This is a genomic window from Nocardiopsis sinuspersici, from assembly GCF_001998325.1.
GTDB lineage: Bacteria > Actinomycetota > Actinomycetes > Streptosporangiales > Streptosporangiaceae > Nocardiopsis > Nocardiopsis sinuspersici.
This window is the reverse complement of sequence record NZ_MCOK01000001.1, coordinates 5,273,704-5,389,046: the sequence shown is the minus strand read 5'-3', so window position 1 is coordinate 5,389,046 and position 115,343 is coordinate 5,273,704. Positions and strand designations below refer to the sequence as shown.

Annotated in this window: 91 protein-coding genes and 2 tRNA genes (1 of these 93 running past the window's edge); 54 read left to right on the top strand and 39 right to left on the bottom strand. The window is 71.7% G+C overall.

Going from position 1 to position 115,343, the window contains the following annotated elements:
• The 4 genes from NOSIN_RS23245 to NOSIN_RS23230 form a co-directional block, all read left to right on the top strand.
• Window positions 1-439, top strand: the 3' portion of a protein-coding gene (locus NOSIN_RS23245) for a DUF6177 family protein (protein ID WP_077692775.1). 980 nt of this gene lie to the left of the window's left edge; the window shows 439 of its 1,419 coding nt (coding positions 981-1,419); its start codon lies beyond the left edge, outside the window; the stop codon is at window positions 437-439.
• 256 nt (window positions 440-695) lie between these two features.
• Window positions 696-4,694 (top strand): type VII secretion protein EccCa, encoded by a 3,999-nt coding sequence (eccCa, locus tag NOSIN_RS23240; RefSeq protein WP_077692774.1) that lies wholly within the window; start codon window positions 696-698, stop codon window positions 4,692-4,694.
• 174 nt (window positions 4,695-4,868) lie between these two features.
• Complete coding sequence (locus NOSIN_RS23235; protein ID WP_077692773.1) at window positions 4,869-5,543, top strand: RDD family protein; 675 nt, start codon at window positions 4,869-4,871, stop codon at window positions 5,541-5,543.
• A gap of 93 nt (window positions 5,544-5,636) precedes the next feature.
• Entirely contained in the window at window positions 5,637-6,236 is a 600-nt protein-coding gene (locus NOSIN_RS23230; RefSeq protein ID WP_077692772.1) for a hypothetical protein, read from the top strand.
• A 30-nt stretch (window positions 6,237-6,266) separates the two neighbouring features.
• On the opposite strand, the gene NOSIN_RS23225 is transcribed toward NOSIN_RS23230, so the two are convergent.
• From NOSIN_RS23225 to cutA, 3 genes are all read right to left on the bottom strand, one after another.
• Window positions 6,267-6,926 carry a GNAT family N-acetyltransferase gene (locus NOSIN_RS23225; RefSeq protein ID WP_077692771.1) on the bottom strand — a complete coding sequence of 220 codons (660 nt, stop codon included), beginning with the start codon at window positions 6,924-6,926 and terminating at the stop codon, window positions 6,267-6,269.
• Window positions 6,927-7,068: 142 nt separating this feature from the next.
• Window positions 7,069-7,659, bottom strand: a complete 591-nt coding sequence (locus NOSIN_RS23220; RefSeq protein ID WP_077692770.1) for a hypothetical protein — start codon at window positions 7,657-7,659, stop codon at window positions 7,069-7,071.
• Entirely contained in the window at window positions 7,656-7,997 is a 342-nt protein-coding gene (gene cutA, locus NOSIN_RS23215; RefSeq protein ID WP_077692769.1) for a divalent-cation tolerance protein CutA, read from the bottom strand. Before cutA ends, NOSIN_RS23220 begins: the two co-directional genes overlap by 4 nt.
• A 65-nt stretch (window positions 7,998-8,062) precedes the next feature.
• On the opposite strand from cutA, the gene pyrE reads away from it, so the two are divergent.
• Entirely contained in the window at window positions 8,063-8,596 is a 534-nt protein-coding gene (pyrE, locus tag NOSIN_RS23210; protein WP_077692768.1) for an orotate phosphoribosyltransferase, read from the top strand.
• A gap of 152 nt (window positions 8,597-8,748) precedes the next feature.
• Here the strand turns inward: pyrE and NOSIN_RS23205 are convergent, their stop codons facing one another.
• Window positions 8,749-9,126 carry a RodZ domain-containing protein gene (locus NOSIN_RS23205; RefSeq protein ID WP_077692767.1) on the bottom strand — a complete coding sequence of 126 codons (378 nt, stop codon included), beginning with the start codon at window positions 9,124-9,126 and terminating at the stop codon, window positions 8,749-8,751.
• A gap of 408 nt (window positions 9,127-9,534) precedes the next feature.
• Here NOSIN_RS23205 and fbaA point away from each other — a divergent pair, with 408 nt between their 5' ends.
• The 12 genes from fbaA to NOSIN_RS23145 all read left to right on the top strand — a co-directional run bounded on the left by fbaA (window position 9,535) and on the right by NOSIN_RS23145 (window position 22,460).
• Complete coding sequence (gene fbaA, locus NOSIN_RS23200; protein ID WP_077692766.1) at window positions 9,535-10,557, top strand: class II fructose-bisphosphate aldolase; 1,023 nt, start codon at window positions 9,535-9,537, stop codon at window positions 10,555-10,557.
• Window positions 10,558-10,874: 317 nt separating this feature from the next.
• On the top strand, window positions 10,875-11,225 hold the full coding sequence (locus NOSIN_RS23195) for a hypothetical protein (protein ID WP_236743423.1): 351 nt from the start codon (window positions 10,875-10,877) through the stop codon (window positions 11,223-11,225).
• Window positions 11,226-11,282: 57 nt separating this feature from the next.
• Complete coding sequence (locus tag NOSIN_RS23190; RefSeq protein WP_077692764.1) at window positions 11,283-12,044, top strand: ATP-binding cassette domain-containing protein; 762 nt, start codon at window positions 11,283-11,285, stop codon at window positions 12,042-12,044.
• Window positions 12,041-13,354 (top strand): hypothetical protein, encoded by a 1,314-nt coding sequence (locus NOSIN_RS23185; RefSeq protein WP_077692763.1) that lies wholly within the window; start codon window positions 12,041-12,043, stop codon window positions 13,352-13,354. Before NOSIN_RS23190 ends, NOSIN_RS23185 begins: the two co-directional genes overlap by 4 nt.
• The gene (locus tag NOSIN_RS23180) at window positions 13,342-14,001 is read left to right on the top strand and encodes a hypothetical protein (RefSeq protein WP_077692762.1); all 660 of its coding nucleotides are present in this window, start codon (window positions 13,342-13,344) and stop codon (window positions 13,999-14,001) included. Before NOSIN_RS23185 ends, NOSIN_RS23180 begins: the two co-directional genes overlap by 13 nt.
• Before the next feature lie 45 nt (window positions 14,002-14,046).
• A complete protein-coding gene (locus NOSIN_RS23175; RefSeq protein WP_077692761.1) occupies window positions 14,047-14,463 on the top strand; it encodes a DUF3151 domain-containing protein in 417 nt (138 codons plus the stop codon).
• Window positions 14,464-14,936: 473 nt separating this feature from the next.
• The gene (locus NOSIN_RS23170) at window positions 14,937-16,220 is read left to right on the top strand and encodes an adenylosuccinate synthase (protein WP_077692760.1); all 1,284 of its coding nucleotides are present in this window, start codon (window positions 14,937-14,939) and stop codon (window positions 16,218-16,220) included.
• A 42-nt stretch (window positions 16,221-16,262) separates the two neighbouring features.
• Entirely contained in the window at window positions 16,263-17,513 is a 1,251-nt protein-coding gene (gene purD, locus NOSIN_RS23165) for a phosphoribosylamine--glycine ligase (RefSeq protein WP_077692759.1), read from the top strand.
• A gap of 87 nt (window positions 17,514-17,600) precedes the next feature.
• Window positions 17,601-18,506 (top strand): phosphoribosylaminoimidazolesuccinocarboxamide synthase, encoded by a 906-nt coding sequence (locus NOSIN_RS23160; RefSeq protein ID WP_077692758.1) that lies wholly within the window; start codon window positions 17,601-17,603, stop codon window positions 18,504-18,506.
• Between the two features lie 369 nt (window positions 18,507-18,875).
• Window positions 18,876-20,171: a UDP-N-acetylglucosamine 1-carboxyvinyltransferase gene (gene murA, locus NOSIN_RS23155; protein ID WP_077692757.1), complete on the top strand. Its 1,296-nt coding sequence runs from the start codon at window positions 18,876-18,878 to the stop codon at window positions 20,169-20,171.
• Window positions 20,172-20,422: 251 nt separating this feature from the next.
• Window positions 20,423-21,688 (top strand): transcriptional regulator, encoded by a 1,266-nt coding sequence (locus NOSIN_RS23150; protein WP_077692756.1) that lies wholly within the window; start codon window positions 20,423-20,425, stop codon window positions 21,686-21,688.
• Between the two features lie 202 nt (window positions 21,689-21,890).
• Complete coding sequence (locus tag NOSIN_RS23145; RefSeq protein ID WP_227014491.1) at window positions 21,891-22,460, top strand: hypothetical protein; 570 nt, start codon at window positions 21,891-21,893, stop codon at window positions 22,458-22,460.
• A gap of 95 nt (window positions 22,461-22,555) precedes the next feature.
• Here NOSIN_RS23145 and hisC read toward each other — a convergent pair whose 3' ends face one another.
• Complete coding sequence (hisC, locus tag NOSIN_RS23140; protein ID WP_077692754.1) at window positions 22,556-23,638, bottom strand: histidinol-phosphate transaminase; 1,083 nt, start codon at window positions 23,636-23,638, stop codon at window positions 22,556-22,558.
• A 222-nt stretch (window positions 23,639-23,860) separates the two neighbouring features.
• Here hisC and NOSIN_RS23135 point away from each other — a divergent pair, with 222 nt between their 5' ends.
• Window positions 23,861-24,517, top strand: coding sequence for a hypothetical protein (locus NOSIN_RS23135; protein ID WP_077692753.1), 657 nt, complete (start codon window positions 23,861-23,863; stop codon window positions 24,515-24,517).
• A gap of 74 nt (window positions 24,518-24,591) precedes the next feature.
• Here NOSIN_RS23135 and NOSIN_RS23130 read toward each other — a convergent pair whose 3' ends face one another.
• Window positions 24,592-25,605, bottom strand: coding sequence for a MauE/DoxX family redox-associated membrane protein (locus NOSIN_RS23130; protein ID WP_077693735.1), 1,014 nt, complete (start codon window positions 25,603-25,605; stop codon window positions 24,592-24,594).
• A 9-nt stretch (window positions 25,606-25,614) separates the two neighbouring features.
• Window positions 25,615-26,583: a hypothetical protein gene (locus tag NOSIN_RS23125; protein ID WP_077692752.1), complete on the bottom strand. Its 969-nt coding sequence runs from the start codon at window positions 26,581-26,583 to the stop codon at window positions 25,615-25,617.
• A gap of 509 nt (window positions 26,584-27,092) precedes the next feature.
• Between NOSIN_RS23125 and NOSIN_RS23120 the strand changes: the two genes are divergently transcribed.
• The 4 genes from NOSIN_RS23120 to NOSIN_RS23105 all read left to right on the top strand — a co-directional run bounded on the left by NOSIN_RS23120 (window position 27,093) and on the right by NOSIN_RS23105 (window position 29,625).
• A complete protein-coding gene (locus NOSIN_RS23120) occupies window positions 27,093-27,620 on the top strand; it encodes a SigE family RNA polymerase sigma factor (RefSeq protein ID WP_077692751.1) in 528 nt (175 codons plus the stop codon).
• 198 nt (window positions 27,621-27,818) lie between these two features.
• A tRNA-Ser gene (locus tag NOSIN_RS23115) sits at window positions 27,819-27,905 on the top strand.
• Window positions 27,906-28,109: 204 nt separating this feature from the next.
• Window positions 28,110-29,192, top strand: a complete 1,083-nt coding sequence (locus NOSIN_RS28225) for a tyrosine-type recombinase/integrase (RefSeq protein WP_077692750.1) — start codon at window positions 28,110-28,112, stop codon at window positions 29,190-29,192.
• Window positions 29,193-29,331: 139 nt separating this feature from the next.
• Window positions 29,332-29,625 carry a hypothetical protein gene (locus NOSIN_RS23105; protein ID WP_143832983.1) on the top strand — a complete coding sequence of 98 codons (294 nt, stop codon included), beginning with the start codon at window positions 29,332-29,334 and terminating at the stop codon, window positions 29,623-29,625.
• A gap of 40 nt (window positions 29,626-29,665) precedes the next feature.
• On the opposite strand, the gene NOSIN_RS28060 is transcribed toward NOSIN_RS23105, so the two are convergent.
• Window positions 29,666-29,797, bottom strand: a complete 132-nt coding sequence (locus tag NOSIN_RS28060; RefSeq protein ID WP_255528189.1) for a hypothetical protein — start codon at window positions 29,795-29,797, stop codon at window positions 29,666-29,668.
• Window positions 29,798-29,861: 64 nt separating this feature from the next.
• On the opposite strand from NOSIN_RS28060, the gene NOSIN_RS23095 reads away from it, so the two are divergent.
• A complete protein-coding gene (locus tag NOSIN_RS23095) occupies window positions 29,862-31,517 on the top strand; it encodes an amidohydrolase (RefSeq protein ID WP_170293606.1) in 1,656 nt (551 codons plus the stop codon).
• Window positions 31,514-32,248, top strand: a complete 735-nt coding sequence (locus tag NOSIN_RS23090) for an AlkZ-related protein (protein WP_077692747.1) — start codon at window positions 31,514-31,516, stop codon at window positions 32,246-32,248. Before NOSIN_RS23095 ends, NOSIN_RS23090 begins: the two co-directional genes overlap by 4 nt.
• Before the next feature lie 20 nt (window positions 32,249-32,268).
• Here the strand turns inward: NOSIN_RS23090 and NOSIN_RS23085 are convergent, their stop codons facing one another.
• The 8 genes from NOSIN_RS23085 to NOSIN_RS23050 are packed head-to-tail and all read right to left on the bottom strand — an operon-like array spanning window position 32,269 to window position 41,272.
• The gene (locus NOSIN_RS23085) at window positions 32,269-33,258 is read right to left on the bottom strand and encodes a methyltransferase (protein WP_216349819.1); all 990 of its coding nucleotides are present in this window, start codon (window positions 33,256-33,258) and stop codon (window positions 32,269-32,271) included.
• 14 nt (window positions 33,259-33,272) lie between these two features.
• A complete protein-coding gene (locus NOSIN_RS23080; protein ID WP_077692746.1) occupies window positions 33,273-34,583 on the bottom strand; it encodes a tryptophan 2,3-dioxygenase in 1,311 nt (436 codons plus the stop codon).
• Complete coding sequence (gene speD, locus NOSIN_RS23075) at window positions 34,580-34,969, bottom strand: adenosylmethionine decarboxylase (RefSeq protein ID WP_170293607.1); 390 nt, start codon at window positions 34,967-34,969, stop codon at window positions 34,580-34,582. Before speD ends, NOSIN_RS23080 begins: the two co-directional genes overlap by 4 nt.
• The gene (locus NOSIN_RS23070) at window positions 34,966-36,180 is read right to left on the bottom strand and encodes an ATP-grasp domain-containing protein (protein WP_077692744.1); all 1,215 of its coding nucleotides are present in this window, start codon (window positions 36,178-36,180) and stop codon (window positions 34,966-34,968) included. The genes speD and NOSIN_RS23070 overlap by 4 nt, the downstream gene beginning before the upstream one ends.
• Complete coding sequence (locus NOSIN_RS23065) at window positions 36,173-37,429, bottom strand: MFS transporter (protein ID WP_077692743.1); 1,257 nt, start codon at window positions 37,427-37,429, stop codon at window positions 36,173-36,175. Before NOSIN_RS23065 ends, NOSIN_RS23070 begins: the two co-directional genes overlap by 8 nt.
• A complete protein-coding gene (locus tag NOSIN_RS23060; protein ID WP_077692742.1) occupies window positions 37,426-38,856 on the bottom strand; it encodes a coproporphyrinogen-III oxidase family protein in 1,431 nt (476 codons plus the stop codon). Before NOSIN_RS23060 ends, NOSIN_RS23065 begins: the two co-directional genes overlap by 4 nt.
• Window positions 38,853-40,097 (bottom strand): ATP-grasp domain-containing protein, encoded by a 1,245-nt coding sequence (locus tag NOSIN_RS23055; protein ID WP_077692741.1) that lies wholly within the window; start codon window positions 40,095-40,097, stop codon window positions 38,853-38,855. Before NOSIN_RS23055 ends, NOSIN_RS23060 begins: the two co-directional genes overlap by 4 nt.
• A complete protein-coding gene (locus NOSIN_RS23050) occupies window positions 40,094-41,272 on the bottom strand; it encodes an ATP-grasp domain-containing protein (RefSeq protein WP_170293608.1) in 1,179 nt (392 codons plus the stop codon). Before NOSIN_RS23050 ends, NOSIN_RS23055 begins: the two co-directional genes overlap by 4 nt.
• A 1,013-nt stretch (window positions 41,273-42,285) precedes the next feature.
• Between NOSIN_RS23050 and NOSIN_RS23045 the strand changes: the two genes are divergently transcribed.
• The gene (locus NOSIN_RS23045) at window positions 42,286-42,567 is read left to right on the top strand and encodes a hypothetical protein (protein ID WP_077692739.1); all 282 of its coding nucleotides are present in this window, start codon (window positions 42,286-42,288) and stop codon (window positions 42,565-42,567) included.
• Window positions 42,568-42,588: 21 nt separating this feature from the next.
• On the opposite strand, the gene NOSIN_RS23040 is transcribed toward NOSIN_RS23045, so the two are convergent.
• Both NOSIN_RS23040 and NOSIN_RS23035 read right to left on the bottom strand, forming a co-directional pair.
• Window positions 42,589-43,245 (bottom strand): response regulator, encoded by a 657-nt coding sequence (locus tag NOSIN_RS23040; RefSeq protein ID WP_077692738.1) that lies wholly within the window; start codon window positions 43,243-43,245, stop codon window positions 42,589-42,591.
• Entirely contained in the window at window positions 43,242-44,699 is a 1,458-nt protein-coding gene (locus NOSIN_RS23035) for a sensor histidine kinase (RefSeq protein ID WP_077692737.1), read from the bottom strand. Before NOSIN_RS23035 ends, NOSIN_RS23040 begins: the two co-directional genes overlap by 4 nt.
• A gap of 187 nt (window positions 44,700-44,886) precedes the next feature.
• On the opposite strand from NOSIN_RS23035, the gene NOSIN_RS23030 reads away from it, so the two are divergent.
• From NOSIN_RS23030 to NOSIN_RS23015, 4 genes are all read left to right on the top strand, one after another.
• Window positions 44,887-46,437: a serine hydrolase domain-containing protein gene (locus tag NOSIN_RS23030; RefSeq protein WP_077692736.1), complete on the top strand. Its 1,551-nt coding sequence runs from the start codon at window positions 44,887-44,889 to the stop codon at window positions 46,435-46,437.
• Window positions 46,438-46,555: 118 nt separating this feature from the next.
• Complete coding sequence (locus NOSIN_RS23025; protein ID WP_077692735.1) at window positions 46,556-49,012, top strand: molybdopterin oxidoreductase family protein; 2,457 nt, start codon at window positions 46,556-46,558, stop codon at window positions 49,010-49,012.
• On the top strand, window positions 49,009-49,482 hold the full coding sequence (locus NOSIN_RS23020; protein WP_077692734.1) for a hypothetical protein: 474 nt from the start codon (window positions 49,009-49,011) through the stop codon (window positions 49,480-49,482). Before NOSIN_RS23025 ends, NOSIN_RS23020 begins: the two co-directional genes overlap by 4 nt.
• 257 nt (window positions 49,483-49,739) lie before the next feature.
• Window positions 49,740-51,329, top strand: coding sequence for an FAD-binding oxidoreductase (locus NOSIN_RS23015; RefSeq protein WP_077692733.1), 1,590 nt, complete (start codon window positions 49,740-49,742; stop codon window positions 51,327-51,329).
• A 109-nt stretch (window positions 51,330-51,438) separates the two neighbouring features.
• Here the strand turns inward: NOSIN_RS23015 and NOSIN_RS26945 are convergent, their stop codons facing one another.
• Window positions 51,439-51,816 (bottom strand): hypothetical protein, encoded by a 378-nt coding sequence (locus NOSIN_RS26945; protein ID WP_143832981.1) that lies wholly within the window; start codon window positions 51,814-51,816, stop codon window positions 51,439-51,441.
• A gap of 68 nt (window positions 51,817-51,884) precedes the next feature.
• Window positions 51,885-52,646 carry a L,D-transpeptidase gene (locus NOSIN_RS23005; protein WP_143832980.1) on the bottom strand — a complete coding sequence of 254 codons (762 nt, stop codon included), beginning with the start codon at window positions 52,644-52,646 and terminating at the stop codon, window positions 51,885-51,887.
• Window positions 52,647-52,863: 217 nt separating this feature from the next.
• Between NOSIN_RS23005 and NOSIN_RS23000 the strand changes: the two genes are divergently transcribed.
• The 4 genes from NOSIN_RS23000 (at window position 52,864) to NOSIN_RS22985 (ending at window position 57,097) form a co-directional block, all read left to right on the top strand.
• Window positions 52,864-53,568: a response regulator transcription factor gene (locus tag NOSIN_RS23000; protein WP_077693731.1), complete on the top strand. Its 705-nt coding sequence runs from the start codon at window positions 52,864-52,866 to the stop codon at window positions 53,566-53,568.
• On the top strand, window positions 53,552-55,666 hold the full coding sequence (locus NOSIN_RS22995) for a sensor histidine kinase (RefSeq protein ID WP_077692731.1): 2,115 nt from the start codon (window positions 53,552-53,554) through the stop codon (window positions 55,664-55,666). Before NOSIN_RS23000 ends, NOSIN_RS22995 begins: the two co-directional genes overlap by 17 nt.
• Window positions 55,667-55,835: 169 nt before the next feature.
• On the top strand, window positions 55,836-56,510 hold the full coding sequence (locus NOSIN_RS22990) for a hypothetical protein (protein ID WP_077692730.1): 675 nt from the start codon (window positions 55,836-55,838) through the stop codon (window positions 56,508-56,510).
• Window positions 56,511-56,620: 110 nt separating this feature from the next.
• On the top strand, window positions 56,621-57,097 hold the full coding sequence (locus NOSIN_RS22985; RefSeq protein WP_077692729.1) for a hypothetical protein: 477 nt from the start codon (window positions 56,621-56,623) through the stop codon (window positions 57,095-57,097).
• Between the two features lie 3 nt (window positions 57,098-57,100).
• Here NOSIN_RS22985 and NOSIN_RS22980 read toward each other — a convergent pair whose 3' ends face one another.
• From NOSIN_RS22980 to NOSIN_RS22965, 4 genes are all read right to left on the bottom strand, one after another.
• Window positions 57,101-57,931 carry an ABC transporter permease gene (locus NOSIN_RS22980; protein ID WP_077692728.1) on the bottom strand — a complete coding sequence of 277 codons (831 nt, stop codon included), beginning with the start codon at window positions 57,929-57,931 and terminating at the stop codon, window positions 57,101-57,103.
• The gene (locus NOSIN_RS22975) at window positions 57,928-58,887 is read right to left on the bottom strand and encodes an ATP-binding cassette domain-containing protein (protein WP_077692727.1); all 960 of its coding nucleotides are present in this window, start codon (window positions 58,885-58,887) and stop codon (window positions 57,928-57,930) included. The genes NOSIN_RS22980 and NOSIN_RS22975 overlap by 4 nt, the downstream gene beginning before the upstream one ends.
• Before the next feature lie 165 nt (window positions 58,888-59,052).
• On the bottom strand, window positions 59,053-60,594 hold the full coding sequence (locus tag NOSIN_RS22970; RefSeq protein WP_077692726.1) for an ABC transporter substrate-binding protein: 1,542 nt from the start codon (window positions 60,592-60,594) through the stop codon (window positions 59,053-59,055).
• 28 nt (window positions 60,595-60,622) lie between these two features.
• Window positions 60,623-62,677 (bottom strand): hypothetical protein, encoded by a 2,055-nt coding sequence (locus NOSIN_RS22965; protein ID WP_236743422.1) that lies wholly within the window; start codon window positions 62,675-62,677, stop codon window positions 60,623-60,625.
• 627 nt (window positions 62,678-63,304) lie between these two features.
• Between NOSIN_RS22965 and NOSIN_RS22960 the strand changes: the two genes are divergently transcribed.
• The 3 genes from NOSIN_RS22960 (at window position 63,305) to NOSIN_RS22950 (ending at window position 65,608) form a co-directional block, all read left to right on the top strand.
• Window positions 63,305-63,868: a DNA-3-methyladenine glycosylase I gene (locus NOSIN_RS22960; RefSeq protein ID WP_077692724.1), complete on the top strand. Its 564-nt coding sequence runs from the start codon at window positions 63,305-63,307 to the stop codon at window positions 63,866-63,868.
• A gap of 128 nt (window positions 63,869-63,996) precedes the next feature.
• The gene (locus NOSIN_RS22955) at window positions 63,997-64,782 is read left to right on the top strand and encodes a TetR/AcrR family transcriptional regulator (protein ID WP_077692723.1); all 786 of its coding nucleotides are present in this window, start codon (window positions 63,997-63,999) and stop codon (window positions 64,780-64,782) included.
• Window positions 64,783-64,882: 100 nt separating this feature from the next.
• The gene (locus NOSIN_RS22950) at window positions 64,883-65,608 is read left to right on the top strand and encodes a class I SAM-dependent methyltransferase (protein ID WP_077692722.1); all 726 of its coding nucleotides are present in this window, start codon (window positions 64,883-64,885) and stop codon (window positions 65,606-65,608) included.
• A 245-nt stretch (window positions 65,609-65,853) separates the two neighbouring features.
• On the opposite strand, the gene eda is transcribed toward NOSIN_RS22950, so the two are convergent.
• From eda to zwf, 3 genes are all read right to left on the bottom strand, one after another.
• A complete protein-coding gene (gene eda, locus NOSIN_RS22945) occupies window positions 65,854-66,486 on the bottom strand; it encodes a bifunctional 4-hydroxy-2-oxoglutarate aldolase/2-dehydro-3-deoxy-phosphogluconate aldolase (protein WP_077692721.1) in 633 nt (210 codons plus the stop codon).
• 76 nt (window positions 66,487-66,562) lie between these two features.
• Window positions 66,563-68,419, bottom strand: coding sequence for a phosphogluconate dehydratase (gene edd, locus NOSIN_RS22940; protein WP_077692720.1), 1,857 nt, complete (start codon window positions 68,417-68,419; stop codon window positions 66,563-66,565).
• Window positions 68,416-69,894 carry a glucose-6-phosphate dehydrogenase gene (zwf, locus tag NOSIN_RS22935; protein WP_077692719.1) on the bottom strand — a complete coding sequence of 493 codons (1,479 nt, stop codon included), beginning with the start codon at window positions 69,892-69,894 and terminating at the stop codon, window positions 68,416-68,418. The genes edd and zwf overlap by 4 nt, the downstream gene beginning before the upstream one ends.
• Before the next feature lie 218 nt (window positions 69,895-70,112).
• Between zwf and NOSIN_RS22930 the strand changes: the two genes are divergently transcribed.
• From NOSIN_RS22930 to NOSIN_RS22920, 3 genes are all read left to right on the top strand, one after another.
• Window positions 70,113-71,300, top strand: a complete 1,188-nt coding sequence (locus NOSIN_RS22930; RefSeq protein WP_077692718.1) for an ROK family transcriptional regulator — start codon at window positions 70,113-70,115, stop codon at window positions 71,298-71,300.
• A 320-nt stretch (window positions 71,301-71,620) separates the two neighbouring features.
• The gene (locus NOSIN_RS22925; RefSeq protein WP_077692717.1) at window positions 71,621-72,316 is read left to right on the top strand and encodes a hypothetical protein; all 696 of its coding nucleotides are present in this window, start codon (window positions 71,621-71,623) and stop codon (window positions 72,314-72,316) included.
• 500 nt (window positions 72,317-72,816) lie between these two features.
• Window positions 72,817-74,385, top strand: a complete 1,569-nt coding sequence (locus NOSIN_RS22920) for an LCP family protein (protein WP_077692716.1) — start codon at window positions 72,817-72,819, stop codon at window positions 74,383-74,385.
• A gap of 317 nt (window positions 74,386-74,702) precedes the next feature.
• On the opposite strand, the gene NOSIN_RS22915 is transcribed toward NOSIN_RS22920, so the two are convergent.
• Together NOSIN_RS22915 and NOSIN_RS22910 are read right to left on the bottom strand one after the other, a co-directional pair.
• Window positions 74,703-75,944 (bottom strand): hypothetical protein, encoded by a 1,242-nt coding sequence (locus NOSIN_RS22915; protein WP_077692715.1) that lies wholly within the window; start codon window positions 75,942-75,944, stop codon window positions 74,703-74,705.
• Between the two features lie 347 nt (window positions 75,945-76,291).
• A complete protein-coding gene (locus tag NOSIN_RS22910) occupies window positions 76,292-77,386 on the bottom strand; it encodes a hypothetical protein (RefSeq protein ID WP_143832979.1) in 1,095 nt (364 codons plus the stop codon).
• A 304-nt stretch (window positions 77,387-77,690) separates the two neighbouring features.
• Between NOSIN_RS22910 and NOSIN_RS22905 the strand changes: the two genes are divergently transcribed.
• A complete protein-coding gene (locus NOSIN_RS22905) occupies window positions 77,691-79,436 on the top strand; it encodes a sensor histidine kinase (protein ID WP_077692713.1) in 1,746 nt (581 codons plus the stop codon).
• Window positions 79,437-79,517: 81 nt separating this feature from the next.
• On the opposite strand, the gene NOSIN_RS22900 is transcribed toward NOSIN_RS22905, so the two are convergent.
• From NOSIN_RS22900 to NOSIN_RS22890, 3 genes are all read right to left on the bottom strand, one after another.
• Window positions 79,518-80,189 carry a response regulator gene (locus NOSIN_RS22900; protein ID WP_077692712.1) on the bottom strand — a complete coding sequence of 224 codons (672 nt, stop codon included), beginning with the start codon at window positions 80,187-80,189 and terminating at the stop codon, window positions 79,518-79,520.
• Between the two features lie 216 nt (window positions 80,190-80,405).
• On the bottom strand, window positions 80,406-81,920 hold the full coding sequence (locus tag NOSIN_RS22895; RefSeq protein WP_077692711.1) for an amidase: 1,515 nt from the start codon (window positions 81,918-81,920) through the stop codon (window positions 80,406-80,408).
• 29 nt (window positions 81,921-81,949) lie between these two features.
• On the bottom strand, window positions 81,950-82,969 hold the full coding sequence (locus NOSIN_RS22890; RefSeq protein WP_077692710.1) for a D-2-hydroxyacid dehydrogenase: 1,020 nt from the start codon (window positions 82,967-82,969) through the stop codon (window positions 81,950-81,952).
• A gap of 310 nt (window positions 82,970-83,279) precedes the next feature.
• On the opposite strand from NOSIN_RS22890, the gene NOSIN_RS22885 reads away from it, so the two are divergent.
• The 4 genes from NOSIN_RS22885 (at window position 83,280) to NOSIN_RS22870 (ending at window position 86,262) form a co-directional block, all read left to right on the top strand.
• Window positions 83,280-83,762 (top strand): DUF3830 family protein, encoded by a 483-nt coding sequence (locus NOSIN_RS22885; RefSeq protein ID WP_077692709.1) that lies wholly within the window; start codon window positions 83,280-83,282, stop codon window positions 83,760-83,762.
• 166 nt (window positions 83,763-83,928) lie between these two features.
• The gene (locus tag NOSIN_RS22880) at window positions 83,929-84,729 is read left to right on the top strand and encodes a maleate cis-trans isomerase family protein (protein ID WP_077692708.1); all 801 of its coding nucleotides are present in this window, start codon (window positions 83,929-83,931) and stop codon (window positions 84,727-84,729) included.
• A gap of 32 nt (window positions 84,730-84,761) precedes the next feature.
• Window positions 84,762-85,514 carry a maleate cis-trans isomerase family protein gene (locus tag NOSIN_RS22875; RefSeq protein WP_077692707.1) on the top strand — a complete coding sequence of 251 codons (753 nt, stop codon included), beginning with the start codon at window positions 84,762-84,764 and terminating at the stop codon, window positions 85,512-85,514.
• 58 nt (window positions 85,515-85,572) lie between these two features.
• The gene (locus NOSIN_RS22870) at window positions 85,573-86,262 is read left to right on the top strand and encodes a GntR family transcriptional regulator (RefSeq protein WP_077692706.1); all 690 of its coding nucleotides are present in this window, start codon (window positions 85,573-85,575) and stop codon (window positions 86,260-86,262) included.
• A 129-nt stretch (window positions 86,263-86,391) separates the two neighbouring features.
• On the opposite strand, the gene NOSIN_RS22865 is transcribed toward NOSIN_RS22870, so the two are convergent.
• Window positions 86,392-87,855, bottom strand: a complete 1,464-nt coding sequence (locus NOSIN_RS22865; protein WP_077692705.1) for an NAD-dependent succinate-semialdehyde dehydrogenase — start codon at window positions 87,853-87,855, stop codon at window positions 86,392-86,394.
• Window positions 87,856-87,999: 144 nt separating this feature from the next.
• Between NOSIN_RS22865 and NOSIN_RS22860 the strand changes: the two genes are divergently transcribed.
• From NOSIN_RS22860 to NOSIN_RS22845, 4 genes are all read left to right on the top strand, one after another.
• Window positions 88,000-89,256: an aspartate aminotransferase family protein gene (locus NOSIN_RS22860; protein ID WP_077692704.1), complete on the top strand. Its 1,257-nt coding sequence runs from the start codon at window positions 88,000-88,002 to the stop codon at window positions 89,254-89,256.
• A gap of 347 nt (window positions 89,257-89,603) precedes the next feature.
• Entirely contained in the window at window positions 89,604-90,545 is a 942-nt protein-coding gene (locus NOSIN_RS22855; protein WP_227015355.1) for a hypothetical protein, read from the top strand.
• Window positions 90,546-91,004: 459 nt separating this feature from the next.
• On the top strand, window positions 91,005-91,946 hold the full coding sequence (locus NOSIN_RS22850) for a glycoside hydrolase family 16 protein (protein WP_236743421.1): 942 nt from the start codon (window positions 91,005-91,007) through the stop codon (window positions 91,944-91,946).
• 196 nt (window positions 91,947-92,142) lie between these two features.
• Window positions 92,143-92,218 (top strand) — tRNA-Arg (locus NOSIN_RS22845).
• Between the two features lie 138 nt (window positions 92,219-92,356).
• Here the strand turns inward: NOSIN_RS22845 and NOSIN_RS22840 are convergent.
• Entirely contained in the window at window positions 92,357-92,902 is a 546-nt protein-coding gene (locus NOSIN_RS22840; RefSeq protein WP_330359721.1) for a replication initiator, read from the bottom strand.
• 643 nt (window positions 92,903-93,545) lie between these two features.
• Here NOSIN_RS22840 and NOSIN_RS28055 point away from each other — a divergent pair.
• A complete protein-coding gene (locus NOSIN_RS28055) occupies window positions 93,546-96,578 on the top strand; it encodes an ATP-binding protein (RefSeq protein WP_077693730.1) in 3,033 nt (1,010 codons plus the stop codon).
• On the opposite strand, the gene NOSIN_RS22830 is transcribed toward NOSIN_RS28055, so the two are convergent.
• Window positions 96,536-97,204: a response regulator transcription factor gene (locus NOSIN_RS22830; protein ID WP_077692701.1), complete on the bottom strand. Its 669-nt coding sequence runs from the start codon at window positions 97,202-97,204 to the stop codon at window positions 96,536-96,538. The two genes, NOSIN_RS28055 and NOSIN_RS22830, sit on opposite strands and share 43 nt — an antisense overlap.
• Window positions 97,192-98,409: a sensor histidine kinase gene (locus NOSIN_RS22825; RefSeq protein WP_236743420.1), complete on the bottom strand. Its 1,218-nt coding sequence runs from the start codon at window positions 98,407-98,409 to the stop codon at window positions 97,192-97,194. The genes NOSIN_RS22830 and NOSIN_RS22825 overlap by 13 nt, the downstream gene beginning before the upstream one ends.
• Window positions 98,410-98,583: 174 nt before the next feature.
• Here NOSIN_RS22825 and NOSIN_RS22820 point away from each other — a divergent pair, with 174 nt between their 5' ends.
• From NOSIN_RS22820 to NOSIN_RS22800, 5 genes are all read left to right on the top strand, one after another.
• Window positions 98,584-99,294 (top strand): ABC transporter ATP-binding protein, encoded by a 711-nt coding sequence (locus tag NOSIN_RS22820; RefSeq protein ID WP_077692699.1) that lies wholly within the window; start codon window positions 98,584-98,586, stop codon window positions 99,292-99,294.
• Window positions 99,294-101,840 carry an ABC transporter permease gene (locus NOSIN_RS22815; protein WP_077692698.1) on the top strand — a complete coding sequence of 849 codons (2,547 nt, stop codon included), beginning with the start codon at window positions 99,294-99,296 and terminating at the stop codon, window positions 101,838-101,840. The genes NOSIN_RS22820 and NOSIN_RS22815 overlap by 1 nt, the downstream gene beginning before the upstream one ends.
• Before the next feature lie 86 nt (window positions 101,841-101,926).
• Window positions 101,927-102,892, top strand: coding sequence for an ATP-binding cassette domain-containing protein (locus NOSIN_RS22810; RefSeq protein ID WP_077692697.1), 966 nt, complete (start codon window positions 101,927-101,929; stop codon window positions 102,890-102,892).
• Window positions 102,889-103,716, top strand: coding sequence for an ABC transporter permease (locus NOSIN_RS22805; RefSeq protein ID WP_077692696.1), 828 nt, complete (start codon window positions 102,889-102,891; stop codon window positions 103,714-103,716). The genes NOSIN_RS22810 and NOSIN_RS22805 overlap by 4 nt, the downstream gene beginning before the upstream one ends.
• A gap of 49 nt (window positions 103,717-103,765) precedes the next feature.
• The gene (locus NOSIN_RS22800) at window positions 103,766-104,713 is read left to right on the top strand and encodes an ArsR/SmtB family transcription factor (protein WP_236743418.1); all 948 of its coding nucleotides are present in this window, start codon (window positions 103,766-103,768) and stop codon (window positions 104,711-104,713) included.
• A 64-nt stretch (window positions 104,714-104,777) separates the two neighbouring features.
• Here NOSIN_RS22800 and NOSIN_RS22795 read toward each other — a convergent pair whose 3' ends face one another.
• The 3 genes from NOSIN_RS22795 to NOSIN_RS22785 all read right to left on the bottom strand — a co-directional run.
• On the bottom strand, window positions 104,778-104,990 hold the full coding sequence (locus tag NOSIN_RS22795; RefSeq protein WP_077692694.1) for an MbtH family protein: 213 nt from the start codon (window positions 104,988-104,990) through the stop codon (window positions 104,778-104,780).
• Window positions 104,991-105,028: 38 nt separating this feature from the next.
• Window positions 105,029-112,801: a non-ribosomal peptide synthetase gene (locus NOSIN_RS22790; RefSeq protein WP_077692693.1), complete on the bottom strand. Its 7,773-nt coding sequence runs from the start codon at window positions 112,799-112,801 to the stop codon at window positions 105,029-105,031.
• Window positions 112,802-112,898: 97 nt separating this feature from the next.
• A partial coding sequence (locus NOSIN_RS22785; RefSeq protein ID WP_143833077.1) for a non-ribosomal peptide synthetase occupies window positions 112,899-115,343 on the bottom strand: 2,445 nt, incomplete at its 5' end.

Below are 115,343 nucleotides of genomic sequence, written 5' to 3'. Positions count from 1 at the left end.
CGTGCGCGAGCGGGGTGCCCGCCCCATCGCCGGAACGCAGCGGGTGAGCACGGTCCCCGACGGCGTCCGGGAGAGCATCACCCTCGCGGTGGGCCACCCGCCCGGCGAGGAGCCCGACCTGTCCGGGCTGGCCGACCTGGCCGGGGAGCTCACCGCGAACGAACTCCTGCGCGGCATGACCGTGCAGCGCCTCCTCGGGCGCCCCGACCTGACCTACGCTCCGCGGTGGTCCGGCCCGCCGGTTCCCGTGGGCCTGGCCGTGGGGGTGGAGGGCGTATCCGAGATGGGCACGGACCACGCCCTGTCCGCCCCGGTCCGGGGGGTCCCGATCGGACCGCCGCTGACCCCCGCCGTCTGGTACCGGGTCGGGGACGGCACCGAGCCCGGGAGCTGGGACCGCTTCCGCGACCTGATGTCCCACCTGCGTCCCGCGGACTGACCTCCCCGACGACCCGCCGCCGAACGCGGTCCGCGCTTCGCGGGGACCGCCTCCCCCGGCGCGGGGGCGTCCGACGCTTCGCGACAGAACCAACACGTTCCGCTGAACGTCGCACCTGGGGGCACCCCCGGGCGGCGTGTGTGGACCGACCGTCGCGAAAAGCCCCTTTGACACCGACTTCGATAGGGTTTTCCCGCACCCCAGCGTCGTCCCCCGCGTCCCTCGCCTTCCCGCCCCTGCGCCGAGAGGAAAGCCGATGAGCCTTCGCGTCGTGCACCGGCCGACACGAACCGTGCATCCCACTCCGGCCCGGGAACCCCACGAGGTGGAGGCCCCGCCGACCCTCCCCGACGGCAACGCGCAGGGCAGTCCCCTGATGACCATCCTTCCGATGGTCGGCATGATGGCGTCGATGACCATCATGATGGTCATGCGCAATCCGGCGTTCATAGCGCTGGGCGGCGTCATCCTGGTCGTGGCCCTCCTCGCCGCCCTGGCCATGCTCTTCTCCCGGCGCGGCCAGGTCGGTCGGCAGCGCCGCAACCAGCGCGAGCTCTACCTCCAGTACCTGGAGGAGCTGCGCGAGGAGCTCACCGGCTGGGAACAGCGCACCCGCGCCCACGCCCGCCTGCTCGACCCGCCCCCCGAGGCCCTGTACGACGTCGTCCGCGACCCCACCCGGCTGTGGGAGCGCCGCCGCAGGCACCGCGACTTCCTGCGGGTGCGCGTGGGCACCGGCCTGACCGAGGGCCGCCCCCTCCGGCTCGCCGAGCAGGGCACCGCCCTGACCCCCACCGACCCGTTCATGCTCTCCGAGGCGCAGGCCGCCATCCGCCGGTTCGCCTCGGTCCCCGAGATGCCGCTCACCCTGCCCCTGGACATGGCCGGGAACGTCAGCCTCATCGGCGAGCGCGAGGACGTGATGCGACTGGTGCGCGCCCTGGCGGCCCAGTTCGGCGCCTTCCACGCGCCCGAGGACGCCGGGATCGCCGTGTCCTACCCCGCCGAGAACGCCGACGACTGGTCGTGGCTGCCCTGGCTCCCCCAGGTCCTGGACCCGCAGCGGCGCGAGGGCGGCGCCGCCGTCCGCCTGATCGCCCCCGACCCCGCCGAACTGGGCGGGCTGCTCGCCGACGAGCTGCGCTCGCGCACCGACTTCGCCTCCGAGGTCCGCCGTGGCATGGGCAAGCGCGAGGCCTACCAGATGATGCGGCGGCTGCTGGTCGTCCACGACACGCACGGCGGAGTGGCCGCCGAGCTCGTGCGCCCCGACGACGCCGTGGGCCCCGCCGAGCTGGGTGTCACCGTGCTGCACCTGGTGTCCCGGCAGGTCGACGAGCCCGGCGACGTGAACGTGCGTGTCACGGTCACCGGCGACCAGGTCCGCGTCGAGGAGCTGCGCGGCGCCGACCCGGTGGTGACCACGGGCACCGTGGACGACGTCTCCGCCGCCACCCTCACAGGCCTGGCCCGCATGCTGGCCCCGCTGCGCCTGTCCCCCGAGTCGGTCGAGGAGACCGCGCAGGAGGGCGGCAGCGTCGACTTCCCCGCGATGATGGGCGTCCAGGACCCCGGTGCGATGGACGTGCAGCGGCTGTGGGCGCCGCGCAGCGAACGGGCGTTCCTGCGGGTGCCCATCGGCGTGGACGACATGGGACGGCCCGTGATCCTGGACCTCAAGGAGTCCGCGCAGCTGGGCATGGGACCGCACGGCCTGTGCGTGGGCGCCACCGGCTCCGGCAAGAGCGAGATGCTGCGCACCCTCGTGCTGGCGCTGGCCGCCTCCCACCCTCCCGAGCGGGTGAGCATGGTCCTGGTCGACTACAAGGGCGGCGCCACGTTCGCCCCGTTCGAGGACATGCCGCACGTGGCCGGGGTGATCACCAACCTGGAGGACGACGCCGCGCTGATCGAGCGGGTGCACGCGAGCCTGTCCGGCGAGGTGCAGCGACGCCAGCAGGTCCTGCGCGACGCCGGGAACGTGGCCAACATCGGCGACTACACCTACAAGCGCGAGCACGACCCGAGCCTGCCGCCGCTGCCGCACCTGCTGGTGATCATCGACGAGTTCGGCGAGCTGCTGACCGCCCGTCCCGACTTCATCGAGCTGTTCCTGTCCATCGGCCGGATCGGCCGCAGCATCGGCGTGCACCTGCTGCTGTCCAGCCAGCGCATCGAGGGCGGCAAGCTGCGCGGCCTGGACACCTACCTGTCCTACCGGCTGGGCCTGCGCACCTTCTCCGAGGAGGAGAGCCGCACGGTCCTCAACACCCCGGACGCCTTCCACCTGCCCTCCCTGCCGGGGTTCGGCTACCTGAAGGTGGACACCAGCGTCTACCAGCGCTTCAAGGCGGGATACGTGTCCGGCCCTTACCGCGGCCCCGTGGCCGAGGAGGAGCCCTCCGAGGGCACTCCCTCGGTGCGGCTGTACACCGCCTACAACAACGACGCGGAGCAGAGCGCGGGCGCGGCGGCGGAGTCCTCGGGCGAGGACGTGCCCATGCCCTCCCGCACGATGGGACCGACCCTGCTCGACGTGATGGTGGGCCAGTTCGACCGCCACGGGGAGCGGACACGGGAGATCTGGCTGCCGCCGCTGCCGTCCGAGACCACCCTGGACCAGGTGGCGGGCGAGCCGGAGGAGAGCGACCTCGGGCTGAGGCTGCCCGGCACGCACGAGCCGATGCGGGTCCCCCTGGGCCTGCTGGACGACGCCGCCAAGCAGTGGCAGGGCGTGTGGAGGCTCGACCTGACCGCCTCCGGCGGCCACGCGGCGGTCATCGGCGGCCCCCAGAGCGGCAAGACGACCCTGCTGCGCACGCTGGTGCTGTCGCTGGCGCTCACGCACACCCCCGAACAGGTGGCCGTGTACTGCCTGGACCTGATGGGCGGCGGCCTGCAGTCGCTGTCCGTGCTGCCGCACGTGGGCGGGGTGGCGGCGCGCACCGACGCCGAGCGGGTGCGCCGCACCGTCGAGGAGCTCCAGGGGATGCTCGAACACCGGCAGGAGGTGTTCCGAGAGCGCGGGATCGACTCGGTCGCCCAACTGCGCCGGATGCACGCCCGCGGCGAGGTCCCCGAGCTGGCCAGCGCCGACGTGGTGTTCTGCGTGGACGGCTTCGGCGCGCTGCGCAAGGACTTCGAGGACATCGACCCGATGGTCACCGAGCTGCTACAGCGCGGCGGCGGGTTCGGCGTCCACGTGGTGGCGGGGATGCTGCGCTGGAACGACGTGCGCATCGCCGCCCAGTCCAACTTCGGGCAGAAGGTGGAGCTGCACCTGAACGACTCGTCGGACTCCACGATCGACCGCAAGCTGTCGGAGACGATCAGCGCGAAGGCCCCCGGCCGGATCCTCACCGACGGCAAGCTGTTCGGCCAGGCCGCGCTGCCCCGGATCGACGGTGTGGCCGACAGCGACAACCTGGGCGAGGTCGTGGAGAAGGCCGTGCGGTCGGTGGACCGGTCCTGGAGGGGCAAGCGGGCCCCGAAGGTGCGGATCCTGCCGCACCGGCTGTCGGCCCGCGTCCTGCCCACGGCGGAGTCGGAGCCCAGGGCCGTGCCGATCGGCGTGGACGAGCGCGCCCTGGAGCCGGTGCTGCTCGACCTGTTCGAACGCGACCAGAACCTGCTGGTCATGGGCGACGGCGAGTGCGGCAAGACCAACCTGCTGCGGCTGGTCGCCGAGGGCCTGGTGGAGCGGTACTCCTCGGACGATGTCGTGTTCGCGGTGATGGACCCGCGCCGGACCCTGCGGGGCGTGGTGCCCGACGAGTACATGGGCGGGTACGCGAGCAGCCCGCGCGTGTGCGCGGGGCTGGCGGGCGGTGTGGCCAAGGAGGTGGAGGAGCGCCTGCCCGAGGACGGTGACGTCGACTCCCTGGAGCCGGGCTCGTTCAAGGGTCCGCGCATCGTGGTGCTCGCCGACGACTACGACGTGCTCACCACGGCGGGCCAGAAGCCGCTGGCGCCGTTCGTGCCGTTCGTGCCTAACGGCCGCGACATCGGCCTGCACTTCGTGGTGGCGCGCCGGGTGGCCGGTGCGGGACGCGGCATGTACGACCCGCTGGTGCAGGCCATGCGCGAGATCGGCACGAGCGCCCTGGTGATGTCCGGCGACCGCAGCGAGGGCCAGCTGCTGCCCCGGGTGTACGCGGCCAACCAGCCCGCCGGGCGCGGCAAGTGGGTGACCCGCGGAGGCTCCCCGCGGCTGGTCCAGACAGCGCTGCGCGAGCCCCGCGACGAGGAGGGGTGACCGGCCCGCGGAGGGCGCCGGCCCGGACGGACGGAGCCCTCCGCGGAACCGGCGCCCCGGCAAACCGCCTCCGCCTCCGCGGCGCCGGACCGTACGTGTGCCGGGGTCCGTCCCCGCCCCTCCGCACTCTGGCGCCGTCGCCACGGCACGCCCCCGACGACACCGAGGAGCACCATGCAGCCCCCGTACCCGCCCTCCGACCAGGGCGATCATCGGCCCTCCCCCGCCGCCTGGCCCCCCGGAACCCAGCCTCCGCCGGCGCCCCCGTACCCGACCCCCGGTCACCCCGCGCCCGCGTACCAGCAGGGCTACCACCCTCCGCCGCGGAACTGGCTCCCGCCGGTGATCACCGACCCGGGGCAGTGGAGCCCGGCCCGGCCGCAGGTCGGCCTCGCCGATCCGGGGACGCGCTTCGTGGCACGGGCCATCGACACGGCCGCCCTCGTCCTCCTCTGGTTCCTCATGATGCTGCTGGGGACCTTCGTCAGTGTGGCCCTCGGCGGAGGCGAGATCGAGGGCGGCGCCTCGAACGTCTTCATGGTGTTCGCCGTCTTCAACTTCTTCCTGCTGCCCATCGTGGTGGAGTGGCTCCAGGTCCGTGTGTGGGGCCGGTCGATCGGCAAGATGCTGTTGGGGCTGTGGGTGGTGCGCTCCGACGGCGGCGGAAGGGTCACCGCCGGTCGCGCGCTGGTCCGCGCGCTGCTCTACGCGCCGGGGCACACCAACCTGGTCAACTGGCTCCTGCCGTGGTCGCTCACCAACGTCCTCTGGTCCCTGCGCGACAAGACGCTGCGGCAGTGCCTCCACGACAAGGCGGCGGGAACCGTGGTCGTCCAGGCCCGCCGGTAGGGGCGCGGACGGTACGAGGGGCCCGGCCTCGGCGACGACCCGGACGGTTCCGCCGCGTGGACGCCGGGTTCCGTCTCTTGCTAGCTTCGCGATATGACGCGATTCGTGGGATTCCTCATCGGCGCGGGCTTCGGCCTGGCCTTCGTCCTCGCCAACTCCGGACCGCCGCTCGACCCCACCGCCGCCCTTGTGCTGCGGGTCCTCGCGGTCGCGGCGCTCCTCGCGGTCATCGCGCTGGTCGTGGCCCTCGGCCGCAGGTCCTCCGGACCGGTCCCCGGCTCCGGTTCCGCCGCGGAATCCGCCCAGGAGGGGCCCGGGATGCGGTTCGGCCCCTTCTACGGCGTGGTCGTGGCCCTGGAGGCCGTCCTGCTGTTCGGAGGCATCCAGGTGCTGCGCGCCCTGGACGCGCCCGTGCAGGCCAACGTCGCCTGGATCGCCCTCACCGTCGGACTGCACTTCCTCCCGCTGGCCTGGTACTGGCGGACCCGCTCGATCCTGGGCGCCGCCGTCTACCTGACGGTGCTCGGTGCCGTCGGCCTGGCGATGGCGTTCACCGGGCACGCGGACCGGGTGCCCCTGGTCAGTGGCGTGGCCAGCGGGGCCGGCATCCTGACCGGCATCCTGGTGTCGCTCGTCCTCATGAACAAAGCCGCCGGCGCCTCCGCCGACGTGTCGCCGGCGCGCCCGTCATAGGCGTGCGGCGCCGCCGGCCGCGGCGGACCGCTACTCCCGCGAGGCCCCGTCCAGCCCGAGGAGCGGCAGGCACGGCTCCAGACCCGTCACGGTGACCGAAGCGGTGCGGTGTGCCTCCCAGCCCTCCCTGGTCAGCCGGTAGCGGTTCTGCACCACCCGCTTCCCGCGGACTTCGACCAGGTCGATCCCGTCCCTCTGGTACCCCAGGCGTTCGCAGACCCTCTCCGAGACCCGGTTGCCCTCGTTCACCGTCGACACGGCGGCCACTGCGCCCAGCTCCGCGAAGGCCAGGTGCAGCACGGCCGCCCGCATCTCGGTGCCGACCCCCCTGCCCTGGTGGGCCCTTCCCAGCCACGAGCCGGTGCCCACCTGCCGGACGACCGCGAAGTCGCGCGCCCTCATGTCCTGGACGCCCACCACGGCGCCCTCGTGGACCACCACCAGGTTGAGGTTCCAGTCCTTCGGCGTCCACGAGGCCATCCGCCCCAGGTTGTGCTGCACCACGCCCAGCGCGAGTCTGTCCGGCGGCTGGTCGGTCCAGGGCACGGAGAACGGCATCGTGTCCGGGTCGTGGACGCCCTGCATCGCGGCCTCCGCCAACTGGCCGAGGTCGTCGAAGGACGGGATCCGCAGTTCGAGGCGCGGTGTGCGCAGCCGCAGCCCAAGCAGCGGGAAGTGGTCGGTGATCATGCGACGATTCTCCGGAATCCGTCCCCGCGGTGCCATCCGGTTTTCCGCCCCGGCTCGGCGCCCGCACCGTGTCGCCGCGCCGCGCGCCTCGCGAGCGCGGCCGGACCACCCTGACCGGGCCACCCCGCCCGGTCCGTTCCGCTCAGGCCATCCCGCGCAGTTCCACCAACAGCTCGGCCAGGGCCTCGGACGCCTCCTCCGGAGCCGCCTCGCGCACACTCCAGCCGCGCAGCCCCGCCAGGCGCGCCACGTGGCCCAGGCCGGGATCGGTGAGCAGGTAACCGCACGGGGCGTCCGGCCAGTCGGCGGCCATCGGCAGCGGCTCGGTCCGGTAGCCGGGCGGCTCGTCCGCGGACACCGCCTCCGGATCCGCGTTCTCGGGGCTCTGGGACTTCGCTATGTCCACGCGGGTGGGGCTGCCCGGCTGGGGCAGGAACGCGTCCACCAGCACGTAGCCGAACACGGGCCGGTGCGCCGACCTCTGGGCCGCGCCGACCGCTCCCAGCAGCGGTCCCGCGCCGCCCTCGGCCACGAGCGCGGTCGGGGCGTCGGGTGCGACCAGGCGGTTGACCTCCAGGCTGGCACGGGCGACGTAGCGGGCCGCGTGCGGCGGGTGCTCGTCACCGCCCACCTCGGGGCTGACGGGGGTGAGCCCGTGCTCGGGGAGTCGGTCGGCCAGGCCGGGAAGCCGCGTGGGGAGGCCGAGGGTCGGGGGAAGCAGGACGGCGATCACGCGGAGGTGCCTCCCCGCGTCTCCTCGCGCACCCACTCCAGGTAGGAGGAACCGCCTCCGGTGACGGACACGGCGACGACCTCGGGGACGTCGTAGGGGTGGACGCCGTTGATGTGCGCGGTGAGGTCGTCCAGCCGGTCGGCGGCGGTCTTGATCACCACCATCCACTCCTCGTCGGCCTGGATCCGGTCCTCCCAGCGGTAGAAGCTGGTGATCGGCCCGCTCACCTGGGCGCAGGCCGCCAGGCGGTGTTCGACCACCGACCGCGCCACCCGTTCGGCGCCGTCCCTGCTGTCGACGGTGGTCTCGACCCGAACGGTGTTCGCGGACTGTGGCATGGCCGTCCCTCCGACCGGGTGCCGCGGTGCCTTCCGTACCACCCGGTGTCCTAGGCTCACTGATCATGAGCGAACGTGATGAACTCCTGCGTCAGATCAACGATAAGGCGGTCGTGCGGGGGAAGGTGACCCTGTCCTCGGGCATGGAGGCCGACTACTACGTCGACCTGCGCCGGGTCACCCTGGACGGGGAGGCCGCGCCGCTGGTCGGCTCGGTCATGCTGGACAACGTCGCGGACCTGGAGTTCGACGCGGTGGGCGGTCTGACGCTGGGCGCGGACCCGGTGGCCACCGCCATGCTGCACGCCGCGCACGCACGCGGGCGCAGGCTCGACGCCTTCGTGGTGCGCAAGGCCGGCAAGGCGCACGGCCTGCAGAAGCGGATCGAGGGAGCCGACGTGCGGGGGCGGCGCGTCCTGGCCCTGGAGGACACCTCGACCACGGGCGGCTCGGTGCTGACCGCGGTGGAGGCGCTGCGCGAGGCGGGCGCCGAGGTGGTGGCGGTCGCGCTGATCCTGGACCGGGGCGCGCGTGGGCGGATCACCGAGGAGGGCCTGGAGTACCGGGCGGTGTACGGGGTGTCCGACCTGGACGTCTAGGAGGTCCGGGCGAGGAGGAGGGCGCCGTCGGCCGGTCGGCGGTGCCCTGTCCCTCGTGTTCGTGTCGGGACAGGAGGCGCCCCGGCGGTGGCGGGCCCACTGGCTCCGCCCCGTCGACGGTCGGTGCGTACCGTTCCGTGCCCGGGCGTCGTCTAGCCGTCGATCGTGAAGCTGTAGTCCGCGCTCTCGTCGGAGATGTCGCGCTGTTCGCCGTTGACGAAGACCTCGACGGCCGAGGGGTCACCGATGGTGACCTCCAGGCCCTGTTCCGCACGGTTGTAGTCGACCGACTGGCCCTGGCTCATCTCCTGGTCCATCAGGACGTCGCCACCGGGAATGCGGACGAAGACCTCGCTGGACTCACCGATGACACGGATGTACAGGACACCCATGTCCTCCGGCTGCTCGCCCTCCGATGCCGCACCGGAGGCGTTGGCACTCACGTCGGTGCCTGGAAGCGAGCGGTACAAGAAAAATCCGCCGAGGGCCAAAAGCGTCACCAGGAGCACGACGGCCCCGACGATGGCCATCACCTGGCCAACGCCGCGAGGATCATTCCTATGCCTTCCCACGGCGTTGAATGTAGCGCGTATCACGGCAAAAAGCGACAGCAGTCGCCTGGAAGCCCAGGACTCCCCACAATTCGTCCGCAAAGAGAACAGAGGGCCCACAAACCGTCGCTCCGGGTACACGGAGCCGGTCGTCTCGGCCCCGTCGGCCGCGCACGTGCCGACAACCCCGGGCAATCTGGTCTAGACCTTTTCAAGGGCTCCGGGTATTCGGGATACTTGGGTGACACCTGGTGGACACGTCCGGACCCACGGCCCCCCGAGGGCCACCCCCCGGAGTCCGGGCACCACCGGGGCAACGCACGGGGGGTGCCGTCGGCCCAGGTCCGGCGGCCGCTCGCTCCAGGCCGAATCCAGGGAGAGTCAAGCATGCCCATCGCCAGCCCCGAGGTCTACACCGAGATGCTGAGCCGCGCGAAGTCCGAGGGCTTCGCCTACCCGGCGATCAACGTGACCTCCAGCCAGACGCTGCACGCCGCTCTACGCGGCTTCGCCGAGGCCGAAAGCGACGGCATCGTCCAGATTTCCACCGGCGGCGCGGAGTTCCTGTCCGGCGCCACCGTCAAGGACATGGTCACCGGATCGGTCGCCTTCGCCGAGTTCGCCCGCGTGGTGGCCGACAAGTACCCGGTGAACATCGCCCTCCACACCGACCACTGCCCGAAGAACAAGCTCGACGGCTTCGTCCGCCCGCTGCTGGAGATCTCCAAGGAGCGCGTGGCCAAGGGCCAGGAGCCGCTGTTCCAGTCCCACATGTGGGACGGCTCGGCCGTCGAACTGGAGGAGAACCTCGAGATCGCCGAGGAACTGCTGGCCTCCTCCAAGGCCGCCCGCACGATCCTGGAGATCGAGGTCGGCGTCGTCGGCGGTGAGGAGGACGGCATCGTCGGCGAGATCAACGAGAAGCTGTACACCACGCCCAACGACGCCCTGCGCACCGCCGAGGTGCTGGGCCTGGGCGAGAAGGGCTACTACATGACGGCCCTGACCTTCGGCAACGTGCACGGCTCCTACAAGCCGGGCTTCGTGAAGCTGCGCCCGGAGGTGCTCAAGAACGCCCAGGAGGCCGTCGCCGAGAAGTACGGCAGGGCCAAGGCGTTCGACTTCGTGTTCCACGGCGGCTCCGGCTCCACCATGGAGGAGATCCAGGAGGCCATCGGATACGGCGTGGTGAAGATGAACGTCGACACCGACACGCAGTACGCGTACACCCGCCCCGTGGTCGACCACATCATGAAGAACTACGACGGCGTGCTGAAGATCGACGGCGAGATCGGCAACAAGAAGGCCTACGACCCGCGCGCCTACGGCAAGGTCGCCGAGGCCGGCATGGCCGCCCGCGTGGTGGAGGCCGCCCAGCACCTGAAGTCGGCCGGCAACAAGATGAAGTAGTCACACGCTCCCACCACGGTTCGTGATAGGTGCCCGGCGGCCTCGGCCGCCGGGCACCTCGCGTTCGTCGGGCGCCCTGCTCCGCCGGGCATCCCGCCTTTCCGCGCACCGCACCGGCGTACTCTGCCTACAAATCACATCGAAATACCCGAAATCACATTCTCCTCTTTTCCACAGCCTCCACATCCTCGCTTCCCCGAGGGGCATCCGGGAATTACTCTGAAAGCCCACACCCCCTCGAAGTGGAATGAGGAGAATTGAAAGACAAGAATCGCGCTGTCCGAATCCTCGCGGCCTGGATACTCGCCGCGGGTGCCGTGCTCGTCGGCACGTCGGCGGCCGGGACGGCGTGGGCCGGAGGCGAAGCCGTGGCCGAACGCTCGTCCTACTTGTGCGGCCTCGGCGCCAGCACTCCCGCCACCTCGGGGAACACCATCTCCGGAATCGGATCCCGCACGGGGTGCGGCGGCACCGTGACCCTCACCGTCCAGGTGCGCAAGCACCGCCCCGCCTGGCCCGACAAGGTCGTGGCCGAGGCCAGCCGTACCGGTTTCCGAAACAGCAGCTTCTCGGCCGACGGAAGGTGCGACGGCAACGGCACCTATTTCACCGAGACGCGGAGCTCGTCCGGAAACAAACTGGCTTCCGGGCGCGCCAATCGATGCTGACCGAAACAGAACACACGCATTCCCGTGCGGATGCGGCGAGTGGGAACAGGCGAGGCCATGCGCATCACCGCTGAGGACCTGGAGTTCGTCCGTCCCGGACGGAGAAAGGTGCTGGACGGTCTCACCTGGACCGTGGAGCCCGGTGTCACCGGGCTCCTCGGTCCCAACGGCTCGGGCAAGACCACGTTCCTCTCACTCGTCGTGACGCTGCTCCCGGTACGGAAGGGGCGCCTGCTTCTCGGCGACCACGACCTGTCCACCGCGGTCGGCCGCTCCGGGGCACGGCGGATGCTGGGATTCGTCCCCCAGCGCTTCACCCTGGCCGGGGAGCTGACCGTGACGGACACGGTCGCCTACGCCGCGTGGGTGCACGGGCTGGCCCGGCGCGAGTGCGGGCGCGCGGCCGAACGGGCGCTGGACCTGGTCGCTCTGAGCGACCTCGCCGACCTGCGCACGCGCGTCCTGTCCGGAGGGCAGCGCCAGCGGGTCGGCATCGCCGCCGCGCTCGCCCACGATCCCCGGGTCCTGGTCCTGGACGAGCCCACCGCCGGACTCGACCCCGGGCAGCGGCTGCGCGTCCGGGAGGTCGTCGCACGGCTGGGACAGGACCGGACCGTCCTGGTCTCGACCCACCTGATCGAGGACGTCGCGCACCTGTGCACCACGGTCGGTGTCCTCGCGGGCGGACGGATCGAGTTCCACGGCACCTTCCCCGAACTGGAGGCGCTGGTCGAGGACACTTCCGGCGAAAGCGCCTACGGCTCCGGGTTCGAGCGGGCCTACGACCGGTTGATCGAGCGGATCGGGGAGCGCGCGTGAGTCCTTCGACGGCACGGCTGCGCGCCTCGCCCCTCTTCTGGCCGCTGCCGCCGGCCCTCGTCCTGGCCCCGGCGGGCCTCATCCTCGCCATGACCCTCGCCGGCACCTGGGACCGGCTCGACTGGCGGGCCCTGGACTGGGTGTACCTCTCCGCGCAGGTGGGCGCCCAGGCCCGGCTGCCGGTCGTGGTGGCGGCCGGGGCCGCCGCCCTGGTCGCCGGCCGGTTCACCCGCAGGTCCCTGGTGTTCGCCCAGCCCTGGCAGCCGCGTGCGGAGCGGGACGTCCCCCTGCGCCACACGGTGGTGGTCGTGGCCTGGTGCCTGGGGGCCTACCTGGTGGGCCTGCTCCCCCTGACGGTCGTCACCGCCACGCGGGGCGCGGGATCGCCGGACGCCGTCGCCGTCGCGGGTGCCCTGACCGGGTTCGCGGCCCTCACCCTGCTGGGCTATCTGTGCGGTGTCGCGGCGCGCGGCCTGCTCGCCGTGCCCGTCGCGGTCGGCACGGTCTTCCTCCTCACCAGTCTGGTCTTCGTCTCGGATCCCTGGACCGCGCTGTCGCTCCAACCGCCCTTCGAGCCCTTCCTGGGCATGCGCGAGGCCGCCGCCCTGGGCCCGTACCGGCTGGGATTCTTCCTGCTGCTGACGGTCGCGGTCGCCTGGACGACCGCCTGGCTGCTGCGGGCTCCCAGACGGTTCTCGGCCGTCCACGGGGCGGCCGTCGCCGCCGTCGCCGTGACCGTGGTCCTGCCGCACCTGCACCCGTTCCCGCTCGTGGTCCGCGCTCCTGGGGCCGCGGTCTGCGACGAGCACGGCGGTGTCCGCTACTGCGTGCACGAGGGACACGCGGAGGAGCTCACCGCGATCACCGGCCTGGCCGCGCCGGTGTTCGACGCCTACGGGGTGGCCGACGCCCTTCCCCGTGAGGTCCGCGACCAGAGCCTGGCACGCGGTGACGAGCAGGCGTTCGACGGCCCCGGGCAGGACGTGCTCTGGCTGCCCGTCTACCCCGGCTGGGACCCGTACGAGGAGGTACCCGAGACCATGGCCGACTGGCTGATACCCGACGTGGGGCGCTGCGGTTCCGGGAGCGTGGCCAGCCTGGACCGAGGCGCCCGGCCGCAGGAGCGCCGGGCCGCCGTCGTCTACGGGCTGAGGGCGTGGCTGGCCTCCCAGGCCTTCGGGGGCGGTGCCAGCGGCCATGCCCTGTTCGCCGACGCAGACCCCGACCAGGTCAGCGCGTGGATCCGGCAGGACCGCGAACGGCTGGCGTCGTGCGAGGTGGACCCCGAGGAGCTGCCGTGGCGAACGTGATCCTGCGTCCCTCGCTGCTGCCGGTGCTCGGCGCGCTGGCCTCCGCCGCCGTGGCGGCGGCCTTCGGCGCGGCCGCGCTGGGGATCGTGGTACCGGTGGCGGTCTTCGACTGGCCCAACGAGGAGCAGCGCGTACCCGTCGCGGAGCTGCTGTGCGTGTGCGCGGCCATGGCGGGCGCCTGGGCCAACCGTCCCCGGCTGTGGGTCTGGGAGCGCCTGGGCGGTGTCCGGACCCGCGTGCGCGCGGCCGCGGTGGCCGCGGTCGGCGTGTCCCTGCCGGTGGCGGCGGGGGCCGCCGTACTGGTCGCCTCTCCCTCCGCCGAGAACACCTGGCTGCTGGTGACCAACGTCCTGCTGGCGACCTCCGCCGTGTACCTTCTGGCCCCCTTCCTGGGCGCGGTGCCGTCGGGCCTGGCCGTGCTGGCGGGGATCTTCCTGGGGGCCGCGGCCTGCAACATGGTTCCGGGGCTGGACCGGGTGAGCCCGTACGCGTACGCGGGGAGCGACGGGTGGGTCGCCCCGGACCTCCTGCCCGCCGGGGTGGTACCGGCCCTGGCCGTGGGCACGGCGGTGGCGGCGCTGGGAGTGCACGCGGTGACGCGCGGCTCGACGTCCCGGGTCCACCAGCGCGGGGAGGAGGCCGGGTGAGCCGGTTCTTCGGGAAGCTGTACCGCCCGGTGGCAGGATGGGGTCATGAACATGCACCAGAACCTGTTGAACGAGCCGCCCGAGACGCGCCTGGCCGACCATCCCGAGGCCAGGGAGGCGCTCGCCGCGTCCGACGACCCCACGCCGGTCGCCGGACGCTTCCCGGAGTACTCCGCCGCGTGGGCGCGCCTGGCCGAGCTGGCCCTGGCCGACGGCCAACCGGTGACCGCCTACGCCTACGCCCGCACGGGCTACCACCGGGGTCTGGACCAGCTGCGCCGCTCGGGGTGGAAGGGCCACGGCCCGATCCCCTGGGAGCACGAGCCCAACCAGGGCTTCCTGCGCGCGCTGCACGCCCTGGGCCAGGCCTCGGCCGAGATCGGCGACACCGAGGAGGCCGAGCGCTGCGCCACCTTCCTGCGCGAGTCCAGCGCCGAGGCGGACAAGGCCCTCAACGGCTGACACCGCGTCCCGTGGCCGTAGGGGGCCGCCCCGGGTTCCGTGGAGGAGCCCGGGGCGGCCCCCTCACGTGCCGTGGCTTCCGTGGGACGCGCCCGTGGGAACAGAACCCCATGGGACGGTCCCCACGGGCCGGGGCTCCCGTCAGCGCGGCAGGGCCCCGGCACCGATCACGGTGCCGCACGGGTCCACCGCGCCCCGGCACGCTCCACGTCACCGGCCCCGGCGTCCTCGGTTCCCGAGCGGGTCCACCACTCCACCCACCCCTGTGAGGGGGTGCGGAAACCGCCTCTGCGTGCGCTCTGAGACAGGCGGGAACCGTGTGCCGCAAGTGCCCTGGCGTCCCACTTAACCCGGATGCGGTGGTCGTGTACCCTCAATACGCAACGGCCCCTGTCGCAGCCTTGCGCCAGGGGTTTTCCATGTTCGGGGCCGGAAAAGCCCCGGTCAGGTGTCGAACGAAAAGGTAGAGACCAATGCCGGCGATCACGCTCGTGGGTGCCCAGTGGGGCGACGAGGGCAAGGGCAAGGCGACCGACCTCGTCGGCGAACGCGTGGACTACGTGGTGCGCTACCAGGGCGGCAACAACGCCGGGCACACGGTGGTCATCGGCGAGCAGAAGTACGCCCTCCACCTGCTCCCCTCGGGCATCCTGTCCCCGAACGTGGTCCCGGTCATCGCCAACGGCGTCGTCATCGACCCCGGTGTGCTGCTGGAGGAGCTGCACGGCCTCCAGGAGCGCGGCGTGGACACGTCCCGCCTGCTCATCTCGGCCAACGCGCACCTGATCATGCCCTACCACCGGGCCCTGGACAAGGTCAGCGAGCGCTTCCTCGGCAAGGGCAGGATCGGCACCACCGGGCGCGGCATCGGCCCGACCTACGCCGACAAGGTCTCCCGCCAGGGTGTGCGCGTCCAGGACATGTTCGACCCCAAGATCCTGCGCAAGAAGATCGAGCTGGCCCTGCACGACAAGAACCAGCTGCTCACCAAGGTGTACAACCGGCGCGGCCTGGACGCCGAGCCGATCATCGAGGAGTACCTGGCCTACGCCGACCAGCTGCGCCCCTACGTCGCCGACACCTCGCTGATCCTCAACAAGGCGCTCGACGAGGGCAGGACGGTGTACCTGGAGGGCTCCCAGGGCACCCTGCTCGACATCGACCACGGGACCTACCCGTTCGTGACCTCCTCCTCCCCCACCTCGGGCGGCGCGGCGGCCGGTTCGGGCATCGGTCCCACCCGCATCACCAAGGTCGTGGGCATCCTCAAGGCCTACACCACCCGTGTGGGCTCGGGCCCCTTCCCCACCGAGCTGCTCGACGAGCAGGGCGAGTGGCTGCGCACGCAGGGCGGCGAGTACGGCGTCACCACCGGACGCAACCGCCGCTGCGGCTGGTTCGACGCACCCATCGCGCGCTACGCCACCCGGGTCAACGGCATCACCGACTTCTTCCTGACCAAGCTCGACGTGCTCACCGGCCTGGAGCGCATCCCCGTGTGCGTGGCCTACGACGTCAACGGGGTCCGCCACGACGAGATCCCGATGACCCAGACCGACTTCCACCACGCCGAGCCGGTCTACGAGTACCTCGACGGCTGGTCGGAGGACATCACCGGCGTCCGGGAATTCGACGAACTCCCCAAGAACGCGCAGGCCTACGTGCGTACTCTGGAGGAGATGGCGGGGGCCCCGATCTCCGCCATCGGTGTCGGACCGGGCCGCAACGAGACGCTCGAACTGCGTTCCCTGGTCTGACCCCCACGTCTATCCGCCTTCAACACGAAGAGGCCCCCTGTAGTGAAAGCCCTCGTTCTCGGCGGCGGAGGCCGCGAGCACGCCCTCGTCCGCGCGCTGTCCCTGGACCCGGGCGTCACCAGCATCCACAGCGCCCCCGGTAACCCCGGTATCTCGGAGCTGGCCGAGAACCACGTCATCAACGTGACCGACGGCCTGGCCGTGACCGAACTGGCCGCGCGCATCCGCGCCGAGCTGGTCGTGATCGGCCCGGAGGCGCCGCTGGTCGCCGGTGTGGCGGACGCCCTGCGCGACCGCGGCATCCCGGTGTTCGGCCCCGACCAGGAGGCCGCGCGGCTGGAGGGATCCAAGGCCTTCGCCAAGGAGGTCATGGAGACCGCCGGGGTGCCCACCGCCAGGGCACGGGTGTGCAAGACGGCCGGCCAGGTGTCCGAGGCGCTGGACGAGTTCGGCACCCCGTACGTGGTCAAGAACGACGGCCTGGCCGCGGGCAAGGGCGTCGTGGTGACCGAGGACCGCGCGCTCGCCGAGCGGCACGCGCGCGAGTGCGGCCGCGTGGTCATCGAGGAGTTCCTCGACGGCCCGGAGGTGTCCCTCTTCGTGCTGAGCGACGGCCTGCACGCGCTGCCGCTGCTGCCCGCGCAGGACTTCAAGCGCGCCTACGACGGCGACCAGGGGCCCAACACGGGCGGCATGGGCGCCTACGCGCCGCTGCCCTGGGCCCCGGCGGGCCTGGTGGACGAGATCATGGGGTCGGTCGTGCGGCCGACCCTGGTGGAGATGAACCGGCGCGGCAAGCGCTACCAGGGGCTGCTGTACGTGGGTCTGGCGCTCACGTCCCAGGGCCCGCGCGTGGTGGAGTTCAACGCCCGGTTCGGCGACCCGGAGACCCAGGTGGTCCTGGACCGGCTGGCGACCCCGATCGGCGCGGTCCTCCAGGCCACCGACACCGGCGGTCTGAAGAACATCGGCTCCCTGCAGTGGAAGAAGGGCGCGGCGGTCACCGTGGTGATCGCCGCCGAGAGCTACCCGGGCGACCCGGTCAGGGGCGACGTCATCGGCGGGCTGGACACGGCGAACGCGCTGGACGGCGCGTACGTGCTGCACGCGGGCACCGCCTGGGAGGGCACGAGCGGCGTCAAGTCCAACGGCGGCCGGGTGCTCAACGTGGTCGGCACCGGCGCCGACCTGCGCCAGGCCCGCGCCCGGGCCTACGACGCGGCGTCCCGGATCGAGCTGCGCGGCTCCTTCTACCGCACCGACATCGCCGAGCGGGCCGCCGCCGAGCTGTAGCGGACGGGCGCACCCGCGAGCGGGCGTGCCCCGGCCCCTCCGACCCTGCGGACGGCCAGGACCGAACTCCCAGAAAGGTACGGACCCGTGAGCGGTTTCGTCGTCAAGCCCGAACCCGTCCAGGTCGAGGGGCTCACCCACCTGCACACCGGCAAGGTGCGCGATCTGTACGCCGCGGCCGACGGCGCGCTGGTGATGGTCGCCAGCGACCGGGTGTCGGCCTACGACTGGGTGCTGCCCACCGAGATCCCGGGCAAGGGACGGCTGCTCACCCAGCTGTCCCTGTGGTGGTTCGACCGGCTGGGCGACCTGGTGCCCGACCACGTCGTGTCCGACGCCCTGCCCGAGGGCGCTCCCGCCGACTGGGCCGGAAGGACGCTGGTGTGCCGCAGGCTGGACATGGTGCCCGTGGAGTGCGTGGCGCGCGGCTACCTCACCGGATCCGGTCTGGAGGAGTACCGGGCGGACGGCACCGTGTGCGGGATCGCACTCCCCGACGGGCTGGTCGACGGTTCCGAGCTGCCCGAGCCGATCTTCACCCCGGCGACCAAGGCCGAGGTGGGCGACCACGACGAGAACGTCTCCTTCGAGGCCGTCGCCGCCGCGCACGGCGAGAAGCTGGCCGCCGACCTGCGCGACCTCACGCTGCGGGTGTACGGGCGCGGCCGGGAGATCGCGCGGGAGCGCGGCATCATCCTCGCCGACACCAAGTTCGAGTACGGGCGGGACGGGGAGGGGAACCTGGTGCTGGCCGACGAGGTGTTCACGCCCGACTCCTCCCGCTACTGGCCCGCCGACGCGTGGGCCCCCGGACGGCCGCAGCCCTCCTTCGACAAGCAGGTGCTGCGGGACTGGCTGCGCTCGCCCGAGTCCGGATGGGACCGGGCGTCGGAGACCCCGCCGCCGGAGCTGCCCGAGCACGTGGTGCAGCACACCCTCGACCGGTACGTGGAGATCTACGAGCGCCTGACCGGGGACGAACCCGCCCTGTGAAACACCGCCCGGGAGTGATTCGGCGCACGCGGTCGCCGTTTCGTGTCCAGGAGCGCGTATGGTGGTTGACGTTGTGCGCAGCGCCGGTACCGGCGTACACCCACGCGTGCGGCAGCCCTGGTTTTTCCCGCCGGCGAATACCCCTGTGGTCGTTTGACGGGACTCCATCCGCGATTCGCGGGTATACCACGCTCTGGATCGGTACACGCAGGCGAGTGCTATAGAGTCGTCGCGCACACCGTTTCACTGGCCGCGCAGGTCACACGCACGATGGTCGCAACGTTCCAGGGGAAATCCGCGTCCAATACAGGCGAAGCCCGACGAGGGTGACCTTTTTTTCACATCTGCCTCACAAAGGAGCACATGAGCATGGGCCAGGAGGTTCGTTACCGCGTCCGCGGCGGACGCCCCCTCAGTGGAACGGCGTTCATCCAAGGCGCGAAGAACGCCGTCCTGCCGATGATCGGGGCCGCCCTACTCGCGGCCAGGGGCCGTACGGTGTTGCGGAACGTTCCGGTTATCGAGGACGTCTACCGAGCTCTCGAGCTCGCCGAACACGTGGGCGCCAAGGTCGAGTTCCATGAGGCCGAGCGAACCGTCGTCATCGACGCCTCCAAGCTCAACGACCCCGAGCGCGCCGTCCTGCCCGCCGACATCGCGGCCCGTTTCCGCGGTTCCGTGCTCTTCGTCCCCGCGCTGATGCACCGCACCGGCCACGCCCGCATCGAGGGCGTCGGCGGATGCAACCTGGGCAGCCGCAACCTGGACTTCCACTACCGGGGCTTCGCGCGCCTGGGTGCCGAGGTCACCGAGGACACCGAGCGCAACCACATCAACGTCGAGGCCAGCAACCTCCGCGGTGGCCGCCTCTACCTGGACACCCCGTCCCACACGGGTACCGAGAACCTGATCATGGCCGCGGTCCTGGCCCCCGGCACCACCGTGATCGAGCACGCGGCCCTGGAGCCCGAGGTCCTCGACGTCATCGAGTTCCTGAGCGCCATGGGCGCCAAGATCAGCGGCGGCGGCACGGGCTTCATCACCGTCGAGGGCGTCGAGCAGCTCACGGCCGTCGAGCACACCATCATGGCCGACCGCATCGACGCCGGCGTGTTCGCGATGACCGTCGCCGCCACCGGCGGCGAGGTGAGCCTCGTGGGCGCCCAGCTGGAGCACCTGGGCGTGGCCCGCTGGAAACTCGAGCAGATGGGCGTGGGCTTCTCCCAGGAGGGCGCGGTCCTGCACGTCCAGCGCGACCCCTCGGTGCCGCTGCGCCCCATCAACGCCGTCACCTCGCCCTTCCCGGGCTTCGCCACCGACCTGCAGTCGCCGCTGATGGCCCTGGCCACCCTGGCCGACGGTGAGAGCTACATCCACGAGGCCATCTACGACGGCCGGTTCGCCCTGGCCGACGAGCTCACCAAGATGGGTGCCAAGATCGAGGTGGAGGGCACCCGCGCGATCGTGCACGGGACCACCAACCTGCGCGGCGCCGAGGTCATCGCACACGACCTGCGCACCGGTGCGGCCCTGGTCCTCGCCGGACTGGTCGCCGAAGGTGAGACAATCGTGGCGCCTGGTTATCTGGTGGACCGCGGTCACGCTCAGTTCGCGTCTCGGCTCGCCGCGCTAGGCGGTGACGTGGAGCGCGTCACCGTCTCGTAGGGAGCCGAAAGCGCAGTTCAAGCCGGGGTGGGGGCCCGTCTCCCACCCGGGCTTTCGGCGTTGATATGGAAAACGATCTTCTTAGGCCCCGCACAATGGGTACGATCTCGGCAATCATGCCGTGACAGAGATCGGGTCGGGAAACCAGTGGGCGCACATAGTGAAGAGCGTGGAATGGTAGCGGGGAGCAACCCGAGGTGAGTGCCCAGCGTACTGGCGATTTGACGATCGGCGTCATAGGACCCCATGAGGTGGTCGAACGGGTCATGCTCATGGGCCCGGGGTCCACAGGGCCCCTCAACGCCAGACTCATCGCCGCCGCGTACCGAGATGAGCAAGAGGCGACGGACAAGGTCGTCAGGCTGGGTTCGGCGATCGACGCGTATCTGTTCGCCAGCCCTGTCCCCTACGAGTTCGCACGCAAGGCCGGTGTGCTGACCATGCCCGCCACCTTCGTGCCCCTCGGAGGGGCGAGCCTGCACGAGGCCCTGCTCCGAGCGACCCTGGACGAGCGCTACGACCCGACCAGAGCCAGTCTGGACGTGCTCAGCCGCGCCGACGTGGTCGAGGCCTACTCCGAGGTCGACCTGCCCGTGGACGGTATCCACGTGCACGAGGAGCTCACCAACACCGCGCAGCTGACGTCCTTCCACGAGGGCCTGTGGCGTCGCAAGGCCACCAGGATGGCGATCACCTGCGTACGCGGGGTCGCCGAGCGCCTGGAGGCCATCGGCGTGCCGGTGGTCCGGCTGCGGCCGACCAACGCGGGTGTGCGCAGCGCCCTGCAGACCGCGGGTCTGCTGGGGGCGCACCACCGGCTGGAGGAGGCGCAGCTGGGCGTCGTGGTGGTGGACGTGCCCACCCTGCGCGACTCGACAAGGCGTTCGACCCCCCGGTACTGGCGTGACGAGCTGCGTCTGTCGCTGCACCGGCTACTGCTCCAGGAGGCGCACCGGATCAACGCCACGGCACACCGTCTGGACGACCACTCGTTCATGGTGACGGCGACCCGGGGCTCGCTCGTGACCGCGACCGAGGGCTTCCGGCAGCCGCCGTTCGTGGAACGGATCAAGGCGGAGCTCGGGATCGCGATCGAGGTCGGGATCGGCATGGGCCGGACCACACAGGACGCCGAGGCGCACGCCAGGGCGGCCCTGAACCGCGCTCAGGCGTCGCGTCAGAGCTTCGCGGTGGACCGCGAGGGCCGTTCCCTGGTGCCCGCCCAGCGCGCACCCGCACGGCAGTCCTCCGAGCCGCTGCGGACCAAGGGGCGCGAGACGCTGGTCCGGCTCTCGGAGAAGATCGCCGAGGAGGACGGGCCGCTGGTCGTCGACGCGGAGAACGCCGGGCGGATGCTCGGGGTCACCTCCCGGACCGCGCGCCGGCTGCTGCGGACCCTGGTGGAGGAGGGGTTGGCGTGGCCGCTGCCGCCCAACCGGACCCTCCAGCCGGGCCGCCCCCGCCAGCTGTACCGGCTGATCGTGGAGAAACTGGACAAGGACGCAGCCGGTAAGTAGCCGCGGACGGTGTTGGCCGTGGACCTGTGCGAACCGCGTGGACGCGACGGACGGGGGTGCTCCCGAGGGGGCGCCCCCGTTCTCATGTGTGCCGTGGAGGTCCGCGTGGGCCCGAGGCGGGACCGGAGCGGCCGGGCGGAACCGGCGTGCGGCGGGCCGGGGCCGTCCACAGGCTGTGGATAACCAGGTGACCCGGAGGCCCTTGCCTGTCAGGCTGGCGCGCATGGGCGACGGCGCGGACGACGACGGCACACGGAAACGGCTGCTCCTCATCGGCGGAGGCTCGGGAACCGGCAAGACCGCGGTCGGGTGGGAGGTCTCCGAGATCCTCAAGCGGCGCGGGACCGCGCACTGCGTCCTTGAGGGCGACTACATGGACCAGGTCCACCCGGCCCCGCCCGGCGACCCCCACCGGGCGGCGATCACCGAACGCAACGTCACCGCGGTCTGGGCGAACTACGCGGAGCTCGGGCACCACCGCCTGATCTACACGAACACCGTCAGCGTCCTGGCGGAGGACATGCTCCGCCGCGCCATGGGCGGCGGGGACGTCGGAGCCACCCGTGTACTGCTCACCGCGGGCGAGGACACCGTGCGCGCGCGGCTGGCCGTACGCGAGACCGGCTCGCAACTGCTCCCCCACATCGAGCGCAGCCTGCGCGCGGCCGTCCACCTGGACGCGGAGGCGCCCGCGGGGACCGTGCGCGTGGCCACGGACGGCCTCACCGTCGAGGAGGTCGCCGGGAGGGTCGTGGACGCCGCCGGGTGGTGAGCGCCGGGCCGGCGCGGTGGGCTCCGGCCCGGCGTCCCGCCCGTCCGTCCACAGCCTGTGGACGACCGCCCCGTCGGCGCCGGGCGCCGGAGGAGCTAACGGCGCTTGTCGTAGGAGGTGGCGACGGACAGGAACACGTCGTTCTCCTCGGGGGTCCCCAGGCTCACCCGGGCGCCCTCGCCGGCGAACGGGCGCACCGAGACGCCCACCTTCGCGCACTCGGCGGCGAAGTCGTTCGTGTCCTCGCCCACCCTCAGCCACACGAAGTTGGCCTCGGTCGGCGGAACCGTCCACCCGGAGGCGATGAGCGCGTCCCGGACGCGCTCACGCTCCTTGACCGTGTCCGCCACGCGCTCCAGCAGCTCCTCCTCGGCCCCGACGGAGGCGACTCCCGCCGCCTGGGCGAGGTGGTTCACCGCGAACGGCACGAGGGTCTTGCGGACGGCGCCGGCCACATGCGGGTGCCCCACGAGGAAGCCCAGGCGCACGGCGGCGAGCCCGTAGGCCTTGGAGAAGGTGCGCAGCACGGCGACGTTGGGCCGGTCGCGGTACAGGGAGACGCCGTCGGGCACCTGCGGGTCGCGCACGTACTCGTGGTACGCCTCGTCCAGGACCACCAGGACGCTCTCGGGGATCCGGTCCAGGAAGGCGACCAGCTCCTCCTCGCGCACCGTGGTACCGGTCGGGTTGTTCGGGTTGCACACGAGCACCATGCGGGTGTTCTCGGTGACCGCGTCCGCGATCGCGTCCAGGTCGTGCGTCTCGTCCTTGAGCGGCACCCGGACGGAGGCGGCCCCCGTCAGTTCGACGAGCAGGGGGTAGGCCTCGAAGGAGCGCCACGCGTAGACGACCTCGGCTCCGGGCTCACCGACCGCTTCGAGCAGCTGCTGGAGCACGCCCACCGAGCCGGCGCCGAGGGCGATGTGCTCCTCGGGGACGTCCAGGCGCCGGGCGAGCACGGAGACGAGCTCCTCGGCGCCCGGGTCCGGATAGCGGTTCAGCTCCTCCGCTGCCCGGGCGATGGCCTCGCGCACCGACGGGAGCGGCCCGTGGGGGCTCTCGTTGGAGGACAGCTTGATCGAACGCCCGTTGGGCCCGACGACCTTCAGGCCCGGTTTGTAGGGCGGGATGCTCTCCAGCACCGACCGCAGATATGGCGATTTCGACTCCGACACCATTGTCCTTCCTCAATACTTTGTGCTAACCCCTCGACACGTTCAGCAATATCGCGTCCGGGTGGGCCACCGCTCCCAGCGGAAATATCGCACAAACGAGGAGATATCACCATGCGCTTGCGTCCCTGTTCCGCCAGCTCGACCCGAATCGCTACTGGTCCGAGCTCCCGGGTGGGAGAGCCTCGGGGGATCGTCCGGTCACTGGTTCTTCCCGTGGCCCTACCCATGACGATCCTGTTGAGCGCGTGCGGTGGCGGCGGAAGCGACCAGGCCGATGAATCCGACGCCGATGCCGCGGCCGCACTGCACGAGGCCCAACCCCTGCACGTCCGCGACGCCACGCTCATGTCCGAGAGCAGCGAGAACGGTACCTACTCCGAGCTTGCCACAGTGGAGTACAGCGAGAAGGTGCGGGCCTCCACCCAGCTCGACAAGCCCGAGTGCCTGGACGCCGCCAACCGGTGGGGCAGCCTGGAGGGCGTACACGAGGCGCCCGCGTCGGTGGCCGCCTACGAGTGGGACCAGGGCTCGGTGACGCACATGCTGGTGCGGGTGGACGAGGAGACCGCCGCGGAGGCCCTGTCCACGAAACCGCCGGAGAGCTGCGACGAGTACACCGCCACCCACGAGGACGGGAGCTCCTCCCACTACGGGGTGCGCGACCTGGAGGACGTACCGCGGGTCGGCGACGAGTCGCGGGCCTACGCCATCGATGTGCGGACGGAAGGGGAGGAGAGCCGTATGTTCAGCCTCATGTACCGCAACGGCGGCCTCGTCGGCACCACGTCCATCCTCGGAGCCGGTGAGCTGGAGGACTACGAGAAGATGCTCGTGGAGTTCAGCGAGGCCGCCGTCGAGAGGCAGCGGCAGATGCTCGGTTAGAAGGACGCGGGCTCAGGGACCGGCACCGGACCGGACACCGGGCGCGGGCCGGCCCCGGGCGTCGGGCCGGGTGCTCATCCGGCCGGCGTGGACTCGCGCCCGTCCGGGTCCCGGCCGTCCAGGCCGTGCACGCCCGGACTGCTCCCGGCGGGGTGCGCCCTCGCGGTCCGCAGGGTCCGTGCCGCCCTGGCCGCGTCGTACCGTCCCGCCTCCTGCCTGGCCGCCTGGCGCGGGCGGGGCAGTCTGCGCGGCGGGCTGGGCAGGGCCGTCCGGGCGACCGCCCCGAAGGAGGCGACCACCGCTCCGCTGCCGCGGTCGATCAGAACCGCGCGCACGGCCGTGTCGCGCCTGCCGTCGACCCTGACCGCGTACACCACGTCCATGCGCCGTCCGTGACGTGTCGCGTCGTAGCGCAGGAGCCGCCAGCAGCCCTGGCGCCACACGTCGTCGGGTTCGGACCCCGTCGCCGCCGGCATGTTGGTACGCCACACCTCGCTGCGGCGCAGCACCCTCATGGTGTGGCGCAGCGAGACGTCGCGCAGCTCGCACGGCTCCCGGCGGAGGGAGCGCGCGGCCACGTCACGCAGCTCGGGGCTGAGCAGTGCCAGGAGCAGGAGTTGCGCGCCCAGCACTCCGGCGTGCGGCGGCGCGGCCGAGGCGACCACCTGCCATCCGGCGGGCTCCAGCCCGAGCGTGGTCAGGGCGGCGGCCGACAGCAGCCCGGCCCGGGTCAGCGCGCGCCAGCCGACCGGGATCCGGCTCAGCCCGCCGAAACAGCCGCAGCCCGCCTCCGGGTCGCGCCTGCGGACCAGCACCAGGACCACCACCGAGACGGCGAACACGACCGCGGTGAGTGTGCGCACCACCTCACCGGGGAGTCCTGCCACGGTCAGCAGGCCGACCGCCAGCGCGGCTTCCAGCAGACCCGTACCGACCGTGGACGTGCGGCGCAGGCGTTCGGGCACCAGGACGGCCAGGCCCGTGTCGGCCGCCCTCCTGGTGGTCTTGGCCGCGGCCCCGAGCAGGAGCAGCACCGCCAGGAGCGGTAGCTGGACCTCGCGGGCCGCCTCGACGATCTCCGGCAGCATGGGCATGGGTCATCCCTCCCCGTCGTGGACGGTGACGGTCGCGTCGAAGCAGCCGTCCTCCAGCCGCCCGCCCAGGGCGACGAAGCCGTTCATGGTGAGGGAGGCGATCCGCCCGGCGCCCCGGCCGCCGCAGGCGGGGCACAGGTCGCACAGCCAGCTGTCGGCGGCGGCGCAGTCGAGGACCGGGAGCACGGCCGCTTCCCGGGTGCAGTCGTTGCGCAGGCTCACCGCGGCGCCGACGGACAGCAGCGGCAGCGGGACACAGGGAGCGCGCCGGTCGCACGCGGCGTCGTGGCCGACGGGGTCGAGCGCCGGGTAGGCGACCCCGTCGACACGGGCGCCCGGGTCCAGGTGGGGGGAGCGCCCCCAGGCCGGGTCGTACCAGGTGGCGGTACCGCGCAGTGTGGAGGCGTACCGGTGCGCGGGCGGCCTGTGCGGTGTGGCGGCGAGCGGGTGGGGCGGCTGTGCGGTGGCGGGGCGCGACGCCCACACGGCCCCCTCCGACCAGACGCCGACCGCGTCGAAGACGTAGCCCGGCTCCAGCCTCGGGTGGCGGACGGAGATCCGGCCCGAGCTTCGGCGGGGGATGACGACGGTCAGGCGGGGACGCCCGTGGCCGGGGTCGATCTCCAGGGTGTCGGTGCCACGGTCGACGATGACGCCCGTGGCGCGGGCGGCCTGGGCCCACACGCGCTCGGCGGCGGGGCGGCCGCCGGGCGCCCCGAGCACCACGGCGTCGTCGCCGGTCCGGAGCCCTCCCGGACCGACCTCGCCGCCGCGCCAGAACGAGGTGGTGTGGTCGTACGCGAGCCGCTCCTCGCCGCCGGGGACGGCCAGGCAGAGCACGCCGGAGCTCGCATCGACGACCACGCCGCGCACGACACCGTGCCCGAGGGGTGTGGGCTCGGGTGCGCTCCGGGGGCCGAGCACCGTGGAGGTGAACCTCCTGCGGTCCCGCCTGTCGTCCGTCACCGACATGTCGGCTGAGCCTCCCTCGCAACACGACCCGTCTTCTCGCTCCCGCTGCTTCGATCGGTCCGCACACCGCCGGCACGCCTGCGTGTGCCGCACGCGGCGGTCCGCGTCGGCGGTGCGCCGGGACCGCGCCGCGTGTCCGGCGCTGAGGACCGTCGGTGCGGAGCCCCGTGTGGACCGGTCCTCCCGTCCGGCACGAGGTGCGATTGCCTCACCACAGTCTGTGCCCATAAAGCCACGCATAGACCCTAGAGATCTTGAAAGAGACACAAATATGTACAAGCAGCCCCAGAACATCGCGGCCCCGGCCACCTCCGAATCGCCCGGGGCCGGCACGCCCCCGTCCGCCCGGGCCCCCGGCCGTGCCCGGGGAAGCGGCGGGGAACCCGGTCCGGCAACCGTTGCGCGGTTTGTCAGCACGTGGGACACAGGTGCCTGGATGTTTGCGCTCGCTGTGTGAGAGTTAGGAGGGAGGAACGCGACGAAAGCACACGCAGCGCCCGTGAAAGTCGGTGGTCGGCGTGACGGGAACGACCCGGACTCCCAGGTACGACGAGTTCAGCCGCTACGTGGCCGAGCGCGGCCCGGCCCTGCTGCGGATGGCCAGGTCTCTCACGAACAACCACGCCGACGCCGAGGACCTGCTCCAGGCGGCTCTCGTCAAGACCTTCCTCTCCTGGGACCGGATCACCAACCCGAAGGCCATCGACGGGTACGTGCGCCGGGCCATGGTGAACACCCAGATCTCCGAGTGGCGCCGCAACCGGCTGGACGTCTACCCGACCGACGAGATCCCCGAGCAGCGCGTGGACGACCCCACCTGGCGCAGCGACCTGGCCGACGTGGTGAAGCGCGCCATCGACCGCCTGCCCGACCGGCAGCGGACCACGGTGGTGCTGCGCTACTACGACGACCTCACCGAGGCGCAGATCGCCCAGCGGATGGGGGTGACCCTGGGGACGGTCAAGAGCACGCTGTCGCGGGCCGTGGAGAAACTGCGCCTGGACGCCGACCTCATCATCGAGCGCACCCTCGGCTGACCCGGTGCCTCCCGGGTGATTCCGGCCACTCCGGGCGCCCTGCGGGGTGGAGTCCTCCGCTCGCGGGGATCCGGCCACTCCGCCCGACCGCGTCGGCGGTACGGCCGCACGCCCGGCGGCGGCTGCGCCGGTCGGAGCGTTCACACGGACATTCGCTTTGCGCAACGGTCCGTGGTGTCTGTAGGCTTGTCCAAGCCGGGAGGATTCGCCTAGAGGCCTATGGCGCCGCACTGCTAATGCGGTTGGGGGGCAACCCCCTCATGGGTTCAAATCCCATATCCTCCGCGCTCGGACCTGGGGCTTCTCGTCGCGCAAGCGAGAGAGGCCCCAGGTCTTCTTCATGTTCGGGGGTCGACGTTCGGGGACCGGCCGGCGCAGGATCCGTGCCAGCCACGCACGCCGGATGCCCACGATCCGCCGTTCCCCGGCCTCCGAGCCGCGAGAACGACTCCCACGAGCAGCTTGGGACCGAGAGGCTCCACCGAAGGCATGCGGTGGCTTCCAGTCCTCCAGAGCCTCGACCCAGGCCAGACCTGGCCCAGATCCGGGCGACTTCGCAGCGGCAGAGGGCACGACGAGGAGCACCTGCGCCCATGCTGCGCGGGCGTGGAACCGCCGACCGTTCGGCCCGGGCAGAGACGCCGAAGCGACTGGGACGGCCCTGAGGCGGGCCAGGTGCACCATGGCTGGTCAGTCGGGCGCCTGGCCCGAACACCGGTCGCTATTCCAGGATCGCCGGAGGAGGTTGGCTCTGAACTCCTGGGGACGAGCCCGGCTGAGCGCCAAGCCGCGCGGCGAGGACCCCCCGCACCTACAGGCTCTCTACCTGGTCCTGGGCGCTCAGAACATGGTGGCCAACGTCGTGGCCCTGCGCCACTGGCGCCACGCCCAGCGGCGCGAGCGCGATGGGAGTGGTCTGCTGTGGACGCACACCGGGCTGGTCTTCACCGATCGTGGGACAAGCGGGTCAGCCGCCACACCCCGCGGGAGCGCGTCCTCCACCTGTCGGACGAGACCGGTCTGCCGCCCATCCGGTTCCACGGCCTTCGGCACCGCGCCGCGAGCCTCACGTCGGCCGCGGGCGCGGACATGAGGATCATCTCCGAGACGCTCGGGCACAGCAGCCCTGCCTTCACCGCTGACGTCCACACGAACGCGATGCCCTACAACGACCGCCAGGCCGCGGAAGCGGTCTTCACCCTCCTGGGCCGTGAACCCGCCTGGACCCCGATGGGCAGCAGTGCTCGGTGGACACGCACCTCCTGTCCCAGGACAAAGCCTTCCGCACGTGTGACCGTGCCGGTTCGGCCCCAGGAGACGCACCCTTCAGCGTGGACGGTCCATGGAGCCGTTGAGCGGTCGCGGCAGATCACCACGGTCATGGCCATGATGATCCTTCGATGGAGGCCCTCTGTGGGAGCGTTGAGGTCAGCCCATGGGCCCGGCTGCTGTTCACCGCCATGTGCTGTGTCACGTCGGCCTGATCTCGGTAGCGGGTGGCCAGTTGCGGCCTTCGCCCTCCACACGTCTGGGATCAGCTGTAGCGTGACGGCGCCCTGCCCGCCGCAGTGAAAGGCGCCCATCGTCGACATCACTGACTCACAGCACGCTAACCGCTTGATCAAGCTCCTCGTGATGCTTCCCGCACCTGACGCAGAAGACACACACGCCCCGTTTTGGGATCGTGTCGCCGAAGAGCACAGCGTCAGCCGTGACTACCGTCACCGAGAAGATCGCCATGCACCTCAAGTTGCTCCTGGGGATGGAGGATTCGATCCTCCACCGTAGAAAGCCGGCATCGTACGCCTTGTTCTTTTTCGTTCAGGCCAGTGACGGAATGGTGCGGAGTGTCACCACCGAGGTGAACGTGGGTGCTCCCAACAACGCAGCGGGACAGATGTGGATTCAGGAGCTGCGCGCCACCGCATTCGCTGTCCTCGAGGAGGCTTTCTCTGAGGACAGAGTCCAGAAAGCCACCACCAGTTGGGCCCGATCCGGCCGCTGATAGGGCCAAGCCTTGCAAAGGTCCGTTGCGAGGTCTGGTCCTACCTGGGCTTTCGCCAGGTGTGGTGCGCGTGCCAAGCCTTGCTCAGTTGCTCGGGGCCGAGCTGGTCGGCGGATCGTTGACAGATCCACTCGCTGGTGAGCAGCACGGTCACATCAACGAGGTGATCCACTGTGTGATCGCCGTCGTGCAGGTAGTTGGTGAACTTCGGCAGAGCGCAGTTGAGGAGAACTTTCGTGGAACGCACCGACCTGTTGTTCGTCGGCGGAACGGTGTTCGACGGCCTCGACCGCTTACCGGACGCGGACTCTTTAGCTGTCTCTGATGGTCTGGTCACCGGAATCGGCACGTCGGCGGACCTACGAGCGCGCGCCGACGGCGGAACCCGGATCGTCGACCTCCAGGGGCGGCTCCTCTGCCCCGGCTTGCAGGACGCGCACGTCCACCCCCTCGCTGCCGGGATCCTCGAGACGTGGTGCGACCTCCGTCCCGCCGCCGACCGAGAACAGGTACTGAAGTTGGTCCGCACGTACGCCGAGGACAACCCGGAGAAGTCGTGGATCGTGGGCGGTGGCTGGACGTCCAGCCTCTTCCCCGAAGGGCACCCGACCGCCGAGCTCCTCGACTTGGCCGTGCCCGACCGCCCGGTGTACCTCCTCGGCGCGGATCTGCACGACGCTTGGGTGAATAGCGCCGCGCTGGACCGGGCCGGAATCACTTCCAAGACCCCGGACCCAGCGCACGGCCGGATCGTGCGCGATCCCCTTGGCCATCCGTCGGGGCTCCTCCAGGAGACCGCCGCCGACCTTGTCTCCTGTCTGCTGCCGGAGTTGGAGCCAGGCCACGTCCGCTCCGCCCTCCTCGCAGCCCAGCGTGGGCTCCACGAGTACGGTGTTACAGCCTGGCAGGACGCCCTGGTCGGTCCCTACCTCGGTTTGGCTGACCCGTTGCCCGCCTATCTCGAACTGGCTGGTGCTGGGGCGCTGACCGGACGGGTCTCACTCGCCCTGTGGTGGGATCCAGAGCGTGGCACCGAACAAGTCGGCACGCTGCTCCACCGGGCGAAGATGGCGCAGCGGGTGGGCCTGCGCGCGGACACCGTCAAGATCATGCAGGACGGGATCTGCGAGAATGGTTGGGCCGCCCTGATCGCTCCCTACGTGAACGGCCGTGACAGCGGGGGTGGCCGACTCACCTCAGAGGAGCTCGCATCAGCGGTCACAGCCCTCCAGAACGTTGGGCTGTCCGTGCATTTCCATGCGGTCGGCGATCGAGCCGTGCGTGAGTGCCTGGACGCGGTCGCAGCTGCCAAGGCCCGCGTTCCCCGGCACTCCCCCGGGCACCGGATCGCCCACGTGCAACTCGTTGCTCCCGCCGACCTCGGACGCTTCGCCGAGCTCGGCGTCACCGCCGTCGTGCAACCGCTCTGGGCGGCGGAAATCCCCGCCACGCGCGAGGTGTTCGGTCCGCTGATCGGCACTGACCGCATCGAGCGCCAGTACCCCTTGGCGAGCCTGGCCGGGCACGGTGCTCGCCTGGCCGCAGGCAGCGACTGGCCGGTCAGCAGCCCCAACCCGGTGTGGGGGATGTACGTCGCAGTGACACGGCGCCCCTCCCTGTCCAGTGCGCCCTGGCTCGGGCCAGAGGACGCCAACCGTGTGCTCAACCCGGCCGAACGGCTATCCCCGCGCGACATCCTGCGCGCTTACACCTCCGGTGCCGCGCATGTCACCGGTGTGCCCGGAACCCTCCGCAGAGGTGCCCTCGCCGACCTGACCGTTCTGGACCGTAACGTCCTCACCCGCGACGCACACGGGTGGGAGGATGCCCGCGCCGACCTGACCCTGGTCGGAGGCGTTCCCGTACACGACCCTCTCCAGGAGTTGGCATGAGCGATCTTCTCGAAGCACGGTTGAGCCGTTGGTGGTGTGACCGGCCGATCATCCGCACCATCGACGAAGCCCAGGCGTTCGTCCAGGACGTGGGATTCGCGGTGCTCTTCGGCGGCGACCGCCCCACCTATCCCTGTCTGCGGGAGATCTCCCGCGACGACGACGCCAAGGTGCTGCCCTCGGGCATGGGAGAGGACTTCGAGGCGATGTGGACATGGAAGGACTCCCTGCCCGCCCAGGGCAAGGCCTGGCTCGGCCGGCTCCTCGGGAGCAGGCAGACCCTACTGAGCCCGGACCTGTTGGCCGACCTCTACGAGTACCCGGGCGAACCGGACGACTTCACACGTTGCGGGCACCTGAGCCCAGGTGCCCGGAACCTGGCCGAGATGCTGCTCCTGGAGGGGCCGATGACCACCCGGGCGGCACGGTCCGCGCTCGGGATGAGGGGTAGGGATTTCGATCGGCTCGTGGCCGAACTCGGCCGGTCCCTGCTGGTCACCGGGTACGGAATCAATGACTCGGGCCCCGGGTGGCCCGCCTCGGTGATCGAGTTGACCGCCCGCGTCTTCGACGTGCCCGGGGACGGCGACCGGGAGGAGCGGGACGCCTCCGCCGCCGCCCGGTTTCTGGACACCATGGTCCAGGCGTCCCCGCGCGAACTTCAGCGGGCCTTCCGTTGGGACCGCGACAGAGCCCACCGTGCCCTGCGGCGGGCCGACGAAGGGTCCTGATGGGAGGGCCCTTCGCGGCGTCATTCTGACGGGCGTGCCTCCAGCAGAGCGGACCTGGGGCCGGTGCGTGTCGAGGTGAGGGTGAACCCGCCTGCGGCGAACAGTCGCTCCCACTCCGGCTCGGCCCGCTCCCTGCCCCCGAGCAGCACCAGCATGTGCAGGTCCAGAAGCAGCACGGGGTCGGGGACACCGTCGTCCCGCAGGATCTGTTCCACCACCAGCAGACGGCCGTGTGCGGGTACCGCCTCCCGGCAGGTGCGCAGGATACGCACGGCGTCGGAGTCGTCCCAGTCATGCAGGATCTGTGAGAGCACGTACACATCCGCTCCCTTGGGCACTTCCTCGAGGAAATTCCCGCTGACACGGACAAGGCCATCCCCTTGGACGTTCTCCACCACGTGGGGGAGATCCAGGAGGGTGCCCGACAGGTGGGGGTGGGCGGCGAGCACCTTCCGGAGCAGGGCACCATCGCCTCCGCCGACATCCACGACCGAGTTGACTTCGGACCAGTCCCACTCCAGCAGCGGCAGCAGGCGCAGTTCCACCAGCCCCGCTTGGGCCCTGTCGAAGCGCTCGGCGGCCTCTGGCTGTTCCGTCAACCACGTGAAGTAGGGGCGACCGAACATCGAGGGAAAGGCCGAGCCGCCACTGCGCAGGGATTCCTCCGCCGCTTCCCACACGAGGTAGGCCTCCGCTGACATGAGTTCGGTGAAGTGGCGTAACGACCCCGGGACGTCGGCACGTAACAGGTTCCCTGCGGCGGACAGTGCGTAGACTCCGGGCTCCGGTTCGATGAGAATCCCCTCGGCGGACAGCACTCGCAGGAACCTGCCCAGCGCACCCGGGTCGGTCCCACTGGCTGCGGCGAGTTCGGCGACGTCGCGGGGGCCGTCCGCCAACAGGTCTGGCACCCCGGCCCGGGTAACGGCGCACACAGCCCGGGAGACGATGAAACCCATGATCGTGCGCCGCATGGCGGTGTTGTGTGACGTGGCGGTGTTCGTATCCATGAATGGGACCCCAGTCAGGCCGGTGTGGACAGAAGAGGGAACAGTGGGCGTTGCGCGGTGACACGGAGATAGTCGGCTCCCGCCGTTCCACCGGTGCCCCGCACCTTCCCGATGGTCTTGAGGGTCACGCCCCAGTGACTGCGTTTCATCGCCCGCCAGGCGGAGTCGAGTTCACTCATCGTCTGCCGTACGGGTGTCGCGGCCTCACGGCCGAGTTCCCTTTCCCGAAGGAGCAGGATCTCTTGGAGGGTGGTCCCGCATCGGTCCGCATCGGTTGTGGAGGCCTGGGAGCCGCCTGGGGGTCGCGGCGCGCTCAGATCCTCCACTCGCCGGTAGGGGCGGGACTGCACCGCGCTCCGCCCGTGTGTGTGCGCACGGATGACCGCGAACGCGTCGGGTGGCATGGTGGTCAGCACGCGGTAGAGCACCCGTGTGGCCCGCACCCTGCGGGCAGCCTCCGCCAGCAGTGCGACCGTCTGGTCCGTGTTCCCCGCGTCCAAAGCGATGATGCTTTGTGCGACACGGTCAGCGACCTGCCGGTACAGGCTTTCGAAGATCTGGATGCACCGTACGAACATCTGTTCGTCATGCACTCTGGTGGTGGGTAGCAGAGTGATGTCAATGGCGTCTCGGACCACTGAGGGCACCTGACCGCTCACCGCCACCGCGCACTGGTAGGAGGCGTGAGCGGTCGCCACATCGTTCATACGGGCCCACCGATCCAGGAGTGCCAAGGGCTCGTCGATCAACTGACGCGGCAGTGCGAAACCTGGTGCGAGTTCGTGTACACGCGTCAGCACCCGGACAGAGGAACGCACCCGGACCGACTGGGCCACCGAGGGATGTGCGGTCAGCGCCTCTGCTTCCAGCATGACCAGATCCGCCGTGGCAGCGACCAGAGTCGCGTCCACCAACTGCTCGGACGCCATCCCTCCCTCGGTGGCTGAGGCGGCGGTCAGGATCGCGTTGCCCACGTAGGAGTCGTAGTCGGCGTCGTCCTGGTCCAGGGCCATGGGGAGCCACTCGCGGAGCAGGCCACTGCCAGGCCAGGTGTAGGCGCGCGCGGCCACGAGTTCCGCTCGCAGGTCGGGGTCGATCCGTGACCGCCCCACCGATTTCAAGTGCGTGAGAACCTCGGTGAACGGGAAGGGGCGTAGTTGTCCCGAACGCCGCTCACCGGACCACTCACGTACCGCGCGCCGTGCGGTCATCAGCGCCCGGAGGCAGGACGTGGGCGGCAGTACCCGAAGGCTCGTCCCGCCGACGCCCGCCTCCGCCAAGCCGGTGGTGTCCTCTGTCCGCGCGAGGCCGGTCGGGGCGCTCACAGCGCCTCCGCTGCCGCAGCCAGGCTCCGCACCGGCGTGCCCCGGTGGATGACGCTGGTCCTGGCCTCGCAGGGGCCGAGTGTCCGCAGGACCTCCTCAACGATCTGTTCCGGGTCGCAGCGGGTCCCACAGGTGAACGCATCGACGAACACCGATCGCCGCTCGGGGTAGGTGTGGACCGACACGTGGGATTCGGAGAGCACGAAGACCGCGGTGACTCCCAGCGGTTCGAACTTCTGTGACCGGGTTCCGCACAGGGTCGCTCCGGAGGCTTTGATTCCCCGGAGCACCGCGTCCAGGACGAGGTCGTCGTTCTCGATCAGTTCCCGGGCCACCTCACTGATGTCACACAGCACGTGCGTACCGGTGAAGTCGAAGTCGCTCATGGCGTCTCCCATTCCATGGCTCGCGACGCCCACTCCATACAGGAGGACAGACGTTCCTCGACCAGTTCGTTGGACGTTCCCGACACGATCAGTCCCATGACGGTGTCGGTGCTGGCAGCGGCCGGGCCGAAGACCTGGGGAGGCGAGGCGTTCATCCGAACGTCCGCGTACACCGGATAGTCGTCGGCGATCGACCGAAGTCGGCCTTGGCGGGGCGGTACCAGGAGGAAACCGAAGCGTTCGGAGGAGAACTCTGGTCGGTCCGCGCGGTGAGGAAGCCCGCACTGGCTCCGGTACCACTCGCGCACACAGTTCATTCCGGTGGCACGTTCGAGGACGTCCAGGATGTGGCCGCCTCCGGTGCGGGCCGCCGTCTCACAGAAGTACAGTTCGCTGGTCTTCGCGTGCTGGAACACCTCGAGGTGGAACGGTGTGGGCTCCGGGATCGGGAGCACCTCCGCCACCGCCTGGGCGAAGGCTTCGAGCCGCTTGGTGAGGACGTCTTCGGGGTCCGTCTGGGCGCTGCCCAGGGACGTGCCCTCCTGCCAGGACAGGCAATTGTTCAGGTAGCGGGAGGAGACCGACCAGAGGACCTTTCCCTGGTAGGCGAAACCGTCGACGTGGTGGACCGTCCCGGGGACGTACTCCTCCAGGAGAAGGTCGTCGCCGGAACGACCGACCAGCTCCTCACGGAGGGAGTCGGCGTTACCCACCACCCGCACACCCCGGGACCCGTATCCCAGGCGCGGCTTGACGACCACGGGCCAGCCGGCCTGTTCAGCGAATTCCTCGGCTTCGCCCAGGCTGTCGGGCACTGTGTAACGCGGGGTGTGCACCACGGTCGACACCGCGTCCTTCATCAGCAGCTTGTCCCGGTAGGGAAGAGTTTCATGCACGGTCATGCCGGGAATCCCCCAGCGCTCGCGTGCCCCTGCGACCCTCAGGGCGTCGTCCTCGGTCCCACAGACGATCCGCTCGACCCTGCGGGTACGGCACAACTCGTCCACGTGCTCGACCACGGCAGGGTTGTGGGGGTAGTCGTCAACGGCGATGACGTAGTCAAGAACGTCGCGATACCCGTCAGCGGACTCGGTCGAGGTGATGAGGACGATTCGGTCCAGGACCTCGGAAAGCCACTCGTGTAGTGGAGTGATGGAGACCGGAACCCGGTGAACGATGACGAGGGTTCCGGGTTCTCGAACGCTATTCATGGTTCACCGCCCCGTCCGGTGTGGGAGACGAGGCTGACGGCCCGGTTTCGGGGTCTCCACCCTCGGTCTGCCCACCTGCTGTGCTGATCCGCATCAGCAGGGGCAGGCACAGGAAGATGAACAGTCCCATGAACAGGAAGTAGGAGGAGACATGGGCGTCCAGGAGCCATCCACCCGCCACAGGGCCGACGAAGAAGCCCAGGTGGCGCAGTTCGGACAGCCCGAAGTATGTGCCCTTGTGCTCGTCCACTGCCAGCTCGTGCACGGCGATGTCGGGCATCGGTAGCAGGATCGCCTCGCCCAGCGTCCAGAAGACGATGCCGACATACAGCAGCGCCAGGTGGACGGGGCTCAGCCAGAAGAACGCGAATGCCAGGGCAAAGGACACACAGCCCAGGAGAATCAGCGGGCGCCGAGGAAGCTTCTCCGACAGCCACATGATCGCCGGTTGCATGGCCAGCGCCAGGACCGCGTTGCAGATGAGAAGCAGAGCGAAAAGGTACTCGGTCCGCTCGGCGTACTGCACCCTCATGTACAGCGGGATGATCGACTCGACCTGGGAGAAGACCAGGAAGATCACGGCGCCCGCTCCCACCGCCAACAGCAGCGAACGGTCCCTCAGGGCCGTGCCCACAGCGTGGGAGGAGCGCGGGTTCGGGGTCTTGGGCCCTTCCAGGGCGTTCAGCGAGCGAGCCCGCGTCAGCGCAAGCAACAGGTACAGGGCGAACAGGGCAGCCGGCACCAGGAAGAACGCCAGCGCGCTCATGTTGTAGAGCACCGCGCCCACCGCGGGACCGATGATCGCCCCCAGGCACAGGGTGATGTAGCGGACCCGGAAGATCCGCCCGTCTCCGGTGTCTGCCAGGGACAGGAGCTTCTTCGTGCCGGGTTCGACCAGGGTGCGCGCCGCACCGAGCATCAGCAGGAGCACGATGATCATCACCGGAGTCCGCACCAAGGCGAGCATGCAGTAGATGATGACGTTGGCGGCCAGACCGAGACTCATCAGGCGCAGCGCTCGCGAACGGTCCACGAGCGCACCGCCGAACAGGCCGCCCACCGCCGCGATGAGGGCGATACCTCCAACGACCGCGCCGATCAGCGGGGTGCTGAGTTCGGTCCGGTCGGCCAGATAGAGCGAGGCGAACGGTAGCACCGCGAAGAAGGCCATCGAGTTCAGCAGAGCACCGGTGATGAGGGTGCGCTCGTCCGGGCTGAACGTCCAAAGGGAACGTGTGGACTCGCTCATACGCCCGCCTGGTCCAGCAGCGGAAGCATCCTGTTGTCACCGTCGGTCAGCCCGCGTGTCCGTCGCTTGAGGGTGACGAAGTCGTCGAGGATACGCTGATCGGTCTCCGGGGACAGGTAGTACATCATGTTGACGTACCAGATCCATCCCAGCTCGGTGATGCGGTACTCGTGGTCGTCCTCCACAAGCATGCGCTCGGCCACCAGCCGGTCGAGCTTGCGCGGGATCTCCGCGGGGACCCGTTCCCAGAGGATGCGCTCCTTCTCCAGGTAGCCGAAGTACGGCAGGTGGAAGACCACCCCGCGTTCGTAGGGAACCTCGTCGGCGATACTCAGGTTGATCTTGACGTCGCCGTCCTCCAGCATGCGCCGCACGTAGGTGGTGCGGTTCTCGTCGTTCATGACGGTGTACTTGCCGAGCTGGGAGATGCCGCTGTTGCCGAAGCCGATCAGTTCGTCGTCGTGGTGTGACCAGGTGTGGGTGTTGTAGAGATTGGTGTAGTCGCGCGAGATGAAGTGCGGTCCGGGCTCCTGGCCCTCGGGGAGCCGGAGAAAGCCATGGCCGTTGTGTTGCTGGAACCCGGCCGCGCGCATGTACTGGTTCAGGTAGATGGTCATGGCCATCTTGTGGGTGAAGGACAAGGGCTCCAACCCCTTCTCGGCGTAGCCCTTGTGCAGTGGCGCCTGCGTCACGATGTTGGTGATGGGGTAGAGCTCGATCGTCTCGGTCCCCATGCTGACGGCTTTCTCGATGTCTCGGGAGAACGCCTCGAAGGACTGGCCGTGCATGCCGTAGATCATGTCGAAGCTGGTGTAGTCGAAGTAGCGGCGGAACAACTCGACCGCCTCGTACTCCTGGTCCAGCGTCGCAGTCACGTTGAACAGCTCGCGGTAGACCGGGTCCAGCGTCTGAAGCCCGAACCGGACCTTGTTCACCCCGATGTCACGCATGGCCGCGCACTTGGCCTCGTCGACACTCTTCACCTCGGTCTCGAAGGTGAACTCACGCAGTTCGGAGAGGTCGAAGTTGTCGTGGATGGCGCGGCCGACGCGGGTGATCTGCTCCGCGGTCAGTGTCGAGGGGGTGCCACCACCGAAGAAGATGGCCCGGATCGGCAGTGAGGTCAGCGACGCGTACCGGCCCTTCAGCTCGATCTCCTTGACCAGGGCGCGCACGTAGGTCTCGATCTGTTCGTCACCGGTGCTTCCCAACCCCCGGTTGAGCGTGCAGAAAGTACAGATGGTGTCGCAGAAGGGAATGTGGAAATACAGGGCTCTACTGCGTACTCCCTCCGCTCCGACACCGCTGTAGAAGTCGTGGTGGGTGACGGTGTCGAGCTCCTGCCCCTTCATCGGGTAGAGCCAGTTGTAGACGGGGAGTTGCTGGTCGAACTTCATCAGGGACTTGCCCGGAACCAGGTTGATCATGCGAGCTCCAATTTCACGTGGGAACGGACGCGGGACATGTACTCGCGCAAGGTCTCGTGCTCCGGAGCGCTGACGAGGACGAAGCCCACAAGGCTTCCCAGGTCACGAGTGAGGGGGATGATGTCCCCGGGCGAGACGTGGAGGAAGACTTCCTCGACCCCGGGCAACCCCGCCAGTTCGTCGGCGCTGGTGAGGGCTGTGATCGTTCCGGGTCGGTCGTCGTTGCGGAGGCAACAGACACCGAGGGCCCGGTCGAAGCCGAGGTCGCGCTCCAGCAGCCCGGTGTCCTCACCCAGATAGGCGGCGAGGGTGTCCGCGTAGGGGCGGATCGTACTGTTGCGCTCCCAGTGGTCGACCATGTGGGCGCCGGGCAGACGGGTGGCGATCTCGATGAGGAAGTCGCCCTCCAAACCGATCTTGACCTCGACGTGTGCCGGACCCAGCTCCACCTCGTAGGCGTTCAGTACCCGTAGGGCGAGGCTGGTCGCACGGGCGAGGCCGGGATCGTCGGGGGAAAGCTGGACCACGTCCCAGTACGGCTGGTCGTAGTCGCTCTCGGAGGGCTGGCAGTACTCCCACACGTCCAGGACTCGGTGTCGACCGCCCTGGGAGAAAGTGTTCACCGCCAGTTCCCGGCCCCGGACGTAGCGTTCAACCAGCCAGGTACCGACGGGAGAGCCGAAGGTGTCGACGGTCCGGAGGTCGAGGGATGCGGCCTCCGCCGGATCGGCCACCAGGACGGTCCCCTGCGAGCCCGCGCCGGTCGCTGGTTTGACGATCGCGGGATGTCCGACCCGGCCCAAGGCCGCAGCGACGCCCTCCGTGGATGTCGCCTCGAAGTCCGGTACCGGAACTCCTCTGGCCGCAGCGTGCGTGCGCATCGCTGTCTTGTCGCGTCGGGCGAGGGCGGTGGCGGTGGGATTGCCGGGGAGCCCGAGTGCCCCGCTGAGCCCGTCGGCGATGACAACGGAAGGCTCGGTGGTCGGAATGACCGCGCGTACGGGCGATGCCACCAGACCCTGCGCGGCCGCGGCGTCCCGGGCGTACAGGGAGAGGTCGTCCCCGCTGGTGTAGTCGGCCTGGAGTGAGGAGAGCAGCCCGCGGTCCAGGGTGTAGAGGGCTACCACACGCAAACCGCGCTCCCGGCAGGCCCGTTTGAAGCCATAACCCGTCATCAGGGGGTTGACGAGCACCACGTCACCGAGGTCCGCGGCCACGGACTCGGTGTGTACCGCGGTCATTCGTCCTCTCCCGAGGGAACGGTCCGGAACACGAGTTCCTCACGGACCACCTTGAGTCGAGCCTCCAGCTCGTCCGAGGTATCGGCCCTGACGATCACGACCCCGACGCGGTCCATGGACGAACGTAGCGGGTTGACGCTGCTTCCGGGCTCGACGTCGATCTCCACCTTCACGACACCCTCGTGGGAGGCGACCCTGTCAGCTCCCACGATCTCGACCACCGTGCCCGGATCGGGGGTGGGGAACCACACGGCGGCAGCGCCGTGTGAGGGCTGGATCCGGTGAGGGCGCTCGCCGCAGGCGACGGCGACGACCGCGTCATAGAGATCGACGCTGAGAGCGGCTTCCACACCGTCGAGGATGTAGTCCCCGGGGGTACGTACCGCGACCTCCATGATGCGCGGCCCCCCGGGTCCGTCCCGGTACTCCAGGTGGAGGATGCCGCTTCCCATCCCCAGCGCTTGTACGACCCCCCGCAGCAGCTCGTCGGCGTCCTGTTCGGCGGGGATCCTGTGTTCGGTCTCCACGAAGAACGGCGGCGCACCCGTGGTCTTCGCGGTGACGCTGGAGAATACGACGGAGCCCCGATCGGTCACCGCCTCGACGCTGTACTCGGGGTGATCCAGGTACTCCTCGATGAGCATCGGATCTTCCGTGGCACGCTCTTCGAACCAGGCGCGAAGCTCTGACTCGTCGTGGACGATCCGGACTCCGAGGCTGCCAGATCCGGAAATGGGTTTGGCCACCACGGGCCAGGAGGTGCCCACCCAGGCGAGCGCCGACTCCACACCTCGGGCGACATGGAACGCGGGCTGAGAAAGCCCATGCCGCTGGAACAGCTCGCGCTGGGCGACCTTGTTCCGCGAGGTCAGGGCGGCTCGGACACCGGGACCGGGGAGCCCGAGCTCCTCGGCGAGCATCGCAGCCGCCAGTACGTGGGGTTCGGAGAAGGGGATCACACCCGCGACCGGGCCGTCCGCCAAGGCGTCAGAGGCTCCGGAGAGCCAGGCCTCGTGGTCGCGCCCGGAAACAGGGTAGGTGCGGTCCAAACGCCCCAGGGCCTCCTTGGTCTCAGGCCATGTGAAGGCCTCAGGGGAGTCGAGAACTGCGACCTGCAGGCCCCGGCCATGGGCCCTTTGCAGATAGGGACGTCCCATCCACCCGCAGCCGACCATGAGAATTCTACGCAAGAAACGCCTCCACGCCGATAGAAAATTCGGGGGTGCTGTGATCGGCCCTGATACTGCCCGAAGCGCAATATCGGAGGCAAACATGAACCAACAGGAGTATTTATGTGCATTGACTTCCATCAATGGATCTGCTAGAGGAAGTTTTCCACCCGTGTTCTTAATTCGCTGAGCAGGGAGAACGCTCGCTCCCGTGGTGTGCCATCAAGGAGTGAATCGGTGGCCCAAAAGATCAATCCACCCAGAAGCAGAAAAGAACTGCCTTCCGATCTTCTCGGTGGGGCCTTCAAAACCTGGCCGCATACGGCCAGGTTCCTGTCCACATACGGCCATGCTCCTGTTCAGTTCAGGAGGCCTCTCATAATTCCTGAAGCATCTACCGGAACGGCACCTTCACCCTCGCGTGGGGCCTGTACGAGGCGACCGAGAACTTCGCGCGCATCGAGGTCGCCGCCCGCACCGCTCTGTTCCAGTCCCTGTTGCTGGGCGGCATCGATCACGTCGTGCCCGATCCCCTGTTCCCCCGGACCGCAACAGGGTGAGCCAATGCGTGACGGGCGGAGACGATCGCAGCGATGACAGCGACTCCGCATGCCACGAGCCTGGCACGAACCTTCCGACACGAAGGGGTACAGGGCAACACGCCTTGGCGCACCAAGCTGCCCCTGACCATATGAAATGGCATTACGGGGCACCCAAAGAGATCGTCAGATCCTGCTCTATGGCCCTGTTGATGCGGTTGGGGGCAACCCCCTCATGGGTTCAAATCCCATATCCTCCGCGCTCCGAAGGGGTGTCACCGATCTGGTGGCGCCCCTTCGTCATGTTCAGGACCGCCACCCCGGCCACGGTCCGCCAGAAGACACGGGCTCCGCGTCCACGGCCCGCATCGAGGGGCAACGGGCCTTGGCCTAGGCATCCGCGCGGGTGGAGACACGCCCCGGAGCGACCGCGGGGGTCCCGGCCAGCAGCGACACCGCGGCCAGCACCCAGAACCCGGCGTGCGCGCCGGCCGCGGCGGCCTCCTGTGCGACGTCGCCGCGGTCGAGGTGGGCGGTGACCACGACCGTGGAGATCGGGGCGACGATCGCCAGTCCGACACCGGCGCCGGACTCGTCGACCGCGCCCGCGTCGACGGCGACGGACGTGCCTTCCAGCTCCGCCTCACCCGCAAGGGCCGCCGCGTCTACTTCGCCGCATCAGCGACCCTCGTCGAAGTCTTCGAGCAGGTCACCCGCGAGAACACCCTGGTCACCCGGCTTCTCGCCACACGCACGGCCTGACCCGGGCGACGGCCCGGCGGCCTAGCGTTCGGCGGCGAGGCCGCTGTCGTGGGCGATGATGGCGGCCTGCACGCGGTTGCGCACACCCAGGCGCACGTACACCGCGCTGACGTGGGTCTTGACGGTGTCCTCGGCCAGGTGCAGTTCACGGGCGATCTCGGCGTTGGACGCACCCGCTCCGAGCAGGGCCAGGACCTGGCGCTCGCGCGGGCTCAGTGCGGCGACGCGCTCGTGGTCGGGGCGGGTCCGCGCCTCGCGCCTCGCGCGAAAGCCCGTGATCACGCGGCGGGTGACCTTGGGGGACAGGAAGGCGCCGCCCTCGGCGACCGTGCGCACACCGGTGAGCAGTTCACGCGGGGTGGCCGCCTTCAGCAGGAAGCCGTTCGCTCCGCCGTCCAGGGCACGGGCCACGTAATCGTCAGTGCCGAAGGTGGTCAGCATCGCGACGGCGGTCGCAGGTGAGGCCCGGTGGACCAGTTCGATGGCGGTGAAGCCGTCGGCCCCGGGCATCTGGATGTCCAGGAGCGCCACGTCGGGGCGCTGGCGCCCGGCGAGGTCGGCGGCCTCGTGTCCGTCACCGGCCTCGGCGACGACGGTGATCCCGGGGTCCGAGGACAGGATGGTGCGGATGCCCACCCTGATGAGGGGCTCGTCGTCGGCCAGCAGCACGCGGATCACCGGCTCTCCTCCCGGTCGGCGCCCAGGACGAGCACGTCCTTGGACACGAGGACGCCGTCGTCGAAGCACAGGCGGTAGGCGTCCACCCGCGCACCCGGCCAGGCCATCCGCGAGCGGTAGTGCGAACAGGCCCAGGCGCCGGGGACGGGTGCTCCGGCCTCCGTCGGCGGGTCGAGCATCGTCTCGGCGGGGAGGACGGCCGCCGCGTCCGCCCGGGACTCCCCCACCTTCAGGGCGGCGAAGCCGTCCGGTGGCAGGACCGAGCGCGCGGAGGCGTGGACGTAGTACCCGCCCCAGAGCAGCGCCAGGAACAGGAGCAGGCAGAGCGGGACGGTGACGGCCGCCAGCAGCGCGCTCCGGGCACTGCTCCGGCTGGCCGTGCGCTGGCGCCCGGACTCCGAGGCCGGCCCCGAGGCCGGGGACGGGGCCGAAGCCGGGCCGGGGAGCGGGGCTTCTCCGGCCAGCGGCAGGCGGGCCCGTACGGTGAAGCCGCCGTCCGCCTCCGCCTCGGCCAGGAGGGAGCCGCCGGCGGTGCGCAGCCGCTCGCGCAGCCCGGACAGGCCGTGTCCGCCCGAGGCCAGGGCGGAGCCCTCCGCCTTCCGGGAGGCTCCGTTGGCCACCGTCAGGACGCTCTCACCCCCGGCACTCCGCAGTTCCAGGGTGACCGGCGCGCCGGGGGCGTGCTTGGCGGCGTTGGTCAGGGCCTCCCGCGCCACCGAGTACAGGACCTCCCGGGCCCGCGGGGAGAGGGTGTCCCACAGCTCCTCTCCACGGGAGTCCACGCCCATCCCCGACTCACGGACCCGCTCCACGAGGGATCGGAAGTCCTCCCGGGAGGGGTCGGTGGGCGGTTCATCCGACTCCTCGCGCAGCAGCCCGATGATCTCCTGCAACCGCTCCACCGAGCTGATCGCGCCCGCGCCCAGTTCGGCGACGCCGCGCCGGTAGTCCTCCGCCTCCAGGTCCCGGTCCACCTCCAGGGCTCCCGCGCGCACGGCGATGAGGGTCAGCTCGTGCCCCAGGGAGTCGTGCATGCGCGCGGCGATCCGGGCGCGCTCACGCACGCGCTCGCGCTCGGCCGCCACCTCCTGTTCGCATTCGAGCAGCTCGGCGCGGCGCCAGCCGAGTCCGGCGGCCTCGGCACGCCGGCGCAGGTAGCGGCCCGCCAGCCACGGGGTCACCGCGCACAGCACCGCGAGGGCGCCGCCGGCCAGGGCCGGGGTCGGTCCCCGGTCGAGCATGAGGGCGAGGACCGGGTGCAGCAGGAGGACGGCGGCCACGGTGGGACAGGCCACCCGGGCCGGAACCGGGGAGCGCCCGAGCAGGTAGGACGCCACGGCCAGGCCCGCGGAGGCCTCCGGCAGCAGGCCGTCGACGCCGAAGGGGAGTACGGCGTTCAGACCGGCCAGGAGGACCAGAGCCGTCAGGAGGAGTCCGTCGAGGGCTGTTCTCACGGTGGCAAGGCTACAAAACGCGATGTCAGGCGGATATCACCCGAAAGTGCCGACCGGTAAGCGCCCACCGCCACGAAGGGGGCGCGCGGTCCGCCGGACCGGCCGCTCCCGGGGGATGTGTCCGCCTCGCCGCCGCGCCTAGCGTGCCTGTCGCCGCATCCGGGCGATCATCCCTTGGAGGACGACGATGCACCACCCACCCGACGCGCCGACGCGGCGGGGCGCCCTGGTCACCCGCTCCCCGGTCACCCGCTCACTGTTCGTCACCGCGCTGGCCGTCACCGTGCTCTGCCCCGCCCTGTCCCCGGTACCCGCCGCGGCGTCCGGTGTCTCCGTATCCGGGGAGCCGGTGAGCGCGGCGGAACTGGACCGGTTCGCCGCCGCGTACGTGGAGCGCAGGGGCCTGCCCGGAGCCGCCGTCGCGGTGACCCTGGACGGGGAGACCGTGCACACCGGCGGATACGGCGCCGACGGCGGGGGCGAGCCGCTGCGCGCGGACACCCCGATGCGCATCGCCTCGCTGAGCAAGTCGATGACCGCGCTGGCCGTCATGCAACTGGTGGAGGGCGGCGACGTCGAACTGGACCGGCCGGTGTACGACTACCTGCCCGGCTTCGGGATCGCCGACCCCCGAGGCGCACGCATCACCGTGCGCCAACTCCTGGGCCAGAGTTCGGGGATGTCGGACCAGGGCTTCTCCCCGGTCGACCGCCCACGGCGTCCCACCTCCCTGGACGAGGCGGTGGCGCAGATGGACGGGGCCGGGTTGTCCGCCGCCCCGGGTGAGGAGTGGGAGTACCACAACCCCAACTACCATGTCGCGGCCCGCCTGGTGGAGGTGGTCGGCGGCCGGCCCTTCACCGAGTACATGGAGGAGCACGTCTTCGCCCCCGCCGGGATGGACGACACCTCCTCCCCGGACCCGGCCACGGGTACCGTGCCGGACCCGGCGCGGGGCCACGTGCGCGCCTACGGCCTGAACATCCCCGCCCCCGAGCCCGAGCACTTCAGCACCGGGGCGGGCGGGGTGGTCTCCACCGCCGAGGACATGGCGCGCTGGGTGATCCTCCAGGGCGACGGCGGCCGCGCGCCGGACGGCACGGAGCTCGTCTCGGCGGAGTCGGTCGAGCTGATGCACACCCCCTCGGCACCGAACGGACGCTACGGGCTGGGCTGGATGCGGCGCGGCCCGGAGGACGGCGCCGGAGCGGACCAGGTCTGGCACGGCGGCATGGTGTCCACCTACTCCTCCTACCAGGTACTGGTCCCCAGCACCGGCTACGGCTTCGTCGCGCTGTTCAACAGCGGGATCACCCTCACCGAGGAGGACACCTGGGGGCTGGTCGAGGGCCTCATCGCGCTGACCGAGGGCCGTGAGCCGCCGGTCGGGGACTCCGTGCTGTGGAAGGTCGACGCCGCCTTCGGCGCGCTCACCCTGCTCGCGCTGGTCCTGGGCACGCGCGGGGTGCTGCGGGCACGTGGATGGGCGTCCCGCCGCGCCGGTCGTCCCCGGTGGCGGGTCGGATCGACCTTCCTGCCCTACCTGGTCCCCCCGGCGGCGCTGCTCGGCGCCGACAGCGCGATCACCCTCGTCATGGGCGGCAGGGAGGGCACATGGCTCCAGCGCTTCTACGGCGTACCCGCCGAGCTGACCTTCCTCGCCGTCGCCGCCCTGGCCTGCCTGGCGGTGATCGCCGCCCGGACCGCCGCGGTGGTCCGGGCACGGCGATCGGCATGAGCCCCTCACCGAGGGCGGGCTCGGGTGGCCGCACCGGACCACGCACCGTTTGCACGCCTGCCTGCTGGGTAGCGGTGAGCACGTTCTCCGCGGCTCAGCTCTGAGAGGAGGGGTGTCGATGCCGTCGAAAGACCGGATCGCCGAACCATGGGGGTCACGGACCCCCTACGGGCCCGGCCAGGGATGGCCGACCAGGGTGGACAGCCACCTCGCCGAGGGGGTCACGCCCGACCAGGTGGACCGCTGGGTGCAGTCCGCGACGATCCTGCACTCCAACGGCGACGGACTCGACATCGCCGTCAAGGACGGGCAGATCGTGGGGGTACGCGGCAGGGAGGTCGACCGGGTCAACCACGGGCGCCTCGGACCCAAGGACCTCTACGGGTGGCAGGCCAACCACTCACCGGACCGGCTCACCCGGCCCCTGGTCCGGCGGGGCGGTGAGCTGGTCGAGACCGACTGGGACACCGCGATGGACCTGGTCGTACGGCGCAGCAAGGAACTGCTCGACGAGCAGGGCCCCAGCGCGCTGGGCTTCTACACCAGCGGACAGCTCTTCCTGGAGGAGTACTACACGCTCGCCGCCATCGGCCACGGCGCGCTCGGCACCAACCACATGGACGGCAACACCCGGCTGTGCACGGCGACCGCGGCCGCGGCGCTCAAGGAGTCGTTCGGCTGCGACGGGCAGCCCGGCTCCTACACCGACATCGACCACGCCGACGTCATCGCCCTCTACGGCCACAACATGGCCGAGACCCAGACGGTGCTGTGGACACGTGTACTCGACCGCCTGGCCGGGCCCAACCCGCCCGAGCTGCTGTGCGTCGATCCCCGGCCGACCCCGGTGGCGAGGGAGGCCGCGGTGCACCTGGCGCCGCTCCCCGGGACCAACGTCGCGCTGATGAACGGCATCCTGCACGAGATCATCCGTCGGGACATGGTCGACCACGACTACGTCGACGCGCACACGGTCGGTTACGAGGAACTGGCCAAGCGGGTCGCCGACTACACGCCCGAGCACGTCGCCGACATCTGCGACGTCCCGGCGGAGCGGATCCGCGAGGCGGCGGAGCTGCTCGGAAACGCCGAGCGGCTGATGTCGACCGTGCTCCAGGGCTTCTACCAGTCCCACCAGGCGACCGCCGCCTCCGTCCAGGTCAACAACATCCACCTGGTCCGCGGCATGCTCGGCAAGCCCGGGGCGGGGATCCTGCAGATGAACGGGCAGCCCACGGCGCAGAACACGCGCGAGTGCGGAGCCGACGGCGACCTCACGGGCTTTCGCAACTGGAGCAACGACAAGCACATCGAGGACCTCGCCGCGGTGTGGAACCTCGATCCGATGCGGATTCCGCACTACGCGCCGCCCACGCACGCGATGCAGATCATGCGCTACGCCGAGAAGGGGTCGATCCAGTTCCTGTGGATCAGCGCCACCAACCCCGCGGTGTCGCTGCCGGAGCTGGAGCGGATCCGCTCGCTGCTCGCGCAGCAGGGCCTGTTCCTGGTGGTACAGGACATCTTCATGAGCGAGACCGCCGAACTCGCGGACGTGGTCCTGCCCGCCGCGACCTGGGGTGAGAAGACGGGGACGTTCACCAACGCCGACCGCACCGTCCACCTGTCCGACAAGGCCGTCGACCCGCCCGGCGAGGCCCGGTCGGACCTCGACATCTTCCTGGACTACGCGCGGCGGATGGACTTTCGCGACAAGGACGGGGAGCCCTTCCCGCAGTGGCACGACCCGGAGTCGGCCTTCGAGGCGTGGAAGCGGGCCAGCGCCGGCCAGCTGTGCGACTACACCGGACTGACCCACGAGAAGCTGCGCGGCAGCGGCGGCGTCCAGTGGCCCTGCAACGACGAGAACCCGGACGGCACCGAGCGGCTCTACGCCGACGGCCGGTTCTGGGCCGAGCCCGACCAGTGCGAGAGCTACGGCCGCGACCTGGTCACCGGCGCACCGCTGGAGCCGACCGAGTACAAGGCGATGAACCCCGAGGGCAGGGCGATCATCAAGGCCGCCGAGTACCTGCCTCCGCACGAGAAGCCGGACGGGGAGTACCCCTTCGCGCTCATCACCGGCCGCACGCTCTACCACTTCCACACGCGCACCAAGACCGGGCGCTCTCCCCAGTTGCAGAAGGCGGCCCCCGACGTCTGGGTGGAGATCTCCCCCGACGACGCGCGGGAGGCCGGGGTGTCCGAGGGCGACCACGTCGAGGTGGCCTCGCCGCGCGGGGTGATCCGGGCACGGGCGCGGATCAACGAGATCCGCTCCGGGGTGCTCTTCGTCCCGTTCCACTACGGCTACTGGGACACCGTGACGGACGAGGAGGCCGGCAGGAGGGACCGGGCGGCCAACGAGACGACCGTCACCGACTGGGACCCGGTGTCCAAGCAGCCCCTGTTCAAGACCTCGGCGGCCCGGCTGCGGCTCGTGGGCTCCGGTGGCGGCGTACCGGCGCCCGCGCCGACGACGACCGCGTCCCGGCCGGTCGGCGCCGGGACGACCGAGACCACGGGCGGCCCCGGAGCCGCCTCCGAGGAGCGCCTCGGTGGAGGTACGCGATGAAGATCGGTGTGGCACTGCGTGAACTGTACGACTCGGAGAGCGCCCTGGCAGGGGAGCTGCTCAGGCTCGCCGACCGGCACGCGAAGGAGCAGGAGATCCACCACGTGGCACAGGACCTGGTCCGCTGGTCACGGGAGCACGTGCGGGAGATCGTCGCGGCCGGGCCCCGCTACGGCCTGGATCTGGGGAACCCGGACCTGGAGAACCCGGAACCGCCCACGGAGGAGGCGGGTGAGATCCCGGGCGAGGACTCCGGCCCGGAACTGCTGCTCCTGGCGGACCTGCGACGGCTGTACCGCATGGCCGCGGGCGTATCCCTGGACTGGGACCTGCTCGGACAGGGTGCGCAGGTGGTCGCGGACCCCGACCTGCTCGCACTCACCAAGCGGTGCCACCCGCAGTCCCTGCGGCAGATGAAGTGGGCCGACGCGATGCTCAAGACGGTCTCGCCGCAGATCCTGGCGAGCTGAGGGCCGCCGCCGTGGCCGCCGCCCGACGCGGAGGCGGCCACGGCGACGCCCCCGTGTTCCGAGGAGCCCCTCCCCGCCGGTGACGCCGCGCGTGGAGGGCCCGCGCGCACCAAACGCCGTTTCGGTGAGTGGGCCGCCCTGCTTACGGACCATCAACACTGTCCGTAACCAGCGATGAGGTGTCGACTACTTTTCGTGCCCGGTCACGCTGGGTAGCTACGTGGCGTCTCGTTCTCCTTCAGCGCAGGCGGCTCGTCATGACCCGTGACCACGGAACTCCTCCCCTGACCACCATCGCGCCCTCCGACAAGCGCTATCCGGCGCTCAACCGGGGGTTCAACCAACGCTGGATCGCCCGTCCCGACTACGTCCGCCTCGTGGGCTCGCCCGAGGGTGCCGCCCGCGCCCTGTCCGAGGCGGTCAACCAGGCGCCGGAGCATCCGGAGCGCACGCGGATCACCGTGCGGTCGGGCGGCCACTGCTACGAGGACTTCGTCTGCGGCGACGACGTCCGGGTGATCCTGGACGTCAGCCCGATGTGCGGGGTCTACCACGACCCCTCGCTGGAGGCGTACTGCGTGGAGGCGGGGGCCACCAACTGGCACGTCTACAGCCACCTGTACCCGCTCAGCGGAAGGGCCCTGCCCGGCGGCTCCTGCTACTCGGTGGGGACGGGCGGCCACATCACCGGCGGCGGCTTCGGCCTGCTCTCACGCCAGTGCGGGCTCACCGTGGACTACCTGTACGCGGTGGAGGTGGCGGTGGTGCGGCCCGACCGCACGGTCGAGCTCGTCCTGGCCACCCGGGACGACCCCGACCCCGACCGCCGCGAGCTCCTGTGGGCGCACACCGGGGGCGGCGGAGGGAACTTCGGGGTGGTCACCCGCTTCTGGTTCCGCGACCTGCCCGAGCCCCCGTCGAACGTGCTCCTCACCGGACGCTCGTGGAAGTGGTCCGACTTCACCAAGGACGACTTCGCCGACCTGGTCACGGCGTACGGCGAGTACTTCCGCGACCACCAGGACCCGGAGGAGCCGTCCGGGAAGCTGTTCGCGATGCTCAAGCTCAACCACGTCAGCAACGGGGAGATCGGCCTCGTCGCCCAGGTCGACGCCGACGACACCGGGGGCGGGCGCGCCATGAAGGAGTTCCTGGACGCCGTAGACGGCCGGATCGCGCCGGAGTCGGGGCAGATGTCGGCGCCCATGGGGGAGCACCCGCCGGTCCAGGGCATGCTGGAGCCCCGGCACCTGCCCTGGCTGACGGCCACCCAGGCGCTGAACGGCTCCGGGGAGAACCGGTGCGGCAAGTACAAGTCGGCCTACCTGCGCAGGCCCTTCAGCCGGGCCCAGATCGAGGCCATGTGGGCCTACCTGGGCAAGGAGCACTACACCGGCTACGTCAACAAGGAGGCCCTGATCCAGGTCGACTCCTACGGCGGCGCCATCAACAGGCCGTTCCGGGAGACCGCCGTACCCCAGCGCGACTCCGTCCTGAAGCTGCAGTTCCAGGTCTACTGGAAGCGCGTCGAGAAGGAGTCGGACGTGGACATGCACATCAAGTGGATCCGCGACATCTACCGCAAGACGTTCGCCTCCACCGGCGGGGTCCCCGTGATCGGCGACGCCACCGACGGCTGCTACATCAACTATCCCGACGCCGACCTGGGCGACACGTCCTGGAACCACTCCGGGGAGCGCTGGTCGAAGCTCTACTACAAGGACGCCTACCCCCGGCTGCAACGGGTCAAGAAGCGCTGGGACCCGCTCAACGTGTTCCGGCACCGGCAGTCCGTCGAACCGCCCGCGAGCACGTCCGGGTCCGGGTCGGACCCCGGCCCCTCCTGACCGGCCCCTTCCGGGCCGGGCCGGCACGAAGGGGCCCGCCGCGTGTGCGGCGGACCCCTGGTGCCGGCCCGTGGCCGGGGCCGGACGTCCCCGGCCGCGGATCAGCGGATCAGCCGGTGTAGTTGGGGTCCGCCGGCACGGGGGCGGCGGCCTCGGCCTCCTCGATCGCTTCGAGTTCGTCCTCCACGATCGCCTCCTCCTCGGCTTCCTCCGCGGCCTCGTCCTCGGACGGCGCGGGCTCCTCCGCCGGCGAGGGCGGCATGGGCGCCTCGGACGGCGCGGGCTCCTCGCCGGGACCGGCGTCCGGGCACGGCTCGTCGCTCCCGGGCGGCACGGCGCCCTCGCCCGGCGCCCCGGCCCCCTGGCTCGGCGTCGCCCAGCAGTCGGCCGGAGGGGTGGAGCCGTCGCCCTCCCCGGCGAAGGCCGGAGAGGCTCCGAACAGGGCCGCCGCCGCGACACCGATGATCACGTAGGACTTCAGACGCATGGTGGTTCCTTGCTGTCGGTTCGTGTGCGCGGGATACCGCCCCGCGCGGCGGTCCGGAGCCGGTGGCCTCATCCGGAGATCTCCACCGGGGCGCCGACCGGCAGGTTCTCGGCCATCCAGGTGACGTCCTCGTTGGAGACCCGGACGCACCCGTGGCTGACCCGGCGGCCCAACGCGTCCTCGTCGTTGGTGCCGTGCACGGCGAGCTGGCCGGGTCCGCCCGCGAAGGTCTCCAAAGACTCGGAGAACCCGCTCAGCCCGAAGGCGTAGACCCCGTAGGGCCCCTCCGGGTCCTTCGGCCGGAGCAGTTCGGTGAAGTAGTAGCGGCCCGGCGGGGTGGGCGTCTCGCCCTCCCCCGTACCGATCACCCCGGTACGCACCTCCTCGTCGCCGTCGAAGACGGTGAACGTGAAGTCCCCGGTGTCGATCTCCACACGGAACGGCGTGGAAGTCAGCTCCACCTCGTCGCTCCTGATCCAGCCCGTGCTGCCGTTCGGACGGACCGGCAGCAGCACCTCCAGCCACTCGCCCCTCTTCTGTTCGACCAGGAACGTGCGGTCCACCCCGAAGTCGTTCGGGCTGGCGAGGGTCTGCGACACCTCGCCGCCACCCGGCTCGGTGCGGACGTCGATCCCGTCGCCGACGACCGTGGCGATCTCGGCGGGAGCGGTCCCGTCAGCGGCTCCGGCGGTCGGCTCCCCGGTCGCCGAGGCGTCCTCGGCGGGAGCGGACGAGCAGGCCGTGAGCACGGCCAGGGCCGCGGCGGCCGCGATCTGCGGCAGGACCCGGGCGGGCCGTGCGGGCATCGTGGATCGGCGCATGGAATCCATCCGGCTTCGTTCGTGGAGGCGTCCGACGGGCTGCTTCCCTGCCGGACGCCACGAAGACTGGCGCACGGATGTGAAGAACCTGTGTGCCTGCCGTGTATGTCCTGTGTGTTGACCTGCGACGGCTCTGAACGCCTTGTCCGGGCACCTCCGCCGACACGTACGATCGAGCCGCACCGAGGCCCCGGAGCACCGGGCCGTGAGCCGATCGGAGGTCACCGTGTGCGCGCATGTCCTGGTCGCCGAGGACGACGTCAACCAGGCCGACCTGATCCGGCGCTACCTGGAGCACGAGGGCCACTTCGTCCGCGTCGTCCACGACGGCCGCGCGGTGGTCGAGGAACACCACCGGGAACGCCCCGACCTGGTCGTACTGGACGTGATGATGCCGGTCATGAGCGGCCTCGAAGCCTGCCGGACACTGCGTGCGGAGTCCGACGTCGCGGTGCTGATGCTCACCGCCCGCTCCACCGAGGAGGACCTGCTGACGGGACTGGACCTGGGAGCCGACGACTACGTCACCAAGCCCTACAGTCCGCGTGAGCTGATGGCACGGGTGCGCACGCTGCTGCGCCGTTCGAGGAGGGGCGCGGAGGAGCCCGACCGGGTACTGCGCGCGGGTCCGGTCGCGGTGGACCCGTCGCGCCACGCGGTACGGGTGGACGGCTCACCGGTGGAGTGCACGCCCGCCGAGTTCCAACTGCTCGCGGCGCTCGCCGCCCGGCCCGGCCGGGTCCTCACCCGGGCACAACTGCTGGAGCACATCCACGGCATGAGCCGGTTCATCACCGAGCGCACCATCGACGTGCACGTCAAGAACCTGCGGAGGAAGCTGGAGCCCGACCCGCGCAGACCGGTGCGCCTGGTCACCGTCTACGGGGTCGGCTACAAACTCGTCGGGACCCCCGATGGCCGCTCGGCGTAGGGGCGCACTGCGGCACAGCCTGCTGGCGCGCATGCTGGCGAGTTCGGTGCTGGTGGCCGTCTGCTCGATCACCGCGACCGCGTGGCTGGCGGTGCAGGGGACGTCGGAGTCGCTCACCGTGCAACAGGGGGAGACCCTGGCCGTGGACACCCGTATCCACGACACGCTCGTGGCGTACGCGGCGGCCCATCCCGAGTGGGACGGGGTGCGCGGGACGGTGCGGGAGCTCGCCGGGGAGACGGGGCGCCGGATCGTCCTGACCACGGAGAACCACGGCCTGATCGCGGACTCGACGGACGAGGCGCGGCCGCTTCCGTCGCGCACGTCGTCTGTGGTGGACCCGCTGGCGGTGGACGTCACCCTCGCCCCGGACGTCTCCGGGCGCATCGACCCGCGCGCGGTGGGCCCCTTCGCGCTGTCGGACGACGACGGCGCACGGCTGCTCGACACGGCCACGGCCGGCGCGGAGTGCCTGGTCGCGAGGTACGGCCTGGCCGTGGAGGTGGAGACCGGCCCGAGCGGGAGGCCCGCCGTGACCGGGTCCCGGGTGGACGCGCACATGTGGGCGGACTGCTCACTCGAAACGCTGGACGAGCCCACCGAGGGCGAACGGAGGGCGCTGGAGGAGCTGAACCGGCTGGTCCGGAGCTGTCTCGGCGCCGAGGAGGCGAAGGAGGAGGTCCGGGCCGAGTTCCGGATCGACGGAGCCGCGGGTGTTCCCGTGGCGATGCCTCCGCTCCCCCCGCCCGCCGACGAGGCACGCGCTCCCCTGGAGCCCTCCGTTCCGGGGAACCCGTCGGAGGAGCCCACGGAGGGCGGCGCACCTCCCTCCACTGTGCCGGAGGACGAGGCCGGGGGGATGGTGCCCGACGACGGGAACGGGGAGCCCCAGCCCTGGCTGCCCCCGCAGGAGTCGGCGGGACCGGAGGCGCAGGAGGAACCGGCGCCTGCTCCCGAGCCGACACCGGAGTACCCGGTCCCCGACCCCGCGTCCGACGCGGTCGGCCCCCGGGAGGAGGCCCCCGCTCCTCCCGAGCCGCCGAGGTTCGACGCGCGCACCTCCTCCTGCCTGGACTCCGCACGCCGTGAGCAGCTCGATCCGTACGTCGCCCCGGCGGCGCTGCTCTTCATCGACGACCCGGAGCGGGAGGCCGCGGGGGTCATGCCGCTGACGGGCGAGAGCCTGCTGCGGGTGTTCGGCGTGGTGCTTCTGGTACTGGTGCTGACGGTGGTCGTGAGCGTGGTGTTGTCGACACGGCTCGTGCGACCCGTGCGGGCACTCACCGACGCGGTACGGCGCATGCGCGAGGGCCGTGCGGGCTCCCGGGTCAGGGTGCGCGACTCCGGCGAGATCGGGCAACTGGCGGACGCGTTCAACGAGATGGCGGAACACCTGGAGCGGTTGGAGGAGCAGCGCAAGGCGATGGTCAGCGACGTCTCCCACGAGCTGCGGACACCGCTGAGCAACCTGCGCGGCTGGTTGGAGGCGGCCCAGGACGGGATCGCCGACCTGGACCGGGACCGGATGGGGATGCTGGTCGGCGAGACGCTGCTGCTCCAGGACATCGTCGACGACCTCCAGGACCTGGCGCTGGCGGACGCGGGCAAGCTGCGGCTCTCACCGGAGCCGGTGGACGCGGGGCTCCTCGTGGAACAGGTGGTGGACAGCCAGAGGCTGAGGGCCGGTTCGGCCGGGCTGCGGCTGGTCGCGGAGACGGAGGACGTGGTGCTCGTGGCCGACCGGACGCGGTTGGTCCAGGCGATCGGGAACCTGCTGGGCAACGCGCTACGGCACACTCCGGCCCCCGGGACGGTCACCGTCGGGGCGCGGCGTTCGGGCGGGGAGGCGGTCATCGAGGTGGCGGACACCGGCGTGGGCATTCCGGCGAGGGACCTGCCGTACGTGTTCGACCGGTTCTGGCGGGCGGAGAAGTCGCGCAACCGGCGCACCGGCGGCAGCGGGCTGGGACTGGCCATCGTGCGCAACCTGGTGGAGCTGCACGGCGGCTCGGTGACGGTGGACAGCGTCCTGGGCGAGGGCACCACGTTCACGGTGCGGCTGCCGTTGGCGGATCCCGGGAAGACGCCGGAGGACTGACGGTCCCGGAGAGGGCGCCTCGTGTGGTGGAGGGTGTCTCTGAGACGTGTGGGCCCTCGTGTCCGAAAGCGGCCACGCCGCGTCCGCCATCCCCCGCCTCGTCTAGGATTCGGGCAGGCGCGGCACCGGCCCGATCGCGCTCCCCCACCGCGGGCCCCACGGAGGACCCGTGCACCAGCCCCCGAACGTCCGCCTCCCGCCGAGCCACGGAGAGCTGTACGGTCCCAGGCTCGTCGTGACGGCCTTCTGCTGGACGGCGTCCGGCGCACTGCTGGTCCTCACCATCGGGGCCAGGGCCGCCGCCGCGGTGACGGGCACCACCTGGTTCGGCCCTGATCCGGCCTGGTCGGAGGCGTCCGGGCTCCTCTCCGACACGCTCGGAACCGTCGCGATGGGAGTCCTTCCCGTTCTCATCCTCCTCGCGCTGGCGTTCACCGTCTCCCTGGAGGCCGTGCACCCGAGGTCCCTGCCTCCGTGGACGACGCGCGAACAGTTGCGCAAGGCGCGGGTCCTGGCCGGCAACGCCGTCATGGGCGATGACCCCCGGATCAACCTGCTCGCCCGTGTCCACGCCGGAGTACACGTCAGGTCGGCCGGTTGGCTGCTGTACCGGCCGGCGCTGGCGGGCCACCTCGTCATCTTCGGGGTGATGAGCGGCAGCGGCGTGCCCCTGCTCGTGCGAGGGCTATCCGACGAGGACCCCGCCCTGACGGCGATCGGCCTGAACACGGCCCTTCTCTTCGCCGGCTTCGCCGTTCTCGCCCTGGCGCTGGCTCCCCGGCGCCGCCGGATGCGTGAGTTCTGCGCCCTCTACGACGCGGCGCACCAGCGGGTGGCCCGGTGAGCCGACGGCGCCCTCCCCTGTTCCTCCGAGTCCAGGCCTACGCCCAGCGGAGCCCACGGCGGTACGGAGTCGTCGCCGGTGTCCTCTGCGGCGTCCTCTTCGGGTGCTGCATGTCGGTGTTCCCCCTGTTCGTGTACTCTTCCGAATCCGTCCTGACGGCCCTGCTGCTCGGAGTCCCCTCCGGCGTGTTCTTCGGAGTTCTCATGGGAGTGTTCGCCACACGGGTGGCCCCCGAGGAGCCCCTGCCCCCGGACACCGGCCACGCCCGGATGCGTGAGGTCCGGCGGCTGGTACGCGCGGGTGTCCCCGGCGCTGATCCCGTGGTCAACCGAATCGCCCGGGACCAGGCCCGGATGCTGCTGGCGGCCCCGTACTGGCCCAGGACCCAGGGCGCCCTCTGCCTCCTGTCCCTCGTCCTGAACGTGGCGGTGCTGGTCGACGCCCACACCGGCCCGGGCATCAGCGGCCTGCGCTGGCTCAACCTGGCCGGGGTCGCGCTGTTCGCCTTCCTGCTGTTCGTGCTGCTCCCGCTCACAGCCCGTCGACGCAGGCGGGCCCGGGTCTTCCTCGGCCACTTCACGACCTGACCCTCATCGCCCGAGGGAGCGGAACCGCCGGACGCAGAGCGGGAAGAAGACCGCTGTGATCACCAGCGGCCAGACCACGGCCATGAGCACGGCGTTCTGCGCGATCCAGCTCTCACCTCCCCAGCCCGGGTTGCCGAACAGCTCCCGGACCGCGGCGACGGTGGAGGACAAGGGGTTCCAGTCCGCGACCGCGCCCAGCCAGAGCGGCATGGAGGCCGTGGCCACGAACGCGTTGGACAGGAACCCCAGGGGGAACTCCAGGGTGTGCACGGCCGTGACCGCCCCCTCTCCCCGGACGGCCAGGCCGACGTAGACACCCACCCACACCAGGGAGAAGCGCAGCAGCAGGAGCAGTCCGATCCCGGCCGCGGCCTCGCCCGGGGTGCCGTTCCACTGCCAGCCCACCAGCAGCCCGCAGACGACCAGCAGGGCCAGGGTGACCGCGGACCTGAGCATGTCCGCCGCGCACCGGCCCACCACGACGGCCGAGGGCGCCATGGGCATGGAGCGGAACCGGTCGGTGACCCCGCGCGCGGTGTCGTCGGACACGGCGGTGACCGTCTCACCCACCCCGAAGACCATCGCCATGGCGAACATGCCGGGCATCAGGAACTCCCTGTAGTCCCCGCCGCCGGGCACGGTCATCGCCCCGCCGAACAGGAACCCGAACATCAGCACCATGGCGACGGGGAACAGCAGCCCGGCGACGAGCTGACCGGGCCGGCGCCGCCAGTGGAAGATGTCGCGCCGGGTGATGGTCCACCCGTCCGCGAGCGCCCACAGGAGGCGGTCGGCCACCGTCGGTCCACCGGTACGGGTCGTGTTGTCGTTCATCGGGTCTCCTCCGCCCGGTCGCCGGTCAGGTGCAGGAACACCTCGTCCAGGGTGGGGCGGCGCAGCGCGATGTCCTCCACCGCGATCCGCTCCGCCTCCAGCGCCCGTGCCACGCCGGTGAGGGCCGCGACCCGGTCCCCCACACCCACGCTGATCCGCCGTGTGTCGGCCTCGGTCCCGGGCCGCTCGCCGACCACCCGTTCGATGAGGGCCGCGCTCGCGTCGAGTGCGGCGGCGTCGCGCAGCACCACGTCGATCCGGTCGCCGCCCAGGCGGGACTTGAGCTCCTCCGGGGTGCCCTCGGCGACGACGCGTCCGGAGTCGACCACCGAGATCCGGTCGGCGAGCTGGTCGGCCTCCTCCAGGTACTGGGTGGTGAGCAGTACCGTCGTGCCGTCCGCCACCAGCTCGCGGACCGCGCTCCACACCTCGCCCCGCCCGCGCGGGTCGAGCCCGGCGGTGGGCTCGTCCAGGAACAGCACCGGCGGGGACAGGACCATGCTCGCGGCCAGGTCCAGGCGTCGGCGCATACCGCCGGAGTAGGCGCTGACCGGCTTACCACCGGTGTCCGCCAGCCGGAAGCGCTCCAACAGCTCGTCCGCACGTGTGGCGGCCCGCCGGGCGCCCAGGTGGTACAGGCGTCCGAACATCTCCAGGTTCTGCCGCCCGCTGAGCACCTCGTCGACGGCCGCGTTCTGTCCCACCAGCCCGATACCGCGGCGCACTCCGTCCCCGCTCGCGGCCACGTCGTGCCCGGCGACGACGGCGGTGCCCTCGTCCGCGCGCAGCAGCGTGGCCAGGACGCGCACGGCGGTGGTCTTGCCCGCGCCGTTGGGTCCGAGCAGCCCGCACACGCTGCCGACGGGCACGTCGAGGTCGAACCCCCTCAGCGCCCAGCTCCTCCCGTAGCGCTTCCCCAGACCGCGTGCGGTGACCGCGTAACCGGTCGCTTCCACTGCGCCTCCCCTCTCGCCACCTGATCCCGTACGGCGTACAGTACGCCCTACGCTCCAAGCAACACAAGAGCCCCGGGAAAGATTCCGTACGGCGTACAGGATCTTCCCGGGGCGGGTGGGCAGGCGCCGGCCCGGCCCTTCCTCCGGGGGCCGGGCCGGATCGGGTCACAGGCTGCCGGCACCGCCGACGACGTGCGGACGGGGCCTGGGGAGGTCTTCCTCCACGGGCAGTTCGACGACGGGCACGTACCTGCCGGCCGCCTCCCCGCCGTGCTCCTCGCTGTAGCTGAGGAACCCGCCGCCCGCACGGACCCTGTGGGCGCTGTTGAGCAGCATCAGGTAGGAGCTCACCTCCTTCGAGGTGGGCGGGGCGCCCTCCAGGTCCATCCTGTTGGTCATCCGCACCGCGCTGGCCGCCACGGCGAACGCGTCGTGGTTGATCAGGGCGTATCCGTTGTGGAGGGCGGTGGGGTCCTCGTCCCCGACGTACTCGTGGAAGGCGTTCACGAACGACATGTAGTGGGGCGGCCTCTCGACCGAGGGGTCGCCCGCGTTCCAGCGGTGGTCGACGGAAGAGGCGTAGACCAGGGTGATGTCACCGTCCCTCAGATAGCCCTGCACCTCCTCGTCGTCCATGGCGGTCAGGCCGATGGCGACGAACAGCACCCGGAAGGACTGGTCCGTACAGTTCCGGTGGGCGAGGGAGGCGATGAACTCCTTGAGGTCCGGAGCGCGTCCCGCGAAGAACACCGTGTCGGTCTTCGCGACGCACATGTTGAGGACCACCGTGTCGAACAGGCCCGCCTTGGGAGGGTCGCCGACGGTCGTGCCCATGTACTCCTGGGGGTGCCCGGAGATGTAGACGCCGAGCTGGTTCTCGTAGGCCTCGCGCAGGGACTCGACGAACAGGTCGGGCTCGTTGTCGTCGTAGACCAGGGTCGCCCGAGCCGGTTCCTCCAGGTCGTCGAGGTAGGCACGCAGCGCCCGCACGTACTCGGTGTTGCTGGGGGCGGCGCGCACCAGGCCCGGCGTCTCCGGTTGGGCGAGGCCGTCGGCGGTGACCGCGGAGGACACCATCGGGATGCCGTGCGTGTTGAGGCGGGCGGCGACGTCCCGGGTGGAGTCGATGCTCACCCCCATGCCGATGACCGCCACGAGGGGGTTGTCCTCGTCCTCCGACATGGCGACGAGGTCGGACACGACCGGCTCCCACTGCCTCTGCTGACCGCCCATGTTGGCGAGGTAGAGCTGGATCCCGGGACTTTCGTCACCGAAGTGGGGAGAGTGGTTGGCCCGCATCTGGGCGGTGTAGGCGCCCTCCAGCGACCTGACCATACGGACGGGGTCCATGGGGCTGACATCGCCGAAGGTGAGCGTGCCCAGCAGGGCGATCCGGACGACGTGCCCGCCGGCCTCCTCCGCCACCCGGGCGTTCTCCCGGGCGATGTCGGCCTGCACCTCGGTGTACTGCTCGTGGTAGAGGTACGAGCCGTCGGTGACGCCCACGCACTGCCCGTCGACCAGGCGCACGCCGCTGGTGGGCCCGCCGCAGGTGAACACGTCCCAGTAGAGGGCGACCGGGACCACGAGCAGGAGTACCAGGGCGGGCACGAGCAGTCTCCACCAGCGCCTCAGCCACCTCCTGAAGACGGATCCCGGTTCACCGGGCATGTGCGCGAACGAGGGTGCGTTGTCGGGGCCGGTCATGCTCGTCCCTTCTCTGGTGGATGGCCGCTCATGCCCTGGCTCCGAACTTGGCGACCAGCCTCAGGTGCCAGGCCGCCTCCTCCAGGATGTGGGCGGCTCCTTTCGGAGCCCGCCCGGCCAAGTCGTTCAACGCCATGTGGCAGACCGAGTGCAGGGCCCCGGAACGGAAGTGGTCGGGGTCGTTGAGGATCTGGAGGGCCGCGACGAGCTTGAGGATGGCCTCGGTCTCCTGCGCCCCTTCCGTCTCCTCCGTGGCCGCGTGCGGCTGCCACATGTTCGCCCACGCGTCCAGAAGCGGAAGCGACGGGCGGACCCGCAGGGGTGCCGCGGTGACCTCGCGCAGCAGCCTGACCCACTCCTCTCCGCCGATGTCGGGGGCCTGGAGCCAGCCCTGGAGGTGCCAGGCCACGCGGGAGAGCTGTCCGGCGCAGAGGCGGTGGTGGATCTCGCACTCGGCGGGGCTCTGGTTGTCGGCCTGTCCGCTCTGGTAGTAGTCGGCGAGTGCGAGGTGGACCGCGTCCCAGTTCCCGGGGGCGCCGGTCGAGCGCCTGGCCAGGCGCCGGGACAGGAGGCGGCGCAGCACCGTGGTCGCCTCCGGATCCGCCCGGTCCCACAGCGGATAGGCGAGGAGGCGGTCCTCCTCGACGCGTTCGGTGAGCTCACCCGACCGGTTCAGCCACAGCCCCGCGTCGGGGTCCCTGGCCGCGGAGCAGGTGACGAGCGCCTCCCTGAGCCGGTGGTCCAGCAGGTCGGGGTCGGCGCCGAGTGCCGTCGCGAGCATGTGCTCCTCGACGGTCACGGTGGACTCCAGCCTGGTGACCGTGTCCACCGGGCGGTGGGAGAGCGCGCCGTGCAGGCTGTTCCCCTGGACCGCGACCCAGGCGTCGGTGAGCTGGGCGGTGGTTCCCGGATGTCCCCCGGTGAAGTTCACCAGGAGGTCGACGATCTCCTTCGAGACACGGCCGCTGCCCTTGGCCCGGGAGCGGGCACGGGAGAACAGCTCTCCGACGTCCGGTCGGCCCAGGGGGGCCAGGGAGGAGAAGCGCATGTACTGCCGGATGTCCTCGTAGAACCGTTCGAGGGGCACTCCCTCGACCGTCTCGGCCGTGGTGGCGACGACGGTGAGCGGCTCGGGGAAGCCGACTCCGCCGAAGAGCCCCGTCCTGGCGAAGGGCGCCGGCGCCTCGGCCAGGGACCTGAGCAGTACGGGTCCCACGCCCTGGTCGGCGTTGTCCAGCAAGAGGACGGGGGTGGGCTGGTAGCCCACGCGCCTGGCCGCGTGCTGGAGGTCGGTGAACATGGCCTCGCTCAGGAAGCGGCCCACCTTCTCCCGGTTGGAGATACGGGACACGGCGTCCACGGCGTCGGGTTCCCGCGCCTGTAGCCACAGGTGGTAGAGGGAGTCGGCCACCTGTTCCCTGGCCTGGCCGCCCTGCCCCTGGGTGCGCATCCAGTCGAAGACGCGTTCCAGTACGCGGGCGCCCACCCCCGAGACCGCGGCGACCCACCTGGCGATGTCGACGGGCAGGGGGTCGACGCCGATCAGCTCGGCGGGCGGAATGAGGTTGCCCGCCTCACCCAGGAACCTGCTCAGCCGCCCCATGCCGTCGGGCCACACCTGGTCCACCAGCTTGGTGATCTCCGCGTGCGCCCGGTCGTTCCTGCCCTGGATATCGCTCTCGTCGTCCGGCTCTCCGTCGAGGTCGATTTCCAGGCGAATGGTGATCAGGCCGATCCAGAGCCGGGGAAACTGGAGGCGCCCGTAGTACTTCAGGGCGCGGGCGAGTCCTTTCTCCTGGTGGGAGGAGATGGCGGCGAAGGTGTCGGGGACACTGGAGTGGTACCTGGCGTCGGACAGGTCCAGATGGGCGTAGGGGACGCCGATCCTCTCCAGCTCCCGAGCCTTGTGCCGCACGAAGTGCGACTTGCCGTATCCCTGCGGCCCGCGAACCACCATGATGGGGCGCCGACGGCCCGGCGGTCCGGACCAGCCGGGATCCATGAGCTCCTTGCAGTAGGCGGCCTGTGCCTCCTGACCGACCGGTGTCTCATGACCGTCCGGCATCTCCGAGCCACTCGCCACGATCCGGTCGCCTCCCGCTCTCCGCACTATTTTCTGGTCCACCACCGCCATATGATGCGCGTTCTTCCCGGCATTATGGCTGGAACCATTTTTTGTGACGTACGTGTTATGAGGATTGTCCACCTATTAGCACCCTGATCCCTCTTGGTGCAATTGTTACCGTGGGTGCCTATGATGCTGACGATCCGTCATAACGCGCGGTGGAACGGGGAATTCCGGAGCCGTCCACAGGTGAATGAGGCACCTTCCGCCCACAGAAGGGACCTGCTTTCATGGGATGAATTCCATGATCTGAGCGGAGGAGTCCATGGCGGGCACCGGGACGGCCGCGGCCGCGAGCACACGCGGGCGGGCCCCGCCTCACCACCGCGACCGCCCGCGCCACCACCGCCGCCGCGGCTGCCCGCGACCGGGACACCGGACGCCCGCGGACCCCGGCGTCACCTGTGGTGGCTGATCGCCTCGCAGCCGTGGAGGGTCCTGGCCGGCTCGTTCCGGGGTACCGCCCGGATGACCGGATTGATGGTGTCGCCCCACCTCCTCGCCCGCGCGGTGGACGCGTTCCGGACTGTCACCGGAACCGGGCACCATGGAGGCGACCACCGCCGCCTGCCCCGAGGAGCTGCCATGTCCGACCAGCGCTGTGCCTGGGCGCGGGGGGCGTCCGAGCTGATGAGGGCCTACCACGACGAGGAGTGGGGCAGACCCTCACGCGACGACGCCCACCTGTTCGAGATGCTCGTCCTGGAGGGCGCGCAGGCGGGGCTGTCCTGGGCCACCGTGCTCAACAAACGGGAGAACTACCGGCGTGCCCTGGACGGCTTCGACCCGGACCGGATCGCGGACTACGGCCAGGAGGAGACCGACCGGCTCCTCCGGGACGCCGGGATCATCCGCAACCGGCTCAAGGTGGCCTCGCTTCCCCGCAACGCACAGGCCTTCCAGAAGGTACGCGCCGAGTACGGCACCTTCGCCGACTACCTCTGGGGCTGGGTGGACGGATCGCCCGTGGTCAACCGCTTCACCGAACCGTCGGAGGTCCCGGCGAGCACCCCGTTGTCGGACCGGGTGAGCAAGGACCTGCGAAAGCGCGGTTTCACCTTCGTCGGCACCACCATCGTCTACTCCTACCTCCAGTCCGCGGGCCTGGTCGAGGACCACCTGGTGAACTGCCCGGCCAAACCCGCCTGAGCACCGACGGAGACGCCCGCGTCTCCACCCCGGCGCGTGAACGCGCTCCCGGCGCCCGGACGCCGACCGGCCCGCGCGGGCGCCCTGCCCTACACTGGCCCCCACCCGGACCGAGAGCAGGACGGCCGATGCCCACGCAGTACCCCAGGAGCGGCGACCCCGCACGCAGCCTCGCCCTGCTGTGGCGGACCCAGGAGCCCGTCAGCCGACGGAGCAAACCGGATCTGAGCGTGGACCGGATCGTGGCCGTGGCCTCGGAGACGGCCGACACCGACGGGCTGGCCGCCCTGTCCATGCGCAAGGTCGCCGAACGCCTGGGCGTGGGGACCATGTCGCTGTACACCTACGTCCCCGGCAAGGGCGAGCTGGTCGACCTGATGCTCGACGCCGCGTACGCGGACCTGTACGAGGGCGGCGAGCGGCCCGGGCACTGGCGGGACCGGCTGGGCGCGGTCGCGTACGCGAACTGGCGGCTGTTCCTGCGCCATCCGTGGATGCTGCAAACCCCCCGGAACCGCCTGCTCGGCCCCCACCTCATCGCCAAGTACGAGTACGAGCTGTCGGCCGTGGACGGGCTGGGCCTGACCGACGCCGAGATGGACTCCACGGTCAGCCTGGTCAACAGCTACGCGGAGGGCGCCGCCGGCCAGGCCGTGGCGGCGGGTGAGAACGAGAGGTCCTCGGGGATGACCGACGGGCAGTGGTGGCGCACCCACGGCCCGCTGCTGGCGGCCTTCGTACGCGACGACGACTACCCGCTCGCCTCGCGCGTGGGCAGCGCGGTGGGCCGGGAGCACCAGACGGCGTACGCCCCCGAGCACGAGTTCGCCTTCGGACTGGAACGCGTCCTGGACGGCGTCCAGGTCCTGGTGGACTCCCGGAGCTCCCGGGACGCCCCTCGGGACCGCTCCTGAAGGGGCGCCGCTCCGCAGGTGGGAACTGTGTGATCCGACCGGCCGGGGGTACGGTAAACCCGCATTGACGTCGCGCGTGACGACACCGGAGGGGAACGGCATGGGGGACATCGACCTGTCGCTGATCGGGGACCTGTACCGCAGGTACCGGGATCCGCTGGCCAAGGTCCGGGACGCACAACGCGACTTCCTCCGTCGGACGCGCGGGCGGATGACTCCGCAGCTCGACGACCTGGAGGCGGAGATCACCTACATGCTGCTGCGTGAGACGCGGCCGGACACGGTGATGGAGCTGGGCACCTTCCACGGCTGGTCCACCACGTGGATCCTGCAGGCGCTGCGCGACAACGGCACGGGGACGCTGCACTCCTTCGACATCGTGGACAACGTGGTGGCGAACGTGCCCTCCGACCTGGCCCTGGGCCGGTGGGAGTTCCACAAGGGCGACATCCGCGAGAACATGTCGCAGGTCCCGGAGGGGATCGGCTACCTGTTCGTGGACGCCGCGCACAACGGCCGGTTCGCGAAGTGGTACCTGTCCGAGCTGTTCCCCCGGATCGCTCCGGGAACCCCCGTCAGTGTCCACGACGTCTTCCACGGCAGGCGGGCCCTGCCGCTGACCGAGGGCGCCGCGGTGCTGTCGTGGCTGCGCCGCACCGGCACGGACTTCTTCACCCCGTCCCGCAAGCGGGCGCCCGCGCCCCACGTCGCGCTCCTGGAGCTGCGGGAGGACCTGGGGCTGGGCGAGCCGGTGCGCACCAGCACCGACAACCCGATGATCTACTTCCGGATGCCGGAGCACCACGCCGCCCCGACCGCACGCTGAACGGTGACCGGAAAAGCAGGTCCCCCGGTCACCGCCACGGGGACCGGGGAACGCGCGAGGACGGCCCGGGTTCTGTTCGGTGGACTAAGTCCTGTGCCGCCGGGGGTGGCGAGGGCGCCGACGGGGCCGCCGGAGGCCCTGCGGTGCGCCCGTGAGGCACGGGCGCACCGCGGGGACCGAGGACTCCCGTACCTGCGGCGTCCTGGCACGAGGCGAGGCGCGGCGGAGCCTCAAGGAAACACGGCCTAGAGGGCCGCGGCCTCCCGGGCCAGACCGGTGATCCGGTCCCAGTCGCCCGCCGACACCAGGTCGGACGAGGTCAGCCAGCTACCGCCCACACAGCCCACGTTCGGCAGGGCCAGGTAGGTGGAGGCGGAGGCGGCGGTGATCCCGCCGGTCGGGCAGAACCGCACCTGGGGCAGGGGGCCCGCCAGCGACTTCAGGAACGCGGCGCCGCCCGCGGCCTCGGCCGGGAAGAACTTCATCTCCGACACCCCGCGCTCCAGCAGCGCCATCGCCTCGGACACGGTGCCCACACCGGGCAGGAAGGGCAGACCGGTGTCGGCCATCGCCGAGACCAGGCCGTCCGTGCAGCCGGGGCTGACCAGGAAGCGCGCACCGGCCCCGGCGGCGGCCGACGCCTGTTCCGTGGTGACCACGGTGCCCGCGCCCACCACGGCCTCGGGCACCTCGGCGGCGATCCGCCCGATGGCGTCCAGCGCGGCCGGGGTCCGCAGGGTCACCTCGATGCCCGGCAGTCCGCCCGCCACCAGCGCTCGGGCCAGCGGCACGGCGGTCTCGGCGTCGGAGACCACCACCACCGGCATCACCGGGGCCAGGTCGAGGATGTCCGCGCCCGAACGGGGGTTCGTCGTCATGTCGTGATTCTCCAGGGTCGGTCGAAGGTTCGGGGTGGGCACGCCGCGGCCGCGGGGGCCGGCCCCCGGCGTGTCCTCAGGACTGGGACGTGAAGATCCCGGCCCCCGTCTCGGCGGGGCCGACCACGCCGCGCAGGGCGGCGAAGAGCTCACGGCCGGTGCCGCTGGAGGAGTCCACGCTGGGACGGGCGGGCTCGCGGCCGGTCAGGTCCGCCAGCACCTCCAGCGTGCCCGTGGTGGCGTCCAGGCGGATGGGGTCGCCGTCACGCACGTAGGCCAGCGCTCCGCCCGCCTCGGCCTCGGGGGACACGTGGATGGCGGCGGGCACCTTGCCCGAGGCCCCGGACATGCGCCCGTCGGTCACCAGGGCCACCTTCTGACCGCGGTCCTGGAGCACCGCCAGCGGCGGGGTGAGCTTGTGCAGCTCGGGCATGCCGTTGGCACGCGGCCCCTGGAAACGGACCACCGCGACGAAGTCACCGGTCAGCTCGCCGGCGGAGAAGGCGTCCTGGAGCTCGGCCTGGTCGCCGAAGACGCGTGCTGGGGCCTCCACCACGTGGCGCTCGGGCGCGACCGCCGACACCTTGATGACGGCGCGGCCCAGGTTGCCCGAGAGCATGCGCAGGCCGCCGTCCGTGGCGAAGGGGTCCTCCACCCCGCGCAGCACCGTGGTGTCCCCGCTCTCCTTGGGGCCCTCGCCCCAGGTCAGCTCGCCCCCGTCCAGGCGCGGGATCTGCCGGTAGCGGCCCAGCCCCCCGCCCATCAGGGTGCTCACGTCCTCGTGCAGGAGCCCGGCGTCCAGCAGGGAGCCGATGAGGTAGGCCATGCCGCCCGCCTCGTGGAACTGGTTCACGTCGGCCGCGCCGTTGGGGTACATGCGGGTCAGCAGCGGCACCACCTCGGACAGGGCGGCGAAGTCGTCCCAGACCAGTTCGATCCCGGCGGCGCGCGCGATGGCCACCAGGTGCAGCGTGTGGTTGCTGGACCCGCCGGTGGCCAGCAGGGCGACCACGGCGTTGACGATGGCGCGCTCGTCGATCTGGCGGCCGACGGGGTTGTGGTCCTCTCCCAGGGCGGTCCGGGCGAGCACGCTGCGTCCGGCCTCGGCGGTCAGGGCCTCCCTCATCGGGGTGCCCGGCTGCTCGAAGCTGGCCCCGGCCAGGTGCAGGCCCATGACCTCCATGAGCATCTGGTTGGAGTTGGCGGTGCCGTAGAAGGTGCAGGTGCCGGGCGAGTGGTAGGCGGCCGACTCGGCCTGGAGCAGCTCGCGGCGCTCCACCTTGCCCTCCGCGTACTGCTGTCGCACGCGGGCCTTGTCCTTGTTGGGCAGCCCCGAGGCCATGGGGCCGGCGGGCACGAACGCCACCGGCAGGTGGCCGAAGGACAGCGCGCCGATGAGCAGTCCGGGCACGATCTTGTCGCACACGCCGAGCATCAGGGCGCCGTCGAACATGTCGTGGGACAGGGCCACGGCGGTGGCCATCGCGATGACGTCCCGGCTGAACAGGGACAGCTCCATGCCCGCCCGGCCCTGGGTGATGCCGTCGCACATGGCGGGCACGCCGCCCGCGAACTGGGCGACGCCGCCCGCCTCGGCCACGGCGGCCTTGATCAGGGCCGGGTAGGACTCCAGCGGCTGGTGCGCGGAGAGCATGTCGTTGTAGGCGGAGACGATCGCCAGGTTGGGCGTGACGTCACCGGACAGCTTGAGCTTGTCGGAGACGCCGCAGGCCGCGAACCCGTGGGCGAGGTTGGCGCAGCCCAGGGACGTGCGGGTGGGGCCCTGCCCCGTCGCCTCGTCGATCCGCGCCAGGTAGGCGGACCGGGTCTCGGCGCTGCGCTCGGCGAGGCGCCTGGTGACGTCGGCGACGACGGGGTGGACGGCGGGTCCGTGCCCGGAGTCGCCTGCGTTGTCGGGGGTGTGCGCGGTCATCGGGGTCGCTCCTCTTCATGCCACGTCCGGCCGGTACGGCCGATGAGCCGGTGCGCGCCCGCGGGGCCGGCGCTTCCGGCTGGATAGGTCTCGGGGGTGGTGCTCAGGCCGTTCCACGCCTCGATGACGGGGTCCACCCAGCGCCAGGCCGCCTCGACCTCGTCGCGGCGCATGAAGAGGGTGGGGTCCCCGGCCAGGACGTCCGTCAGCAGCCGCTCGTAGGCCTCGGGCGCGCGGTCGGCGAAGGTGTCGGCGAAACTGAGTTCCAGGGGGACCGGCCGTAGCCGCAGCGCTCCGGCGCCGGGCGTCTTGGCCAGCATGGTCAGGTGTATGCCCTCGTCCGGCTGGAGCCGGATGACGAGGCTGCCCGGTCCGGGCATGTCGGTACCGGGGAAGATCGTGTGCGGTACCTCCCGGAAGCGGATCACGATCTCCGAGCGCGAGTGCTGCATGCGCTTGCCGGTACGCAGGTAGAAGGGCACACCCGCCCAGCGCCAGTTGGCGACCTCGGCGCGCAGTGCCACGAAGGTCTCGGTGTCGCTGGTGGCGGGTCCGCCGGGTTCGTCGAGGTAGCCGAGCACCTCGGTTCCCTGGACGGCGCCGCGCCCGTACTGGCCCCGCACGGTGTCCTCGGCGACGCGGTCGCCGGTCAGGGGGCGCAGGGATTGCAGGACCTTGAGCTTCTCGTCGCGGACGGCGTCGCGGTCGTAGCTGGCCGGGGGCTCCATGGCGGTCAGGCAGAGCAGTTGGAGCAGGTGGTTCTGGACCATGTCGCGCATGGCGCCGGAGGTGTCGTAGTAGCCGCGCCGCCCGCCCACCCCGACGGTCTCGGCCGCGGTGATCTGGACGTGGTCGATCCAGCGGGAGTTCCACAGGGGTTCGAGGAAGACGTTGGCGAACCGCAGCACGAGCAGGTTCTGCACCGTCTCCTTGCCCAGGTAGTGGTCGATCCGGTAGATCCGCGACTCGTCGAAGACCTCGCCCACCGCGTCGTTGACGGCTTGGGACGAGGCCAGGTCGCGGCCCAGGGGCTTCTCCATGACCACGCGGGAACAGGGGGTGACCAGCCCGGCGTCGGCCAGGCCGCGGCAGATGGGGCCGGAGATCATCGGCGGGACGGCGAGGTAGAAGACGCGGTCGCGGCCGGGCTCCAGGACCGCGGTGAGGTCGTCCCAGCCGAAGGGGTCGCCGCCGACGTCCACGGTGACGTGGTGGAGGCGGCCCAGGAAGCGGTGGAGAACGTCGGGCTCGGCGATCCGGACGGCGTGGTGGCCGCGGACCGCGGCGGCGGCCTTGTCCCTGAAGTCGGCGTCGGTGAGGCCGTCGCGCGAGACGGCGACGACACGGGTTCCCCCGTCCAGGTGCCCGTCGCGGTCCAGCAGGTACAGGGAGGGGAGGAGTTTGCGCATGGACAGGTCGCCGGTGCCCCCGAAGACCACCAGGTCGGTGGGGTGGGGCGCGGACTGCTGCGGCATCTTCGGTCTGCTCCAGCGGAGAGGGAAGGGGATGGGGGCCGGGGGGCGGGGGGCGGGGTGTGACGCGACGGGGGGTGCGGGAGGGCGGTGCGGACCGACCGGATCCGCTCTCCGCTTCTGACCCTAAGCCGACTATGGTAAAAAACCAAGCACACTTGAGAACAATTCTTTACATAACCTCTCAGCCTTCACGACGTAACCCCATGGTTGAATGAAATATGGCCAGAACCCCGGGACGCCTGTCCTCCGCTGCCACGAGCGGCCACATCCTGGAGCTCGTACGTTCGGGCACCGCGACCAGCCGCTCCGAGATCGGCCGGGTCACGGGCCTGTCCCGTCCCTCCGTGGCCCTGCGGGTGACCGAGCTGATCAACAGCGGGCTCGTCACCGAGGGCTCGGGAGCGGCCTCCAGCGGCGGCCGGCCGCCCACCCTGCTGGAGTTCAACGCCGGCAGCGGCCTCATCCTCACCAGCGCCCTCGGCATGGTCCGCAGCCAGGCCGCCGTGTGCGACCTCAACGGCGACGTCCTGGCCCGCACGCCGGGCTCACCCGACATGGAGCAGGGCCCCGACGACACCCTCCCCTGGCTGCTGGACACCTGGTCCGAGCAGATCGCCTCGCTGGGCCGCGACCCCGGTGACGTGCGCGGCGTGGGCATCGGCCTGCCCGGGACCGTCGAGTTCCACGCGGGCCGCGCCGACGACCGCCCGTTCCTGGGCAAGTGGGCGGGGGTGGCCCTGGCACCGCTGGTCTCCGAGCGCTTCCCGGTGCCGGTGACGGTCGACAACGACGTGAACGTGATGGCGCTCGGCGAGCACATCGCGGGCGGGCACGGACACCCCGACGACATGGTGTTCGTGAAGGTCTCCACCGGGATCGGCGCCGGGCTCCTGTCCGGCGGACGGCTGCTGCGCGGCTCGCTGGGCGCCGCCGGGGAGATCGGGCACATCCCGGTGCGCGACGGCGGCGGCCTCCCCTGCCGCTGCGGCAACACCGACTGCCTGGAGGCGGTCGCGGGCGGGCGGCGGCTGCTGGACAGCGCCGCCGAACAGGGGCGCGAGGTGCACACCCTCAAGGACCTGGTGGCGCTGGCCTCCGGGGGCGACCCGGTCGCGGTGACCCTGGTCCGGTCCGCGGGGCGGCGGCTCGGCGAGGCGCTCGCCGGGGCGGTGAACCTGCTCAACCCCGAGGTGATCGTTCTGGGCGGCGACCTGTCGGAGGCCTACGACCACCTGGTCGCGGGCGTGCGCGAGGTGGTGTTCCAGCAGTGCACCGCACTCGCCACCCGGCAGCTGCGCGTGGTGGCCAGCTCCCTGTGGGACGACGCGGGCGTGCGCGGCTGCGCTGCCATGGTGACCGAGGAGATCCTGTCACCGGAGGCGGTGAACAAGCTCCTGGCCGGGTGAGGGATCTGACGGCACTCCCCTCCACCGGCTCGGGACGGAGGAGTTATCTCCCGGCCCGACCGGGCATCCTGAGAGGGGGACCTCGGTCCCCCGTACCCGATCCCGCACTCCCCGTACCGAACCGGTCACTCCACCACTGACGCTGACCTGCGATGACGCCGTCGGCCACGAGCGCGTGCCCCGCCTCCATACTTGACAACCGCCCCTGATGTGGCGAATAGTCACCCAGCATCCCCAGCACCGTTCCCTCCCCCCGCCGCACACTTCCGTCACCCCCGTGACCGCGCCCGTGCGGGCCCCCGCCCGGAAAGGTCCCTGCCGTGCTTCTAGAGAACCCCCTCCTCCTGATCCTGCTGGGTGCCGGAATCAGCCTGGTCACCAGCGTCGCCGTGACCGGCTTCCAGGCACGCCTCGTCAGACGCGGTGACACCCGTACCGCCTCCCGTGCCTCCGCGCGGACCCTCACCAGCGCCTTCATCGCCGAGCGCGACATGTCCGACAGCAAGGAGAGCTTCCTCTCCGAGGCGGAGCTGACGGTCATGTCGATGACCGACCGCAAGACCCGCGAGCGGCTGCGCGACGTCATCCGCCTGCTGCGCGAGCGGGCGCTGCCCGAGGTCGAAGAGCTCAGCGGCGTCAAGTCCGAGCGTGCACGCCAGATGCTGTGCGACCACGCCCTGGAGGTGCTCGGCGCGCACCTGCGCTCCGAGAAGCTGCCCGAGGTGCCCGCCCCGGTCCGCAAGATGCTGTCCGTGGAGGAGGAGGCGCTGAGCATCCACTCCGGTGAGGCACCGCGTCCCGGCGAGCCCATCACCAAGAGCGCGGTCACGGCGCGCCCCCGGCACACCGAGAGCGCCAAGCCCGCCTCCCCCGCCCGCAAGAACACCAAGGGCGCCGCCGGCAGGACCGCCGCCGCGAAGCCCGCGGCGGCCAAGGGCGGGCGCTCCACCGCCACCGCCACCGCCACCGCCGACGAGGAGGAGCCCAAGAAGGAGAGCGCCTTCTGGGACGACTGATCCGGCAGGCGCCTCTTCGCGCGCGGGAGCGGGCCGCCAACGGCAGCAGGCCGTCGAGTTCGCTGGCGGCCGCCTCTTCGCGCGCGGGAGCGGGCCGCGGGCCCCGCTACCGCGCCGACACCCCTGATCAGAAGGTTTTCCTGAGGCCGCTGAGGGAAAAACCAGACGCACAGGTTCCACAGGACGATCACAGGGCTGAGGAACTGTGCGGCGCAATGGTGGTCAGGTATCCCGCCCGAGGACGATCCGGGCGCGCGGCAGGAGAGAATTTCACCTAGGATCTCTGCCACGCGCGGTTTTCCCGTGTCGTTGGCAGCAGCCGCTTCCCGGTGCTGCCGGTGCCCCGCGGTCCGCCCCCGTTTCCTCAGGAGGCCCCGGACTCGGCGGCCACCCGTCTCCTCCGCCCCGCGCGAACTCCACCTTCCCCCGGACGCGTGAGCCCCCGGACCGGTGTCCGACCGTTGGCACGTCCCGCTGTCCGCACTCACCGAGATTGCACGATGCCCGCTGACGAGAACTCCGCCGACCCAGGTGCGGACCACACACCAGACGAGACGCCCGAGAAGGGCTCCGACCCCGGAGACACCGGTTCCGACCAGGCCGGTTCCGACCGGGCCGGAGACACCGGCCGGGACCATCGGGACGGCTCGGGCGGGACGGTCTCCGGACCCCCCGAGAACCAGAGCGGGAACGAGAACGGAGACGGGGAGGACGCACGGGACACCGCGTCCTCCGAGGGCTCCGACGACGGGGAGGACGCACAGGACGCCAAGCCCTCCAAGGACTCCGGCGGCGGGGAGGACGCACAGGACACCGAGCCCTCCAAGGACTCCGGCGACGGCGACGAAGGCGAAGGCGACGCCACGGCCGCCGCTGCGCCGGTCCGCGGAAGACGGCGCCGTGTACGCCGGATCCTGATGTGGACCGCCGTGGGCCTGGCCCTCGTCCTGACCGCCGGAGTCGCCACCGCCTACGGCTACTACCACTCGCTGCGCTCGGGCATGACCCAGCACGACATCGACTCGGCCCTCCAGGAGGAGGACCGCCCCGAGCGGATCAACGACGCGGTCAACATCCTCTTCATGGGCACCGACGGCTACGAGGAGGGGACGACCGCCTACACGCAGGAGTTCGAGGGCGAGCGCTCGGACGCGATCATGCTGGCGCACGTCTCGCCCGACAATCGCGTATCGGTGATCAGCTTCCCCCGGGACTCCCTGGTGAACCTGCCCCAGTGCGAGCCCTACGGCGAGACCGAGGGCACACAGGCCTACTTCGGCATGATCAACGCCGCGATGTACCACGGCGGTCCGCCCTGCGTGGTCCGCACCGTCGAGTCGCTCACCGACATCCGGATCGACCACTTCGTGCACCTGAGCTTCATGAGCTTCCGCGACGTGGTGAACGCCATCGGCGGCGTGGACATCTGCATTCCCGAGCCGATGCGTGACAGCCGTTCCGGACTCGACCTCCAGGCGGGACGGCAGACGCTCGACGGGGACGAGGCGCTGTCGTTCGTCCGGGCGCGCTACGAGATCGGCAACGGCAGCGACATCGGCCGCATCGACCGCCAGCAGATGTTCCTGGCCGCCCTCGCCGACCAGGTGACCAGCAACGAGGTACTGAGCAGCCCGACCAAGCTGAACGGCATCCTCCGGGCCGTGGCCCGCAACAGCGCCACCGACCAGAAGCTCACGCTCGACAGGATGCTCTCGCTCGCCGTGACCCTCTCGGGTGTGGACCTGACCGACATCCAGTTCCACACCGTGCCCTGGTACCAGGCGCCCTTCGACCCCAACCGGGTCATGTGGCACGAGGAGAAGGCCGACGCGCTGTTCACCGCCGTGCGCGAGGACCGGCCCGTGAGCGGGCTGGCGGCCGACGACGCCGCGGCGCCGCAGGAACCGCCCGGCACCTCGCCCTCCCCGGTGGACGTGAGCTCCGCGCACGCGTCCCCGCCGCCGGAGGCGTCGGAATCCGCTCGGCCGGACCACGGTCAGGGGCGTGACGCCACGTCCGACCCGTGCTCCGACGGCCTGGGCTACGGCACGGGGGAAGAGGCCGAGTAGAGGCCTGACGGCCGGTCGAACGTTCCGGGAAGCACGTGGGCCCCGGGAGCCGGTACGGACGCGTTTTCCGTACCGGCTCCCGGGGCCCTTCTCCGTGTCCGGAGTACTCAGGCCCCGACACGACGAGACCGCGGCCCCGGATCCCCCCAGGTCCGGAGCCGCGGTGTGCCTCGGGCGGCGGGAACTCGACTCCCCCGCCGGTACGCGCCTGGAACCCCCACAGTTCCGTTCGGCGCCCCAGTCAGCGGTGGGTGGTCCCGCTCACCGCCCGAGGCCGGTGCGCCCGCCACGATCGACGGGCGCACGTTCCAGGAAGGTCAGACGAGGTCACCCGGCAGCGTGTCCTTCAGCGCACCCGCGTCGACGTCGGGCCGGCCCAGCTCGGGCATGCCCTCCACGCCGACCAGGTCGTTGCCCAGCGAGTCGCCGACGGGTGCCAGCTGCGTCGTGCGCGCGGTTTCGGTGACCATCTCGGTGGCGGCGGCGACCTCGGAGCCGGCCACGGGCAGGGCGTCCTCGGACACCGGCAGCAGCTCGGTCGGAGCGGCGCCGAGGGGCTGGGGCAGCGGGTTGCTCCCGGCGGACATGGGCATCACGTCGTCGGACAGCACCAGGTCGGAGACCGCGTCACCGGCGCCGCCGGTCAGGTCGAGGTCGGTGTTCTGGCCGTTGACCGGAGCGACGGGGCCGTCCATGGCCGCGGCCAGGGGCAGCGGCTCGCCCGGGGTGGGCAGGGTGGCGTCGAGGCCGTTCAGGTTGCCGCCCACCTCGTGGGTCCCCTGCTCGACCGCCGAGCCCAGCCGGTCGACGGTGGCGCCGACCTTCTCCGTGGAGCCGGACAGGGGCACGGACGGCTCGGCGTGGCTCAGCGGCAGCGTGCCGCCGCCCAGGCCCAGTCCGCTCAGCAGGTCCGTGCCGCCGCCCAGGCCGCCCAGCGGGCTCGCGGAGAGCGGGGTGGTCGAAGCGTGCGACAGCGGCAGCGTGCCACCGCCCAGACCGCCCAGACCGCCCAGCGGGCTCACACCGCCCAGCAGACCCGACAGCGGGCTCGACGAGACCGGGCTCGCGGAGAGCGGGGTGGTCGAAGCGTGCGACAGCGGCAGCGTGCCACCGCCCAGGCCGCCCAGCGGACTCGCACCGCCCAGCAGACCCGACAGCGGGCTCGACGAGGCCTGGCCCACCGGCAGGCCCTCGGTCACGGTGTTCAGGTCCAGCGGACCGACGTTGGCGGCGTTGTCCTCACCGGCCTCGACCGGGGTGTCGGTGGAGACGGTGTCCCCGACGGCTCCGCTGAGGGGCTGCTCGGGCGCGGACTGGCGGCGCACGTCCGGCTGGGCGGAGAGCTGGCCGGGCTCGACCTTGACCAGGTCGCCCAGAGGCGTGGAGACGCCCTCCGTCAGCGATGCCGGGACCTGGCTGCCCAGGTCGTTCAGGGGCAGCCCGTCCGTGACACCACCGAGGGCGTCCGCCCCCGAGATCCCGGCTCCCAGGGCGACGAAGCCCGCGGCGCCGGCGGCCACCAGCATGGTCCTGGCGGAGGTACGGGCGGTGTTGAACATGTGTGTTCCTTCCGGAGTGTCGTATGTGGCTGTCGCGAGCGGGGCGGATGTCGTTCCCCGCCGCCCGACGGCTCCGCTCCCCTGGCCGGGAGGAGGGTCCGTCTGGTTCGAGCTTTCCGGTGGGGGAGCCTGTCGCACCTGGAGGGAGCGGCGGGGCTCGGCCGGTCATCAGTCGTGGGTCTGGCTGGCCACTGACTGACGTGAACCCCGCGTTCGGGGTGCGCGGCTCACGTCAATCCCCAGAGGCGTCCGGACTCATGGCTCACCGTGGTCGTTCGTGAGCGTTCCGGGGCTGGGAAGGGGGTGCCAGAGAACAGGTCGCGGAGCGACCGTCTGGAGAGGGCCCGCTAGTCGGGCGAGAAGGTCGGCTCGTCGGCGGACTCGGCGGGAACCGAGCGCAGGACGTGCCAGGCGGCCTGGAGTTGGCCGGGGGCCGGTGCGGGGGCGCCGGTGGTGGGCAGGTAGCCCGCGACGCCGCCGCCGGTCGCGCCACCCGGCGCGGAGCCGGTGGCGGTGGTGCCCGACGCCGAGGAGGCGACGGCCTCGCCCGTGAGGGGCGCGGGGACGCTCTCGGTGACCCGGTCGGCGGAGTACCGCGCCGTGGTGTCCTGGGTCGAACGGAGTTCGGTGGAGACCGCGCCGGTAGCGTGGCCCGAGCCGATCAGGACGGTGTCGCCCTCCCCGACCCGTGCGTCCCCGTCCGGACCGGCGCCCTCGGCGGAGGGCTTCTCGGCTTCCGGCTCCGTGTCGGACGCCGCGTCCGCGGCGAAGCGGTCCTCCACGAAGGCGGGCATCCCGGGGGCGGTGTCGCGGACCTGCCGCGCGACGCCGTTGCCTCCGGTCCCGAGACCCGGGGTTACGGCGGCGGAGGCGTCGAACACCACGCGGGTGGTCTTCCTCCCCATGGCGGCGACCGCTCCGGTCACGGGCTTGTCGAGCCTGCCGGGAGCCGCCAGGACACGGCGCTCCGTGTCCGCGTTCGCGTTCGTGGAAGCGTTCGTGCGCGCGGAGGTGTCGGTGCGGGCGGTGTCGGCCCGGCCGCTGGGCGCCCGGTCGGCGTCCGCCGCGGTGGTCCGGACCGTCTCCGGCCGACCCGTGCCCGTCTGGGCCGCGTCGGACCGGGGCTTGTCCGTCTGAGCCGTGTCCGTTCGACCCGTGTCCGCCTGGCCCGCGCTCGGGCGGGCCGCGTTACCGGCCTGTTCCGGGAGCACCTGTTCCGCGGGAGCCCCCTGCCCCTGTCCTCCGGCGCCGGCCTCGGCCCCGTGCACCACGGCGGTGGGCGCCGACTTCTCCTGCGCCGACACGGGGTCGGGGGTCGCCAGCCATGCGCCGGCCAGAGCCCCGAAGACCAGGGCGGAGAGCAGCAGCGCCCGCCGGACCGGTGCGGGGAGCACGGCGAAACGAACGCCGGAGGCGTTCGTGAGACCGTGGACTCCAGACACCGGGGGTTCCTTCCGCCATGGGACGCGGGCTGACACGGGGGCCGGTCACGTTGCCGTGGGCAGCGTGTGCCGGGCCGCGGAACGCGAGGTCGGGTCGACCTTCGTGCGTTCGCTGGACGCGACGTTAGCATGAATTAGACGACCGGAACCCTCAATCCCCGGGAATTCCTGCCCTTCCGGAACCGGCCTCTGAGCAGCAGATGTGGCAAACCGGAGAAAAACCAACGACAATTCGACCATTACACCCCAGGAAAAGCGCGCATTGCCCGACCGCCCGACCGGCTCTGCGGAGGTTGACCCACACATGACCGAGATCCCCCAGAGCCATTCGCTGTCCTCCAAGAACATGGACGACCTGCTGACCGAGGTGCACTCGCTGGACTCCCGCCTGTCCGCGCACGGCCGTGTCCACTCGCTGCTCCAGGCGGTCCTGACCATCGGCGGCGACCTGGACCTGGCGACCGTGCTGCGCAGGCTGACCGAGGTGGCCGCGCAACTGGCCGGTGCGCGGTACGCGGGCCTGGGCGTGGTGGACGAGGACGGTGGTTTCAGCGAGTTCATCCCCGTGGGGATCACCGAGGAACAGGCCGCGAAGATCCACCGGTTCCCACACGGCCGGGGCGTTCTGGGGGTGCCGCTGCACGAACGGGCCCCACTGCGCCTGACCGACCTGCGCGAACACCCCGACTTCGAGGGATTCCCCGAGGGGCACCCGAACATGGGCGGTTTCCTCGGTGTGCCCATCCAGGTGCGGGACGAGGTGTTCGGAAACCTCTACCTCACCGAGAAGGCCAACGGAGGGGAGTTCGACGAGGAGGACGAGGCGATGGTCACCGCGCTGGCCACCGCGGCCGGTGTGGCGATCGAGAACGCGCGCCTGTACGAGGAGGCGCGGCTGCGCGAGCGGTGGCTGGCCGCGTCCACCGAGGTCACCACCCGCCTGCTGTCGGGCGCCGACACCACCGAGGTGCTCGCCCACATGGCGGCGCAGGCCCGGGAGATCGGCGACGCGGACACGGCCGTGGTCATGCTGCCCGATCCCCGTGCCAGGGGGCATCTGTTCGCGGAGATCGCCGAAGGCCCCATCGCACAGGAGATCCTGGGGACGCCGGTCGAGATCCACGACTCCGTCTGCGGATGGGTGTACGAGACGGGCGAGGCCAAGGGGATCCCCGACCTGGGCCGGGCGAACTGCCCGATGCTCACCCATCGCGGTTACGGCCCCGGCCTGGTGGTGCCCCTGGGTACACCGGGGAACACGCGCGGAGTGCTGCTGCTGGGCAAACTGGCCGACCGGGCGCCGTTCACCGCGGCGATACGCCGCATGCTGCACGGCTTCTCGGTGCAGGCCGCGGTGGCCCTCGAACTGGCCGAGGCGCGGCGCGACAGCGAGCGCCTGGTGGTGCTGGAGGAGCGCGACCGGATCGCCAAGGACCTGCACGACGTGGTGATCCAGCGGTTGTTCGCGTCGGCGATGACGCTGATGAGCACGATGCGGCTGATCGCCTCTCCCGAGGCCGAGGAGCGGGTCCAGCGGACCATCGACGAGCTGGACGGCACCATCCGGGAGATCCGCTCGACGATCTTCGACCTCCAGAACCCGCCGAGCCACATGGACACGTCACTGCGCGAGCGCGTCCTGAGGCTGGCCGAGAACACGGCGCACAGCCTGGGGTGCCATCCGGGGGTGAGCCTGGACGGGCCGATCGACGCCTCCGTGCCCGACGACATCGGCGAGCAGTTACTCGCGGTGCTCGGCGAGGGGCTGACCAACGTGGCCCGGCACGCACGCGCCACGGAGGTGCACGTGTCGGTGGTGGTGGAGGAGACCGCGGCCAAGGGCCACTCCACGGTCCTCACGCTGACGGTGACCGACAACGGCGTGGGACTGCCCGAGGAGGGGCGTCGCAGCGGACTGCGCAACCTGGAGCAGCGGGCCCGGGCACTGGGCGGCACGTTCACCGCGAGCAGGAACGAGGGCGGGGGCACGGTGCTGGTGTGGCGGGTGCCCGTTCCCGACGACGCCGTGCCGCCTCCGAGCAGCTTCTGAGCCACCGCCGACGCCGACGGTGTGACCGACGGGAGCGGGGCCGTCCTTCGACGGCCCCGCTCCCGTCGGCGCGTACCGGCGTCAGTAGCGGCGGCCGCGCAGCTCGGCGACGAGCACGGCGGCCTGCGTGCGGCGCTTGAGGTCCAGCTTGGACAGCAGCGCGGACACGTAGTTCTTCACGGTCTTCTCCGCCAGGTACAGGCGCTCGCCGATCTGCCGGTTGGTCATCCCCTCGCCGATGAGGTCGAGGATCTGCCGCTCCTGCGGGGTCAGCTCGGCCAGCGGGTCCGGTTCGGCCTGGGCGCCGCGCAGCCGCTCCAGCATCGCGCCGGTGCTGCCCGAGTCCAGCAGCGAGCCGCCGGAGGCCACGGTGCGCACCGCGCCCACGAGGTCGGCGCCGTGGATCTGCTTGAGCACGTACCCGGCCGCGCCGGCCATGACGGCGTCGTACAGGGCGTCGTCGTCGGCGAACGACGTCAGCATCAGGCAGGCGATCTCGGGATGGTCCGAGCGGATCTCCCGACACACCTGCACGCCCGATCCGCCGGGCAGCCGCACGTCGAGGACCGCGACGTCGGGCAGGACCACCGGGATCCGCGCCAGTGCCTGCTCCGCCGTCCCGGCCTCACCGACGACGGTCATGTCGTCCTCGGTCTCCAGCAGGGCGGCCACCCCGCGGCGGACCACCTCGTGGTCGTCCACCAGGAACACCCTGATCTGTTTGCGAGCGCCCTTGGCTCCACCGCCCGTCATCGGCCCATCCTCATCCCTGCGTCACCGCCGTCCAGACACCGCTCCGAGGAAAACGGTAATACGTGCGAAGGGCGGCGCGTGGGCCGTTAGGCACCGAACTGCCCGGACGAAGGTCCTGTAAAGGGATAATTCTCCTTCGTCCGGGTGACAAAGGGCCTGATCACCCCGGGTCCGAACACCGTCGTCCGCATCCGGGGCCACAGTACGAATTCGATTTCACGGCCTCCGGTCGGCCCAGGGCCGGGCGATCTCGAACGCCCGGCAGGCCGCCAGCACCCGTGCGTCGGCGTGACGGGGCCCGACCACCTGGAGCCCCACCGGCAGACCCGCCGGAGTGAACCCGCACGGCACGCTCGCGGCGGGCTGCTGGGTCATGTTGAACGGATAGCTGAACCCCGCCCACGCGGTCCACCGCTCGCCCTCCAGCTCCGGCGGCGACTCCAGCCCCGCCTCGAACGCCGTGACCGGCACCGCCGGGGTCAGCAGCAGGTCGTGTTCGGCGTGGAAGCGGCCCATCCGCAGGCCCATCTCCATCCGCAGGGCCATCGCGGTCAGGTAGTCCTTCGCCGAGTAGGTCAGCCCCTCCTCGGCGATCTCCCGCAGCCCCGGGTCGAGCAGGTCCCGCTGACGGTCGGTGAGCCCGTCCGTGGCCTTGGCCACCCCGGAGTACCACAGCACGTGGAAGGCCTCCCGGGAGTCGGGCAGGTCGGGATCGGTCTCCTCCACCCGGGCGCCCAGCTCCTCGAACACGGCGACCGCGTCGGCCACCGCCCGGGCCACCTCCGGGTCCACGTCCAACCCGCCCAGGGTGGGGCTGTAGGCGATCCGCATGCCGCGTACCAGCTCCTCGGCGTCGGTGCGCAGCCGCACGTCGCCGATCCCGGGCGCGGGCGGCGCCAGGGCGGCCCAGTCGCGCGGGTCCGGCTGGGCGACGACCTCCAGCATCAGCGCCATGTCGCCCACGGTGCGGGCCATCGGCCCGGTGTGCGCCAGCGAGCCGAACGGGCTCGCCGGGTAGTGCGGCACCAGGCCCCACGTGGGCTTGATCCCGCAGACGCCGGTGAAGCTGGCCGGGATGCGGATCGATCCGCCCCCGTCGGTGCCGGTGGACAGCGGACCCATCCCGGACGCCACCGCCGCCGCGGACCCGCCGCTGGAGCCGCCCGGCGTGGTGGACAGGTCCCACGGGTTGCGGGTGACGCCGGTGAGCGGGCCGTCGGTGACGCCCTTCCACGCCAGTTCGGGCGTGGTGGTCTTGCCGACGAGGACCGCGCCGCTCTCCCGCAGCCGGGCCGTCACGGGGGAGTCCTCCTCCCACGGCCCCTCCTGGGAGCTGGTGACCGATCCCTTCAGGGTGGGCCACCCCCTGGTGAGGTGGACGTCCTTGATCGAGGCCGGTACCCCGTCCAGGGCGCCGGCGGGCTCACCGCGGCGCCACCTCGCGGCGGACGCGCGGGCCGCCTCGCGGGCCTCGTCCGGACGCACCAGGCAGAACGCGTTGAGCGCCGGGTTGTCCCGCTCGATGCGCTCCAGCACGGCGTCGACGGCCTCCACCGGGGACAGGCTCCCGGTGGCGTAGGCCGTGAGCAGCTGCTCGGCGGACAGGTCGGCCGGTGTCGCGAGTTCGCCGGGCCGCGCGTGTGGAACCGCGGCGGCCCCCAGGGCGCCCTCGGCCGTGCCGATGGCCGCCCCCGCGTCCTCGGTCCCGGCCCGGTCGGAACGGATCGTCACTTCAGCCTCCCATGTCACGCCATCAAGGGTCAGCCGGGCACGTAGCCGCGGCTCTTGTCGACCACGTTGAGCAGTTCGCGCCCATCCAGACAGCGGGCGAGATTGTCGAGGAACAGGTCCATGAGGTCCTCGCGCCAGCCGACGACGTCGCCGGACATGTGCGGTGAGACCACCGATCCGGGCAGCCACCACAGGGGGGAGGTCGCCTTGAGCGGCTCGTCCTCGAACACGTCCAGCGCGGCGCCGGCGATGACACCGCCCTCCAGGGCGGCGACCAGGTCGGCCTGGACCACGATGGGCCCGCGCGCCACGTTGACGAGTCGCGCGGTGGGTTTCATCTGCCCCAGGAAGCGTCGGTCCACCAGGCCCCGGGTGGAGTCGGTGAGCGGTGCCGCGACCACCACGTAGTCGGCCCCGGGCAGCCTGCTGAGCAGGGTCGGGCCGCCGTCGGCACCGTGCTCGGAGAGGCTGGACTCGACCACGGTGCCGAAGTCGGGGTCCCCCTCGCGCGCGTGGCTGCCGGAGGCGCACACGTCCATGCCCACGGCCGTCAGCTTGCGGGCGATGTGGCGGCCGATCGGACCGGTTCCCACCACGAGGGCCCGCCGACCCGACACCCGCTCGGTCTCCCGGTGCTCCCAGCGGCGTTCGCGCTGGTGGTCCCAGGTCTGGTGGAAGCCCTTGGCGAACGCGACGACCTGGCCGAGCACGTACTCGGCGATGGGTTCGTCGAAGATCCCGCGCGAGTTGGTGACCACGGCGTCGCCGTCGACCAGGCCGGGGAACATGAGGTTGTCCACCCCGGCGGTGGCGGCGTGCACCCAGGCCAGGGAGTCGGCCTCGTGCCAGGCGGAGGCGAGTGCCTCGGTGAACAGGTCCCACACCAGCAGGACGTGCGTGCCGGGCAGCTTGGCCGACAGTTCGTCGGCGGTGGCGTAGACGACCTCGCCGAGGCGTGGATCATCGTCCAGCCGCTTGTGTCCGGGCGGTAGGTCGTCGCCGTGGAGGACGAGGACTCTGGGGCTGTTCGTCGAGGTGAGACGGTTCACGGGCGTGTGCACTCTCCGGTTGGATGCGGTGGTTCAGAGAGGTCGTCGGGAATGCGGGGATCGCCCTGCATGGGAAACGCTAGGGAGCCGACATAGGATTGTCAACAATAAACAAACCGGTCGTTTCCCCCGAACCGGCACCTCTCCTACCAGCTCTGACGCGCACGGGATACCCACTCGCATCGGGGTTATTGCCGCATCCCGCCTGTGGAACATAGGATTGTCGACAATCAACAGCCCCGTCGCGGGGGCTGTTTCCCGCGAGTCCCGCCACCCGACGTCGAAGGGACCACCCCAGTTGCCCAGGTACATGACCATCACTCTGGCCGGACGCGGGGTCTCCTGCGTGGCCGAACTCCTGGACAAGGACGCGCCCCGTACCTGTGAGGCGGTGTGGAGCGCCCTGCCCCAGGGCGACGCCGTCCAACACGCCAAGTACGCGCGCAACGAGGTCTACACGATGGTGCCGAGGTTCGCCGAGGCCGAGCCCGGCCAGGAGAACCCCACCGTCACCCCGATCCCCGGGGACGTCGTCTACTTCTCCTTCGACGGCGGCATGCTCGACCGCTCGTTCAAGGAGGAGAAGGGGATCGACCACCTGCCCGGCGTCATCGACCTCGCCCTGTTCTACGGACGCAACAACCTGCTTCTCAACGGCGACGTCGGCTGGGTTCCCGGCAACGTGTTCGCCACCGTCGTCGAGAACCTGCCCGCCATGGCCGAGGCCTGCAACGACGTCTGGCGCTCCGGGAGCGTCGGCGAGCGGCTGCTGTACGAGCGCCTGGAACGCTGATCCGGAGCCGGGGCCGCACGGTGTCCTCGCGTCCGCGTCACCGCGCACGGGCGGCACCCGTACCGACCACGACACCGGACACGGGTGGCGCCCGCGTCCTGAGCGCGCAAGCCCATGCCCGTACCGACGAAGGAACGACAACGCATTCCCGGGAGGTGAGTGACCGATGCGGACCGATGGAGACCACATGAACGGCACCGACGCGGAACACCAGATCGTCGAGCTGGCCGCGACCACACGGACGCCGTGGCAGGCGGGAGTCGGTGTCATCGCGCCCTACGACTTCGCGCTCGACCGCGAGCTGTGGCGCTGGACGCCGGACGACGTCTCGTTGCACGTCACGCGTTTGCCGTGCGTGCATGTACCGGTGACGGTGGACCAGGCCGCCGACCTGTCCCGGGAGGAGCACGTGGCCCCGGCGGTCCGCGCGCTGCTCGCCCCCGAACCCCTGGCCGTCGGCTACGCGTGCGCCTCGGGCAGCTTCGTGCACGGCAGGGCGGGGGAACAGCGCCTGCACCAGTCCATGGTGGACGCCGGCGCACCCGCCGCCGTCACCACGTCCGGTGCTCTGGTCCGGGCCCTGGACGCGCTCGACGTCAACCGGATCGCGGTCGTCACGCCCTACGTGGACAGCGTGACCGACCGGCTCCTGTCCTACCTCGCCGAGCACCGCGTCGAAGTGACCTCCAGCGTGGGGCTGGGCCTGCTCAGCCACATCTGGCGGGTCACCTACGCCGAGGTGTCCGCGGCGGTGCACTCGGTGGACCGGCCCGACGCCCAGGCGGTGTTCATCAGCTGCACCAACGTCCTCACCTACGACATCATCGCGCCGCTGGAGCGGGAGCTGGGCAAACCGGTGATCGCGGCCAACCAGGTCACCATGTGGGCGGTGATGCGCGCCGCGGACCGCCAGGCCGTGGCCCACGGACAGAGCCTGATCAACGTCGCCGCACCGAGCGCCGCGTAGTCCCGCGGGCCGTGACGAGAAGGAGAAGCCACATGACCCGCGTCGGATTCCTCTACCCCGGCTTCAGCGCCGAAGACGACTACAAGGCCTTCGCCGACCTGCTCGGAGGGGACGTCGAGCTCTCCGTGGTGCACACGCTCATGCGCGAGGACGCGCACCGGGTGGACGCCCTGCTCGACGTCGGCGGCGACGAGGTGCTCGACAGGGGCGCCCGGGAGCTGGCCGCGATGGAGGTGGACGCGGCGGTGTGGGCGTGCACCAGCGGAAGCTTCGTGTTCGGCTGGGAGGGCGCCCGCAGACAGATCGAGGGGGTGCGCCGGGCGGCCGGGGCACCGTCGTCGAGCACCTCGTTCGCCTTCGTGCACGCGCTGAGCCAACTGGGCGTGTCGCGGGTGGCGATCGCCGCCACCTACCCCGACGACGTCGCCCAGCGGTTCGTGGAGTTCCTGACCGAGGCCGGGGTGACCGTGCTGTCGATGGCCAGCCACGGCATCGCCACCGCCGCCGAGGTCGGCGGTCTGGACCCGGACGACGTCCTGGACTTCGTGATCTCCAACGACCACCCGCGGGCCGAGGCCGTCCTGGTGCCGGACACCGCCCTGCACAGCGCGCACCTGATCGACCCCCTGGAGGCGCTGCTCGGCAAGACCGTGCTCACCGCCAACCAGGTGAGCGTGTGGGAGGGACTGCGTCTGGCGGGGGTGACCGCGGGCCAGGGCAGGGGGCCGGGAGTGCTGTTGCGCTCCGGTTCGGCCGCCGTCAACAGCGCCCTGGCCTCCCGTTAGCCTCGACGCGTGCCCGCTGTCTCGTCCTGTTGTGTCCCGAATCGAAAGGAAGGCACCCATGCCGTCCCCCGGACAGCTCAGACCCGTGCCCCGGCGCTCCACCGCCGAGCTGATCGCCGACCAGCTTCGGTCGGCGATCATGTACGGCTCCCTCGCTCCCGGGGACCAGCTCGGCGAGTCGGAACTGGCCGGGCAGCTCGGAGTGAGCCGGGGCCCGCTGCGCGAGGCGATGCAGCGCCTCGTCCAGGAGGGGCTGCTGCGCAGCGAGCGGCACAGGGGCCTGTTCGTGCGTGAGCTGGCCCCGGCCGACGTACGGGACATCTACGTGGCCCGGCTCGCCGTCGAGCGGACCGCGTGCGAGCTGATCATGCGCGGCAACCGGGGTGAGGCGGTCGCACGGCTCACCCCGGCCGTGGACCGGCTCGTCGAGGCGGCGGCCGGCCGGGACCGGAACGCGATGAGCGACGCCGACCAGGCCTTCCACCAGACCCTGGTGAGCTGCGCGGGCAACGGCCGTCTGGAGCGCATGGCGCAGACGCTCCTGGTCGAGACGCGGATGTGTCTGACGGTGATGCAGGACGTGTACCCCGAGCCGGAGGAGATCCTGGACGAGCACCGGCGCATCCTGGACGCGATCGTGCACGGGGCGGAGGACGAGCTGATGCGGCTGATCGAGACGCACATGATGGACACGGTCGACCGCATCAACGGCGGCTCCCCGGGCCCGGAGGCGGGCTCCGGCGCCTGACCGCCCCGGCGGAGGCCGGGGCGGCGCCGCCGTCCTCGGGGGCCCGCGTGCCGGCCGGAGCCGCCGTGGGGAGCGCCTTGTCCGCTCCCCACGGAGCCCCGGAACCGTTGGACCCGGGCCGCGGTGGGGTCAGATCCCGCCGATCCCCACGTACTTGGTCTCCAGGAACTCCTCGATGCCGACGTTGCCGCCCTCGCGGCCCAGGCCGGAGTGCTTCACCCCGCCGAAGGGCGCGGCCGGGTTGGAGACCACGCCCTGGTTGAGGCCGACCATGCCGGTCTCCAGGTCCTCGCTGACCCGCAGCGCCCGGTTGAGGTCGCGGGTGTAGAGGTAGCTGACCAGGCCGTACTCGGTGTCGTTGGCGAGCCGCAGCGCCTCCTCCTCGGTCTCGAAGGGCAGCACCGGGGCCACCGGGCCGAAGATCTCGGTGGTGGACAGCTCGGCCTCGGGGGGCACGTCGGCGAGCACGGTGGGCTGGTAGAAGTGGCCCGCCCCCTCACCGGGTCCGCCGCCGACCAGCACGCGGGCGCCCCGGCTCACGGCGTCGTCCACCAGGCGCTGCACCTTGTCCCGGGCCTTGTCGTCGATGAGCGGCCCCACGTTCACCCCCTCGTCCAGGCCGCGGCCCACGCGCAGCTCGCCCATGCGCCGGCTGAGGCGCTCGGCGAACTCCTCGGCGACCCCCGCCTGGACGTAGATGCGGTTGGCGGCCGTGCAGGCCTCACCGATGTTGCGCATCTTGGCGAGCATCGCCCCGTCCACGGCGGCGTCCATGTCGGCGTCGTCGAAGACCAGGAAGGGCGCGTTGCCGCCCAGCTCCATGGAGGTGCGCAGGACCTGCCCGGCGCTCTGCTCCAGCAGCTTCTTGCCGACCGCGGTGGACCCGGTGAAGGAGACCTTGCGGATACGTCCGTCGCTCAGCAGCGGCTCCGTGACCGAGCCGGGGTCGGTGGCGGGGATGACGCTGAGGACGCCCTCGGGCAGGCCCGCCTCGGCCATGATGCCCGCGAGCGCGAGGGCGGACAGGGGCGTCTGCTGGGCGGGCTTGAGCACCATGGTGCACCCGGCGGCGACGGCGGGGCCGATCTTGCGGGTGCCCATCGCCATGGGGAAGTTCCAGGGGGTGATGAGCATGGAGGGGCCGACCGGCTGCCGCATGACGAGGAAGCGCGACTTGCCGTCGGGTGAGATGGAGAACCGCCCCTCGATGCGGACGGCCTCCTCGGCGAACCAGCGCAGGAACTCCGCGGCGTAGGCGATCTCCCCCCTGGCCTCGGCCAGGGGCTTGCCCATCTCCAGGGTCATCAGGACCGCCAGGTCCTCCTGGCGTTCCATGAGCAGCTCGTAGCTGCGGTGCAGGATCTCGCTGCGCCTCCTCGGCGGCGTCCTCATCCACTCGGGCTGGGCCCGGTGCGCCGCCTCCAGGGCGTCGAGGGCGTCGTCCTTCCCCGCGTCCGCGACCTCGCAGAGCACCTCGCGGGTGGAGGGGTCCTCCACGGGGAAGGTGTTCCCCGAGGAGGCGTCGCGCCACGTTCCACCGATGAACAGCTTCTTGTCCACCTGCGCGACGACCCGTGCTTCCTGATCCGACATGTTCACTACTCCCCGGTCGAGAATCGGCCTGTGGTCAACTGCCCAACGTGCGTCCACTGGACACCGTCACTGCCCGGATGCTTCCATAGCAGCGTCGATTGTCAACAATCCTACGGAACCCGTAACACGGAATCGAGGCATCGCATGGCGGAGCTCTCCCCGATCCTCAAGCAGGCGACCCAGGTCGTGGCCGCCCGAGGCGAGGGTGCCTACATCTACGACGAGGACGACCGCCGCTATCTCGACTTCACCGCCGGTATCGGCGTCACCAGCACCGGGCACTGCCACCCCCGGGTCGTGGCCGCCGCGCAGGAGCAGGTGGCCACCCTGATCCACGGCCAGTACACCACCGTGATGCACCGCCCCCTGCTGCGGCTCACCGAGCGGCTCGGAGACGTGCTGCCCGCGGGGCTCGACCGGCTGTTCTACGTGAACTCGGGCAGCGAGGCCGTGGAGGCGGCCCTGCGGCTGGCCAGGCAGGCGACCGGCCGGCAGAACGTGCTCGTGTTCCAGGGGTCGTTCCACGGCCGCACCATGGGCGCCGCGTCGCTGACCACGTCCGGGGTCAAGATCCGCGCGGGCATCGGTCCGCTGATGCCCGGCGTGGCCGTGTCGCCGTTCCCGTACGCCTACCGGCTGGGCATGTCCGAGGCCGACGCGGTCGCCTACGCGCTGCGCGAGCTGGACTACCAGTTCGCCACGGTGACCTCCCCGAAGGACACCGCCGCGGTGTTCGTCGAGCCGGTGCTCGGCGAGGGCGGGTACGTGCCCGTGCCGGACGCCTTCCTCCAGGGACTGCGCGAGCGCGCCGACCAGCACGGGTTCCTGCTGGTCGCCGACGAGGTGCAGACCGGGTTCGGCCGCACGGGCACGTTCTGGGGGCACGAGCCCTCGGGCGTCCGCCCGGACGTGGTCATCACCGCCAAGGGTCTGGCCAGCGGCTTCCCGCTTTCGGCGGTCGCCGCGCCCGCCGCGGTCATGGAGAAGGCGTGGCCGGGTTCCCAGGGCGGGACCTACGGCGGCAACGCGGTCTCCTGCGCCGCCGCGCTCGCCACCCTGGACGTGATCCAGGAGGAGGGCCTGGTGGAGAACGCCGCGCGCATGGGCGAGCGGTTGCGCCTGGGCCTGGAGAAGGTGGCGGAGGCCAACCAGGTGATCGGCGACGTGCGCGGCCGCGGGCTGATGCTCGGCAACGAGTTCACCGCCGCCGACGGGACGCCCGACGGCGCCACCGCGGTGCGCGCACAGCAGGCCGCCGCCAGGAACGGGCTCCTGCTGCTCACCTGCGGTCCGGAGGGGAACGTGGTGCGCATGATCCCGCCGCTGGTCGTCAACGGCGAGCAGGTCGACAACGCGGTGTCGCTGTGGGCGGCCTCCGTGGAGGAGGCCGTCGCGGGCTGACCCCGGTCCGTCGCGGCCGGCCTCGGCCCACCGCCTGCGTACCGCCGCCCCGGCACGGCCTTCCGTGCCGGGGCGGCGCCGTGTGCGGACGGTGGGCCGTGTGCCCGCGTCCGCCTCCGGGGCAACCGTGCGCCGAAACCGTGCGTCACACACGGGAGGAAACGGACGGAAGGGACCCTGTGGCAGGTCGCGGGAAGAAGATCACGAGCACCATGGGCGGCGGCTCGCGCCCCGTCCTCGACCCCGCGTCGCCGCCCCGCGTCGCCCGAGCGCTCGGGAGGAGGCCGTCCGCCCTGCCGCCGAGGAGGACCCGGTCGAGGCGGCCCCGGTTCCCGGACCGAACGCGCATGATGGTGGCCGGGACGGCGGTGGCCGCGCTGAGCACGGCCTGGACGCTGGGAAGCGGCCCGCTCCTGTCGTGGTCGGCGCCGTTGTACTTCGCCGCCTTCCTGTCCCAGGCCGCGGTCGTGGGAGTGGCGGGGTTCGCCGCCACCCGCGCACGGCTTCGGCCCCTGCTCCCGCCGTGGCTGGGCACCAGGGCGGGGCAACGCTGGTGGAGGGTGCTTTCCCTGGGTTTCGCGCCCGCCACCATGGCGACGTGGTTCCTCTTCCCGGCGCCGGACTGGGTCCTCACCGTCGGATGGCACGCACCGGGCGCCGTGTGCGCGGCCGCCGCCCTGTGGGCGGGGTGGTGGTGGCCCCGGAACGAGCGCCTCGCGGCGGCCCACGCGGACCGCTACCTGGTGGCCGGCGACCTCGGCCGGCACGGGTCCGAGCTGGTACTCCGCGTACAGAGGACGATCGACGCCGTCGTGGAGGCGGACCGGAGGCTGGGCGACTCCTTCGACTCGACGCGGTCGCTGGCGGTACTGCGCGACGAGGAGTGGCGGATCGCCTCGATGCTGTACCACCACGAGCGGCTCCGCGAGGAGCACCGCGCCGACTCCCGCGAAGCCGCCTCCGACCGGGTGCGTTCCCTGCTGAACCGGCAGCACGAGCGGCAGGAGGCCGCCTACCGTGAGCTGGCGGCGCAGGTCGACGCGATCCGCGAGTACGGCGTCGCCGTCGAGGAGGCGCTGAACGCCCACAAGGAGTGGGAGCAGCTCGAACGGTCGGAGATCCGCGGCGCACAGCTCGACGAGCTCCTCGTCCGCTCGGCGTCCGGCGAGGGCAGCGGCGAGCTGCTCCGGGACGAGGTCCTGGACGCCCGCGCCGCCAAGGAGGCGCGGGACGAGCTGATCGACCGGGCGCTGGAGGCCGGACGCCTCCTGGAGGCTTCGAAGGCCTGACCGGCAGGCGGCTCCGCGGCCGGTCCCGCACCGGCCGCCCGGCTCGGGCCACCGAGCACACGGGCGGCCACGGTGCCCTCCGCCCTCTCCGGGAAGGGGAGAGAGCCAGCGGAGGGCACGCCTCTCGTGGCGGGCGGAACCTCGTGGAACCCGTCGCCCATCCCTCGGCTCCCTCGGCGACGGAGGCCTTCAGGGACGCGCGCCCGACGAGGACGCTCACCCTCGGTGCCGAGAGTGCTTCGGCCGGTGTATGACATAGTTCACATGGCAACTTTGTTACCAGTAAGAACACGGAGACGTCTCGAAAGGATCGCGGACCCGGGTTGACGCCGTGGTTTCGCGGTCGACAGATTGGGGCCGTCTTTCCAGCCCCTCACGTGGGGCGACCCCGGACCCGTCCCGGCCGTTCCCCGGCCGGGGCGCCCGCCCCGGCCCCTCCCCGAATCCGAGGTGTTCCCCGTGCCCACCCGCATCCGCATCCGCGTCGGCGGCGCCGCCCTGGCCTGCGCCGCCGCGCTCCCCCTGGCGTCCTGCGCGATGGCCTCCCCCACCGAGGTGGAGGCGGTCTCCGACCGGACCTCCGCGTCGTGCGGCCTGTTCTTCGACGACTTCGACTACGGCGGCCCCACCGACCCGGCCCTGCGCGACCAGGGCTGGAACGTCCGCAGCTGGGCCGGCGGCCCCGGCGTGCCGGGCGCGTCCTGGGACGCCGACAACGTCTCCTTCACCGAGGAGGGCGGCGACTCCGTGTTGCGCCTGACCTCGACCACGGACGGCACCCCGGCGGGCACCAGCCAGGCCGAGCTGGCCTTCGGCGAGGAGAAGTTCCACGAGGGGACCTACGCCGCCAAGGTCAGGTTCGCCGACACCCCGGTCTCCGGTGAGGACGGCGACACCGTGCTCCAGACCTTCTACACGATCACGCCCCTGGCCCACGACAACGATCCCGACTACAGCGAACTCGACTTCGAGTACCTGCCCAACTCGGGGTGGGGCGCCCCCGCGGAGGCCATGTACCTGACCTCGTACCACACCTACCAGCGCGACCCCTGGAAGGCGGACAACACCAGCGACGTGGTGGACCGATCCTTCGAGGGGTGGCGCGACCTGGTGGTCCAGGTGGAGGACGGCCTGGTCCGCTACTACGTGGACACGCACCTGGTGGCCGAGCACGGCGGGAAGTACTACCCGTCGTCGCCGATGTCGATCAACTTCAACCAGTGGTTCGTCGACATGAGCGGCCACACGGGCGGCCCGAGCACCTACGTGCAGGACGTCGACTGGGTGTACCACCAGCAGGGCGAGTCCGTGGCGCCCGAGGAGGTCAACCGGCGCGTGGGCGGGCAGCGCAACGCCGGCGTCTCCCGCGTCGACGGGGTCGTCCCCGGCGGGGCGTGCTGACCCGTCGGCACCCACCCGTTCCCGGGGCGGCGCCGGCGCACCGTTGCGCGCCGGCGCCGCCCCCGCCCCGGTCGACCGAGAGGCCCGGACCGGCATGACCGGTCGCACACTCACAGAACGGTTCGAGGCCCTCTGACACCGTGATAGAGTCAAAGACGTCGCCAGGGAGACCGGGTGACACACAACTGAACAACCTGCACTCGTAGCTCAATGGATAGAGCATCTGACTACGGATCAGAAGGTTGGGGGTTCGAGTCCTCCCGAGTGCACCACCTTGAGACAGTGACAGAGCGGCCCTGAACAGCGTCAAACGCGGTTCGGGGCCGTTTTGTGCAGTGTGATGAACAGGGAGGGCCGGAACACCTTCCCGGGATTCGGATCGGTGAAGGCACGCCCGACCGTCTTGCGGGTCATCGGCCGCTTGGGAAGGCCGGGACGTCCTGCCGGCGCTTGGTGGAGCGCACCCGACGTGACCCCGACGAGGAGGTATCGGCCGAGCGGGTCACCGACCCCCGGAGTCCGGAGGCCGTGATTTCCTCGTCCAGGTCAGCGATCACCGCGTCCAGTCGCGCCAAGTCCTCGGCCGACGCAGCTCCCGTGGAGGCGAGCCGGTCCCGTTCGGCCGTCACCATGGCCCGCTGTTCCGCCCAGTCCCGTTGTTCCTCCGAGGGCGGGTCAGGCTGCACCGCGGGTTCTTCCGCCAGGTGCCAGCCCTCTTCACGCTGCGTGCGCCGCAGCGACCTCTCGCGTTTGGCACAGGCCGGACAGCGGGACTCCAGCTTGGACCCGCACGGAACGTCGATCACCTCGGTGGCGCCGGTGGCGGTGTCGGTGCGTCGAAGGGACACCGGCCGGATGCAGACCCCGTGGTCGGCGGCGGCCTGCTCGGCTACCTCACGGGCCAGGGGTTGCGCCAACCGTTCGGCCCGTGTCGACTTACCGGCAGGAGTCGGCATCAGCCCACCACCCGGAAGACACGAAAGTCTTGCAGCCTAGGGACGACCGACGCCGCCTTCGGCTCGCGGCCTTGTTCATCCTGCCCCCGATCCTGCTCATGCGGTTCGTCGACTTCCCGACACACGTGTTCGGAGCCGTTCTGTGGTGGGCTCTGGTATCGGTGTGGGCCGAGTGGTACAGGCGTAGGAAGGCAGGAGCCGACACCCATCAGGCCACCTCAGGATCGGAGGACGATTCTGCTCCATGAGCGGTGGTCATGGCGGTGATGTTGTCGTCGGAGACGTAGGCGGCGCGCACCCGCACCGGGGGCCGGTGAGGTCTCCATCCGCACGAAGCCCACCCCGGGCAAGGCCGGGTCGATCAGGTGGGCGTCGGCCCCTCGATCGCGTGGGCCACCGACCGCGTCAGGTCCCGCATGTTCGAGACCTTCTCCCCCGAGGAGATCAGGGAGCGCGTCGCGGGGCGGCGGAGGGGCAGTAGCCGGGCCGGCCGCGGATCCTGTGGGACGGGCCGCTGCGCAGAGGACGGTGATTTGTGGGTGTACGACCGCTCTGGCAGATTGGCGGAGTGCGTGTCTCGATGCTGGGTCCCTTCCAGGTCCGGGACGGGAGGGGCCGCGCCCTGCCGCTCGGAGGAAGGCGCATGTCCGCCCTGCTCGCCCGGCTGGCCCTGTCGCCGGGGCGGGTGGTCCCGGTCGAGGCGCTCATCGACGACCTGTGGGACGACGTTCCCCCCGACGGCGGCGCGGACACCCTGCGGCGCCTCGCCTCGCGCGCCCGGGCCCGGATGCGCGAGCACGGCCTCGCGATCGGTCCGGTCGCCCACGGCGGCGGGTACCGCCTGGACGTGCCGCCCGACGAGATCGACGCCCACGTCTTCGAGCGGCTCGCCGCCGACGGCGCCCGGCTGCTCCGTGAGCACGCCCCGGACCGGGCGGCGGAGGTCCTGGACGAGGCCCTGGCGCTGTGGCGGGGAACCCCCTTCGGCGGAGTGGAGGCGGAGTTCGCCCGGCGGACGGCCCCTCGTCTGGAGGACCTGCGGCTCACCGCAGTCGAGGACCGGATCGACGCCCTGTCCCGCACCGGCGACCCCGCCGGACTCGTCCCCGAACTACGCTCCCTGTGCGCCGCCCACCCCGTCCGGGAACGCTGCCACGGCCTGCTCATACGGGTCCTGCACGAGACCGGTCAGGACGGCGCCGCCCTGACCGCCTACGAGGATCTGCGGCGAGCCCTGGCCGAGGAGCTGGGCGCCGACCCCTCCCCGTGGATCGGCGGACTCCACGGAGAGATCCTCCGCGACCACGCCCCGGCTTCCTCCCGGGGGTGGACCAATCCCTACCTGACCCGCTTCTTCGGCCGCGAGGACGAACTCGCCACCATCGGCACGCTCATGGGCCGTACGCGCCTGGTGAACCTGCTCGGCCCCGGAGGGGTGGGCAAGACCCGCCTCGCCGCCGAGTACGCCGCCGGAGCCGCCCCGCGCACCCGGGTGTGCTTCGTGGAGCTGGGCCCCCTGCGTGAGGAGGACAGCCTGGTCGAGGCCGTCGCCGCGACCCTCGGCACGGGCAACACCTCCCTGGCGGCCCCCGGCCACGTCCGGTCCACCCGGCTGGTGTCCGCCCTGTCCGCCGTACCCACCCTCCTGGTCCTGGACAACTGCGAGCACCTGGTGGACTCCGCCGCCGACCTCGCGGTCCGCCTGCTCGCCCAGTGCCCGGACCTCCACGTCCTGGCCACCAGCCGCGAACCCCTGGCGGCCGAGGGTGAGGCCCTGGTCCGGGTCGAGCCCTTGGGGCTCTCCGAGGACGACGGCGGCGAGGCCGTCGCGATGTTCGCCGAGCTCGCCTCCCTGGCGCGGCCCGGATTCACCGTCGGCCCTGACAACGCCGAGGCGGTCGCCGAGATCTGTCGTCGGCTGGACGGGCTCCCCCTGGGCATCGAACTGGCCGCGGCGCGCACCCGGTCGATGACGGTCCAGCAGATCGCCTGGCACCTCAACGAGCGCTTTCGCCTGCTGTCCGGGGCACGGCGCGCCGGAAACGCCCGCCACCGGACGCTGCGCGCCGTCCTGGACTGGACCTGGAACCTGCTGACCGACCAAGAGCGGCTGATGGCGCGCCGTCTGTCGGTCCTGCCCGGCGGCGCCACCGCCGACAGCGCCCGGGCGGTCTGCGCCGAAAGCGACGTGCCCGCCGACGAGGTGCCGTTCCTGCTGTCCTCGCTCACCGACAAGTCCCTGCTCATGGCCACGGAGTCGTCCTGGGGGGAACCCCGGCACCGCCTCATGGAGACTCCGCGGATCTACCTGGAGGAACGGCTGCGGGAGGCCGGTGAGGAGGGGCGGGTGCGCGACGCCGCCGTCAGCTACTTCGCCGACCTGGTCGAGAACGCCTTCACGATGCTGCTCGGAGGCGACCAGCCCCGTGGGCTGGCGGTCCTGGACACCGAGCACGACAACCTCCTGGAGGGCATGCGGCACGCCTGCCGGGGCGGGGACGCGGCGCAGGCGGTGCGGACCGCCACGGCACTGAGCTGGTACTGGATCATCCGGGGCCGCTACGAGGAGGCCGAGCGCTGGTTCGGTGAGCTCGACCGCCACCCCGGGGCGCTCACCCCCACGGCGCGGACGGTCTCCGCCGCGGTCCGCTCCGTCCTCCCCCGGCAGGAGGTCTCCGACCAGCCGGATTCCGGACCCCGCCCCGGGCCGCCGGCCGCCGATGCCGCCGCGCTGGCCAGCCACCCCCCGCTGGCGATGATCACCCCCAAGCACCGTCTCCTGGCCGGTGACCACGAGGGGGTGCTCGCGGACGCCGGGACCGCCCTGGCCCACCCCCACCCCTGGGTGCGCGCCGCGGGCCTGGCCACCTCCGCGCTGGCCGCCGAGGCCGCCGGGGACGCCGCCGGAGCCGAACAGCACACCGAGGCCGCCGCGGCGGCCTTCCGTGTGCTGGGCGACCTGTGGACGACCGCCCAGCTGGTCGCCGCCCTGGCCGGGTTCCAGTCCTCACGCGGCGACGTGGACAGCGCGGTCGCCAGCCTGAGGCGGGCTCTGGAACTGGAGCGGTCGCTGGGCGCCTCGGAGCGGTTCACCCCCACCCTGATCCTGTTGGGCGGCGAGCTCGTCCGGGCGGAGCGGACCGGCGAGGCCGAGGAGGTCTTCCAGGACGCCCTGGACACGGCCAAGGCCCCGACCGCGGAGCACCGCATCATGTGCCTGGCCGGGCTGACCGACCTGGCGCTGCTCCGGGGGAGGACGGCCGACGCCCGTGACCTGGTCGCCCGGGCCCGGCACCTGCTCGCCGGGCCCCTGGCCGACCCCGGCTACCTCCGGGTGGCGGTCCTGTGCCGGGAGGGCGCGCTCGCCCTGGCCGAGGGCGCCCGGGAGCGGGCGCGCGAGACCGCGCTGCGGGCCTGGGAGGCCGCCGGGCTCCTCGGCGACGCCGCCGTACGGGCGGAGACGGCCGAACTGGTGGCTGACGCCCTGTGGCACGCGGAGGACCCGGAGGGGGCTGCCCGTGCGCTCGGCACCGCCGCCCGGATCCGGGGGCGGCGCGACGACGGCAGTCCACGGGTGCGCTCGCTGGTGCGGGCGCTGACCGGGGCGATGGGCCGGGAGGGCTTCGAGCGCGGCTACGCCGAGGGCGCCTCCGGGGCCGCGCCGCTCCTGAGGTAGGCCAGCACCGCCTGGACCCGGCGGTGCCCGCTGCCCTCCTGGGTGAGCCCGAGCTTGGCGAAGATCGAGCCGATGTGCTTGCCCACCGCCGGGGTGGACAGGCCCAGCAGCTCACGGATCCGGGTGTTGTCGTGTCCCTCGGCCATGAGCCCGAGCACCTGTGTCTCCCGGGGGGTCAACGACCCCAGCGGGTTCTTCCGGGACGGGCCGTGCAACAGGTGCGACACCACCTCCGGGTCCAGGGCGACCCCGCCCCGGGCCACCCGGTTCAGCGCGTCGGCGAACTCGGCCACGTCTCCGATCCGGTCCTTGAGCAGATAGCCGATGCCCTCGCTGTCGGTCAGCAGTTCGGCCGCGTACTCGTCCTCGACGTGGGCCGACAGGACCAGCACCGGAAAGCCCGGGACACGCTCGCGGAGGCGGGCCGCGGCCTCCAGCCCCTCGCGGCGAAAGCCCGGCGGCAGGCGGACGTCGAGAACGGCGATGTCGGGACGGTGCTCCTCGAAGAGCGTCCAGAACTCGGCGATGTCCCGGGCGGCCCCAGCGACCTCGAAGCCCTCCGTCTCCAGGAGCAGCACGAGCCCCTGGCGCAGGAGCACGTCGTCCTCGGCGATCAGAACGCGCACGGCAGTCTCACCTCTATCGTGGTCGGCCCGCCGGGCGGGCTGGTGATCCGGGTCCGTCCCTCGAAGGCCGCCACCCGCTGACGGATTCCGGACAGACCGCTTCCCCCGTGCTCGTTGGCGCCTCCCCCGCCGTCGTCGGTGACCTCGACGGCGATCTCGCCGCCGTGCTCTCGGACGGTGACGCGGGCGCCGGTGGCCCCGGAGTGCTTGACGACGTTGGTCAGCGCCTCGGTGACCACGAAGTAGGCGACCGTCTCCACCGCGGCCGGGAGACGGGGCAGCCCTCGTACGTCCACGGAACAGGGAACCGCCGACCGCGAGGCCAGGGAGGTCACCGCCATGGCCAACCCCTGGTCGGCGAGGATGGGCGGGTAGATGCTGCGCACGACACCGCGCAACTCCCTGAGCGCGTCCTCCGCGGCGTCCTTGGCGACCGTGATCAGCTCTCGTGTGCGTTCGGGTTCCTCGGTCAGGAGGCGCTCGATCAGGCCCAGGTGCATCCGTACCGCGACCAGGCGGTTCTGGGTCCCGTCGTGCAGGTCGCGCTCGATCCTGCGCAGCTCCAGGCCGTGCGCCTCCAGGGCCGTCTGGCGCAGCGCGGTGACCTCCGCGATGCGGGTCCGCAGCCGACCGCTGTCCGTGCCGGTCAGCATCCGGCGGGCCAGCAGCGCATGGCCGGTGGCCAGGCGTGGGACGCAGAACACGAACAGGCCGAGGTAGGCCAGGCCGACGAACGGCGTGAGCAGCGCCGCGGGCCAGGAGTCCACCGGATAGCCGCCCGGGCTGACCGCGATCTCCGACGGAAGCGCCCACCACCACAGCGGGCAGGTCAGGGAGACCGCCACTCCCACGGTCAGCACGAACGCCGTGAGCACACAGGCCAGGCCGGCCAGGGAATTGACGGCCGACCAGCAGATCGAGTCCCAGAATTCCGTCCTGGGGGGCGGCGTTCCACTCTTTCCGGAGTCCCGGCCCAGGTGCGCGTCGGCTAGCCGGATATCCCTTTCGGTGCTCCGTTCCAGCAGCGCGGCCATCCGTCTGAGCAACGGGGCTCCGACGAGGAGGATGACCAGTACCTGAATGAAGAGGAAACCACCGATAAGCAGCCAGGCGCGCATCGTCCCCGCCCCGGCCGCCGCGACGTAGCGGGTACCGCGAGCCGCACGCTCCAGCACCGCACGGCGGCGGGACAGGAGCGCGCCCACGTGCACCAAAGGAGAACCCCCGAAGGCCCGAAAAAGAAAGAAGACAAATTCCGGGCCGATGGTAGCATTCGCCGGAGAATCGAAAAAGGAGTCCCCGTGTTCGGAAGAAGAAAATCAGGCCAGGGGGTCGCTTTCGGGCCGCCCGAAACCCCGGAGAGAACGCCCGCACTGAGAATGGGCGAAGTTTACCGTACCTACGACTCGGGTGCTGGAAAGGTCACCGCTCTTCAGGGTATTTCCGTAGAGCTTGCGAAGGGCAGCTTCACTGCGGTAATGGGTCCGTCCGGATCGGGCAAGAGCACGTTCCTGCACTGCGCCGCCGGGCTCGACCGGCCGAGCAGCGGCGAGGTGTGGCTCGGCGGGACCAGCCTCTCCGGGATGTCGGAGAACCGCCTCACCCGGCTGCGCCGCGAACGCGTCGGCTTCGTCTTCCAGGCCTACAACCTGCTGTCCGCGCTCACCGTCCAGGACAACATCACCATGCCGCTGCGGCTGAACGGCACCGCCGTGGACCGGGGCTGGGCCGAACAGGTGGTCTTCCAGGTCGGGATGGCCGACCGGCTGCACCACCGCCCCGCCGAGCTGTCCGGCGGACAGCAGCAGCGGGTGGCCATCGCCCGCGCCCTCATCACCCGCCCCGACCTGGTGCTGGCCGACGAGCCCACCGGCGCCCTGGACTCCCGCGCAGGCGCACAGGTGCTGTCACTGCTGAGGGACACGGTCGCCGCCCTGGGCCAGACGGTCCTCGTGGTCACCCACGATCCCGTGGCCGCCTCCTACGCCCAGCGTGTGCTCTTCCTCGCCGACGGAAGGCTCGTGGACTCCCTCGACGCCCCGACTCCCGCCGCCGTGGCCGAGCGGATGAGCCGGCTCGGGGAGCGGTGATGATCGACATCGCGTGGAAGACCCTGCGCGCCCGCAAGGGCTCCTTCTCCGGGGCGTTCGTCTCCCTGCTGTGCGCCACCGCGCTGATCGCCGCATCCGGAATCCTCGCCGAGTCCGGCCTGCGCTCCTCCGTCACCCCCCACCGCTACGCGGCCGCGGACGCGGTGGTCGGCGGCGAGCAGACCCTGCGGCTGCCCGGCGGCGACTTCACCGTCTCCGCGCGCCTCCCCGAGACCGTCCGACTGCCCTCGGATCTGGTCGACGCCATGGGCGCCCTGGACGAGGTGGAACTGGCGGTCGGCGACCACCATCTGCCCCTCGCCGTCGGATCCCCGGACGGCGCCGAGCCGCGGTCCGTGCTCGGCCACGGCTGGGACACCGCCCCGCTGGGCCCCTTCGAGCCGACGGAGGGCACGGCCCCACGGCGATCCGGGGAGGTGGCGCTGACGACCGGCCTGGCCACCGCCCTGGGCACCGCCCCCGGGGACCGGGTGCGGATCGTCAGCGCGGCGGAACCGGCCGAGTACCTGGTCAGCGGCACCGTCGACCACCAGGGCTCCGGGGAGGGGCGCGGCGGTTCGGTGTTCCTGCACCCCGACGACGTGGAGCGCCTGGCACCCGGCCCCGAGGCCGTCGACGCGATCGGGATCATCGCCGCGCCGGGCGTGGGCACCGACGAGCTCAACGCCGCTCTGGCGTCCGCCGCGGGTGACACACCCGTCACGGTCCACACCGGTGCGGCCGTCAACCGGATCGAGTTCTCCGACGTGGGAGCCGCGCGCGGACTCCTGCTGGCGATCTCCGGCTCGTTCGGCGGACTGGCGGTGCTCATCGCCCTGTTCGTGGTGTCGGGGACGCTGTCCCTGTCGGTCAACACCCGCCGCCGCGAGCTCGCGGTGCTGCGCGCCATCGGCTCCACCCCCGGCCAGCTCCTGCGCATGATCGGCGCCGAGGCCCTGCTGCTGTCCCTGGTCGCCGGGATCCTGGGGTGTCTTCCGGGGATCCTGGTCGCCCGGGCCATGCACGGGGCCTTCGTCCGGCTCGGGGTGATCCCCGCCGACCTGCCGCTCGTGGTCGGCCCGCTCCCCCTGGCCGCCGCGATACTGCTGACCACGCTGACCGCTCTGGTCGGGAGCACGGCCGCGGCGCTGCGCCCGGCCTGGACCAAGCCCGTGGAGGCGATGCGCGAGTCGTCGGCGGACCGCCGGGCCCCGGCCCGCTGGCGGGGCACCGCCGGGATGGTCTGCCTGGTACTCGGCATCAGCTCCGCGATGACACCGATCGCCCTGCGCAACGACGCCGGAGCCGCCGGGACCGGGGGCTCGGCCCTGCTGCTGGTGGTCGCGGTGGCCCTGCTCGGCCCGACCGTGCTGCGTCCCCTGGTCGCGGCCGTCGTGCGCCCGCTGCGCCGGTTCCGGGTCAGCGGATTCCTCGCCGCGGAGGCCACCGAGTCCGACCTGCGCCGGTTGGGGACCGTCCTCACCCCGCTCGTGCTCGCCGTCGGATTCACCCTGTCCATGGTCCACACCCAGTCGGTGCTGGCCGAGGCGGTCTCCGACCAGGTGGACGAGGGGGTCACCGCGGACGCCGTGGTGGCCGACACCGGTTCCGGCGGCGTCGGCGCGGACGTCGTCGGCGAACTGGCGGCACTGCCCGAGACGGGCCCGGTCACACCGCTGCGGGAGACCCGGGTGTTCGTGCCCTACTCCGTGTTCGGCGACCCCGACCTCGCCTCCTTCCCGGCACGCGGGGTCGCCCCCGAGGGGCTGGAGGACAACCTGGACCCCGGGGTCGCCGACGGCGACCTGGGCGACCTGGCCGGTGCGACGGTCGCGATGGAGCGCTCCGGCGCGGACCTCCTCGGCGCGGACGTCGGGGACGAACTGGACGTGCGCCTGGGGGACGGCACGCCGGCCACGCTACGGCTGGTCGCCACCTACGAGCGCGGCCTGGGGCTGGGCGGGGCGATGGTGCCCCAGGAGGTCGTGGACGGGCACGCCGGACCACCGTCCCGGGTCCTGGTGGGCGCGGCCGAGGGCACCTCGCCCGAGGAGCTGGCCGCCGCGCTGGAGGCGTTCACCGAGCGGTACCCGACACTGCTGCTCGACGACCGGGACGGGTTCGCCGACAGCGCACGGGCCGAGGCGGACCTGGCCGCGTGGGTCAACCTCGTCGGTCTGGCGGTCATCCTGGGCTACATCGCGATCGCCGTGGTCAACAGCCTGGTGATGTCCACCGCCGCACGCTCGCGCGAGTTCGCCCTGCTGCGGCTGATCGGCACGACCCGCCGCCAGGTGCTGCGGGCCCTGCGCTGGGAGGCGTGGGTGATCGTCGTGCTCGCGGTCCTGCTCGGCACGCTGGTGGCCCTGCTCCCCCTGTCGGTTCTGAGCCTGGCCTTCCTCGGCACCCCCGTCCCGGCGGGCTCGCCGCTGGTGTACGCCGGGGTGGCCGCCGCGACGGCGGTACTGGGGGTCGGCTCGGTCATGTTCCCGGTGCGCCTGGCCCTGCGCACCCCTCCGGTGGAGGCGATCGGCCTCCGCGAGTGACACCGGTGTCCTCATCCGTCCGCCCGCTGTCCGCCCGGTGTCCGCCCGTGCCGGGAGAGTGGCGGCGGACATGAGGAGGAATCGTGATGGACACCTGTATCCAGGCCGTCGGCCTGGTCAAGCGGTTCGGTGGGACGACCGCCCTGGACGGGGTGGACCTGGAGGTCCCCACCGGATCGATCCTGGGAGTGCTGGGCCCCAACGGGGCCGGCAAGACCACGGCGGTACGGATCCTGGCGACGCTGTCGTGGCCCGACGAGGGCAGCGTGCGCGTCGCCGGCCACGACGCGCTGCGCGACCCGGTGACGGTCCGCGGCCTGATCGGCCTCACCGGGCAGTACGCGTCGGTGGACGAGGAGCTCACCGGCAGGGAGAACCTCGAACTCATCGGGCAGCTCCTGCGGATGCCCTCCCGGGAGTGGAGGGCACGCGCCCGGGAGCTGGTGGAGCGCTTCGACCTGGTCGAGGCCGGGAACCGCCCCGTCAAGACCTACTCGGGCGGGATGCGGCGCCGGATCGACCTGGCGGCCAGCCTGGTCGGCCGGCCCCGCGTGCTCTACCTGGACGAGCCGACCACGGGTCTGGACCCGCGCAGCCGGGGAGACCTGTGGCGCATCGTGCGTGAACTCGCCGACGACGGCACCACGGTCCTGCTCACCACGCAGTACCTGGAGGAGGCCGACGAGCTCGCCGACCGGATCACCGTGATCGACCACGGCCGCGTGGTGGCCGAGGGTTCGCCCCAGGAGCTCAAGCGCACGACCGGATCCCAGACCCTGCACGTGCGCCCGGTCGACTCCGCCGACATCGACCGAGTGGCCGGCCTCGTCACCGACCTGCTCGGGAGCAGGCCCGTCCTGAGCTCGGACGGCACGACGATCACCGCGCCGACCGACGACCCGGTCCTGCTGTCGTCCCTGGTCCGGAGCTTGGACCAGAGGGCGATCGCCACCGACGAGCTGGCGCTGCGGCTGCCCAGCCTCGACGACGTGTTCTTCTCCCTGACCGGCCGCCCCCTGCCCGACCACACCACTGAGGAGAGCCCCGCATGAGCGCCCCGACCCTCGCCGCTCCCGCGCCCGCCCTGAACCCGGAGGCCAGACGGCGGATCGGCGTGTTCGAGGGGCTCGGCCACAGCCTGACCCTGGCCAAGCGCAACCTGCGCTACGTCGCGCGCACACCCGCGACGCTGATCGACACGGTCATCCAGCCGGTCCTGTTCCTCCTGGTGTTCGTCTTCCTGTTCGGCGGAGCGATCTCCGGCGGCTGGCAGGACTACCTCCAGACCCTGGTCCCCGGACTGATGGTGCAGATCACCATGTACGCGAGCATGGGAACCGGGATGGCGCTCAGCACCGACATCTCCAAGGGTGTGTTCGACCGGTTCCGGAGCCTGCCGATCGCGCGGTCGGCGCCGCTGGTCGGCGCGGTGCTGGGCGACATCATCCGCTACGTCGTGGCGGTGACCGTCCTGCTGCTGCTGGCGTTCGCGCTGGGCTTCCGGATCCAGACCGACCCGCTGTCGGCGCTGCTGGCCTGCGTCCTGGTCATCGTGTTCGGACTGACCCTGTGCTGGCTGTCGGTGCTGGTCGGGATGGTGGTCGCGAGCCCGCAGGCGGTCCCGGGGGTCGCGACGGCGGTCATCCTGCCGCTGACCTTCGGCAGCAACATCTTCGCCGATCCGCAGACCATGCCCCACTGGCTGGAGGTCTGGACCGGGATCAACCCGGTCAGCTACTTCGTGGACACGGTGCGCGGGCTGATGATCGGCGGTCCCGTCGCGGAACCGCTGGCGGTGAGCCTGGTCGCCGTGGCCGTCTGCCACGCCGTCCTCCTACCGATCGCGGTACGCGCCTACCTGCGCAAGGTCCGGTGACACGACGGATGGCACCCGTGTCCCCTCCGAGGCGGAAAGGACGTCCCACGTGACCAGAGTCCACCTGACGACGCGGGACGCGGCGCGTGTCCGCGTTCGGCCAGAACTGTCCATGCTGATCGAGGCCGCCCACGCTCTGGAGTCCGCTCTCTCCGGCGCGGCCCGTCCCGGGGCCTCCGGGTGGGCGCGCCGTACCCGGCTCCGGCTGTCCACGCTGCCGCTCGTACGGGCGGAACTGGTGGAGGCCCACGGGCTCCTGCCCGACGTGCTGTCCCTGGCGCAGTCGCCCGAGGGGCCCCGCGCCCCCGAACCGCACACACCCGACCGCGTGTGGCGCGCGGTGCGGACCCTGGGCCGGGTGGCCCAGGTCCTCGTCCCCGGGCAGGCCCGCGTGCGGGCACTCCAGGTGCTGGCCGCCGACCGGATCGGGGCCCTGGCGGCCGGGGAGGGGACGGCGGTGGCGGTGGAGTCCCTGGGGGACGCCTGCCGGTGGACGGACACGGGCCTGGAGGTCGCCGACGGCCGGGACCTGGACCTGGACCCTCGGGGACACGGCCTGGACCTGCTCCCCTCGGTGTTCCTGGGCTCCGGCCCCCGGGTGGAGCAGTGGGCCGACCCGGAGTCGGGACTGCCCCGGACAGCGCTGCTGTTCCCGGCTCTGGGCCCCCGCGAATCGCTCGACTCCCTGCTGCCGGAGCCGAACCGGTCCCCGGAGGCGCTGGGCCGGCTGCTCGGCCGGACCCGTTCCGCCGTCCTGGGCGGGCTGGTCTCCCCGGTCTCCACGGGAGAGCTGGCCGAGGCCCTCCACGTGTCGCCCACCTCGGTAAGCGAGCACACCGCGGTGCTGCGGGAAACGGGACTGATCACCACGACCCGTGACGGGAACCGGGTCCGGCACCTGGCCACCGACCTCGGCCGGGCCCTTCTCGACCACTGCGGCACGGGAGGCGCGGGGCACCGCACCCGGAGCTGGGCCCGCTTGGCCGAGACCGCCTGAGCGACCGGAACCGCACGGGGCGGGGGCGGCCGGGTCCGGCCGCCCCGCCCCGTCGTGGCGCCGCCTACTCGCCCAGGGCGGTCACCAGGCTCTTCGGACGCATGTCCGTCCAGTTCTCCTCCACGTAGGCCAGCGCCCTCTCACGGGAGGTCTCCTCCAGGGCGATGTCCCAGCCCTCGGGGATCTCGGCGAAGGACGGCCACAGGGAGTGCTGTCCCTCGGCGTTGACCAGGACCAGGTAGGTGGCGTCGTCGTTCTCGAAGGGGTTGCCGCTCATGTTCTTCCTCGTCTCTCTCGTACTTGCGGTGGGCGGGGTCAGTTTCGGCGGCCGCGCCGGGCCGGGGCCGATGCGACCAGCTCTCGCAGGGCGCCGGTGAAGGACCGGGCGAGTCGTTCCACGGTCGCGTCGCGGTGCCGGTTGGCCGAGTAGGTCCAGGAGAACTCCAACCGCCCGCCGGTGACCGAGCCGGTGACGTCGAGCAGGTTGGTGCGCTCCTCGTCCGGGGCGTGGTCCGGGCCGGGAACGGGGGCGAATCGGCGGACGAGTCCGTCCCCTTCCGCCTCACCGAACCGGCCCAGGTAGTTGAAGGAGACCGGGACCTCCGGCAGAGCACGCAGCGGCTCGGTGTCCGGGCCCTCCGCCAGGTACCGCAGCGCCCCGAACCCGATGCCGCGCGGGGCACTCCTGGTCTGGCGCTTGACGGCGGCCACCGTCCCCGGCCAGCCGTCCCCCTCCGGCAGGTCCAGCACGACCGGGTAGACGGTGGTGAACCAGCCGACCGTGCGGGACAGGTCCACGTCCTCGAAGAGGTCCTCGCGGCCGTGTCCCTCCTTCTCCACCAGGATCCGGCCGGAGCCGGTCCAGTCGGCGAGGACCCGGCCGAGCGCGGCCAGGAGCACGTCGTCGATCCGGCACCGGAACGCCCCCGGCACCCGGGAGAGCAGGGCGGCGGTGTCCTCCTCCGACAGCTCCGAGGTGAGCACGCGTTGGGAGGCCACGTCGTTGGGGCCCCCGTCCAGGTCCAGGGGCAGGGCCGTGGCGGCGCCGGAGAGGGTCTCGGCCCAGGCCTCCACGTCGTCTCCGAACCCGCCCTCCCGGACGAACGCGGCCAGACGGTCCGCCCAGACCGGGAACGGGGTGGTCTTCGCGCCGAGGGACACCGGACGCCCGTCCCACAGCTGCCCGTAGGCGATGGCGAGGTCCTCCAGGATCACCCGCCAGGACACCCCGTCCACCACCATGTGGTGCGCCGACAGCAGCAGCCGGTGCCGGTCCGCCGTCCCGGTGTCCACGACCACCGCCTCGAACAGCGGCCCCTCGGCCAGGCGCGTCGAAGGCCGGTCCCGGCCCGCCTCGGACGCGAGGAGCTCCTCGACACCGGCCTCCGACAGGCCGGCCGCGTCCACGACGCGCACCGCCCCGGGTGCGGTCTCCGCTTCCAGGTGCTGTCGCCACTCCCCCTCGGCGCGCTCGACCCTGAGCCGGAGCATGTCGTGGTGGGCCAGGACGTGCTCGGCGGCGCGGGCCACCAGACGCGGGTCGGTGCCCGGCACGGTCTCCGCCAGCAGGGACATGTCGAAGTGCTGGGGGAAGCGCGGATGCGTGTCGAGGAACCAGCGCTGCACCGGCGTGAGGACGACCTCCCCGGTGACCGGCCCGGCCGCGGCGTCCTCCCCACCGGGACCGGCCTCCTCCCGGGCGTCCATGGCGGCGGCGAGCGCGTCGACGGTCTGGTGCAGGAAGACGTCCTTGGAGGCCAGTTCCCGCCCGGCGGCGCGTACCCGGGACACCAGCTGGATGCTCAGGATCGAGTCACCGCCCAGGTCGAAGAAGTTGTCGTGGGCGCCGACCTTCTCGATCCCCAGCAGCTCCCCCCAGACCTGGGCGAGGAGGGCCTGGGTCGGCCCGTGCGGCGGAACGTACCCGGCGGTGCCGAACGCGTCGTCGGCGGGGGCGGGCAGCGCCTTGCGGTCGGTCTTGCCGTTGGCGTTGAGCGGGATGTCCTCCAGCACGACCACGGCCGCCGGCACCATGTAGTCGGGCAGCCGCCGCGCGGCGCCCTCCCGGACGGCCGCGGCGCCCGCGTCCGGCGCGCCCTCCTCCGGAACGACGTAGCCGACCAGCCGACGGACGCCGGGACCGTCCTCCCTGACCACGGCGGCCGCGGAGCGGACCCCGGGCAGCGCGGCCAGCACCGACTCGACCTCGCCGAGCTCGATCCGGAAGCCGCGGATCTTGACCTGGTCGTCGTCTCGCCCCAGGAACTCCAACTCGTGGTCGGCGGTCCAGCGAACGACGTCCCCGGTCCGGTAGATCCGGTCCCCCGACCCGTACGGGTCGGCCACGAAGCGTTCGGCGGTCAGCCCGGGCGCGCCCTCGTAGCCCCGGGCCAGCGACGGCCCGGCCAGGTAGAGCTCGCCGCGTACGCCCGGGGGGACCGGCCGCAGCCACGGGTCGAGGACCAGGGCGCGGGTCCCGGCGACGGGGCGGCCGATCAGCGGGCGTGCTCCGGGCCGGACACGCCAGACCGTGCTGTTCACGGTGTTCTCGGTCGGCCCGTAGAAGTTGTGCACGGCGCGGACCCCGGCCGAGGCGAGCCGCTCGGCCAGGGCCTCGTCCAGCGCCTCGGCGCCCACGGTCAGCACGGTGAGCGGGTGACGCCCCTCCTCCAGGAGCCCGGAGGCGACCAGGTGGGCCAGGTAGGAGGGGGTGGTGTCGAGGTAGTCCACCCGGTGCCGGTCCAGGTGGTCGCGCAGCGCCTCGGCGTCGGTGCGGGTCCGCTCGTCGACCACGTGCAGGCGGTGGCCGCTCAGCAGCCAGGCGAACGGGTCCCAGGAGGCGTCGAAGGTCCACGCGGCCAGATGCGCGGCGGTGAGCCCGCGGCCGTCGGTGTCGGGACCGTCCAGCACCGCGGCCCGGTAGGCGGTGACCATGGCGCACAGGTTGGCGTGGGTGACCACGACCCCTTTGGGGGTCCCGGTCGAGCCGGACGTGAACATCACGTAGGCGGGGTGTCCACCGTGCAGGGGGCGCGTCCGGTCGGCGTCGGCGACCGGTGCGCCCGACTCCTCCGACGCCTCGTCCACCACCGTGACCGGTACCCCCTCGCCCAGGGACCGCCGGGCGGACTCCGCCGTGTCCCGGGTGGCGAGGATCCGCCCGGCGCCCGAGTGCTCCAGGACGGTGCGCGCCCGTTCGGCGGGGGCCGCGGGGTCGACCGGGACGTAGGCCGCCCCGGACCGCAGTACCGCGAACAGGCCGACGACCGCCTCGACGGTGCGGGGCAGGACCGTGACCACCCGGTCTCCGGGACCGACCCCCGCCCCGGCCAGGCGCCGGGCCAGGCGGTTGACGCGCTCGTCCAGCTCGCCGAAGGACAGGGAGTCGGTCCCGTCGGACAGCGCGGGACGGCCGGGTCCGCTCGCCGCCAGCTCGGCCAGGTCGTCGAGGACGTGGCCCCCGCCGGGACCGCTGGTTCGTGCTTCAGGCGCCCTTCCCGCGGCCAGGAGGGCGGCGCGCTCGGCCCCGGGCATGAGGTCCACCGTGTGCACCGGCGCGTCGGGTGCCCTCGTGAGCCCCTCCAGCAGGGCGCACACGTGCTCGGCGAAACGGTCGACGGTCCGTGGGTCGAACAGGTCGGTGTCGTACTCCACCGAGCCGTGCAGACGCCCGCCGTCCACGTAGAAGTCCACGCTGAGGTCGAACAGGGAGCTGCCCCGGGTGAGGGGCTGCTCGGCGACGGACAGCCCGTCGATCTCCCAGACCTGCCCGGGGGCGTTCTGCAGCGCGACGACGGCCTGGACCAGAGTGGGCCGGGACGGGTCGCGGCGCGGGGCGACCGCGTCCACCACGGTGTCGAAGGGGACGTCACCGTTCTGGAAGGCGGTGAGCAGGGTGTCGCGGACCGCCGCGAGCAGCTCGGTCCCGGTGAGCGCCTCGTCCACGCGCATCCGCAGCGCCAGCGTGTTGACGAAGAACCCGACCACGTCCTCCAGCTCCACGCGGTCGCGGCCGGAGACCACCGTTCCGAGGACGATGTCGCGCTGCCCCGTGTAGCGGGACAGGACCACCTGCACGGCGGCGGTCAGCACCATGAAGAGGGTGGCGCCGGTGGAGGCCTCCAGGTCACGGACGGCGGCCAGGGTCGCCTCGGGGACCTCGAAGGCACGGGTCGCGCCCCGGCCCCGGCGCACCGGGGGCCGCGGGTGGTCGGTGGGCAGGGAGAGGGGCTCGGCGCCGGTCAGCAGCTCCCGCCAGTGGTCGAGCCGCTCCTGGAAGGGGCCGGACTCCAGGTAGGTGTCCTGCCACGCCGCGAAGTCGGCGTACTGCAGGCGGGGCGGGCGCAGTCCGGCCCGTTCGGCGAGCGCCTCCGGCCCGGTGCCGGCCCCCGTCCGGGCGGCGGCCCGGTAGAGCGCGCCGAGCTCCCGGGTCAGGACCGACAGGGACCAGGCGTCCACGACGATGTGGTGGATGCCCAGGGCGAGCACGTGCTCGTCGGGGGCCAGGGTGACCAGCAGCGCCCGGAAGAGGGGACCCCCGGCCAGGTCGAAGGGGCGGTGCACGAACTCGGCGAGCACCTCGTCGAGCGCGGCCTCCCGCTCCCGCGCCGGGACGGCGCTCAGGTCGGCGGTGGCCTGGTCGGCCCCCGTGGGGGCTCCGATGGTCTGCACCGGGCGCCCGTCGTGCTCGGCGAACGTGGTGCGCAGCGACTCGTGCCGGTGGACCAGGGCGTCCAGGGACGCGTTCAGGGCGGACACGTCCAGCGGCCCGGTGAGCCGCAGCGCACCTCCGGAGTTGTACTCCGAGCCGCCGGGCTCGTAGCGGTCGAGGAACCACAGGCGGCGCTGGGCGGCCGACAGCGGCAGGTCGGCGTCACGGGACACGGGAACGAGGGCGGTGTCCGCGGCGTCGGCGCCCTTGGCGCTCCCGGTGGTCAGCAGCTCGGCCAGTTCGGCGACGGTCGGGTGGTCGAAGACCGTACGCACCGGCAGCCGGGTCCCGAAGGCGTCGGCGGCGCGGGCGACCATCCGGACCACCCCGACGGAGTCCCCTCCCACCCGGAAGAAGTCGTCGTGCACCCCGACCCGCTCCAGGCCGAGCAGGTCGCACCACAGGGCGGCGAGGTCGCGTTCGGCACGGGTGCGCGGCTCCGTGTACTCGGCCCGGGACTGCCCGGCCCAGTCGACCGGAGGCAGTGCCCCGCGGTCGGTCTTGCCGTTGGCGGTCAGCGGAACGCGGTCCACCAGGACGAACGCGGCGGGGACCATGTACCCCGGCAGCACCCCGGCGGCGCTCTCGGCCAGCTCCGCCGGCGTGGGCGCGGTCCCGTCGGCGGGGACGACGTAGGCGGCGAGCCTGTGCCCGGATCCGCTCCCGTCCACCACGACGACCGCCCGCCCGACCTCGGGCAGGCCGGCCAGCGCGGCCTCCACCTCGCCCGGTTCGATACGGTGCCCGCGAACCTTGACCTGGTCGTCCGCCCGGCCGAGGAACTCCAGTTCCCCGTCGGGGCGGCGGCGCACCACGTCACCGGAGCGGTACATGCGCGACCCGGACGGCCCGAAGGGGTCGGCGACGAAGCGCCCGGCGGTGAGCCCGGGCCGGTTCCAGTACCCGTGCGCGAGCCCGTCCCCGCTGATGTACAGCTCGCCGGGGACACCGTCACGCACCGGGCGCAGCCAGCGGTCGAGCACCTGGACCCTGGTCCCGGCGACCGGGGCGCCCATGGGCGGCGTTCCCGAGCCGGACAGCGGAGTGCTCATCGTGGCGCACACCGTGGACTCGGTGGGCCCGTAGGCGTTGTACATCCGGCGGCCTGAGAAACGCCCGACCAGCTCCCCCGGCCAGGCCTCGCCCGCGACGAGCAGGTGCTCGACGGGGCCCAGGTCGGCGGGGTCCAGGCCCGGCAGCAGCGCCGGGGGAAGGGTGACGTGGCTGATCCGGTGGTCACGCAGCGCGGCGGGGAGCCCGTCCCCGACCAGGCCGGCCCGGGGAAGCAGGACGGTGGCGGCTCCGTTGAGCAGCGCGACCAGCAGCTCGGCGACGGACGCGTCGAAGCTCGGAGAGGCGAACTGCAGCAGTCGGGAGCCGGTGCCGACGTCCATCAGCCGGCCCTGGGTCCGGGCCAGCGCCGCCATGCCGTGGTGCGGGACGACCACGCCCTTGGGACGTCCGGTGGACCCGGAGGTGTAGATCATGTACGCCGGGTCGTGCACCGTGAGGGCCTCGCGCAGTGGCTCGCCCTCCCCGCCGTCGCCCGGGAACAGCACGCGCGTCGACCCCGGGAGGCGGTCTGCTGACTCCGGGGCGGCCAGGACCACCGTCAGGCCGGCGTCGTCGGCCATGTAGGCCAGCCGATCGGTCGGGTAGTCCGGGTCCAGCGGCAGGTAGACGGCGCCGGCGTACACGACGGCCAGGAACAGCACGGCCGTCTCCGGCCCGCGCTCCAGGCACACCCCCACCCGGTCGCCGCGCCGCACACCGTGCTCGCGCAGGTATCCGGCGATCCGGGCCGCCCGGTCGTCGAGCTCGGCGAAGGAGACCGTCTCGCCGGGCCCGACCAGGGCCGGGGCGTCGGGGTGGGCGGACACCCGTGCGGCCAGCAGCTCGGGCAGGGTGCGCGGACGGGGGCCGGCGGGCCCGTCCAGCACGACCGCGTCCTCCCCACCCGGTCGCAGGGCCCGCAGGGGACGGTCGTCGCCGACGCCCTCCAACACGTCGCGCAGGTCGGAGACGAACCGGGCGACGGTCGCCTCGTCGAAGATGTCGGTGTTGAACTCGGCGGACCCGGCGAGCCCTTCGGCGTCTCTCCGGAACTCCAGGGTCAGGTCGAACACCGCGTGTTCGCGCCGTACCGGGAACGGCCGTACATCGAGGTCGCCCAGGGAGGCCTCCCCGCCGTTCCCGACGTTCTGCAGGACGACGGCGGCCTGCACCAGCGGCGGGACGGCGGGGTCCCGCTCGGTCAGCACCGCGTCCACGACGGCGTCGAAGGGGACCTCGGCGTGGTCGAAGTCGGCCAGGACCTCGTCCCGGGTCCGGGCGAGGTTGCCGGAGAAGGAGAGCGTCTCGTCCACCCGGCCGCGCAGGGCGAGGGTGTTGACGAAGAAACCGACCAGGCCGTGCAGCCTGGGGTCCTCCCGGCCCGCCGTGACGGTACCCAGGACCACGTCCTCGTCACGGGTCCAGCGCGCCATGGCGATCCGGGACGCGGTCATCAGCACCATGTACAGGTTGGCGTTGTGCTCGTGCCCCGCCTGTTCGAGCCGGGCGACCAGCGCGTCGGGCAGGCGGAAGCCGTGGCCGGACCCCCGCATGCTCCGCGCCGGAGGACGGGGCCGGTCGGCGGGCAGCTCCAACGGCCGCGCCCCGGTCAGGCGCTCCCTCCAGTGGGCGAGCGAGCGCTCGTAGGCTTCCCCGCTGAGCCGGTCGCGCTGCCAGGCGGCGTAGTCCACGTACTGGAACGGGAGGGGGTCCAGGGTCGCGGCGAGCCCGTCGCCCTCCAGGTGCGGGTTCTGGAGCGCGGCCGTGTACAGGCGGTCCAGCTCGTCCTGGAGGGTGCCGAGCGACCAGCCGTCGGTGATGATGTGGTGCAGGACGGCGAGTAGGACGTGGCGGCGCGGGCCGGTCCGGAACAGGTGCACGCGCAGCAGCGGCCCGGACTCCAGGTCGAAGGGGGCGCCGTAGTGGCGGCCGACGAGCTCGGCGAGTCCGTCCTCACCGGTGTCGACGACCGTGAGGGGGAGCGGGGCGGGCGGGCCGACGACCTGGCGGCCCTCCCCGTCGATCTCGCGGAAGGTGGTGCGCAGCGACTCGTGCCGGTGGACCAGTGCGGTCAGTGCCCGGTCGAGCGCTTCGGTGCTCAGGTCACCGTGCAGGTCCAGGGCGAAGCCGGAGTTGTAGTCGGCCCGTCCCGGCTCGATCCGGTCCAGGACCCACAGCCGCTGCTGGGCGAAGGACAGCACGGCCGGTGCGTCCCGGGTGAGGACGGGCACCTCGTCGGTGCGTCTGCCCCGGTCGCGCAGTCTGCGCATGACCTCCTCCCTCAGCCGGGTCCGATCCTGGTTCATGCCGTTGGCGTCGTTCATGGTTCGTGCTCCTGCCGTGGTCGTGGGATGGGGGGTGGAGGCAGCGGGGAACGAGACGACCGGGGCGCGGACCGGGCTCGGGCCCGCGCCCGCGGGGTCAGTCCGCCAGCTGGCCCATGAGCTCGTCCTCGACGGCCCGGGCGTAGGAACGGACGGTCTGGTGGTCGAACAGGGCCCGGGTGGGCACGGTGACGTCGAGGGCCTCCCGGATGCCGCCGACGACCTGGATGCTCTTCACCGAGTCGCCGCCGACGTCGAAGAAGTTGTCGTCGCGGCCGACCCGGTCGAGCTTGAGCGCCCTGGCCCAGACCTCGGCCACGAGTTCCTCGGTGGGCGTCTGCGGCGCGACGTACCGGCTCTCGGTGATCCGCGCCCAGTCAGGGTCGGGCAGGACCCGGCGGTCCACCTTGCCGTTGGCGTTGAGCGGCAGCGACTCCATGACCGTCAGGACCGACGGGACCATGTAGGAGGGCAGCGCCCGGGCGAGCTCCTCGGTCACCGCCGCGGTGTCGACGGTGCCGGGCACGGACTCGGTCAGGTACCCGGCCAGGACCCGCGTTCCGGAGGGCGACGCGACCACGGCCGCCACGGCCTGGGCGACGCCCGGGCCGTTCGCCAGGGCGCTCTCGATCTCTCCGAGCTCGATCCGGAACCCGCGGAGCTTGATCTGGCCGTCGGATCGGCCGACGAACTCGATCTGCCCGCTCCCCTGCCACCGCACCAGGTCGCCGGTGCGGTAGAGGCGGCCGCCGGAGCCGAACGGGTCGGCGACGAAGCGCTCGGCGGTCAGCCCCGGCCTGCGGTCGTAGCCGCGTGCCACGCCCTCTCCCGCGATGTAGAGCTCGCCGACCGCGCCGACGGGGACCGGCCGCAGGGCCGCGTCCAGCACGTGGGTGCGGGTGCCGTCCATCGGCCGGCCGATCGGGCAGTCCCCGGCCCGCGCCCGGTCCGGTCCGATCGGGGTGCACGTGGCGAACGTGGTGGTCTCGGTCGGACCGTAGACGTGCACGACCTCGGTGTCCCCGCACGCCTCCAGCACCCGGGTGAACGAGGCCGGGTCGGCGGCCTCGCCACCGGTCCACACCTGGCGCAGCCCGGTGAAGCAGCCCGGGTCCTGCTGGGCGAAGAGGTTGAACAGGGCGGTGGTCAGGAACACCGAGCTCACCCCGTGGTCGCGCACGCTCGTCCGGACCATGTCGGCGGTGACACCTTGTTCGGGCGCCACCACGACGGTGCCGCCGCTGAGCAGCGGCACCCAGATCTCGTAGGTGGCCGCGTCGAAGGCGTGCGGGGAGTGGAACAGGACCCGCCCGTGCGCCCCCGGCCACCTGCCGTCCCGGGTGAGGGCCACGATGTTGCGGTGGTCGACCACCACGCCCTTGGGCGTGCCCGTGGACCCGGAGGTGAACATGACGTAGGCGGCCGAGGACGGCAGCGTCCGCGTGTGCGCTCCGTCGGCGGTCGCCCCGTGGGCGGACCGGGCCCGGTCGGACCAGTCCGCGGCGACCGCGGTGATCCCGTCGGGTCCGTAGCGGTGCACGGCGATCGGTGTCGCCCCGGCGTACAGGTCCAGCGCCCCCGGATCTGCGATCGCGGTGTCCACCCCGTTGTCGGCGGCCAGGACGGCCACCCGTTCGGCGGGGACGGTGTCGTGCAGCGGGACGTAGGTGCCCCCCGCTTTGAGGACCCCCAGCATGGCGGCGACGACGCGCGGCGAGCGCGGCATGGACAGGAACACCCGGGACTCGTGGGCGACCCCGTGGGCGCGCAGGTGCTCGGCCACCTCCTCGGCCCGCCGGTCCAGTTCGGCGTAGGTCCACTCCGTCCCGTCGCCGATGAGCGCGGTCGCGTCCGGGCGCACCCGCACCTGCTCGGCGAACAGCTCGGGCAACGTGTGCTCGGGCGGGTCCAGTGCGGCACCGTCGGTGAAGGCGGCGGTGGCGGAGGAGTCCGCGCCCGCCACCGCGCCCAGGGGACGGCTCGGGTCCCGCACCAGCGAGGCGAGGACCGCCGACAGGTCGTCGAGCAGGCGGTGGGCGGTGTCCTCGTCGAAGTGGTCGGGCTCGTAGCCGATGAGCAGGCGGATCCGCTCGGTGGCGTACGCGCTGAGCGCGAGCGGGTAGTTGGTGGCCTCCTCGGCGGTGACGTCGAGGACCCTCAGTCCGTGGTCCCGGGCGGCCTGTTCGTCCACGGGGTAGTTCTCGAACACCACCAGGCTGTCGAACAGCTGTGTGTCGCCCGGCAGCCCCGCCTCACCCTGGATCCGGGGCAGCGGAAGGTAGTCGTACTGGCGCGCGGCCACCTGGCGTTCCTGGAGTTCGTGGAGCCAGGTGTTGACGGGGGTGTGGGGGGTGATGCGGACGCGGACGGGCAGGGTGTTGATGAAGATGCCCACGGCGGACTCCACACCGTGCTGGTCGGCGGGGCGTCCGGAGGTGGTGGCGCCGAAGACGACGTCGGTGTCGCCGGAGTGGGCGGACAGCAGCAGCGCCCACGCGCCCTGGACCAGCGCGTTCACCGTCAGACCCTGCTCACGCGCGAA

Excerpts from the sequence above, each read along its gene's own strand:
- NOSIN_RS22820 (WP_077692699.1), top strand. The coding sequence starts at position 98,584 with ATGGGCGAAGTTTACCGTACCTACGACTCGGGTGCTGGAAAGGTCACC.
- NOSIN_RS22875 (WP_077692707.1), top strand. The coding sequence starts at position 84,762 with ATGACCCGCGTCGGATTCCTCTACCCCGGCTTCAGCGCCGAAGACGAC.
- NOSIN_RS23020 (WP_077692734.1), top strand. The coding sequence starts at position 49,009 with ATGAAGATCGGTGTGGCACTGCGTGAACTGTACGACTCGGAGAGCGCC.
- NOSIN_RS22860 (WP_077692704.1), top strand. The coding sequence starts at position 88,000 with ATGGCGGAGCTCTCCCCGATCCTCAAGCAGGCGACCCAGGTCGTGGCC.
- NOSIN_RS22970 (WP_077692726.1), bottom strand. The coding sequence starts at position 60,594 with ATGACCGGCCCCGACAACGCACCCTCGTTCGCGCACATGCCCGGTGAA.
- NOSIN_RS22885 (WP_077692709.1), top strand. The coding sequence starts at position 83,280 with ATGACCATCACTCTGGCCGGACGCGGGGTCTCCTGCGTGGCCGAACTC.
- NOSIN_RS23230 (WP_077692772.1), top strand. The coding sequence starts at position 5,637 with ATGACGCGATTCGTGGGATTCCTCATCGGCGCGGGCTTCGGCCTGGCC.
- pyrE (WP_077692768.1), top strand. The coding sequence starts at position 8,063 with ATGAGCGAACGTGATGAACTCCTGCGTCAGATCAACGATAAGGCGGTC.
- NOSIN_RS22815 (WP_077692698.1), top strand. The coding sequence starts at position 99,294 with ATGATCGACATCGCGTGGAAGACCCTGCGCGCCCGCAAGGGCTCCTTC.
- NOSIN_RS22905 (WP_077692713.1), top strand. The coding sequence starts at position 77,691 with ATGACCGAGATCCCCCAGAGCCATTCGCTGTCCTCCAAGAACATGGAC.
- zwf (WP_077692719.1), bottom strand. The coding sequence starts at position 69,894 with ATGCCGCAGCAGTCCGCGCCCCACCCCACCGACCTGGTGGTCTTCGGG.
- NOSIN_RS23205 (WP_077692767.1), bottom strand. The coding sequence starts at position 9,126 with ATGGCCATCGTCGGGGCCGTCGTGCTCCTGGTGACGCTTTTGGCCCTC.
- NOSIN_RS23175 (WP_077692761.1), top strand. The coding sequence starts at position 14,047 with ATGAACATGCACCAGAACCTGTTGAACGAGCCGCCCGAGACGCGCCTG.
- NOSIN_RS23170 (WP_077692760.1), top strand. The coding sequence starts at position 14,937 with ATGCCGGCGATCACGCTCGTGGGTGCCCAGTGGGGCGACGAGGGCAAG.
- NOSIN_RS23135 (WP_077692753.1), top strand. The coding sequence starts at position 23,861 with ATGACGATCCTGTTGAGCGCGTGCGGTGGCGGCGGAAGCGACCAGGCC.
- eccCa (WP_077692774.1), top strand. The coding sequence starts at position 696 with ATGAGCCTTCGCGTCGTGCACCGGCCGACACGAACCGTGCATCCCACT.
- eda (WP_077692721.1), bottom strand. The coding sequence starts at position 66,486 with ATGACGACGAACCCCCGTTCGGGCGCGGACATCCTCGACCTGGCCCCG.
- NOSIN_RS23190 (WP_077692764.1), top strand. The coding sequence starts at position 11,283 with ATGCGCATCACCGCTGAGGACCTGGAGTTCGTCCGTCCCGGACGGAGA.
- NOSIN_RS22865 (WP_077692705.1), bottom strand. The coding sequence starts at position 87,855 with ATGTCGGATCAGGAAGCACGGGTCGTCGCGCAGGTGGACAAGAAGCTG.
- NOSIN_RS22995 (WP_077692731.1), top strand. The coding sequence starts at position 53,552 with ATGGCCGCTCGGCGTAGGGGCGCACTGCGGCACAGCCTGCTGGCGCGC.
- NOSIN_RS22980 (WP_077692728.1), bottom strand. The coding sequence starts at position 57,931 with ATGAACGACAACACGACCCGTACCGGTGGACCGACGGTGGCCGACCGC.
- cutA (WP_077692769.1), bottom strand. The coding sequence starts at position 7,997 with ATGCCACAGTCCGCGAACACCGTTCGGGTCGAGACCACCGTCGACAGC.
- NOSIN_RS23055 (WP_077692741.1), bottom strand. The coding sequence starts at position 40,097 with ATGACCGCGGTACACACCGAGTCCGTGGCCGCGGACCTCGGTGACGTG.
- NOSIN_RS22955 (WP_077692723.1), top strand. The coding sequence starts at position 63,997 with ATGCCCACGCAGTACCCCAGGAGCGGCGACCCCGCACGCAGCCTCGCC.
- NOSIN_RS23030 (WP_077692736.1), top strand. The coding sequence starts at position 44,887 with ATGCACCACCCACCCGACGCGCCGACGCGGCGGGGCGCCCTGGTCACC.
- NOSIN_RS23235 (WP_077692773.1), top strand. The coding sequence starts at position 4,869 with ATGCAGCCCCCGTACCCGCCCTCCGACCAGGGCGATCATCGGCCCTCC.
- NOSIN_RS23070 (WP_077692744.1), bottom strand. The coding sequence starts at position 36,180 with ATGAATAGCGTTCGAGAACCCGGAACCCTCGTCATCGTTCACCGGGTT.
- NOSIN_RS23065 (WP_077692743.1), bottom strand. The coding sequence starts at position 37,429 with ATGAGCGAGTCCACACGTTCCCTTTGGACGTTCAGCCCGGACGAGCGC.
- NOSIN_RS23015 (WP_077692733.1), top strand. The coding sequence starts at position 49,740 with ATGACCCGTGACCACGGAACTCCTCCCCTGACCACCATCGCGCCCTCC.
- NOSIN_RS23050 (WP_170293608.1), bottom strand. The coding sequence starts at position 41,272 with ATGGTCGGCTGCGGGTGGATGGGACGTCCCTATCTGCAAAGGGCCCAT.
- NOSIN_RS22930 (WP_077692718.1), top strand. The coding sequence starts at position 70,113 with ATGGCCAGAACCCCGGGACGCCTGTCCTCCGCTGCCACGAGCGGCCAC.
- hisC (WP_077692754.1), bottom strand. The coding sequence starts at position 23,638 with ATGGTGTCGGAGTCGAAATCGCCATATCTGCGGTCGGTGCTGGAGAGC.
- NOSIN_RS23085 (WP_216349819.1), bottom strand. The coding sequence starts at position 33,258 with ATGGATACGAACACCGCCACGTCACACAACACCGCCATGCGGCGCACG.
- NOSIN_RS22805 (WP_077692696.1), top strand. The coding sequence starts at position 102,889 with ATGAGCGCCCCGACCCTCGCCGCTCCCGCGCCCGCCCTGAACCCGGAG.
- NOSIN_RS23225 (WP_077692771.1), bottom strand. The coding sequence starts at position 6,926 with ATGATCACCGACCACTTCCCGCTGCTTGGGCTGCGGCTGCGCACACCG.
- NOSIN_RS28225 (WP_077692750.1), top strand. The coding sequence starts at position 28,110 with ATGCGGTGGCTTCCAGTCCTCCAGAGCCTCGACCCAGGCCAGACCTGG.
- NOSIN_RS22950 (WP_077692722.1), top strand. The coding sequence starts at position 64,883 with ATGGGGGACATCGACCTGTCGCTGATCGGGGACCTGTACCGCAGGTAC.
- NOSIN_RS23060 (WP_077692742.1), bottom strand. The coding sequence starts at position 38,856 with ATGATCAACCTGGTTCCGGGCAAGTCCCTGATGAAGTTCGACCAGCAA.
- NOSIN_RS22810 (WP_077692697.1), top strand. The coding sequence starts at position 101,927 with ATGGACACCTGTATCCAGGCCGTCGGCCTGGTCAAGCGGTTCGGTGGG.
- NOSIN_RS22855 (WP_227015355.1), top strand. The coding sequence starts at position 89,604 with ATGATGGTGGCCGGGACGGCGGTGGCCGCGCTGAGCACGGCCTGGACG.
- NOSIN_RS22915 (WP_077692715.1), bottom strand. The coding sequence starts at position 75,944 with ATGTTCAACACCGCCCGTACCTCCGCCAGGACCATGCTGGTGGCCGCC.
- NOSIN_RS28055 (WP_077693730.1), top strand. The coding sequence starts at position 93,546 with ATGTCCGCCCTGCTCGCCCGGCTGGCCCTGTCGCCGGGGCGGGTGGTC.
- NOSIN_RS23125 (WP_077692752.1), bottom strand. The coding sequence starts at position 26,583 with ATGTCGGTGACGGACGACAGGCGGGACCGCAGGAGGTTCACCTCCACG.
- NOSIN_RS22870 (WP_077692706.1), top strand. The coding sequence starts at position 85,573 with ATGCCGTCCCCCGGACAGCTCAGACCCGTGCCCCGGCGCTCCACCGCC.
- edd (WP_077692720.1), bottom strand. The coding sequence starts at position 68,419 with ATGACCGCGCACACCCCCGACAACGCAGGCGACTCCGGGCACGGACCC.
- NOSIN_RS22920 (WP_077692716.1), top strand. The coding sequence starts at position 72,817 with ATGCCCGCTGACGAGAACTCCGCCGACCCAGGTGCGGACCACACACCA.
- NOSIN_RS22795 (WP_077692694.1), bottom strand. The coding sequence starts at position 104,990 with ATGAGCGGCAACCCCTTCGAGAACGACGACGCCACCTACCTGGTCCTG.
- NOSIN_RS22840 (WP_330359721.1), bottom strand. The coding sequence starts at position 92,902 with ATGCCGACTCCTGCCGGTAAGTCGACACGGGCCGAACGGTTGGCGCAA.
- NOSIN_RS26945 (WP_143832981.1), bottom strand. The coding sequence starts at position 51,816 with ATGCGTCTGAAGTCCTACGTGATCATCGGTGTCGCGGCGGCGGCCCTG.
- NOSIN_RS22880 (WP_077692708.1), top strand. The coding sequence starts at position 83,929 with ATGCGGACCGATGGAGACCACATGAACGGCACCGACGCGGAACACCAG.
- NOSIN_RS23005 (WP_143832980.1), bottom strand. The coding sequence starts at position 52,646 with ATGGATTCCATGCGCCGATCCACGATGCCCGCACGGCCCGCCCGGGTC.
- NOSIN_RS23025 (WP_077692735.1), top strand. The coding sequence starts at position 46,556 with ATGCCGTCGAAAGACCGGATCGCCGAACCATGGGGGTCACGGACCCCC.
- NOSIN_RS22790 (WP_077692693.1), bottom strand. The coding sequence starts at position 112,801 with ATGAACGACGCCAACGGCATGAACCAGGATCGGACCCGGCTGAGGGAG.
- NOSIN_RS23090 (WP_077692747.1), top strand. The coding sequence starts at position 31,514 with ATGAGCGATCTTCTCGAAGCACGGTTGAGCCGTTGGTGGTGTGACCGG.
- fbaA (WP_077692766.1), top strand. The coding sequence starts at position 9,535 with ATGCCCATCGCCAGCCCCGAGGTCTACACCGAGATGCTGAGCCGCGCG.
- NOSIN_RS22985 (WP_077692729.1), top strand. The coding sequence starts at position 56,621 with ATGTCGGTGTTCCCCCTGTTCGTGTACTCTTCCGAATCCGTCCTGACG.
- NOSIN_RS22900 (WP_077692712.1), bottom strand. The coding sequence starts at position 80,189 with ATGACGGGCGGTGGAGCCAAGGGCGCTCGCAAACAGATCAGGGTGTTC.
- NOSIN_RS23130 (WP_077693735.1), bottom strand. The coding sequence starts at position 25,605 with ATGCTGCCGGAGATCGTCGAGGCGGCCCGCGAGGTCCAGCTACCGCTC.
- murA (WP_077692757.1), top strand. The coding sequence starts at position 18,876 with ATGGGCCAGGAGGTTCGTTACCGCGTCCGCGGCGGACGCCCCCTCAGT.
- NOSIN_RS22960 (WP_077692724.1), top strand. The coding sequence starts at position 63,305 with ATGTCCGACCAGCGCTGTGCCTGGGCGCGGGGGGCGTCCGAGCTGATG.
- speD (WP_170293607.1), bottom strand. The coding sequence starts at position 34,969 with ATGAGCGACTTCGACTTCACCGGTACGCACGTGCTGTGTGACATCAGT.